This is a genomic window from Actinoalloteichus sp. GBA129-24 (assembly GCF_001941645.1).
Lineage (GTDB): Bacteria > Actinomycetota > Actinomycetes > Mycobacteriales > Pseudonocardiaceae > Actinoalloteichus_A > Actinoalloteichus_A fjordicus.
The window spans coordinates 6,857,501-6,971,515 of record NZ_CP016077.1; the positions used below are offsets into that span (position 1 = coordinate 6,857,501).

Annotated in this window: 108 protein-coding genes and 4 tRNA genes (2 of these 112 only partly in view); 51 read left to right on the forward strand and 61 right to left on the reverse strand. The window is 68.6% G+C overall.

All coding sequences use genetic code 11. The annotated features are described in order from the left end of the window. Together UA75_RS29405 and UA75_RS29410 are read right to left on the reverse strand one after the other, a co-directional pair. A protein-coding gene (locus tag UA75_RS29405; protein WP_404800006.1) for a winged helix-turn-helix transcriptional regulator crosses the window boundary here: on the reverse strand, positions 1-192 show its 5' portion. The gene continues 123 nt to the left of window position 1, outside the view; the window shows 192 of its 315 coding nt (coding positions 1-192); it begins with the start codon at positions 190-192; its stop codon lies beyond the left edge, outside the window. A 170-nt stretch (positions 193-362) separates the two neighbouring features. Next, positions 363-854, reverse strand: a complete 492-nt coding sequence (locus UA75_RS29410) for an SRPBCC domain-containing protein (protein ID WP_075742996.1) — start codon at positions 852-854, stop codon at positions 363-365. Between the two features lie 462 nt (positions 855-1,316). Here UA75_RS29410 and UA75_RS29415 point away from each other — a divergent pair, with 462 nt between their 5' ends. From UA75_RS29415 to UA75_RS29445, 5 genes are all read left to right on the forward strand, one after another. Further along, positions 1,317-1,814 carry an RNA polymerase sigma factor gene (locus UA75_RS29415; RefSeq protein WP_075742997.1) on the forward strand — a complete coding sequence of 166 codons (498 nt, stop codon included), beginning with the start codon at positions 1,317-1,319 and terminating at the stop codon, positions 1,812-1,814. Beyond that, complete coding sequence (locus UA75_RS29420) at positions 1,811-2,428, forward strand: methylated-DNA--[protein]-cysteine S-methyltransferase (RefSeq protein ID WP_075742998.1); 618 nt, start codon at positions 1,811-1,813, stop codon at positions 2,426-2,428. Before UA75_RS29415 ends, UA75_RS29420 begins: the two co-directional genes overlap by 4 nt. 873 nt (positions 2,429-3,301) lie before the next feature. Then, on the forward strand, positions 3,302-4,012 hold the full coding sequence (locus tag UA75_RS29425) for an alpha-ketoglutarate-dependent dioxygenase AlkB family protein (protein WP_075742999.1): 711 nt from the start codon (positions 3,302-3,304) through the stop codon (positions 4,010-4,012). Continuing rightward, positions 4,009-4,632, forward strand: coding sequence for a DNA-3-methyladenine glycosylase I (locus UA75_RS29430; protein ID WP_075743000.1), 624 nt, complete (start codon positions 4,009-4,011; stop codon positions 4,630-4,632). The genes UA75_RS29425 and UA75_RS29430 overlap by 4 nt, the downstream gene beginning before the upstream one ends. 1,126 nt (positions 4,633-5,758) lie before the next feature. Next, the gene (locus tag UA75_RS29445; protein WP_157434497.1) at positions 5,759-6,712 is read left to right on the forward strand and encodes a hypothetical protein; all 954 of its coding nucleotides are present in this window, start codon (positions 5,759-5,761) and stop codon (positions 6,710-6,712) included. A gap of 470 nt (positions 6,713-7,182) precedes the next feature. On the opposite strand, the gene UA75_RS29450 is transcribed toward UA75_RS29445, so the two are convergent. Continuing rightward, positions 7,183-8,658 carry a PLP-dependent aminotransferase family protein gene (locus UA75_RS29450; RefSeq protein WP_075743004.1) on the reverse strand — a complete coding sequence of 492 codons (1,476 nt, stop codon included), beginning with the start codon at positions 8,656-8,658 and terminating at the stop codon, positions 7,183-7,185. Positions 8,659-8,719: 61 nt separating this feature from the next. Between UA75_RS29450 and UA75_RS29455 the strand changes: the two genes are divergently transcribed. Then, positions 8,720-9,517, forward strand: a complete 798-nt coding sequence (locus tag UA75_RS29455) for a YczE/YyaS/YitT family protein (RefSeq protein ID WP_318533276.1) — start codon at positions 8,720-8,722, stop codon at positions 9,515-9,517. Between the two features lie 95 nt (positions 9,518-9,612). After that, complete coding sequence (locus tag UA75_RS33565) at positions 9,613-10,545, forward strand: protein phosphatase 2C domain-containing protein (protein ID WP_157434498.1); 933 nt, start codon at positions 9,613-9,615, stop codon at positions 10,543-10,545. Positions 10,546-10,935: 390 nt separating this feature from the next. Here the strand turns inward: UA75_RS33565 and UA75_RS29465 are convergent, their stop codons facing one another. After that, a complete protein-coding gene (locus UA75_RS29465; RefSeq protein ID WP_075743006.1) occupies positions 10,936-12,285 on the reverse strand; it encodes a glutamate-1-semialdehyde 2,1-aminomutase in 1,350 nt (449 codons plus the stop codon). A 329-nt stretch (positions 12,286-12,614) separates the two neighbouring features. Here UA75_RS29465 and UA75_RS29470 point away from each other — a divergent pair, with 329 nt between their 5' ends. Both UA75_RS29470 and UA75_RS29475 read left to right on the forward strand, forming a co-directional pair. Then, the gene (locus tag UA75_RS29470) at positions 12,615-13,523 is read left to right on the forward strand and encodes a WecB/TagA/CpsF family glycosyltransferase (RefSeq protein WP_075743007.1); all 909 of its coding nucleotides are present in this window, start codon (positions 12,615-12,617) and stop codon (positions 13,521-13,523) included. Further along, positions 13,523-14,713 (forward strand): glycosyltransferase, encoded by a 1,191-nt coding sequence (locus tag UA75_RS29475; protein WP_075743008.1) that lies wholly within the window; start codon positions 13,523-13,525, stop codon positions 14,711-14,713. Before UA75_RS29470 ends, UA75_RS29475 begins: the two co-directional genes overlap by 1 nt. Before the next feature lie 22 nt (positions 14,714-14,735). Here the strand turns inward: UA75_RS29475 and UA75_RS32300 are convergent, their stop codons facing one another. The 8 genes from UA75_RS32300 to UA75_RS29515 form a co-directional block, all read right to left on the reverse strand. Further along, a complete protein-coding gene (locus UA75_RS32300) occupies positions 14,736-15,959 on the reverse strand; it encodes a glycoside hydrolase family 6 protein (protein WP_198042872.1) in 1,224 nt (407 codons plus the stop codon). A gap of 157 nt (positions 15,960-16,116) precedes the next feature. Next, positions 16,117-18,117, reverse strand: coding sequence for an oligosaccharide flippase family protein (locus UA75_RS29485; protein ID WP_075743009.1), 2,001 nt, complete (start codon positions 18,115-18,117; stop codon positions 16,117-16,119). Between the two features lie 91 nt (positions 18,118-18,208). Next, positions 18,209-19,060 carry a glycosyltransferase family 2 protein gene (locus UA75_RS29490; RefSeq protein WP_075743010.1) on the reverse strand — a complete coding sequence of 284 codons (852 nt, stop codon included), beginning with the start codon at positions 19,058-19,060 and terminating at the stop codon, positions 18,209-18,211. Continuing rightward, a complete protein-coding gene (locus tag UA75_RS29495; protein ID WP_075743011.1) occupies positions 19,057-20,028 on the reverse strand; it encodes a glycosyltransferase family 2 protein in 972 nt (323 codons plus the stop codon). Before UA75_RS29495 ends, UA75_RS29490 begins: the two co-directional genes overlap by 4 nt. Continuing rightward, complete coding sequence (locus UA75_RS29500; protein WP_075743012.1) at positions 20,018-21,427, reverse strand: O-antigen ligase family protein; 1,410 nt, start codon at positions 21,425-21,427, stop codon at positions 20,018-20,020. Before UA75_RS29500 ends, UA75_RS29495 begins: the two co-directional genes overlap by 11 nt. Further along, positions 21,424-22,209 carry a hypothetical protein gene (locus UA75_RS29505; RefSeq protein WP_075743013.1) on the reverse strand — a complete coding sequence of 262 codons (786 nt, stop codon included), beginning with the start codon at positions 22,207-22,209 and terminating at the stop codon, positions 21,424-21,426. Before UA75_RS29505 ends, UA75_RS29500 begins: the two co-directional genes overlap by 4 nt. Positions 22,210-22,212: 3 nt before the next feature. Further along, positions 22,213-23,172 (reverse strand): glycosyltransferase, encoded by a 960-nt coding sequence (locus UA75_RS29510; RefSeq protein WP_083683781.1) that lies wholly within the window; start codon positions 23,170-23,172, stop codon positions 22,213-22,215. Beyond that, positions 23,172-24,332: a class I SAM-dependent methyltransferase gene (locus UA75_RS29515; protein ID WP_083691099.1), complete on the reverse strand. Its 1,161-nt coding sequence runs from the start codon at positions 24,330-24,332 to the stop codon at positions 23,172-23,174. Before UA75_RS29515 ends, UA75_RS29510 begins: the two co-directional genes overlap by 1 nt. Before the next feature lie 29 nt (positions 24,333-24,361). On the opposite strand from UA75_RS29515, the gene UA75_RS29520 reads away from it, so the two are divergent. Beyond that, on the forward strand, positions 24,362-24,907 hold the full coding sequence (locus tag UA75_RS29520) for a dTDP-4-dehydrorhamnose 3,5-epimerase family protein (RefSeq protein ID WP_075743016.1): 546 nt from the start codon (positions 24,362-24,364) through the stop codon (positions 24,905-24,907). 191 nt (positions 24,908-25,098) lie between these two features. On the opposite strand, the gene UA75_RS29525 is transcribed toward UA75_RS29520, so the two are convergent. From UA75_RS29525 to UA75_RS29570, 9 genes are all read right to left on the reverse strand, one after another. Beyond that, positions 25,099-26,136, reverse strand: a complete 1,038-nt coding sequence (locus tag UA75_RS29525; protein ID WP_075743017.1) for an NAD-dependent epimerase/dehydratase family protein — start codon at positions 26,134-26,136, stop codon at positions 25,099-25,101. Further along, complete coding sequence (locus UA75_RS29530) at positions 26,124-26,783, reverse strand: PIG-L deacetylase family protein (RefSeq protein ID WP_075743018.1); 660 nt, start codon at positions 26,781-26,783, stop codon at positions 26,124-26,126. The genes UA75_RS29525 and UA75_RS29530 overlap by 13 nt, the downstream gene beginning before the upstream one ends. Continuing rightward, entirely contained in the window at positions 26,783-27,634 is an 852-nt protein-coding gene (locus tag UA75_RS29535; RefSeq protein ID WP_075743019.1) for a glucose-1-phosphate cytidylyltransferase, read from the reverse strand. Before UA75_RS29535 ends, UA75_RS29530 begins: the two co-directional genes overlap by 1 nt. Further along, positions 27,631-28,887 (reverse strand): class I SAM-dependent methyltransferase, encoded by a 1,257-nt coding sequence (locus UA75_RS29540; protein ID WP_157434686.1) that lies wholly within the window; start codon positions 28,885-28,887, stop codon positions 27,631-27,633. Before UA75_RS29540 ends, UA75_RS29535 begins: the two co-directional genes overlap by 4 nt. Then, positions 28,884-30,392 carry a sugar transferase gene (locus tag UA75_RS29545; protein WP_075743021.1) on the reverse strand — a complete coding sequence of 503 codons (1,509 nt, stop codon included), beginning with the start codon at positions 30,390-30,392 and terminating at the stop codon, positions 28,884-28,886. Before UA75_RS29545 ends, UA75_RS29540 begins: the two co-directional genes overlap by 4 nt. Before the next feature lie 1,220 nt (positions 30,393-31,612). After that, positions 31,613-31,689 (reverse strand) — tRNA-Phe (locus UA75_RS29550). A 34-nt stretch (positions 31,690-31,723) separates the two neighbouring features. After that, positions 31,724-31,797, reverse strand: a tRNA-Asp gene (locus UA75_RS29555). Between the two features lie 23 nt (positions 31,798-31,820). Then, positions 31,821-31,893 (reverse strand) — tRNA-Glu (locus tag UA75_RS29560). Between the two features lie 458 nt (positions 31,894-32,351). After that, on the reverse strand, positions 32,352-32,591 hold the full coding sequence (locus UA75_RS29570; protein WP_075743023.1) for a hypothetical protein: 240 nt from the start codon (positions 32,589-32,591) through the stop codon (positions 32,352-32,354). A 973-nt stretch (positions 32,592-33,564) separates the two neighbouring features. Here UA75_RS29570 and UA75_RS29575 point away from each other — a divergent pair. Next, complete coding sequence (locus UA75_RS29575) at positions 33,565-33,903, forward strand: hypothetical protein (protein ID WP_075744357.1); 339 nt, start codon at positions 33,565-33,567, stop codon at positions 33,901-33,903. 137 nt (positions 33,904-34,040) lie between these two features. Here UA75_RS29575 and UA75_RS29580 read toward each other — a convergent pair whose 3' ends face one another. Continuing rightward, complete coding sequence (locus tag UA75_RS29580) at positions 34,041-35,003, reverse strand: LCP family protein (RefSeq protein ID WP_232237537.1); 963 nt, start codon at positions 35,001-35,003, stop codon at positions 34,041-34,043. Between the two features lie 818 nt (positions 35,004-35,821). On the opposite strand from UA75_RS29580, the gene UA75_RS29585 reads away from it, so the two are divergent. Genes UA75_RS29585 through UA75_RS29595 form a run of 3 tightly spaced genes read left to right on the forward strand, consistent with a single transcriptional unit; the run spans position 35,822 to position 38,677 of the window. After that, the gene (locus UA75_RS29585) at positions 35,822-36,211 is read left to right on the forward strand and encodes a DUF3870 domain-containing protein (RefSeq protein ID WP_075743024.1); all 390 of its coding nucleotides are present in this window, start codon (positions 35,822-35,824) and stop codon (positions 36,209-36,211) included. 16 nt (positions 36,212-36,227) lie between these two features. Then, a complete protein-coding gene (locus UA75_RS29590) occupies positions 36,228-37,490 on the forward strand; it encodes a CaiB/BaiF CoA transferase family protein (protein WP_198042874.1) in 1,263 nt (420 codons plus the stop codon). An 11-nt stretch (positions 37,491-37,501) separates the two neighbouring features. Further along, the gene (locus tag UA75_RS29595) at positions 37,502-38,677 is read left to right on the forward strand and encodes an acyl-CoA dehydrogenase family protein (RefSeq protein WP_075743026.1); all 1,176 of its coding nucleotides are present in this window, start codon (positions 37,502-37,504) and stop codon (positions 38,675-38,677) included. A gap of 164 nt (positions 38,678-38,841) precedes the next feature. Here the strand turns inward: UA75_RS29595 and UA75_RS29600 are convergent, their stop codons facing one another. Further along, positions 38,842-39,336, reverse strand: a complete 495-nt coding sequence (locus UA75_RS29600; RefSeq protein ID WP_157434502.1) for an Lrp/AsnC family transcriptional regulator — start codon at positions 39,334-39,336, stop codon at positions 38,842-38,844. Positions 39,337-39,483: 147 nt separating this feature from the next. Between UA75_RS29600 and UA75_RS29605 the strand changes: the two genes are divergently transcribed. Together UA75_RS29605 and UA75_RS29610 are read left to right on the forward strand one after the other, a co-directional pair. Beyond that, entirely contained in the window at positions 39,484-40,311 is an 828-nt protein-coding gene (locus UA75_RS29605; RefSeq protein WP_075743027.1) for a tryptophan 2,3-dioxygenase, read from the forward strand. Next, positions 40,304-41,581 carry a kynureninase gene (locus UA75_RS29610; protein WP_083683784.1) on the forward strand — a complete coding sequence of 426 codons (1,278 nt, stop codon included), beginning with the start codon at positions 40,304-40,306 and terminating at the stop codon, positions 41,579-41,581. Before UA75_RS29605 ends, UA75_RS29610 begins: the two co-directional genes overlap by 8 nt. Before the next feature lie 163 nt (positions 41,582-41,744). Here the strand turns inward: UA75_RS29610 and UA75_RS29615 are convergent, their stop codons facing one another. The 4 genes from UA75_RS29615 to UA75_RS29630 form a co-directional block, all read right to left on the reverse strand. Beyond that, the gene (locus tag UA75_RS29615; protein ID WP_075743028.1) at positions 41,745-42,947 is read right to left on the reverse strand and encodes a hypothetical protein; all 1,203 of its coding nucleotides are present in this window, start codon (positions 42,945-42,947) and stop codon (positions 41,745-41,747) included. Positions 42,948-43,276: 329 nt separating this feature from the next. Then, on the reverse strand, positions 43,277-43,663 hold the full coding sequence (locus UA75_RS29620) for a VOC family protein (protein ID WP_075743029.1): 387 nt from the start codon (positions 43,661-43,663) through the stop codon (positions 43,277-43,279). A 155-nt stretch (positions 43,664-43,818) separates the two neighbouring features. Next, positions 43,819-45,009, reverse strand: a complete 1,191-nt coding sequence (locus UA75_RS29625; protein WP_075744361.1) for a hypothetical protein — start codon at positions 45,007-45,009, stop codon at positions 43,819-43,821. A 109-nt stretch (positions 45,010-45,118) separates the two neighbouring features. After that, positions 45,119-46,048: an NAD-dependent epimerase/dehydratase family protein gene (locus UA75_RS29630; RefSeq protein ID WP_198042875.1), complete on the reverse strand. Its 930-nt coding sequence runs from the start codon at positions 46,046-46,048 to the stop codon at positions 45,119-45,121. A 94-nt stretch (positions 46,049-46,142) separates the two neighbouring features. On the opposite strand from UA75_RS29630, the gene UA75_RS29635 reads away from it, so the two are divergent. Continuing rightward, the gene (locus UA75_RS29635; protein ID WP_075743031.1) at positions 46,143-46,649 is read left to right on the forward strand and encodes a MarR family winged helix-turn-helix transcriptional regulator; all 507 of its coding nucleotides are present in this window, start codon (positions 46,143-46,145) and stop codon (positions 46,647-46,649) included. A gap of 7 nt (positions 46,650-46,656) precedes the next feature. On the opposite strand, the gene UA75_RS29640 is transcribed toward UA75_RS29635, so the two are convergent. The 3 genes from UA75_RS29640 to UA75_RS29650 all read right to left on the reverse strand — a co-directional run bounded on the left by UA75_RS29640 (position 46,657) and on the right by UA75_RS29650 (position 48,793). Next, positions 46,657-47,601: an alpha/beta fold hydrolase gene (locus tag UA75_RS29640; protein ID WP_075743032.1), complete on the reverse strand. Its 945-nt coding sequence runs from the start codon at positions 47,599-47,601 to the stop codon at positions 46,657-46,659. A gap of 16 nt (positions 47,602-47,617) precedes the next feature. Beyond that, positions 47,618-48,100, reverse strand: a complete 483-nt coding sequence (locus tag UA75_RS29645) for a hypothetical protein (protein WP_075743033.1) — start codon at positions 48,098-48,100, stop codon at positions 47,618-47,620. A 135-nt stretch (positions 48,101-48,235) separates the two neighbouring features. Further along, the gene (locus UA75_RS29650) at positions 48,236-48,793 is read right to left on the reverse strand and encodes a 2'-5' RNA ligase family protein (protein ID WP_075744362.1); all 558 of its coding nucleotides are present in this window, start codon (positions 48,791-48,793) and stop codon (positions 48,236-48,238) included. Between the two features lie 224 nt (positions 48,794-49,017). Here UA75_RS29650 and UA75_RS29655 point away from each other — a divergent pair, with 224 nt between their 5' ends. Then, the gene (locus tag UA75_RS29655; protein ID WP_075743034.1) at positions 49,018-49,617 is read left to right on the forward strand and encodes a DUF998 domain-containing protein; all 600 of its coding nucleotides are present in this window, start codon (positions 49,018-49,020) and stop codon (positions 49,615-49,617) included. A gap of 521 nt (positions 49,618-50,138) precedes the next feature. Here the strand turns inward: UA75_RS29655 and UA75_RS29660 are convergent. From UA75_RS29660 to UA75_RS33575, 3 genes are all read right to left on the reverse strand, one after another. Continuing rightward, positions 50,139-51,053 carry a hypothetical protein gene (locus UA75_RS29660; RefSeq protein ID WP_075743035.1) on the reverse strand — a complete coding sequence of 305 codons (915 nt, stop codon included), beginning with the start codon at positions 51,051-51,053 and terminating at the stop codon, positions 50,139-50,141. Continuing rightward, complete coding sequence (locus tag UA75_RS33570; RefSeq protein WP_157434503.1) at positions 51,050-51,721, reverse strand: hypothetical protein; 672 nt, start codon at positions 51,719-51,721, stop codon at positions 51,050-51,052. The genes UA75_RS29660 and UA75_RS33570 overlap by 4 nt, the downstream gene beginning before the upstream one ends. Positions 51,722-51,790: 69 nt before the next feature. After that, positions 51,791-52,600, reverse strand: a complete 810-nt coding sequence (locus UA75_RS33575; RefSeq protein WP_157434504.1) for a hypothetical protein — start codon at positions 52,598-52,600, stop codon at positions 51,791-51,793. 403 nt (positions 52,601-53,003) lie between these two features. Here UA75_RS33575 and UA75_RS29665 point away from each other — a divergent pair, with 403 nt between their 5' ends. Then, positions 53,004-53,579 (forward strand): NUDIX hydrolase, encoded by a 576-nt coding sequence (locus UA75_RS29665; protein WP_232237539.1) that lies wholly within the window; start codon positions 53,004-53,006, stop codon positions 53,577-53,579. Here the strand turns inward: UA75_RS29665 and UA75_RS29670 are convergent. Then, positions 53,547-54,629: a tetratricopeptide repeat protein gene (locus UA75_RS29670; RefSeq protein ID WP_232237540.1), complete on the reverse strand. Its 1,083-nt coding sequence runs from the start codon at positions 54,627-54,629 to the stop codon at positions 53,547-53,549. The genes UA75_RS29665 and UA75_RS29670 overlap by 33 nt on opposite strands. A gap of 238 nt (positions 54,630-54,867) precedes the next feature. Beyond that, positions 54,868-55,263: a helix-turn-helix domain-containing protein gene (locus UA75_RS29675; protein ID WP_075743038.1), complete on the reverse strand. Its 396-nt coding sequence runs from the start codon at positions 55,261-55,263 to the stop codon at positions 54,868-54,870. Between the two features lie 135 nt (positions 55,264-55,398). On the opposite strand from UA75_RS29675, the gene UA75_RS29680 reads away from it, so the two are divergent. The 5 genes from UA75_RS29680 (at position 55,399) to UA75_RS29700 (ending at position 59,494) form a co-directional block, all read left to right on the forward strand. Further along, the gene (locus tag UA75_RS29680; RefSeq protein ID WP_318533277.1) at positions 55,399-55,713 is read left to right on the forward strand and encodes a helix-turn-helix domain-containing protein; all 315 of its coding nucleotides are present in this window, start codon (positions 55,399-55,401) and stop codon (positions 55,711-55,713) included. Continuing rightward, positions 55,710-56,081, forward strand: coding sequence for a WhiB family transcriptional regulator (locus UA75_RS29685; RefSeq protein WP_318533278.1), 372 nt, complete (start codon positions 55,710-55,712; stop codon positions 56,079-56,081). Before UA75_RS29680 ends, UA75_RS29685 begins: the two co-directional genes overlap by 4 nt. Then, entirely contained in the window at positions 56,071-56,400 is a 330-nt protein-coding gene (locus UA75_RS29690) for a hypothetical protein (RefSeq protein WP_075743040.1), read from the forward strand. Before UA75_RS29685 ends, UA75_RS29690 begins: the two co-directional genes overlap by 11 nt. Beyond that, the gene (locus UA75_RS29695) at positions 56,397-57,275 is read left to right on the forward strand and encodes a hypothetical protein (RefSeq protein WP_075743041.1); all 879 of its coding nucleotides are present in this window, start codon (positions 56,397-56,399) and stop codon (positions 57,273-57,275) included. Before UA75_RS29690 ends, UA75_RS29695 begins: the two co-directional genes overlap by 4 nt. Positions 57,276-57,382: 107 nt before the next feature. Next, positions 57,383-59,494: an FtsK/SpoIIIE domain-containing protein gene (locus tag UA75_RS29700; protein ID WP_404800007.1), complete on the forward strand. Its 2,112-nt coding sequence runs from the start codon at positions 57,383-57,385 to the stop codon at positions 59,492-59,494. A 197-nt stretch (positions 59,495-59,691) separates the two neighbouring features. Here UA75_RS29700 and UA75_RS29705 read toward each other — a convergent pair whose 3' ends face one another. The 4 genes from UA75_RS29705 to UA75_RS29720 all read right to left on the reverse strand — a co-directional run bounded on the left by UA75_RS29705 (position 59,692) and on the right by UA75_RS29720 (position 61,045). Then, a complete protein-coding gene (locus UA75_RS29705; RefSeq protein WP_075743043.1) occupies positions 59,692-60,198 on the reverse strand; it encodes a glycine-rich domain-containing protein in 507 nt (168 codons plus the stop codon). Positions 60,199-60,271: 73 nt separating this feature from the next. Continuing rightward, positions 60,272-60,568, reverse strand: a complete 297-nt coding sequence (locus tag UA75_RS29710; RefSeq protein ID WP_075743044.1) for a hypothetical protein — start codon at positions 60,566-60,568, stop codon at positions 60,272-60,274. Then, positions 60,568-60,798 carry a hypothetical protein gene (locus tag UA75_RS29715; RefSeq protein ID WP_083690939.1) on the reverse strand — a complete coding sequence of 77 codons (231 nt, stop codon included), beginning with the start codon at positions 60,796-60,798 and terminating at the stop codon, positions 60,568-60,570. Before UA75_RS29715 ends, UA75_RS29710 begins: the two co-directional genes overlap by 1 nt. Beyond that, a complete protein-coding gene (locus UA75_RS29720; RefSeq protein WP_157434506.1) occupies positions 60,791-61,045 on the reverse strand; it encodes a hypothetical protein in 255 nt (84 codons plus the stop codon). Before UA75_RS29720 ends, UA75_RS29715 begins: the two co-directional genes overlap by 8 nt. A 230-nt stretch (positions 61,046-61,275) precedes the next feature. On the opposite strand from UA75_RS29720, the gene UA75_RS29725 reads away from it, so the two are divergent. Next, positions 61,276-62,475 (forward strand): hypothetical protein, encoded by a 1,200-nt coding sequence (locus UA75_RS29725; protein ID WP_075743046.1) that lies wholly within the window; start codon positions 61,276-61,278, stop codon positions 62,473-62,475. Positions 62,476-62,937: 462 nt separating this feature from the next. Here the strand turns inward: UA75_RS29725 and UA75_RS29730 are convergent, their stop codons facing one another. From UA75_RS29730 to UA75_RS34830, 6 genes are all read right to left on the reverse strand, one after another. Further along, positions 62,938-64,170 (reverse strand): tyrosine-type recombinase/integrase, encoded by a 1,233-nt coding sequence (locus tag UA75_RS29730; RefSeq protein ID WP_198044212.1) that lies wholly within the window; start codon positions 64,168-64,170, stop codon positions 62,938-62,940. A 183-nt stretch (positions 64,171-64,353) separates the two neighbouring features. Further along, positions 64,354-64,429 (reverse strand) — tRNA-Lys (locus tag UA75_RS29735). Between the two features lie 398 nt (positions 64,430-64,827). Then, positions 64,828-65,700 carry an alpha/beta fold hydrolase gene (locus tag UA75_RS29740; protein ID WP_198042876.1) on the reverse strand — a complete coding sequence of 291 codons (873 nt, stop codon included), beginning with the start codon at positions 65,698-65,700 and terminating at the stop codon, positions 64,828-64,830. 323 nt (positions 65,701-66,023) lie between these two features. Further along, the gene (locus UA75_RS29745; RefSeq protein ID WP_075743047.1) at positions 66,024-67,271 is read right to left on the reverse strand and encodes an MFS transporter; all 1,248 of its coding nucleotides are present in this window, start codon (positions 67,269-67,271) and stop codon (positions 66,024-66,026) included. A 377-nt stretch (positions 67,272-67,648) separates the two neighbouring features. Continuing rightward, complete coding sequence (locus tag UA75_RS29750) at positions 67,649-68,578, reverse strand: DMT family transporter (protein WP_232251133.1); 930 nt, start codon at positions 68,576-68,578, stop codon at positions 67,649-67,651. Between the two features lie 13 nt (positions 68,579-68,591). Then, positions 68,592-68,975 carry a hypothetical protein gene (locus UA75_RS34830; RefSeq protein ID WP_232251134.1) on the reverse strand — a complete coding sequence of 128 codons (384 nt, stop codon included), beginning with the start codon at positions 68,973-68,975 and terminating at the stop codon, positions 68,592-68,594. On the opposite strand from UA75_RS34830, the gene UA75_RS29755 reads away from it, so the two are divergent. The 7 genes from UA75_RS29755 to UA75_RS29790 all read left to right on the forward strand — a co-directional run bounded on the left by UA75_RS29755 (position 68,950) and on the right by UA75_RS29790 (position 77,470). Then, positions 68,950-69,441 carry a superoxide dismutase family protein gene (locus tag UA75_RS29755; RefSeq protein ID WP_232237548.1) on the forward strand — a complete coding sequence of 164 codons (492 nt, stop codon included), beginning with the start codon at positions 68,950-68,952 and terminating at the stop codon, positions 69,439-69,441. The two genes, UA75_RS34830 and UA75_RS29755, sit on opposite strands and share 26 nt — an antisense overlap. Before the next feature lie 153 nt (positions 69,442-69,594). Further along, positions 69,595-70,746, forward strand: coding sequence for a tRNA dihydrouridine synthase DusB (gene dusB, locus UA75_RS29760; protein ID WP_075743049.1), 1,152 nt, complete (start codon positions 69,595-69,597; stop codon positions 70,744-70,746). Between the two features lie 2 nt (positions 70,747-70,748). After that, on the forward strand, positions 70,749-71,249 hold the full coding sequence (locus tag UA75_RS29765; RefSeq protein ID WP_075743050.1) for a hypothetical protein: 501 nt from the start codon (positions 70,749-70,751) through the stop codon (positions 71,247-71,249). Between the two features lie 411 nt (positions 71,250-71,660). Beyond that, positions 71,661-72,482, forward strand: a complete 822-nt coding sequence (locus UA75_RS29770; protein ID WP_083683796.1) for a GGDEF domain-containing protein — start codon at positions 71,661-71,663, stop codon at positions 72,480-72,482. 1,250 nt (positions 72,483-73,732) lie between these two features. After that, positions 73,733-75,727, forward strand: a complete 1,995-nt coding sequence (locus UA75_RS29780) for an LCP family protein (protein ID WP_232251135.1) — start codon at positions 73,733-73,735, stop codon at positions 75,725-75,727. A gap of 80 nt (positions 75,728-75,807) precedes the next feature. Then, the gene (gene phoU / locus UA75_RS29785; RefSeq protein WP_075743054.1) at positions 75,808-76,470 is read left to right on the forward strand and encodes a phosphate signaling complex protein PhoU; all 663 of its coding nucleotides are present in this window, start codon (positions 75,808-75,810) and stop codon (positions 76,468-76,470) included. A 151-nt stretch (positions 76,471-76,621) separates the two neighbouring features. Beyond that, the gene (locus UA75_RS29790; protein ID WP_232237550.1) at positions 76,622-77,470 is read left to right on the forward strand and encodes a helix-turn-helix domain-containing protein; all 849 of its coding nucleotides are present in this window, start codon (positions 76,622-76,624) and stop codon (positions 77,468-77,470) included. Positions 77,471-77,650: 180 nt separating this feature from the next. On the opposite strand, the gene pstB is transcribed toward UA75_RS29790, so the two are convergent. From pstB to UA75_RS29820, 6 genes are all read right to left on the reverse strand, one after another. Continuing rightward, a complete protein-coding gene (gene pstB / locus UA75_RS29795; protein WP_075743055.1) occupies positions 77,651-78,427 on the reverse strand; it encodes a phosphate ABC transporter ATP-binding protein PstB in 777 nt (258 codons plus the stop codon). 17 nt (positions 78,428-78,444) lie between these two features. Continuing rightward, positions 78,445-79,359, reverse strand: a complete 915-nt coding sequence (pstA, locus tag UA75_RS29800) for a phosphate ABC transporter permease PstA (protein ID WP_075743056.1) — start codon at positions 79,357-79,359, stop codon at positions 78,445-78,447. Continuing rightward, positions 79,356-80,396 carry a phosphate ABC transporter permease subunit PstC gene (pstC, locus tag UA75_RS29805; protein WP_083683799.1) on the reverse strand — a complete coding sequence of 347 codons (1,041 nt, stop codon included), beginning with the start codon at positions 80,394-80,396 and terminating at the stop codon, positions 79,356-79,358. Before pstC ends, pstA begins: the two co-directional genes overlap by 4 nt. Before the next feature lie 48 nt (positions 80,397-80,444). Further along, entirely contained in the window at positions 80,445-81,557 is a 1,113-nt protein-coding gene (gene pstS / locus UA75_RS29810; RefSeq protein WP_075743057.1) for a phosphate ABC transporter substrate-binding protein PstS, read from the reverse strand. A gap of 216 nt (positions 81,558-81,773) precedes the next feature. Beyond that, positions 81,774-82,772, reverse strand: coding sequence for a mycothiol synthase (mshD, locus tag UA75_RS29815; protein ID WP_157434507.1), 999 nt, complete (start codon positions 82,770-82,772; stop codon positions 81,774-81,776). A 250-nt stretch (positions 82,773-83,022) separates the two neighbouring features. Continuing rightward, positions 83,023-83,823: a winged-helix domain-containing protein gene (locus UA75_RS29820; protein WP_075743058.1), complete on the reverse strand. Its 801-nt coding sequence runs from the start codon at positions 83,821-83,823 to the stop codon at positions 83,023-83,025. Positions 83,824-83,917: 94 nt separating this feature from the next. Here UA75_RS29820 and UA75_RS29825 point away from each other — a divergent pair, with 94 nt between their 5' ends. The 8 genes from UA75_RS29825 (at position 83,918) to UA75_RS29855 (ending at position 89,195) form a co-directional block, all read left to right on the forward strand. Further along, complete coding sequence (locus UA75_RS29825) at positions 83,918-84,763, forward strand: alpha/beta hydrolase (RefSeq protein WP_232251136.1); 846 nt, start codon at positions 83,918-83,920, stop codon at positions 84,761-84,763. Beyond that, on the forward strand, positions 84,760-85,557 hold the full coding sequence (locus UA75_RS29830) for a DUF2993 domain-containing protein (RefSeq protein WP_075743059.1): 798 nt from the start codon (positions 84,760-84,762) through the stop codon (positions 85,555-85,557). The genes UA75_RS29825 and UA75_RS29830 overlap by 4 nt, the downstream gene beginning before the upstream one ends. Positions 85,558-85,726: 169 nt before the next feature. Next, positions 85,727-86,236 (forward strand): thioredoxin family protein, encoded by a 510-nt coding sequence (locus tag UA75_RS29835; RefSeq protein ID WP_318533342.1) that lies wholly within the window; start codon positions 85,727-85,729, stop codon positions 86,234-86,236. A gap of 42 nt (positions 86,237-86,278) precedes the next feature. After that, entirely contained in the window at positions 86,279-86,353 is a 75-nt protein-coding gene (locus UA75_RS35265; protein ID WP_376700089.1) for a putative leader peptide, read from the forward strand. 102 nt (positions 86,354-86,455) lie between these two features. Continuing rightward, positions 86,456-86,911 carry a DUF4395 domain-containing protein gene (locus UA75_RS29840; protein WP_075743060.1) on the forward strand — a complete coding sequence of 152 codons (456 nt, stop codon included), beginning with the start codon at positions 86,456-86,458 and terminating at the stop codon, positions 86,909-86,911. Positions 86,912-87,043: 132 nt separating this feature from the next. Then, positions 87,044-87,892: a sulfurtransferase gene (locus UA75_RS29845; RefSeq protein ID WP_075743061.1), complete on the forward strand. Its 849-nt coding sequence runs from the start codon at positions 87,044-87,046 to the stop codon at positions 87,890-87,892. Positions 87,893-87,948: 56 nt separating this feature from the next. Next, positions 87,949-88,254, forward strand: a complete 306-nt coding sequence (locus UA75_RS29850) for a DUF1416 domain-containing protein (RefSeq protein ID WP_075743062.1) — start codon at positions 87,949-87,951, stop codon at positions 88,252-88,254. 305 nt (positions 88,255-88,559) lie between these two features. Beyond that, positions 88,560-89,195, forward strand: a complete 636-nt coding sequence (locus UA75_RS29855) for an FABP family protein (protein WP_075743063.1) — start codon at positions 88,560-88,562, stop codon at positions 89,193-89,195. 493 nt (positions 89,196-89,688) lie between these two features. Here the strand turns inward: UA75_RS29855 and UA75_RS29865 are convergent, their stop codons facing one another. Beyond that, positions 89,689-90,540 carry an aminodeoxychorismate lyase gene (locus UA75_RS29865; RefSeq protein WP_075743065.1) on the reverse strand — a complete coding sequence of 284 codons (852 nt, stop codon included), beginning with the start codon at positions 90,538-90,540 and terminating at the stop codon, positions 89,689-89,691. A 227-nt stretch (positions 90,541-90,767) separates the two neighbouring features. Here UA75_RS29865 and UA75_RS29870 point away from each other — a divergent pair, with 227 nt between their 5' ends. The 3 genes from UA75_RS29870 (at position 90,768) to UA75_RS29880 (ending at position 93,750) form a co-directional block, all read left to right on the forward strand. Next, entirely contained in the window at positions 90,768-91,904 is a 1,137-nt protein-coding gene (locus tag UA75_RS29870) for a YgfZ/GcvT domain-containing protein (RefSeq protein WP_232237552.1), read from the forward strand. A 235-nt stretch (positions 91,905-92,139) separates the two neighbouring features. Then, positions 92,140-92,739: an aerial mycelium formation protein gene (locus UA75_RS29875; protein ID WP_075744374.1), complete on the forward strand. Its 600-nt coding sequence runs from the start codon at positions 92,140-92,142 to the stop codon at positions 92,737-92,739. 39 nt (positions 92,740-92,778) lie between these two features. Then, positions 92,779-93,750, forward strand: coding sequence for an asparaginase (locus UA75_RS29880; RefSeq protein WP_075743066.1), 972 nt, complete (start codon positions 92,779-92,781; stop codon positions 93,748-93,750). On the opposite strand, the gene UA75_RS29885 is transcribed toward UA75_RS29880, so the two are convergent. Continuing rightward, positions 93,743-94,681, reverse strand: a complete 939-nt coding sequence (locus tag UA75_RS29885; RefSeq protein ID WP_075743067.1) for a hypothetical protein — start codon at positions 94,679-94,681, stop codon at positions 93,743-93,745. The genes UA75_RS29880 and UA75_RS29885 overlap by 8 nt on opposite strands. 181 nt (positions 94,682-94,862) lie before the next feature. Here UA75_RS29885 and UA75_RS29890 point away from each other — a divergent pair, with 181 nt between their 5' ends. The 6 genes from UA75_RS29890 to UA75_RS29915 all read left to right on the forward strand — a co-directional run bounded on the left by UA75_RS29890 (position 94,863) and on the right by UA75_RS29915 (position 99,606). Beyond that, a complete protein-coding gene (locus UA75_RS29890; RefSeq protein ID WP_075743068.1) occupies positions 94,863-95,048 on the forward strand; it encodes a DUF3073 domain-containing protein in 186 nt (61 codons plus the stop codon). 356 nt (positions 95,049-95,404) lie between these two features. Then, positions 95,405-95,914: a hypothetical protein gene (locus UA75_RS29895; protein WP_075765852.1), complete on the forward strand. Its 510-nt coding sequence runs from the start codon at positions 95,405-95,407 to the stop codon at positions 95,912-95,914. Between the two features lie 23 nt (positions 95,915-95,937). Beyond that, positions 95,938-96,567, forward strand: a complete 630-nt coding sequence (locus UA75_RS29900; RefSeq protein ID WP_075743070.1) for a DUF3558 domain-containing protein — start codon at positions 95,938-95,940, stop codon at positions 96,565-96,567. Positions 96,568-96,657: 90 nt separating this feature from the next. Continuing rightward, a complete protein-coding gene (locus tag UA75_RS29905; protein ID WP_198044213.1) occupies positions 96,658-97,314 on the forward strand; it encodes a DUF3558 domain-containing protein in 657 nt (218 codons plus the stop codon). 46 nt (positions 97,315-97,360) lie between these two features. Then, positions 97,361-98,785, forward strand: coding sequence for a hypothetical protein (locus UA75_RS34195; protein WP_075743072.1), 1,425 nt, complete (start codon positions 97,361-97,363; stop codon positions 98,783-98,785). Positions 98,786-98,787: 2 nt separating this feature from the next. Beyond that, a complete protein-coding gene (locus UA75_RS29915; RefSeq protein ID WP_198042878.1) occupies positions 98,788-99,606 on the forward strand; it encodes an ESX secretion-associated protein EspG in 819 nt (272 codons plus the stop codon). A 399-nt stretch (positions 99,607-100,005) separates the two neighbouring features. Here the strand turns inward: UA75_RS29915 and purM are convergent, their stop codons facing one another. The 3 genes from purM to UA75_RS29930 all read right to left on the reverse strand — a co-directional run bounded on the left by purM (position 100,006) and on the right by UA75_RS29930 (position 103,590). Continuing rightward, positions 100,006-101,118 carry a phosphoribosylformylglycinamidine cyclo-ligase gene (purM, locus tag UA75_RS29920; RefSeq protein ID WP_075743074.1) on the reverse strand — a complete coding sequence of 371 codons (1,113 nt, stop codon included), beginning with the start codon at positions 101,116-101,118 and terminating at the stop codon, positions 100,006-100,008. A gap of 189 nt (positions 101,119-101,307) precedes the next feature. After that, positions 101,308-102,822, reverse strand: a complete 1,515-nt coding sequence (purF, locus tag UA75_RS29925; protein WP_075744375.1) for an amidophosphoribosyltransferase — start codon at positions 102,820-102,822, stop codon at positions 101,308-101,310. Positions 102,823-103,212: 390 nt separating this feature from the next. Beyond that, positions 103,213-103,590, reverse strand: a complete 378-nt coding sequence (locus tag UA75_RS29930) for a sterol carrier family protein (RefSeq protein WP_075743075.1) — start codon at positions 103,588-103,590, stop codon at positions 103,213-103,215. 62 nt (positions 103,591-103,652) lie between these two features. On the opposite strand from UA75_RS29930, the gene UA75_RS29935 reads away from it, so the two are divergent. Then, positions 103,653-105,614: a glycoside hydrolase family 15 protein gene (locus tag UA75_RS29935; protein ID WP_075743076.1), complete on the forward strand. Its 1,962-nt coding sequence runs from the start codon at positions 103,653-103,655 to the stop codon at positions 105,612-105,614. A gap of 108 nt (positions 105,615-105,722) precedes the next feature. On the opposite strand, the gene UA75_RS29940 is transcribed toward UA75_RS29935, so the two are convergent. Further along, entirely contained in the window at positions 105,723-107,876 is a 2,154-nt protein-coding gene (locus UA75_RS29940; protein WP_083690945.1) for a putative bifunctional diguanylate cyclase/phosphodiesterase, read from the reverse strand. Positions 107,877-108,223: 347 nt separating this feature from the next. Then, positions 108,224-109,054: an SAM-dependent methyltransferase gene (locus UA75_RS29945; RefSeq protein WP_157434508.1), complete on the reverse strand. Its 831-nt coding sequence runs from the start codon at positions 109,052-109,054 to the stop codon at positions 108,224-108,226. Between the two features lie 537 nt (positions 109,055-109,591). Here UA75_RS29945 and UA75_RS29950 point away from each other — a divergent pair. Continuing rightward, on the forward strand, positions 109,592-110,449 hold the full coding sequence (locus UA75_RS29950; RefSeq protein ID WP_075743077.1) for a lysozyme: 858 nt from the start codon (positions 109,592-109,594) through the stop codon (positions 110,447-110,449). A gap of 413 nt (positions 110,450-110,862) precedes the next feature. Here the strand turns inward: UA75_RS29950 and purL are convergent, their stop codons facing one another. The 3 genes from purL to purS all read right to left on the reverse strand — a co-directional run. Further along, positions 110,863-113,148 (reverse strand): phosphoribosylformylglycinamidine synthase subunit PurL, encoded by a 2,286-nt coding sequence (purL, locus tag UA75_RS29955; protein WP_075744378.1) that lies wholly within the window; start codon positions 113,146-113,148, stop codon positions 110,863-110,865. A gap of 71 nt (positions 113,149-113,219) precedes the next feature. Beyond that, positions 113,220-113,891, reverse strand: coding sequence for a phosphoribosylformylglycinamidine synthase subunit PurQ (gene purQ / locus UA75_RS29960; RefSeq protein ID WP_075743078.1), 672 nt, complete (start codon positions 113,889-113,891; stop codon positions 113,220-113,222). Further along, positions 113,888-114,015, reverse strand: the 3' portion of a protein-coding gene (gene purS / locus UA75_RS29965; protein WP_075743079.1) for a phosphoribosylformylglycinamidine synthase subunit PurS. 112 nt of this gene lie beyond the right edge of the window; the window shows 128 of its 240 coding nt (coding positions 113-240); the start codon falls outside the window, past its right edge; the stop codon is at positions 113,888-113,890. The genes purQ and purS overlap by 4 nt, the downstream gene beginning before the upstream one ends.

Below are 114,015 nucleotides of genomic sequence, written 5' to 3' on the forward strand. Positions count from 1 at the left end.
CGGCACCTCGGCATAGACCTCGCGATGGACGATCCCGTCGGTCTCCAACTCACGCAGATGCTGGATCAGCATCTTCTCGCTGACCCCCGGCAGCATCCGCCTCAACTCCCCGGAACGCCTGGGCTCGGAATCCAGTGCCCAGAGGATCAACACCTTCCATTTGCCACCGATGACGTCGACCGCTGCGTCGATGCCGCATTCGAATGGTCTCCTCACCACGACCCCGCCTTCAGATCCCCGCACCCCGCGCCCTTCGGCCGTTCGGTCCATCGTAAGAGCGAGGCGGGCGCGGCCCGCACCTCCGACCGGCCCGTTCATTCCTCGTCGGCCGACCGAACATGCCTGGTCCGGCGGATCTACCGTCAGGCGAGCAGTCGGGCGTACTCGTCCTCGAGTTCTGTGAGGTTCGAGAGATCCGCCGCCAAGCCGTCGAGGCGCGCGGCGAGCCGTTCCAGACCGACGTGCCAACCCGCCGCGTTCGGCGCCGCGTCGGCGCGATCGGGGAAGACGGTCGTGAACACCAGGAGGCTGCCCCCGGCCGAGTCGGGCTCCAGCTCCCAGCGCAGGGTCTCGTCGCCCCAGGTGTACTCGAGCAGCCGAGGCGGGTCGACCTCCGTGATCACCCCGTGGCCGACGGCCATCCCCTGATACTCGGCTCGCGGCACGAACAGGAGCTCCGCACCCGCCTGCGGTTCGAACACGGTTCGCTCGTAGTCGAGCATGTCGACGAACCATCGGCGCAGCTCATCGATCTCGGTGAGGGCCCGCCAGACCTTGGCCGGAGGATGTCCCAGTTCGCGCTCGAAGCGCAGGTGAAAGCGTCCGTCATCGGTGATCCCCGAAGCGGTGAGCATGTCGACTCCGTTCGTTGTCGCCGGTGGGCCCGTCCTACGAACCAATCCCATTAATGCCGAGCTAGCTATATACCCAGTGTTGCATATTGATTGCCGATCGCGGGGCAGGCCGCAGGATCGAGCTGCCCCCGAAGGCCGTCCGACTCCGGAGCAGGCGGCTCACCTGCCGAGAGACGGCCGTCGCCGGGCACCTCGATCACCGCGAACCCGCCGGCCGCGAACCACCGGCAGCGCTTCGAAGCGCCCGCCGCTTCCACCCGCAGCACCGGTCGGGTGCGGACGCAGGCGGCGGGGCGAAGCCGCAGACAGTCGGCTCTCCCCCGAGCTGAGATTCGCCAGGGCGACCGGTGCGCGCCGCAGCAGCACGAACGGGTGCTCCGATTCGAACCTGGTATCGAAAGAGCTATCTGCGAAATCGACACCTCACGTTCCAGGGCGCTCGCGCGTCTACCTGGTGTGAGCATGAAGCCCTTCGAACAGATCGTCACCGAGCACGGCTCCATGGTGCTGCGGGTGTGCCGGGCCGTCGTCGGTCAGGCAGACGCCGAGGATGCCTGGTCGGAGACCTTCCTCGCCGCACTGCGCGCCTACCCCGACCTCAACGACGCCGTCAACGTGGAGGCATGGCTGGTCACCATCGCCCACCGCAAGGCGGTCGACATCACCCGAGCCCGCGCCAGAGACCCGGTCACGGTCGCCGCCGAGAGCCTGCCGGATCGTCCCGCCACTACCGGCCTGCCCGAAGCCTGGAACCACGATCTCTGGACCGCGCTCCAGGAGCTGCCGTCCAAGCAGCGTCAGACGGTCGCCTACCACTACCTGGGCGGCCTGCCGCACAAGAGCATCGCCGAGATCACGGGCGGGACCACCGAGGCCGCGCGCCGGGCCGCGGCCGACGGCATCCGAACGCTGCGCAGGACATATGCAGGCAGTCTCGGACCGAGAGGAGACACCCGATGAACAACTATGCCGAGCCGGAGGTCGACACGCTCCTCGCGCCCCTCGACTCCGTCGACGCCACGACGACGGAACGCCTCCACGCACGCCTGGCCACGGCAGCAGCCGCCGCCGGTGTGATCGACATCGTCTATCACACCGTCGACACCCCGGTCGGGGTCCTGCTGCTCGCCGCCACGAGGCACGGACTCGCCAGGGTGGCGTACGACTCTGAGGACCACGAGCACGTCCTGGCGAACCTCGCCGAGCGGATCAGTCCTCGCATCCTGCACGTCCCGTCACGCCTGGAAGAGGTGATCAGACAGCTCGAGGAGTACTTCGAAGGCAACCGTAGGCGCTTCGACGTTCCGTTGGATCTGAGCCTGTCGAAGGGCTTCCGGCAGACGGTGCTGCGCAAGCTGCCTGCGATCGACTACGGCCGCACCGCGAGCTATGCCGAGGTCGCGGTCGCCGCTGGAAGCCCCAAAGCGGTTCGCGCCGTGGGGACGGCCTGTGCGACCAATCCACTGCCGGTCGTCGTGCCCTGCCATCGCGTGGTCCGTTCCGACGGTTCCCCGGGCGGCTACGTCGGCGGCGCCGACGCCAAGCACACACTGCTCGAGCTGGAGACCGCATGACGCCGGAGCGCTGTCGGACCGGCGACGGCGACACGGTGCGGCACGCCGGCGAGGGCAGCGAGGAGGGCGAAGCCCGGGACGACGGTGGCAAGACGGCGCGCTGCCGGCGGTCACCGACGGACGGGACGAACGGCCGGCATCGAGTTCACCGCACACGCTGCGGTGGAGCCGTCGTGCCTGGTCGCACCCGACCGAAGCTCCGGCGGCCTGGTGCTCGTGTCGACCAGTCGATCACAGGTTCTGCGAAGAACCGGCGAAGAACGGTCAGCCACGGCGACGGCGCATCCAGGCATCCGGCGGCCAGGTCCGGATCTCCCACACGGGTGGCCGGTTCATCAGCCTGGTTGGGCAGGCGGGCGAGGGCCGACCCAGGGCGGTTCGGCGTTCGGCTCCTCGGCGCTCGGCTCCTCAGCGTTCGAGTTCTCGGCGTTCGGTAGGTGGGCGTTCGGCGCCTCGGCGCTCGGCAAGTCGGCTACTCGGCGAGTCAGCCACCGGGTAAGTCGGCAGGTCGGTAAGGCGGCAGGCAGGTCGGTAAGGCGGCAGGTCGGCAGGTCGGTGACCCCGTGGCCCTGCGGCCGACGGCCTGACGCACAGTTCACCCGATGCCGCCTGGTTCGTCGTGACGGCCAGACAGCGTGATCAAGCCCGACGCGCCACCGGGCTCCGGCCACCGGCCGGGCGAGGATGCGCACCGCAGGTTCTCGATGACCAGACGCCGACCAGCACCGTCGCCGAGTCATGAAGCCCGGTAGCTTCGGCGACCTGAGCCGGGCGCCAGGAGCCAGGCAGCCTGCCGATACATCGGCTTGTCGAAGATCGAGCGGCGAGGGAGTCCCGATCCGCCCGAACGTCGTAGCGAGGAGGTCGATCGCAGTGGACACCCTCTTCACCCCTGGGCGCCGTGAGATCGGCGACGGCGCAGTCCACATACCCGGCTGGCTCGACCCTGCGCAGCAGCGACGGCTGCTGACGGCGTGTCGTGAGTGGGCACGCGGGCCCGTGCCGATGCGCGCGGCGACGCTGCCGAGCGGCCATCGGATGTCCGTGCGCACGGTGTGCCTGGGCTGGCATTGGCAGCCTTACCGCTACACCCGCACCGCAGGCGATGTGAACGGGGCACGCGTCGCCCGGCTGCCGCCCTGGTTGATCCAGCTGGGCAAGGTGGCGGTGGCGACTGCATTCGAAGACCGGGCGGCCGGTACGAGCTATCAACCGGACGCCGTACTGGTCAACTTCTACGACGGGCACGCGAGGATGGGGATGCATCGGGACGCCGACGAGCAGTCCGCCGATCCGGTGGTGTCGTTGAGTCTCGGAGACGCCTGTCTCTTCCGGTTCGGCAACGCCGAGACACGGGGCCGCCCGTACGTCGATGTCACGCTGGCCTCTGGTGATCTGTTCGTCTTCGGCGGCCCCGCGCGCTTTGCGTATCACGGCGTTCCGAAGGTCTATCCGAACACGGCGGCTCCCGAGCTCGGCCTGACGAACGGAAGAGTGAACATCACCATGCGGGTCACCGGGATGTCGCATGACAGACAGGGTCGAACATCACCGACGACCCGGCGGGAGGATGAGAACCGATGACACGCGCAGACCGCACTCCGTCCGTCGACGGCACCGTGCTGTGTGCCGACGGGCTGGCCCGCCCGCCCTGGGCCGTCGACGATCCGCTGCTGCGTGACTACTACGACAACGAGTGGGGAATGCCGGTTCACGGTGAGCAGGAGCTCTTCGAGCGGATCAGCCTCGAAGCGTTCCAGGCAGGCCTGTCCTGGGTGACGATCCTGCGGAAGCGACCGGCTTTTCGCACTGCCTTCCATGATTTCCACCCGGACACGGTCGCCGCGTACTCCGATGCCGACGTGGCACGGCTGATGGCCGATGCAGGCATCGTGCGGAACCGCTCGAAGATCCTCGCCACCATCGCCAATGCACGGGCGACGATGGCGCTTCGTGCGGACGGCGGCCTAGACGCCTTCGTCTGGTCTTTCCAGCCCGAGGTGACTCCGGAGCCGCGTACGATCGCCGAGATCCCGACGACCTCGCCCGAGTCGATCGCCCTGTCGAAGGCTCTACGCAAGAGAGGTTTCTCCTTCGTCGGTCCCACCACGATGTTCGCGTTGATGGAGGCCGTCGGAATGGTCGACACGCATCTTCTCAGCAGTCATCGTCGAGGTGCCTCTGGCGTGTGGACCACAAGCTGAGTCGATGGTTCGAAGCCTGAGCCGCCGGATCTCACTTCCAGCCCGGCAGGTGACCGGATGTACCGGACCGGCAACCCGCTGAGCGGCCTCGACAAGACAAGCCAGTCGGATCGATCGACGATTTGACGTGTCGAGTCCTCTCCGCACTGGAGTTTCGCTGTCGGGAGATTCATGAGGAAGATCGACGGGCGCGCCGGCCTCAATCCCCAGGGCATCGCCGACCTGTCGCGGAGGCCGGAGGCGACGACCGGCGCATCGCCCGGCGTGCCGACCGGCTGAAACCGATCTTCCTTCCGCTGTCGAACTCGCCGTGTCGATGGGCAGAAGAATGCGAAGAACTCGCCGTCCACCCGGCGGGCGACCACGAGACGGGGCACCGCAAGATCGGCTATGACACTGTGTAACCAGTTAACGGAGAATCACTCGTACGGTGATAGATCAGCCGCCTTTCCGAGTGGTTAGCGGCGGTGCCTCTCGTGATCGAACGGCGAACCACCGACTATGGGGTGGCGTACTGATCACGCGTGATCGTCGAGACGAGGCCAGTCATCCGCAGGTGGTGGTGAGGGTGCTCCGCACCGCGACAGAGCACGGCGGCAGGCGACGGCTGTGCCGAATCGGGGTGCGGCTGGCAGTCGTGGCGGGGATGATCGCAGCCGTCTGGCTGGTGGGCTCGGCATCGATCGGCACGGCAGAGGCGTCCGACCGCTCCGGCGATCTCGGCAGATCCGCAGGCAACGCGTCGGCAGGGGCGAACGCGGGCATCGCACCGCGGGCCGGACAACCCGACGAGCCGCGCCCGGCAGCGAGTGCGAACGACCTGACTCCTTCGGACACGGCGCTGGCGGCGGCCAGGCCGGTCGAAGCGAGCGCCGCGGCGGAGAGCCCATCCCAGCCTGAATCCTGGAATCAGACATCCGTATCGCCTCGTCCTGCTGATCAGGAAGACCGTCGAGTTCGCGAGACGCCGACCCCGACGACGGCGAGCCCGACTGCCGAGACCACGACGGCAGCCTCGGCGATCGCTGCGGCGCCCGAGACTTCGGAAGCCACTGCCGGAACGGCATCCGTGCGGTCTCCGGCCGCGACCTCGGAAACGGCACCGACACCGGGGACGGGGACGGGGATGACGACGGGGACGGCGCCAGCCGGGACGGCGTCCGCAGCAGTGCAGGACACCGAGGCCGCGCCGACCGAGCATGATGCCGAGGACGCTTCACAGGCCGTACTCCCGGCCGCGTCGCAGGCCGCACACGCAGAAGAAGCTGCTGAGCTGCCGCACGACCAGCCAGGTCTGCCCGGCCACGCTGACAGGATCGCCGCAATCTGCTGTTCGCTCGCCGACGTCGACCTCGGCGATCAGGAGATCGACGCGTCGGGCGAGGTCGTGGCACCCGTGCGGGGCGGGCTCGTCGAGGCGCCGTTCAAGCAGATCAGCTCTGCCGGACCCGGCCTGCTGCCCGACCTCGTCGGCAGGCCCGACATGCAGCAGACTGCTCCGCTGCTGCCGGAGCCCGTGCTCGACGTCCCGGCGCTGCTCATACCGACTCCCTTCGTCCCGACCCCACTCGTCCCGACCCCACTCGTCGCGACCCCGTTCATCCCAACTCCGCCGCAGGCAGCGCCGGACGACAGCCCACGACCGCCAGGGCCTGCTGTCGGGCACGACGAGCGAGACGACCAGAACCAGGAGACCGACCGAGCTGCGGGCTCTGCCGGGACCGTGGCAGGCCGCTCCGCCGAGAAGGCCGCAGCCGCTCTTCTCGACTCGACCACCGGTCACGACGACCGAGCTGTTGCGAGCGCGCCCGCGCCCGGTGCCGCGTCGACGATCGCCCCGCCTTCTACATCCGCACAGGAGTCCGGCCCCCTGCGTCGCTGGTCGGAGCAGCCTGCGCTCAATCCCGCAGCGCTGTCCTCGGCGTCGATCGGAACAGATCACGGACCGCAGCGAAGCCTCCAGGGCGTGTTGACCTGTCAGGCGAACCTGCCGGAGCCCACGCTGTCGTCGGTCCCGGAAGACGAAGTCGGCTGCCCGACCGGCGACCTCAGTCGCCGCCCGGCGCCGACTCCTGACTGACCGGCGCGGACGCAGGCTCGGGCGTCTTCGTCCCGCCGTCCGCCGTGGTGGCAGCTGCCGCCGCATACGGCCCGCGAGTTCGCCAGAACAGCCGATCCGGCGCCCGCCGCCCCTCGCACGCAGGCTCTTCTGTTCCCCGCTTCGAGTTCTCTCGGCATCGAGCGCGTTGCAGCCACCCGCTCACCGCCGACTCCGATGGGCCGCCCGCCCGCCGGAGTCGGCCCCATCAGCATTTCCGACCAGCCCACTGGTCGGAGGGACATCGATCAGACCACCCGCGTACCACCGAGCGGGCACCTGGGACAGCCGGCAGTACAGCCGGCCCTCCCCGGCACGTCGAGGGGCCGTGCCGGTGAGCAGGTCGCGGGGCGGGCAGGCGGCCCGCCCCGCGATCCCGGGAGATCATCGAACCGGATCAGCCCGCGATCAGGCCCGCCGGAAGTCCCGTTCGTGCCCGCTGATCGCACCGCTCAGGTCACGGGGAGAACCGGTCCTTCCTGCTCCGGACCGCCCCGTGTGGAGAGTCCGGCCGCCACCATCCCGAGCCTTCGGATCGCTTCGCGGAGCTGCTCCGGCGGCAGCGCATACGGCAGCCGGAGACGATCCCGCAGGCCGCCGTGCACGGCGAAGCGGTCCCCGGACACGATCCGGACGCCCCGGTCTCTCGCCGAGGCGGCCAGCCGGGCGCTGATCGGGGCACCCAGGTCACACCAGAGGGAGAGCCCGCCCGTAGGCCGCCGCACCGACCAGTCCGGACAGTGCTGCCCGACGAGGTCGAGCACGAGGTCGCGGCTGCGCGCGAAACCAGCCAGCCGCCGCGCCACGACTGCGGAGTCATCGGCGAAGGCCTCGGTGTAGAGCTCGGTGAGCACGAGCTGTTCCGTGATCGGCGAGCCCAGGTCCATGCCGAGTCGGGCGGCGCCCAACCGGTGCACGAGCTCCGGGGTCGTCCTGATCCAGCCCAGCCGCAGACCGCCCCAGAACAGCTTGCTCGACGAGCCGATGGTGATGACCTGCTCCGGAGCGAAGGCGGCCATCGGGGGCGGTGGGACGGCGGCGGGGTCGAAGTCGAAATCGAGTTCCGCCAGGGTCTCGTCGATGACGGCCATGGTCTTGGTGCGTCGGAGCAAGCCTGCCAGCCGGTCGCGTTCCGGCGCCGCCATGCGAAAACCGGTGGGATTGTGGAAGTCGAGCATCAGGTAGGCGAGGCGGGGCGCGGACTGCCGGACGGCGGCCTCGATCTCGGCCAGACACCAGCCGTCCTCACGAAGCGCGGCGACGACGATCCGTCCGTTGACAGCGCGGACGGCCTCATAGGCGTTGGGATAGCCGGGCTGTTCCATGAGCACTCGGTCACCGGGGGCGACGAGCATCCGCAGCACCAGGGCGAAGGCATGTTGAGCGCCGTTGGTGATGAGGATCTGCTCCGGTCCGGTGGCCAGGCCGCGCCGGGTGAAGCGGTCGGCGATCACTTCGCGCAGTTCCAGCAGGCCTTGCAGTTGGTGTCCGCCGCCCGCGAGAAACGGGGGCAGTCTGCGAGCGGCCCGCTCGACGGCGGCGGGGAACTCCGGTATCGCCGCCGGGCTCGCCAGGGCCAGGTCCAACGGGGCGGGCTCGGACATCGCACTCCAGCCGCCCGGCTCCCGAACCGCCCCCTCGAGCGTCACCCAGGTTCCCGCCCCCTGTCTGCTGGCGAGCAGGCCCTCCTCGCGGAGCCGGTCGACGGCCGAGGTCACCATGGTGCGGCTCACCGCCAGCGTGGCGCTCAATTCGCGTTCCGAGGGAAGCCTGGTGCCTGCCACGAGTCTGCCCTCGAGGACGAGCTGGCGTAGTGCGGCGGCGAGCCGGGCCGTGCCCTGTCTGCCGCTGCCGTCGCGCCACGGTCCGAGCAGTTCGGCGAGCCGGCTCCCGGAGATGCGGCTACCGAGCGGGAACACGGCTGACATGAGGCCAATTGTTCCAGATTGGCCCGAGATATAGCAGGCCAAGTTCTCGCAGGATGACGACATGGCAGCGAATGGCCCTCGTATCGATCTCTCCATGCTCCCCTTGGCCGACCGGCCGACCGCCAGGTTCGGCAGGCTCGTGCCGGGCCTCGTCCTCTACGCGGCGAGTATGGCGATCATGGTGCGCAGCGGCGTGGGCCTGCCGCCGTGGGATGTGCTGCATGAGGGTCTCACTCGGCGGCTCGGACTGAGCTTCGGCCAGGTCACCGCCATCACCGGCGGCCTGGTGCTGTTGGCCTGGATTCCGCTGCGGCAACGCCCCGGCATCGGGACCGTCGCGAACGTCCTCGTCATCGCCCTGATCGTGGATGCCGCACTTGCGATCCTGCCCTCGCCGCAGACGCCGGCTCCGCAGCTCGCCTTCCTCGTCGCCGGGGTCGTGTTGAACGGTCTGGCCACCGCCACCTATGTCGGCGCTCGGCTGGGTCCGGGCCCCCGTGACGGCCTCATGACCGGCCTCGCCGCTCGCACCGGCTGGTCAGTCCAGCTCGTGCGCACCGGCATCGAGATCTTCGTGCTGACCGCAGGCTGGCTCCTCGGCGGCACGCTCGGTCTCGGCACGATCTGCTACGCGGTGGCGATCGGACCGATCACCCAGTTCTTCCTGCCCCTCGTCGCCGTCCGCAACCGATCGATCAGACCGGAGTCCTCCGGTCCGGCCGCGCGACCGGAGCCGCAGGCCGAGGCCGCTGCCTGCGAGCATCGATCGGCAGGGACACCCGACGCACCGGAGACGACGATCCCGCCGACTCCGACCGCCCCGGTCGCACGGCCCTCGACTGACGGGCCGACCGGCTGACCCGATGTGGCCCGGCCGAGGCGATGCCCTGCGGCTGGGCCGTCGCCTGATCCGGTCCGGCTCGCGGCGACGCCCGCCGCCCGTAGGGTGAGTCGATGCCGACTGTCGAGGTGGCCGAGCGGGCAGGCACCGTGCGATCCGAGGATCGCGTGGTCGTGCTGCCGCAGGCGATCGTCCTGCTGGACGGAGCGACCATGCTCACGCCGAGGGAGCAGAACGGCGGCTGGTACGCCGAGCGACTCGCGAACGAACTCGCCCGCCGACTCCCCGGCCGAGGCGACGATCTGCGAGCGATTCTGGCCGAGGCGATCTCCACCCTGGTGAGCAGGCACGACCTCACGCCCGGCGACTCGCCCTCGAGCACGGTCGCACTGCTGCGTTGGGACGACGAGATCGTGGAGGCCCTGGTGCTCGCCGACAGTCCGGTGGTGGCCTTCACCGATTCCGGAGTCCGGCCGGTGACCGACGACCGGCTGGCAGGCCTGCGCTCGTCCCGCAGGTCGTCCGCCCCCGATTCTGGTGACCAGGCAGGCAGAGGCGGCGCGACATCCGCTGATCCGCCGAGGGCTGCGACTGTCGGAGCCGCCGCATCTGGGGCGGCCTCGTCGGAGGAATCTTCGACGTCCCGAGGTTTCCGGGAGCGCCTCCGCACGGGCGGCGGTTTTGACGGGGGGCATCGAGAGGCGCTGGGAGCCGCGATGAGTCGCACGGCGCGGCTGCGCAACGTCCCCGGCGGGTTCTGGGTGGCCGAGGCCCTGCCTGCGGCGGCATGGGAGGCCGTGGTGTCGAGCTGGCCGAGGTCGGAGGTCCGTGAGGTGCTCCTGGCCAGCGACGGAGTCTCCTGCGGGGTCGACGACTACGGCCTCTTCGCCGACTGGAACGCGCTGGCGGATCGGGCCAGGACGGCGGGCGTCCAGGCGGTGCTCGACGACGTCCGCGCCGCGGAGGAGTCCGACCCCGACGGGCGGCGGTGGCCGCGCGCCAAGCGGCATGACGATCAGAGCCTCGTCCGAGTCGTCCTGGGCTGAGGGGGCACACCCGAGCACCTCGCACGGCCCGGCCGCCTGCCGGCTGTCCGAGACGATCCCCGCGCACACGGAGTCAGGACGGCCGGAGCAGACCGGTGTACTCCGCCCGACCCGATCACACCGTCGGCCCACGCAGTGACTCCGAGGGTTCCTAGCCGGATGTGTGCACCGCCGAGACGATCCGACAAGGAACCCGCCGCGTCCGGCGACCCCGACCTGCCGGATCGCTCAGGTCACCGCCCACCGTGGGCCGCCCGACGAACGACCCCCGAGCCGCGCGGCCCGGTCTGCCCGACCGCGCCGCGTTCGAGGCCCGCTCTCCGACCAGAGCCGTCGAGCAGAGCCCCGGATCAGTTCCGTTCACCGGCTCCGCCGACCACCGCCGCCTCGTCAGAGCCGCCGAGGCGCGGCATGGCTGCGCAGTGCGGGGGCCACCGGTCTGCCGTGCAGCAGACCGTCGAGACCGGACTCCAGCCCCTTTCGATAGACGTCCAGCGCGCGGGTCACCGCCTCGACGGTGTCGGCGACATCGTCGTCCGTGTGCGCTGCCGAGACGACGAAGGACTGACCGAGGACACCGTTCTTGAGCAGTTCCTGGAGGAACAGGGTGCGAAAAGCCTGGCTCGGCTGCCCCGATGCGTCGCGCGTGGTGAAGACCAGGCAGCTCGGTCTGCCGACGGCGGCGACGAAGTCGGCGAGGTCCAGCTCTGCCGCTGCCTGGTTCACCCCGGCCGCCAGTGCCGTACCCTGCCGCTCCATCACTCCGACGGGGTCGTCTCGTCGATAGGCCGCCGCCACGGCGCGGAAGGCGGCGAGCGACACGGTCTCCGCGCCGTGCGTGGTGGAGAGCAGGAACACCCGGTGCGCGTCGGTGGCCAGCCCGCCCAGCTCCATCAGCTCGCGGCGCCCGGCCAAGGCCGAGATCGGCAGGCCGTTCCCCATCGCCTTGCCGAAACAGGAAAGGTCGGGCGTCACCCCGTAGACGCCCTGCGCACCGCCCGCCGACCAGCGGAAACCCGTGATCATCTCGTCGAAGACCAGCACCGTGCCAGTTCGGTCGCACAACGCGCGCACCCCGGTGAGGAAGCCGGGGGCAGGCTCGGCCAAGGCGGTGGCCGCCTCCAGCAGGACACAGGCGATCCGCCCGTCGTGTGCGTCGAAGAGCGCGCGCAGCGAATCGAGGTCGTTGTAGCGGAATCGCACCGTCGTGGCGTGGACGGCAGCCGGAATGCCCGCGTTCATCCCGACGCCTGCGATGAACCAGTCGTCAGCGGAGAAGAAGGGCTGATCAGCACAGACGGCGACCAGGTCCCGCCCGGTGGCCGCCCTGGCCAGCCGAACGGCCGCGGTCGTCGTGTCGGAGCCGTTCTTGGCGAACTTGACCATGTCCGCGCCGGGAATGAGCGTGAGGAAGTCCTCGGCGGCGGCGAGTTCCAGCGTGGTCGGGCGGGAGAACCCGGTGCCGTCGGCCACGGCCTGCCGAACGGCCTCGACCACCGGCGGATAGGCGTGGCCCAGGGTCACCGACCGCAGGCCCATGCCGTACTCGACGAACCGGTTTCCGTCGGCATCCCACACTCGGGCGCCCGCTCCTCGCACCAGGATCGGCGCCATTCGCTCCGGGTACTGATCGGAACCGCGCGCGTAGGTGTGAGCGCCGCCGGGCACCAGCTCGTGGAGCCGTCGTTGCAGTTGCATCGATCGGGCGAAGGACGGCTCGACTCGTTCTCGTGAGGCCATGTCGTCATCCTCGCTCTTAGAGCCTGTCTTTGATCCCCCTGGAGTCGTGAGCGGGGATCAGCGTGGCTGAGCTGCCAGGGGAGGAAAGAGACATAACGGAGTTATGTTGACTGACGACAACGCCGCAGATCGCCGCGCTGACCCCGCGCAACAGGAAAGTGGGGATTGAAGACAGGCTCTTACTCTGATGACCGAAGATCCGACCCTAATGCCGGAATGCCGACACCCAGAGCATTGAAAATTCTCGGTCTGCTCGACCGAAAGAAGTCACCTGATCTGATTAATGGCGGCGAACGCCAGCACTTCTCGTATGCGGGCACGATTCATCCATGCCCTCGGATATTCCCACGGCACCTATCCTCGGCATTCCGGTGGCCCGGCTGACGCTGGACCAGGCGCGTGACGAGGTGGGCAGGCTGCTCGACCAGCCCGGCCCCGCGCTGCTCTGTTACGTCAACGCGCATTCCGCCAACCTCGCGGCGACCGAACCCGCTTACCACCGGGTCCTCCGGGACGCCGACCTCGTGCTCAACGACGGATCGGGAATGGCGATGGCGGCCCGATGGCACGGCACTCCCTTCCCGACGAATCTGAACGGCACCGACTTCACGCCGGAGGTGCTTCGGCTGGCTGCCGACCGAGAACTGAGCGTCTTCTTCCTCGGCGGTCGGGACGAGGTCGGAGTTCTGGCAGCGGCGCGCCTGGCCGACCGCATTCCCGGCCTGCGATCGGCGGGAAGCCTGCCGGGCTATCTCTCCGCAGCCGACGGTCCCGCCGTCGCCGCCAGGATCAAGGCGAGCGGCGCGGGCGTCCTCGTCGTCGGAATGGGCAATCCGCGCCAGGAACTGTGGCTCGCGAGGCACCTGCCCGCCACCGGCGTCCGGCTCGGAGTGGCGGTCGGCGCCTTTCTGGACTTCGCCTCGGGACGCACGTCCCGCGCGCCGAGCTGGATGCGCCGCACCGGGGTCGAATGGCTCTTCCGCCTCTGTCGCGAACCCCGCAGGCTGTTTCGGCGTTATGTCCTCGGCAATCCGCTGTTCCTCGTCAGGGTCGCCCGCGAACGCGTGCGCTCTGCGCGGCGCCCGCAGGACTCCCTCGCCCCGGCCCGCGAACCGATGGCGCCCGCCCCGACACACCACGTCGACGTCGTCCGCCGCACTGACGAGCGCCCGGTCGATCCGCGCTCGGGCCGCCTGCCGCACGCGGCGAGCGGTGACGGCCGCAGAGAGGACCTCTGATGCGAGTCTGCTTCGTCTGCACCTATCCCCCGGACCGTGCCGAGTTGGGCGGCAGCGGCTGGGTCGACCGACGGCTGCTCACCGCGCTGCGGGCGGAGGGACACGAGATCGAGATCGTCAGCGTGACCGGCCCGCCCGGCGAACGCAGCCTGCCGATCGACCAGACCACGCCTGCCGCGACCCTGACCACCGGATCGGACTCGGCGCCCGCCACCGGCGTCCGCACGCCCGGCATCCCGATCAGGTCAGCGGGCCGGGTGCCGTTGGAGGTCCGTGACGACCCCGGCAGGCTGCTGCGCATCGCACTCGGGATGCTGGTGAGCGGCGAGCCCTATCTGAGCCGCAAGTTCACCGCGTTCCCCGGCTGGTCCGCTGCGGTGTCGCTGCTCGGCGAACGCGCCAAGGGCCGTCGGGTGATCACCAGCGGCTGGCCGGGCCTGCTGCTCGCCGAGCACGCAGACGTCGACGTCGTGGCGCACATCGCGCACAACGTGGAGACCGTCATCGCACGGGAGCACTCGCCACGGCCCCTGCGATTGCTCGGCGAGGCCGCCCGACTCGGCCGCGCCGAACGACGGCTGCTCGCCCGGCCCGCCGGGGTCTACGCGCTGTCCCGCCTCGATGCCGAGCGTCTCGCCGCCTGGGGCGTGCCTGCACAGCCGATCTCCGTGCCGTTGTGCCCGCAGCCGGGTCGATCGCGAACCTCGGACGTACCCGCCACGATCGGCTTCATCGGCAAGGCGGGCTGGCCGCCGAATGCGCGGGCGCTGGAGGCACTGCTCGGTCCGGTCCACGACCGGCTCGGCGAACTCGACGTCCGACTGGACTACGTGTTGGCAGGTCGGGGAACCGAGGCCTTCGCCGATCACCCGAGGGTGCGGGCCGCAGGTCCGGTGGACTCGGTGTCGGACTTCTACCGGCGAGTCGGCCTGGCGGTGATCCCCCGCTTCGGTTCGGCCACCGGCATCAGCGTCAAGGTCTTGGAGGCGGCCGAGCACGGTGTGGCGTCGGTCCTGCCTGCGGCGCTGGCCGAGGCCATCGACCCTGCCGGGCCATGGCTCATCGCGGACGACCCGGTGCAGACGGCGGACGCGATCCTGCGCTGGCGGCGCGGCGAGCACGTCCCCCCCGTCCTGTCGTGGGCCGAGAGCCGAGCGGTCTGGACGACGCCCGCCGGTCTGTGGTGCTGACCGGCGGGCGTCGCCGGCGGGATCAGTTCAACGACAGCAGTTCTCGCGCGATGTCCGGATAGAACTCGCCGGAGACCGTGCCGCGACCGATGCCGCAGTCGCCGTCGGAGGTGCCGGGGTGCTTGATCCAGAGTTGTGCGTCGGCGGCCTCGCCCTCGGTCGCCAGCCTCGGCGGCTCGCCAAGCCTGCGGTCGGGCGGGTTGCACCAGTCGCCGCCGGGACCTGCCCCGTTGCGGCTCGTGTCCACGACATAACCGGCGTCGACGTCGTGATCCTCGGTCAACAGCCGACGCATCTCGGCGGCGAAGGCGTCGGTCTGCTCGTCGGTGTTGTAGTTCGAGACGTTGACCGCGAACCCTCGCGCGTTCTCGATGCCCGCCGCCGCGAGTCGCGGCGCCATCTCCGCAGGCGAGTTGTGGACGCCGTCGCCGCCGTCGAGGTACACGGCGGTGTTAGGGGCCCGCTCGGCCAGCATCTCGACGGCATAGGACAGCAGCGACAGGCGCTCGTCCTGGAGCCCGCCGGACAGGCAGGAGAGGTGAATCAGCGAATCCGGCTCCAGAATCAGCATGGCCGCGTGATCCCCGAAGGCGGGCACGAGTTCCTCGTCGACCCAGTCCCGGTACGCCTCGGCGTCGGCCGCACCGCCCGACGAGTGCTGACCGCAGTCGCGATGCGGAATGTTGTAGGCGACCACGACGGGAACCATGTTCTCGGCCGCCGCCGTCTCGACGAAGACGCTCAGCTCGGCACCTGCCCCGTCGGCCACCCAGTATGCGACCGGCTGTGAGGCGATCTCCCTGGTCAGCAGTACCGCCAGCGGGTCACGGGGGTTCTGGCTGATCCATCGATGCACCCCGGTCCGCTGGTCACCGTAGAAACCGTTGAACCCGACGAGATCCGCCGGGTCCCCGCCGGAGGCCAGCCACTCGGGCCAGTCGGACAGCGGGGGCACGCCGGGAGTGGTCGGCTCCGTCGGCTCCTCGGCTACGGGCGGGGACGGATCATCAGGAGCAGTCGCAGGCGGGTCCGGCGGGGCGGGGGAAGGTCCGCCCGGGGGCCGGGGGTTGAAGAACGGCCAGGAGTCGCTGAAGGGCCACCAACCGCCGAAGTCGAGATCGATCTCGATCGACTCGAGGGTCTCCTGCACCGAGGACGGTCTCGGAAGGTGCACATCGTCGTCCCACCAGCCGAACAGGCTCAGCATCGGGGCGAACACCAACAAGGCCTTGGCAAACCGAACCATTCTGGACCTCCCGCTCCGCCGACCGCTCCCGGCCGGGCGTTGCCCCTCTGGTACCCCACCTTTCCATCGAAACTCACTGGTTGCGTCGACATCACTCCGCAGAGTGAAGGTCATTCGCCTTTCCATCGCTCGGCGATCCTCCGAGGACGGCCGTCGTTCACCGCGCGGCATCACCCTGGACCGCATCCGATCGGGGCGCGTTCGCCGAGCCCGTCTCTGCCGGGGCCCCGACCGCCATGGTGTCGGTCGCCGCGTCGGTGATCACGGTGTCTCCGCCCAGCGGATCGCCGTGCAGCGGATCGCCGTGCAGGGGTCCTCCGCCCGCCGGGTCGACATCACCGAGGGCCGCACCGACCCTGCGCTGGGCACGCAGGACGCCCGCGAAGACGACCGCACCGACGACCAGACCGCCGACGGCCAGTTCGATCACCGCAGGCAGCGCGAGGCCGCGCAGCCCGAGTAGCAACGCGCCACAGCCAAGCGCGGAGAACAGCGGGACGGCCGCTCCGCCGACCACGGTGAGCAGCGAGACGCGCGCCCGTCGCAGGGCCAGCAGGTGCACCGGCAGGGCGACGAGCAGGGCCACCGCGGCCTGCGCCCATGCGACGCCCGGCAGGCCCCAGACCCCGGCCGCCCAGATCGTCGCGGGCACGGATGCCGCCGCCCAGCAGGCGAGCAGCAGTACGGAGGAGGACATCGCGTCCACCGCGATCAGCAGCGAGAACACCAGTTCCGCGACCACTCTGGCGACCGCAGCCAGCGCCAGTCCGGACAGCGCCGCCGCCGCGAGCGACCACCTCGACCCGTAGACCACCTGGATCAGCGGCTCGGCCAGGACCGCCAAGGCGACCCCGCCGGGCAGCACCACGGCACACACCAGCCCGAGCACCGTCGAGACCGCATGGGAGAGGTCTCTCCCGGCATCCCTGGCACGGGAGAAGGTGGCCAGGGCCACCCGTTCAACGGTGGCCGACACCAGGACGGCGGGCCAGTTCGCCATGTTCGACGCGAGATAGAAGAAGCCCAGGGTGCTCGCCCCGAGCAGGCTGCCCGTCACCGCCTGGGGCGTGGCCTGGACGACGACCAGCAGGATCGACGCGCCCAGCATCGTGGCACCGCACCGCGTGATCTCCGCGCCGTACCGGCGATCAAAGCCGAATCGAGGCCAGACCCGCGCCAGCCCCATGACCAGCACGGCGGTCAGAGCCGTTCCGGTCACGTTGCCGATCACCAGCGCCCACGGGCCCAGCCCGCCGAGGGCCAGCAGCGCGGTCAGGGTCAGGTTCACGGCCATGCCCGACACATCGGCCACCAGCCGCCGGGCCTGCCGCAGCTCTCTGGTCAACATCGCGGCGGGAACGGAGGCGAACCCGTCCAGCAGGAGCGTCACCGCCATGACCCGGATGAGGTCCGTCGCGGCGGGGCTGCCCAGCAGGTCGGCGAGCCCGCCCGCTCCGGCCAGGCAGATGACCGCGCCCACCGCGCCCCACAGCACCGACAGCGTCCACGCGGTCGGCAGCATGGCGTCGATCCCGTCGGCGGAGTCCACCCGGATCGGCTCGCCCCGGCTCGTCCGCCCGGCGGGATCGGGATCGGCCGCCGCAGCGGCCGGGCCGCCTGCCGGGCGATCACCAGCGGCGATCTGCCCGGACACGGTGCGCAGCACCGTCGGCAGCCCCGCCGGGGAAGGCCGGTCCGCAGCCGGTCCGGGCTCCGTGAGCGGCAAGGACGGCGAGGACGCAGCAGGCGAGCCCGTCGCCGATGGCAGGAAAGCCCCGGGCCCGGCACCCGGCGACCCCGCGTCGGCCCGCACGGCTCCCCCCGCCGCCACCTCGCCCGCGCCCCCTGCGGCCGCGGTCTCCGGGCGACGTACCAACGCGGCCGCGGCGCCGAGGTCGTTCACCGTCAACAACAGCTGTTGGACAACGAGCGCGGCGGCGTACACACCGAACTGTTCCGGGACGAACACCCTGGCCAGCAGCACGCCCAACGCGAAGGTGCCCGCCCGCGACAGCACCGTGTTCAGCAGGCTCAGTCGCAGGCCTCGGCGGAATCGACCGCCGAGCGAGCCTGCGTCCCGCCCGGGCTTCTCGGCCGCCCGGCCGGACCCGCCGGACCCCGAGCGGGCCGAGGGTCTGCCTCTCGCCTGGGCGGTCATCGTCTGCCCCTCATTCGCGCGGGGTCCCGCGCGGCCGCCCCCTCGACGGTGAGCAACGACCTCGCCGCCGGGGTCGCGGGGACGTCCGAGGTCACGACGGAGTCCGCTCGTCGCGCTGGTGCTCGCGGATCACGTCGTCGGGCACGCGATGCCACTCGGTGAAGTAGCTCCCGTCGTGAACCGCGTAGTCGACGGTCACCACCGGGAGATAGGTCACCGCGACCCGTCGAGACAGCCGGTGAACCAACTCCCAGTCCTCCTTCGGATTGACCCACTTCGGCCTGGCCCAGGGGTCGAAGCGCAGCCGGGCCGACCGCCGCGCCACGATCGAGTTCGCGTCCACCCAGGAGTCGTCGGAGTGCGCGCGACGGGAGAAGTCCCTGCCCAGCACGTCAAGCTGCGAACCGTCCTCGCGAACGCGCCGTACCGCCGTGTACACCAGGCCCGATCCCGCGTGCAGTGCCCGCAGCGTGCGTTCCAGATGGTCCGGGCGCCAGGTGTTGTCGTCGTCCAGGAAAGCGACGAAGGGCGATCGGGAGAGCCGCATCGCCACGTTCCGGGGAAGCCCGCAGCTCCCGTGGTTACGCGAGAGCGTCAGCACCGTCAGCCTCGGGTCGTCCGGCAGGACACCCGGTTCGCCGCCCCCGTCGTCGATCACCATGATCTCAACGTCGGTGACGGTCTGGGCGAGCACGCTGTGCACGGCGCGGGCGAGGCGCTCCGGCCTGCGATACGTCGGAATCACCACGACGACCTCCGCGGCGGGCAGCTGCGGGAGCGTCGGGCGCAGCCTGCGCACCTCGGCCTCCTCGGCCCGTCGGTCGGCCCGCCGCCGCGCCGCGAAGCGCAGCCGCCACCAGCGTTCGGCCACCACGTGGCGACCGATCAGTCGACGCAGGACGTCCTTGGCCACCCTCGGCAGCGCACGATGCCGGGCGCTCATGTCCGCACCCGAGACTCGTCGGTGAGCGCGCGAGCGGGCAGCCGACCGCCCGTCGCCGGGTGCGACGGCAGGCCTCGTACCAGCCGCGACCTGCCCCGGAGCAGAGCGCCGAGAGCACGCCGATGCGTGGCCCGGCCGAGCGGAGTCCGCAACAGCGCCCCGACCACCAGCGCGAGCCACCCGAGCAGCGCAGCGCGCCTGCCCTCCCACCTCGCCAGGTGCACCACCCGGTTGGTGACCAGTTGTGCCCACAGCTCCGGCACCGTCGTCGACTCGCCTCCCCGGTGATAGACGACGGCCGAGGGCACCTGTCTGATCCGCCATCCCGCGTCGGTGATCCGCCTGCAGTAGTCGACCTCTTCGGAGTAGAGGAAGAGGTCCTCCCGCCACCAGCCGATCCGCGACACCACCCTGGACGGCATCAGCAGGGCCGCGCCGTTCGCCCAGTCCGCCTCGATCGCCGTGCCGGGAGTGATCCGCTCGCCGAGGGCGGGAATCCGGCCCGCCGCGCCGCCCAGCAACGCCTCACCCCACTGCCGGAGCACGGTGGGGCGCCGCCGCAGGGTCGCCTCGCGAACACCGTTGGGTCGGCGAACCAGGGGAACGGCCATGCCGACCTCCGGGTCCGCACAGGCCGCGAGCAGCGCGGGGACCGCTCGTGGTGTCAGGTAGACGTCGGCGTTGAGCACGAGCACGGCCTCGCCCTCTCGCGCGAGCGCGAGGCAGGTGTTCACCCCGGCCGCGTACCCGAGGTTCGCCTCGTTCGTCACCACCTGCGCGTACGGCGCCAGTGTGCGTGCCAACCCCACGGTGTCGTCCGTGGAGCCGTTGTCCGCCACGATCAGTCGCCACCCCCGCAGCCCGTCCATGGCTGCGGGCAGGCTGCCCAGCAATGCGGGCAGGTCACGCTCCGAGTTGTAGGTGACCACCGCGACCAACACCGTTCCGTCCGCGACCTCAACGCGCACCGGACAGACCCCCCGTCATCGAATTCGAGTCTTCGCGCAACGCGAGCAGCGCTCCCGCCACACCGATCAGCAGGAACAGCGAGCCGAGAAACTGTGGAAAGGCCAGGGCGTCGAAGGTGCCGAGGCAGAGCACACCGACGACCGTCGAGGCGAAGACCGCCCAGGCCGCCGCGTGAATCTCCGAGGCGCCGAGCCCGCCCCGCCGACCGACTCCCCGCCCGGCAGGCATGGACGCCGCCTCGCCCCGGAACAGCCGACGACCGGCCCGCCACCGCCATGCCGTCCCCGCCGCCGCCACGGCCGTCGCCCCCAGCAGGGCGACGAGGCCGACCAGGCCGGGAAGTCCGGACTCCACCGAGGTCAGCAGGTACTGGTTGTCCAGATAGGGCTGCGGCGGGGCCAGATACGTCCCGAAGCCCTGCCCGCTGAGCGGGGCCCCGGCCAGCCGGTCCGAGACATAGGCGTAGTCGTTCAGCCTGGCCTGCACGCTGTTGTCGGTGGGAGAGCCGAGAACAGTGCGCTGGAGCACCGCGCTGAGCCTCGGCCAAGACAGGGCCGCGACGCCGAGCAGCGCCGCGAGCACCGTGCCGAACAGCGCCCACCGGAACAGGCCCAGCACGGGCAGCAGCAGCACGGCCACGACCGCGATGCCGAGCAGCGCCGTGCGCGAGATCGTGGTCAGCGCTCCCAGCACGAGGAGGGCACAGCAACACCGCCACACCAGTCGATGCCGGGCGTACCAGGTCAGATACAGGGCAGGCGGCAGGACCAGCGCGCACAGCCCCGCGAGCTCGATCGGATGGTTGGCCAGCCCCATGGCTCGGAGCAGGCCGCCTCGGGCCAGGTCCGCGTCCCAGAGTCCCTGCATCACCAGTCCCGGTGGAACGACCACCGGACGCAGATCGACCCCGAGCCCGAAATGGACGATCGCCACGCCCGCCGAGGCCGCCACGCCGAGAACCAGCGCCCCGAGCACGATCCGGACCGCCCGGAGATCGCCGAGCCCGTCGCAGGCGAGAAGAAGCACCCCGAACGCCAGCAGGAACAACACCACCTGCCGATCCGAGGCGGCGAGCAGCTCGTCGGGGATGCCGCGCGCCGACGCCCCGGCATGGGCGAGGGCGGCGAGGAGAAGGAAGAGCAACGCGGCACGGCGCACGCCGTTCCGCGCGGTCCGCAGCCCGAGTCCACCCGCGAATCGGGCCAGCAGCCACCAGCCGAGCGCCGCGCAGGCCACCAGCCGCGCCGGGGTCAGCGCCCCGCCCACCCCGGCGAACACCGCAGTCTGCGGCAGGGCCAGTGCCAGGGCGAACACCGCGAGCACCAGTGCGGGCCGGACGACCACCAGCCCCGCCGGTGTCGGCGCGCCGGCGGCACGGGCGAGCAGTCGAGGGGTCACCGCGAATACTGATTCCGCTGCGGACGCGCGTCGGGCGCCGTCGTCGAACGACTCGCCCGCACCCGGTCCACCAGCACGACGCCGCCGATCACGGCGATCAGCCCGAGCCCGAACACGAGCACCACGGCACGCAGCTGCGAGGCACGGGTCGTGGTCGCGAGGTCGGCAGGCAGAACCTCGCTGAACTCGACTCGCTCGCCTTGGGCGACGCCGGAGGCGTCCTGTCGACGCGCCAGCTCCTCCCGCGCCCGATCGATGACGATCGCGCTGGTCCGCAGGGCGGCAGCCGACTCGACCGCCGTCACGGTCACCGTGAGGAACGGACTGTCCTCGGCAAGCTGCCCGTCCTCATTGGACACCTCGATGTCACCGGTCGCGCCTGCCGCCGCCAGCTCCGCCCGCGTCCTGGGCGCGTTGAGCACCGTGACCACCAGCGCCGCGGCCTGAGCCTGGGCCCGGTCGACCTGCGCGTACGGGTTGCCGCCCTCAGGACCCGGCTGGGTGAGGACGAGCAGCACCCCGGTCACCCGGTGCTGGACGGGCACGACCAACACGGTCGCGGCGCACAGGGCCAGCAGCACCGTGATCAGCGCCGTCGTCAGACGCCACTGCCTGCGCAGCACTCGAAAGACCTGCACCGCGTCCATGCCCGGCCCTGGCACCGGGTCGGGCAGGGCAGGCTGCCTCGCTCGTCCGCCGACCGCCGTCGCCGTCCGCGCCGCTCTGGCCATGCGCTCCGCCCTGGCCTCGGCACAGACGGTTCCGTGTTCCTCCCTGATCACGTGCTACCTCCTCGGCCCGCCTCGCGAGCCGTCTGCGAGCAGCCGGGCGCCGTCGACCGCCGCTCGGGCCAGGTTCCGCGCCATCGGCACCGCATTGCTGCGCAGCCAGGGCCGCAGGGCGTAGAGGGCCCTCGCCCGGTCCCTGGGCGGCAGCGGCGAGCGCAGCACCGCGCGGAGGAACCAGCGGCCCTCCTCGACGTTGGGCAGCACGATGGTCCTGGCGTGATCGCCGCACTGGCTGCGGTAGAACTCGCGTGGCCCGACGCTCTGGCTGATACGTCCGGAATGCATGCGGTGCAACAGCAGCTCCTCGGTGATGTCGACGAACGGCCCACGCAGGGCCAGCTCGGCGATCAGCACGCGGTCGCCCGCTTTGATCGGCGGATTGAGCATCGTCTCGACGAGCGCGGTCCTGCGGATCAGCCCGTAGCAGTAGTAGTTGTGATGCTGTACGGAGAGCAGATCGAACAGCCTGGTCACCGGGTCGGGATGGTCGACACGACACCGGTTGTGCCAGCTGCCGACGGGCTGGTCGGCCGGGTCGATCTCGGTCGCCGAGGTGCTCGCGAGCACGGCTGCCGGTTCGGCGAGCAGCGCGTCGAGGCAGCGACGGAGCCGGTTCGGCAGCCACACGTCGTCGTGTCCGGACCACGCGAAGAACGGGCTGCGTGCCTGCTGGACCAACTGGTTGTGGTTCGCCATCACGCCGATGTCCCGACCGCGTCGGATGTAGCGGATGCGTTCGTCCCGCGCGGCGTACCCGCGACAGATCTCCTCGGTGGCGTCGGTCGAGTGGTTGTCGGCCACATGGATCTCGAAGTCGACGCCCTGCTGTCCGATCAGCGAGTCGAGAGCCCGCTCGAGGTAGTCCTCGCCGTTGTACACCGGCAGTCCCACGGTGACCGGCGGGCAGGCCCGCCCGATGAGTCCTGGAGTCCGAGGAACGGGTGGCTTCTGGTGCATCAGGTCTCCCTCATCTCCAGCACCGACGGCTCGGCGCCGCGCGCGAGCGGGACTCGGATGCCGAGGCCGATGTGGTCGGCCCGCACCCACCGGCCGCCGCCTGCCTCGACCTCCGGATAGGCGGCGCGGACCTCGGCGAGCAGGTCTGGAACGAACAACAGCACCAGGTCAGGGCGGTCGGTGCGCAACAACTCGGGACCCACGACCGGGACGCCGACGCCCGGCAGCCGTCTGCCGCGCTTGGACTCGGCGGCGTCGACGACGGCGGGCAGCAGGCCGGGACCGGCACCCGCCGCACAGAGCAGCGAGACCGACCGAGACGCCGCGCCGTATCCGAGGACGCGCAGCCCGCTGCCCGAGGCCTGCTCCAGCCAGGACCACAGCTCCAACGCGCCGCGCTCCATCGCGAGCTGCAGGCGGCTGACCTGCCCGACGTCGAGCACGCCGAACGCCCGCTCCTCCCGGACCAGCGCGGCGACCCCGTCGGACTGCCTGCCCTCGCGAGTGCAGGCGAGCAGCACCGTGCCGCCGTAGAGGTCGAAGGTCCAGGCCCGCCGAGCCACCAGCCCGACCGTCTCCAGCATGTTCACCAGCGCGGGCGTCGAGTAGTAGGCGTAATGCCCGTGGCGCAGCGCGTTCCACTCGCCGTCGCGGAGCATCGCCGCCAGGGAGTGGAACTGGACGAGCAGCGTCCCGCCCTCGGCGAGGCGGTCGACCCGACGGGCCAGCGCCGCGGCCTGGTCCGGCTCGTGCATCAGGCCGAAGCAGTCCAGCACGAGATCGGCGGGTCTGCCCGGCTCGGCCCGCGTCAGCCCTCGATCGGTCAGCAGGCCTGCCCAGGAGCCGCCATGCGGGCTGCCGAACTCGACGAATCGCCCGCAGGCAGGCAGGAGGCCTGCGGCGGCGGCCCTGGCCACGGCCTGCTCGGCCTGCCTGATCAGCACATGGGACTCGATGCCGCGCGGTTCCTCGGCGGCCGTGTCGTCCTCGAGGAGCTGCGCCAGCCCGCATGCGGTGCACATGCCCATCCGCAACGGGAACAACGGATCGGCCCGGGGATCGTCGGCAGGCGGGAAGTCGTCACAGGCGGGTTGATCGCCGAGGTCGAGCACGATCTCGACGCCACCGGCATCACAGTAACGACAGTAGTGCGCACTCATCGTGACCACCGGTCCTGGACAATGACGAGATGCGTGTAGTCCCCAGCGAGCTGCGAGGCGTCCTGCTTTTCCTGCCCGAGCCCCGACACGACCGGCGCGGCCTGTTCACCCGGACCTTCGACACCGCCGTCGCCGCCCGGCACGGCATCGACGCGAGCACCTTCCGGCAGGACTCGCAGTCGCGGTCCCGGCGCGGCGTGCTGCGCGGCCTGCACGGCCGATCGGGCCGAGGCGAGTCGAAGCTCGTCCGCTGCGCCAGGGGCGCCGTCCATGACGTGCTGGTCGACGCTCGTCCCGACTCGGCGACCTTCGGACGGCATGTCGCGTTCCGACTCGACGATCAGGACTTCGCGCACCTGTTCGTCCCGGCGGGCTTCCTCCACGGCTTCCAGGCGCTGACCGACGAGGCCGACGTCTGCTACCGGATCGACGCCGAGCACGACCCGGCCGAGGATCTCGCCGTGCGCTACGACGACCCGCAACTGGCCATCGACTGGCCGCTGCCGATCAGCGTGCTCAGCGAGCGCGATGGGGCGGCGGGCTCCTGGGCCGATCTGCGAGTCGCCCTCGGCTGACGCGGGCACGGCGACGAGGTGCGTGCGAGTCGGAGCCGGGGCCTTGGCAAGCAGGCGATGCACCAGCAGGAGATCCGAAGCCGAAGCGTCCGCAGGCCCGCAGCCGACTGAGTCGGCCCGCAGCGGCACAACCTGCGGACCTCGGCCCCGTGACCACGGGCCCGACCCCCGCAGCACGCTGAACCGGGCGCTCATCGCGCCGAGGCGAACTTGGCGGGGCGCAGGTCCTCCGCGAGTCTGCCTGCCTCCCGGAGACCCGTGAGCCAGGCCAGCCTGGTGAAGCGCTGATGGAAGTCCGCCCAAGTCAAGCCGTAGGCCTGGTAGGTGGCGTACAGCTCCTCGGCTCCGTCGCCGACCGACCAGCGCGGGCAGAAGGCGGGCAGCCGATCACGAATCCGACTGAAGTCGACCCGGTAGGAACGAGGGTCCGGCCCGTTCTCGCCGGTGATCAGCAGCGTCGAACCCGGCACGGCCGCCACCACCCGCTCGGCGATCTGTGCGACGGTCAGGTTGTTGCTCGACATCCCCACGTTGAACGCGGCGGCGTGCACGGCGGGGCGCGGTGCCTCCAGCGCGGCGAGGAAGGCCGCGGCGATGTCACGGACGTGGACCAGCGGGCGCCACGGCGTCCCGTCGGAGAGCACTCGAACGCTCCCGGTGAGCATCGCGTGTCCGACGAGGTTGTTGAGCACGATGTCCACTCGCTGCCGGGGCGAGGCGCCGAACGCGGTGGCGTTGCGCAGGAAGACCGGACTGAAGTGGTCGTCGGCCAACTCCCGCAGATCGTCCTCGACCCGCACCTTGCTCTCCGCGTACGGGGTGACCGGCCGAAGAACGGCGTCCTCGGTGACCAGCTCGTCGCCTGCCGCCCCGTAGACCGAGCAGGTCGAGGCGTAGAGGAATCGGCGGACGCCCGCCGCCCTGGCCAGACGGGCCAGCCGCACCGAGGCGTGGTGGTTGATCTCGTAGGTCACGTCGGGGGCGAGATGACCCAGCGGGTCGTTGGACAGCGCGGCGAGGTGCACGACGGCGTCCACCCCCCGGAACTGCTCCTCCGTGGCGTCGCGGATGTCGATCCGGTGTCCGCCAGGATCGGCGACCGCAGGGCCGAGCAGACAGTCGGCGAAGAGACCGGAGTCCATTCCGACGACCTCATGCCCGCCGCCCATCAGCACCGGGACGAGGACTCCGCCCAGGTAACCGAGGTGCCCGGTGACTAGAACTCGCATGAGTCGATTCCCTCCACAACGATCTTGTTCGTGAAGAAGGCCTCGGCGTGGGTGCTCCTGCTCTGCACGCCACGCACCTTGGCCAGGGCGAGGAAGGTCTCCGCGTCGAACCACGACCGCGTGCCCTGAGACGGGTAGTGCTCGACGAGCAGCTCCGCCTTGGCCTTCGCCACGGACTCGGTCATCGGGAGGTACACGGAAGGCTGGGCCAGATCGGCGTCCCACTTGAGAATCTCGTAGCCGAGGACCAGGTGGTCCCGGAACACCGTGGGGACGAGCGTCGCGAGCACCCGATGGTCCTGATGCTGGTCATGCGGCGCCGGGCCGATCACCAGATCCGGGTCGCAGTCCGTCCGGAGGATCTCCAGTGCGTCCTTGACCGCCTGCCAGTGCGCGGGCACCCGCCCGTCCGGCAGTGACAACACGCGCAGGTCGAGCCGCGCGCCGGGGCAGAAGGCGGTGAGCGCCGACTTCTCCTCGACCTCTCTGGCGGTGTCGGCGCCGGTGAGCACCATCGCGGTCACCCGCAGACCCGGCACGCTACGACACAGGTTGAGCAGGGTGCCGCCCGCGCCGATCGCGATGTCGTCGCAGTGCGCACCCAGGATCGCGATCTCACGGACGTCGGTAAGCCGCAGCCCGCGCATCAGCGTTCGATCCCGGCTCGAGCGGCGGGCTGTCCGAAGGAGTCGGACGCCGCGAAGGCATCGGGGCCCGACGGGTGCTCGGACTCCCAGAGCATCCACGGCCGTTCGCCCAAGAGATAGGCGTTCTCCAGTGCCGCCCGCTCCTTCACCGTGTCGGCAGGCTGCCAGAAGCCGCGATAGGGATAGGCGAGCAGCTCACCGCGCTTGGCGAATTCGGCACAGGCGTCGTCGACCAGGTCCCCGCCCGGCGGCAGGTGATCGAACACGTCCTGTCGCAGGACGAAGTAGCCGCCGTTCTCCCAGATGGGCAGGCTGCTCACCGGGGTGATGGCACTGACCATGGACCGCTCGCCGAGCTCCACACAGTGGAACGACGACTGCGGCGGGACCACCAGCATCGCGGCGGTGGCGCCCTCGGTGTGAAACCGGTCGACGAGGCCGTCCAGCGGCGCGTCGGTGAGCACATCGGCGTAGTTGGCCAGGAACACCTCGTCGTCCGCCACCAGGTGACGCACTCGACGCAGCCGCTCGCCGATGCTGGAGGCGAGCCCGGTGTGGACGAAGTCGATGCTCCAGCCGCTGATGTCGGCGGAACGGAGCCGCACCGTGCCGTCGCGCAGCACGAAGTCGTTCGAGTCAGTCTCGGCGTAGTTGAGGAAGAAGTTCTTGATGTGCCGCGCGCCGTAGCCGAGGCACAGGATGAACTCGGTGTGTCCGAAGTGCGCGTAGTACCGCATGACATGCCAGAGCAGCGGACGCGGGCCGACCGCGTGCATCGGCTTGGGGAGATCGTCGGCGGTCCCGTTGCGCATCCGCATTCCGTAGCCGCCGCAGAACAGCACGACCTTCACCGCACACTCCTCATCGTTCGGGGGGTCGCGTCCACCACGTCGAGTTCCGGGATCGGGAAGACGAGTCGGCCGCCCCACTCGCCGACGTACTGCAGCGCCTCGGTCAACTCCGTCCGCAGATTCCACGGGAGGACGAGCACGTAGTCCGGCCGATCCACGGCGATCTGTTCTGGTGGCAGGACGGGAATCCGCATGCCCGGCGTGAATCTGCCGTGTTTGTAGGGATTTCGGTCGACGGTGTACCTCAGCAGATCGGTGCGAATCCCGCAGTAGTTCAACAAGGTGTTTCCCTTGCCGGGAGCGCCGTAGCCGACGACAGTGCGGCCTTCTCGCGCCGCGTCGAGCAGGAAGCCGAGCAGCTCCTGACGGAGGGCGGTCACCGAGGTGCCGAATCCGGTGTGTCCGGCGAGCGTGTGCATCCCGGCCTCGGCCTCGGCGGCGAGCACGGCCAGCATCCGAGCCGACGGCGGCCCGGCGGCCTCGACGGGCCTGACCCAGAGCCGGACCGATCCGCCGTGCGTCGACAGCGTCTCGACGTCGACCACCGCGAGGCCGCCGGTCGCCAACGCCTGTTGCGCCGAGCGGACCGTGTAGTACTGGAAGTGCTCGTGGTAGATCGTGTCGAACTGGCGATGCCGGACGAGGCTGAGCAGGTGCTGCACCTCGATGCTGATCCAGCCGTCGTCGGCGACCAGCCCGCGCAGCCCCGCCGTGAAGCCGAGCAGATCCGGGATGTGGGCATAGACGTTGTTGGCCACCACCAGGTCGGCCGGGCCGTGCTCGGTGCGAAGCCGACGGCCGAGTTCCTCGTCCAAAAAGGCCGTCAGCGTCGGGACGCCGTTCTCCCGGGCGGCGGCGCCCACGTTGGCCGACGGCTCGATGCCGAGACACCGGATGCCGCGTCGGACCACGTGCGAGAGCAGGTAGCCGTCATTGCTCGCCGCCTCGACCACATAGGAGTGCGCGCCGAGCCCGAGCCGGTCGACGGTCTCGGCGACGAAGCGCTCCGCGTGGGCCACCCAGGACGTCGAGAAGGAGGAGAAGTAGGCGTACTCGGTGAACGTCTCCTCCGGTGTGATCAACGCGGGCAGCTGCGCCAGCAGGCACGAGGAGCAGACCCGCAGGTGCAGCGGATAGGTCTGCTCGGGCTCCGAGAGCTCCGCGCTGGTCAGGAACCGCTCGCAGGGCGGCGTCGCGCCGAGGTCCACCATGCTGACCAGGCCGGGGTGGCCGCAGAGTCGACAGCTCATCAGTACGCCCCCTGGCCCCGGATGACGGCCCAGACCGTCTTCCACAAGATCACGAAGTCGAGGGCGAGCGACCAGTTCTCCACGTAGCGCAGGTCCAGCCGGACGGACTCCTCCCAGGACAGATCGCTGCGCCCGCTGACCTGCCAGAGCCCGGTGAGGCCGGGCTTGACCAGCAGACGGCGGCGAGCCGCCGGGTCGTAGCGCTCGACCTCCTCCGGCAGCGGCGGGCGCGGACCGACCAGCGACATCGTCCCGGCGACCACGTTGAACAGCTGGGGAAGCTCGTCGATCGAATAGCGGCGCAGGAAGGCACCGATCTTCGTCACCCTGGGATCGCGACGCATCTTGAACAGCGGTCCGGCGCCCTGGTTGCCCTGCGCCATGCCGGTGCGCAGCACATGCGCGTCCCGGACCATCGAACGAAACTTGATCATGGTGAACATGCGGCCCTCTCGACCGACGCGGCGTTGGCGATACAGCACGGGTCCGCCGCCGTCGAGCAGGACGAGGACGGCGATGACGAGGAGCAGCGGGGCGGCCAGCAGTAGCAGGAGCACGGCGAAGACGCGGTCGACGCAGTCCTTCACCACCCGCTTCACCCCGGTGAAGGTGGGCTGGCTGACCCAGAGAAGCGGCAGCCCGAACACCGGCGAGACGTTCAGCCGAGGGCCGGTGACCTCCAACAGCATCGGCGCGACGACCATCTCGGCCTGACTGCCTTCCAGCTGCCAGGCGAGGCGCTGAATCCGTCCCGGCGTCCAATAGGGATCCGGTGCCAAGGCCACCACTCGGTAGTCGCCGAGGCCGATCCGCTCGGCCAGCTCGTCGATCGTGCCGACGACCGGAACCCCGTCGATCTCGCCGCGTTCCCAGGCCGCCAATCCGGACCAGCTGTCGCGAGCGATGCAGACCCCGTCGATCCGCCAGCCGTTGTGCGGCTCACGGCGGGTCCGGCTGATCAGCTCGCCGAGCGCCTCGACTCCCCCGGCGGCAAGCACCGGCAGCAGACAGTGGCCCGCACGCCTACGGCGATGCAGCGCCTGACGGAGGACGTAGCGCACGGGAAAGGCCACCAGCCCGATCGCCGGAACGACCGCGAAGATCCAGGGCCGGAGCACGACGAGCTGGAATGCGAAGCCGATCAACGCCAACAGGAGCATGGTGCCGAGCAGCGCCCGTCCGACACGGCGGTACTCCTCCGCGCCGTGTCCGAGGCCGCGCGGGTCCCAGGCACGAGCCGCCATCAGCGCGCCGAGCACACAGGCCGCCGTCGTGCCCGCTGCGAGGAACACCGACAGCGCGTTCCAGGACATCGAGGCAGCGCCGGACGCCCCCGCCATCAGGACCGCGGCGGAGACGACCACCACCAGCGTGGTCAGATGATCGGCGACGACGACGTCGCGTCGATGCCGCCGTTCCCAGGCGTTCGAGGATGGTCGGAGCACTGCGGGGATGACGTCCAGCCGGAGGTCGCTCGGGGCCTCAGTCACCGTCTGTCTGTCGTTCACCTGGCTTCTCACCCGTTTCTGTCCGCAGGATCGAACACGTCGACGAAGCACGGCGGGAACGCCGACCGGGTAACCGACACCAGGGTTGCGACGCCCTCGACGTCATCTCCCCCTGTGGCGGCTGTGCCCTGCACAGCGGCTGGGACCCCGTCCCCGTACGGGTCGCCATCACGGCTGGGAATTCCTTCGTCTTGTCGGAGGGCTCTAGTGCTGCGAAGGCAGTGAAACATCCGTCGAGGGCAGTTGACGGCCGAAGAACCGCAGCGTGATTAATCCATTAGGTTCGTTTAAGATCACACTGTTCAGCGACTTTAGTCACGCATAGCAATCAATCTCGACGACTAATGTGGACCAGACCTGCGACACTCGACTGAGAAAGAGACAATGGCCCTGAGCAGCGTCGACTTTCGGTGATCATCACCTTTCCGGCGCGACACGGCGAGGTGTTACGGCATTGATATGTTGCCCATGTGCAGAAATAGACGGGATGTCATCGCAAGCAGTCTGAATGGCACCGTAGCGCACTGGACCACCTGGCCTAACTCGAATATGGATCGTTCATCGGGGGACCGGAAGCCTGCGAACCGGCCGCCCGACGAAGCCGTCCGTCCGGCCGTGCCGACCAGGTCGCCGCCGCCCATCGCCGCGACAGGCCGACGTCGGGGTGCACGCCCCGAGGTCTTCGCCGGGCCGACTCCCCGCACCGGACACCGAGCCCGCACGAGTCCCTGCGACGGGCAGGGTGAGGAACAGGCAACTCCGCTCACATTCGGCAGCCCGACCGCACGCCGGTTCGCGGCGCTGCTCCCACGGTCCTGCCGCCACCGCGCATGACCTGGACGCCGTCGGAGTCGATCGGGGAGCTCCGATCACCGGAAGGTCCGTCGCCGCCGGTCGCCGCCACCGCACGGCCAGGCGGACAGCCGTCACCGCTCGATGGCGGGGCGAAGCCGCAGACTGACGCCGCAGGAAGACTCCCCCAGACGCGCAGGACATCACTCACACAGCCCAGCGTCCGCGCGACGCGTGCCCTCGGATTCGCCGGTCGACATCTCGGCAGAGCGGGCCGGTCGAGGGAGGAGGTCAGGCGAGGTGTCCGAGACGTGGTGCCCGCGAAGGGCGTGCACTCTGCGCCGTGATCTCGAAGCCGAGCTGTCAGGAGCCGACAACGGCGAAGCCCCCACCCGACAGGGCAGGGGCTTGACTAGGCGACTCAACCATGGTGGCCAGGGCCGGGATCGAACCGGCGACCTTCCGCTTTTCAGGCGGACGCTCGTACCAACTGAGCTACCTGGCCGTTCGCTCCCGGCTGAACCAGCCGTTTGCTGTTGCGACCCCGACGGGACTCGAACCCGCGACCTCCGCCGTGACAGGGCGGCGCGCTAACCAACTGCGCCACGGGGCCATTGTCTGGCCTAGTGTAATGCGTGCTCCCAACGGGATTCGAACCCGCGCTGCCGCCTTGAAAGGGCGGAGTCCTAGGCCGCTAGACGATGGGAGCGGGGCCGACTCGGGTCCGACCCGACCTCGCTTTCCAACGGTGTTCGTTGGGAGCGACGATAGCTTAGAACACATCATCGACAGATGACAAAGCGGGTGGTCACAGCGGTTTCGACCGCCGGACGACGTTCCCGACCCGACCTGCGGGAGACCAGACGTCGGGAACATCCTCGCTGGTCAGAGCACTGACTGCACCGAAAAGCGGCCGATCTCGCCGAGGAGGCACCGGACGGTCGCCGCCCACGACTCCACCAACCGGCACACAGTGGCCCTCGTCACTCTTGATCGGGCTCGGCCACGAGATGGTCGGCCGCCGCCGACCGACACGTCGCAGGCTCCGGCCCACGCCGGAGCCGCCGCTGAAGTCGATCACCGTCGGTGATCGACACGGCCGCCCCCCGCGGGCACGCCGGAACCAGCGAAATCTGCCTCCGGCGTCCGCGAGATCAGCTGAGCCCGCTAGCGCCGCACCGGCGGGACGCCGTCCTCGCCCGGCGTGAGGCCGAGCATGTCCAACAGCATCCGACAGTCCTCGACACCGTGGGCGCCTCTTGCCACCGCGACCCGCGCCCGATGCACCTGACCTTCGGAGATACGCGGTGACTCTCCGTTGCGCTGCGCGGGCACTGCGGGAGTCGTCCGATCGAATTGATCTTCGGTCTGCCACAAGAACTTTCGCACGTCAAGCGACCCGTTCATGGTGCCTCCCCGACTCGGCTTCGGCCGCAGATTATCTGTCTGTCCAGACACCCGCAGCCCCCCGCAGAGTGATTCGACCACGGCAGAGCGCTACTCTCGGTCACAAAGATCGCTGACGGGTTGCCTCTGAAGATCGGCTTCACCACACCGAGCCGACCCGGGCCTCGACGCGGCAGGCGGCCCGCGACGGCCCGACGACCGGCATCGGGCGGCTGGCGACCCCGGGCGCATCCCGGTGGCGCGCCGTCGTTTCCCACCCCCCGACGCCGTCCGAGCCGAACTCCTCGGCGGCCCCCTCTCGAGAGGGGAACGGTCGGCCCGTAGCCGAGGTCCTCGTTCGACTCCGGTTCAACGGGCCGTCACCCGACGGACGGAGTGATCACTCCATGGGTGACGCTCTCACCAGGCATTCCGGAGTCAGCAGGCCCCCCGTCGAGGGAAGAACACACTTTCCGATCAGATGCGGGAAACCGGACGGAGTTCGCCGGGCGACGCGACCTCGGCGACTCCGTGTCGGCGGGCCTGCCCGACACGCCCAACACGGTCGGCAGCAGAAGCGAGATCCACCTCGGCGGCCGACGGGCAGGCACGAGTCGGTGCAGTGGTCTCGTCGGCCTGGCAGCCGCGCAGACAGCCGCTTCCCACCTGGTGAAACACGGAAGTCGACCAGCGGCACACCGGCAGGGACCGGTTTCGCGCGCGCTCGTACCCGACCGCCGGGATAAACAAAAGGTAACGAAATTTCGGCGAAGTGGGTGCCATCCCGCTATGGACCATGCAAGAATCTCGTTGCTGACACACCCCCAGTCAGCAACTGTGGAGATTCCCCCCTCCAAGCCCCCGCGCTCCTCCCCCTGGCGCGGGGGCTTCTCCATTTCCGGCTGCGGCCGTGTCGCGGTACGCCAGTGACGCCCCCTGTGGCCGCCATCACATCTCGACACATGCCCGCAACCGTTTCGTTATCGTGTCGGCCGTGGCTTTTGGACGAATCAAGAACGGTCGACACCGCCCCGCGGCTGAGGAAGCCGCCGTGCAGCAGGACAGCGAGCTGGAGTCCTACCTGGCCGCGCTCGCGCCAGAGAGCGATCTGGAGACCACGGCGACCGGCAGCCGTTTCGGCGGTGCGGGGGTCTACCAGCTTCGACTTCCGATCCACGCCAACGAACAACTCCAGAGCCTCGCCGAGGAACTGGAGACCTCGCCCCGCGAGCTGCTGCAGGACTGGCTGCTGCAACGACTCGCCTGGGAGGCCCGCCAGCAGGAACAACGGTGGGTTCCCGCCCCGCAGGCGACCCTGCAGGGCAGCCTCTGATCCAGGTCGGGCTCACGGCGTCCCCCGAAGCTCGCCTGCCCCGATCAGCCCCCTTCTCCTCCCCCGAGAATGACGAAGGCCGTCACCAGTGGTGACGGCCTTCCTGCTTGTCCGGGCCGGTTCTCGGCCTGCCCGGATCACTCGGTGACGATCAGATCCTCGGGTACCGGGCGGTCCTCGGCCAACGCGCTGAACAGCTCCTGGCTCCTGGCCTCGTCCCAGTAGACGACCGACATGCCACGCTCGTCGCCGAAGCCCCCGAAGGGCACGGTGGTGGTCACGCCCTCGCCGTTGACGAAGCTGCGCATCGCGAAGGCCAGGCCACCGAGATGCCAGATGTGGTCGTCCTCGGCGACGATCGCCAGCTCCGCGGTGTCCAGGGCCAGCGGGATGCTGCTGAACGGGTTGAACAGCACGCCGGGGCTGGTCGCCTTCTGCATCAGAGCCGAGAGGAACTCCCGCTGACGCTCGACGCGATCCAGGTCGCCGAGCGCGCTGGCCCTGGTACGGACGTAGCCGAGCGCCTGCGCCCCGTCGAGTTCCTGACAGCCTGCTTGCAGATCGAGACCGGCCAGCGGGTCCTGCATCGGCTCGTCGATGCACATCTCCACGCCACCGACCGATTCGACGATGCCTGCGAAGCCGTCGAAGCCGACCTCGGCGTAGTGATCGATGCGCAGTCCGGTGGCGGTCTCGACGGTCCTGGTCAGCAGCTGCGGCCCGCCGAAGGAGAACGCCGCGTTGATCCGGTTGGCGTCGTAACCCTCGATCGGGACGAACGAGTCTCTCGGCAGGCTGAGCAGCGTCGGCGCCACGTCGTTGTCCGGGATGTGCAGCAGCATGATGGTGTCGGTGCGCCTGCCTGCCGCCTGGCCGGTCGCCAGATCCGCCTGCTGGTCGTCGTCCAGGCCCTCCCGACTGTCGGAGCCGACGATCAGCCAGTTCGTCCCCGCCGTCTCGGCGGGCCTGCCCGGGTAATCGGTCAGTGCCTCCTCGCGGGTGAGTTGGGAGTCGATCCAGAAGACGAGTCCGCCTATCGCCAGCAGGATGACGAGGAGGAACACGCCGATCCGACGGCCCCATCTCGGTTTCCGACGCACTGGCGGCCTCCTCATCGGCTCGCGCTCTCGCTCACGCGGGGGCAGCGCGGTCCCGTACGGGGGCGTCTGAGGACCCTGGCGCTGCTGCGAGTACTGGTTCTGTCGCGATCGCGAGTAAGGCCCCTGCCGCGATCCCGCCTCCGGCATCATCGCGGTGCGATCCATCGGAGGTCGTCGGCCCGGCTCGGGCCTGCCATCCCATCTGCCACTCATGCGTTTCGCATCCGTCGGTCGATTTCGGCGGAGGAGTCGCCGACCGGAGACTCCCTTAGAGCCTGTCCTTGATCCCTAGTTGTCCTGTCGCGCGGGGCAGGCGCGGCGATCTGCGGCGTCGTCGGTCACCATGACTGGAGTCATGGCTCGCTCCTGTCGCCGGACAGCTCAGCCACGCCGATCCCCGCTCACGACTCCAGCGGAACCAGAGACAGGCTCTTACACAACAAGACGCATCCTCGCCTACGAGGTTGCCTCCGCGATCACCGAGGGTTGTCGATCTCTGCCCGTCAGTCCACCCCTGTCACACTGCCGGGCGCGGCGAACCCGTGCTCACCTGCAGTCTCGTGGCAGGTCGGGTCGGTGCTGGCCAGCCGCTGCCTGCAGATCCGTCCGTGGACGCCCCGGCGACCCGATGGCCGCGACGGCGTTGACGGCCGGGCCGAGCAGCAGGCATCCTGGACGCGGCTGCCCTCTCGCCGTCGGTGTCGGACGTCGCACGCCTCGATGCGGACAGTGGCGCGAGTCCTCCAGCGACCGAGCCTGTCGAGGGTCACGATTCCCGTGATCATTCGAGACGGGTCGATTCGTGTTGTGGAGGGTGCATGTCCGATGACCGGCTGTCCGACCGCCTGCGCCAGGCCTTGCTCGACGGCGACGATCTCCTCCTGACCTCGGGCTACGCCAGGCTGCCGGACAGCGTCGCAGGTCATTCCCAGTACGAGCGGATCGGCGTCGTCCTGGTCGTCGATCGACGTACCGGCCTGATCGCCGCCGCGGACACGACGCTGCTCACCCGCCTCGGCACCGACTTCTTCCGCGCACTGGTCGAGAACCGTTCGGTGTTCACCGAACCGGCGGCGATCCTCGACACCGTGCGCGAGCGCTACCACGGCCAGTCCGGTCCCGCGCTGCTCACCGCGCTCAAGCGCTGCATGGAGAACTGTGTGCACCTCGCGACCTCGACCGGGCAGACCAGTGACGACCAGGCCTGATCCGTCCGCCGATCCCGTGCCGGGTCCACTCGCGGGGCTTCGGGTGCTTGATCTGTCCCGAGTGCTGGCGGGCCCCTACGCCACCATGCTGCTGGCCGATCTCGGCGCCGAGGTGATCAAGGTGGAGCACCCGGTCCGGGGCGACGACACGCGGTACTGGACGCCGCCTGAGGCAGCGGGCGAGTCCGCCTACTTCCTGGCCGTCAACCGGGGCAAGCGCAGCATCGGCCTCGACCTCGCCAGCCCGCCGGGACGCGACCTCGCCCTGCGGCTCTGCGCCGGAGCCGATGTCGTGGTGGAGAACTTCCGCCCCGGCGGAGCGGCCCGGCTCGGCCTGGATCACGAACAGGTGCGTGCGGCCGTTCCGAGCCTGGTGTACTGCTCGATCAGCGCCTATCCGGCGGGACATCCCCAGGCCGCCGACGCCGGATTCGACGCCGCGATCCAGGCCCAGAGCGGTCTGATGGCGATCACCGGCGACCAGGACGGACCGCCCGCCAAGGTCGGCGTCGCCCTGGTCGACGTGCTGGCCGGGCTCAACGCCTCGACCGCGATCCTGGCCGCGCTGCGGCGCCGCGAGCAGACCGGACAGGGCGAGCACGTCACGGTCTCCCTGCTCGGCTCGGCGCTGTCGGGCCTGGTCAACGTCGCACAGAACGCCCTGATCACCGACACCGAGCCGACCAGGCACGGCAACGCGCATCCCAGCATCGTCCCGTATCAGGCCTTCCCCACTCGTGACGGCGCGGTGATGGTCGCGGCGGGCAACGACCAGCTCTATCGGCGGCTGTGCGCGGTCCTGAACCGTCCCGACCTCGCCGAGGACGCCCGCTTCGACACCAATTCCGACCGCGTCCGGCATCGGCAGGCGCTGATCGACCAGCTGACCGAGGAGTTCCGCACCAGGGACACCTCGGGCTGGACTGCGGCGCTCCGAGCAGGCGGTATCCCGGCGAGCCCGGTCAACGGCGTGCTCGCCGCCCTGCGGGACGCGGGCCCGAGCGCGATCGAGACACTGCGCCACCCCGTCGTCGGGCCGTTGGAGACGGTGCGTCCCGCTTTCACGCTCGCCGGGTCGGGGTCTCTCGCCGTCGCACCCCCGCCGCTGCTCGGCGAACACACCGACGAGGTGCTCGCCGAGATCGGAGTCGACGCGGCACAGCGAGCCGCATTACGGGCCCGGTCGATCATCACCCCGAGCTCCGATCATGTCGCGAGCACCCCGGTGAGCACCGACGATGCCGGGCCACCGCATGAAAACCTCCATGCCGACAACTGAACGGAGTGCAGATGAGCAGGTCCACCACCCCAGATCCCCGCGATTTCCTCGACGTCGACGGTCAACTCACCGACGAGGAGCGCGACGTCCGTGACCTGGTCCGCCGTTTCGCCGCCGATCGATTGACCCCGAACGTGGCGCAGTGGTACGAGGACGGCAGCCTGCCTGCAGGCCTCGCCAAGGAGCTGGGCGCGCTGGGTCTGCTGGGGATGCACCTGACCGGCTACGGCTGTGCGGGGTCGAGCGCCACCGCCTACGGCCTGGCCTGTCGTGAGCTGGAGGCCGTGGACTCCGGGCTGCGCAGCTTCGTCTCGGTGCAGGGTTCACTCGCGATGTTCGCGATCCACCGCTGGGGCTCCGAGGAGCAGAAGCAGGCGTGGCTGCCCCGGATGGCCGCAGGGGAGGCGATCGGCTGTTTCGGCCTGACCGAGGCCGATGCAGGCTCAGACCCCGGATCGATGCGAACCAGGGCCCGCCGGGACGGCACCGACTGGGTGCTCGACGGAAGCAAGATGTGGATCACCAACGGAACGTTGGCGGACGTGGCGGTGGTCTGGGCGCAGACCGAGGAGGGCATCCGAGGCTTCGTGGTCCCGACCGACACGCCGGGATTCACCGCCAACGAGGTGCACGGCAAGCTCTCGCTGCGGGCCTCGGTGACGGCCGAGCTGGTCCTCACCGGGGTACGGCTGCCTGCCGATGCGGTCTTTCCCGAGGTCGTCGGGCTGCGTGGGCCGCTGAGCTGTCTGAACGAGGCCCGATACGGGATCGTCTGGGGCGCGGCGGGGGCGGCGCGGGCGTGCTACCAGGCGGCCCTGGAGTACAGCCTGTCGCGCGAGCAGTTCGGCAAGCCGATCGCGGCCTTCCAGCTCACCCAGCGCAAGCTGGCGGACATGCTGGTCGCGGCGGACCGAGCCGCCCTGGTGGCGCTGCACCTCGGCCGACTCAAGGACTCCGGGAATCTGCACCACACACAGGTCAGCTTCGGCAAGCTGGCCAACGTCTCCGAGGCGCTGACCGTGGCGCGCACCGCCCGCAGTGTGCTCGGGGCGAACGGCATCACCGTCGAGTACTCGGTGATGCGGCACGCGGCGAACCTGGAGACGGTGCTGACCTATGAGGGGACCGAGGAGATGCATGCGCTGTCGCTGGGCGCGGCGGTGACGGGGATTCCCGCCTTCCGCTGAGCCCGCACGAGGGTGACAGGCACGGGCCCGGCTGGCAGGCAGAGACCGGGGCTTGCCAGCCGGGCCGGTCGTCCGAGTCTTCGTGCATCCTGCTGCCGCCGGGCCATGCCCGGGCTCACCGCGTGCGCCGCGTCGCGCCGATCAGGCGATGCCTCGGCGACCGATCAGGACCGCTGCCCGGCACCCGGCGCGTCCGGCGGGAGGCTCCCCCAGCCCGGCGGGCGGCGGACGCCACGCAGCGGAATCGGCCAGGACAGGATCATGGCGCTCGCGGTCTCCCCGTACTGCCACAGTCGCTCCAGGAGCCGTTCCAGCCCGGCGATGTCCGGAGTGGCGACATGCACGAGCGAGCAGATGTCGCCGGTGAGCCGCAGCACGCCCAACACCTCAGGCCAGTCCGTGATCTGCTCCGGCCGCAGCGTGATGCACCGCGGCCCGTAACACTTCATCCGCACCAGGGCCTCGACCCCGAGCCCGACCCCGGCCAGGTCCACCTCGGCCCGATAGCCGGTGATGACCGCCGACTCCTCCATCCTGCGCACCCGCGCGGCGACGGTCGGTGCTGAGGCGCCGACCTGTCGAGCCAGCGCGTTGAAGGACATCCGGGCGTCGGCCTGCAGGTGGTCGAGCAGCGCCCAGTCCAGGTCATCCAGCTCCATCTCATGACTGTAAAGCCGGCAGATCACTTCGCTTACGAACGACCGCTCGATCGAATGGTTCGGCAGGCATCGCCCATTCCTGACGGGGCGAAGACGGGGAAGGATCGGGCGAAGGATCTGAGTCGTACCGCACGAAGGGGGTTCACCATGGAGACAACCGCCTGCCCGCTTGCCGGACCCCGGCTCGGCTTCGAGGCGACGACGCCCTATGACGACTACGTTCGAGCGGACGCGTTGACCAGGCTCGCGCTGCCCAGGACCGATGATCCGGCGGAGATGGCGTTCCTGGTGACCAGTCAGGTCATGGAGCTCTGGTTCGCCCTGCTCGTCCATGAATGGCGGACCGCAGTCGTCCTGCTCGGCCGCGACGACCTCTCGGGAGCGCTGAGCGCGCTGCGGCGCAGTCTGCCCGAGCTGGCGGCGCTCAATGCGGCATGGCAGCCGATCGCCCGGCTGACCCCCGCCCAGTTCGAGTCCTACCGACCCGCGCTGGGCAGTGCCTCCGGCTTCCAGTCCGCCCGCTACCGCGAACTGGAGTTCCTCCTCGGCGAGAAGTCCGCCAACATGATCAAGCCGCACGAGGGCACGCCGAGGGCACATGCCGAACTCACCGAGGCGCTGCACGCGCCGAGCCTGTACGACGCGGCCCTGGAACTTCTGCACCGCCGAGGCTGCCCGCTGCCCGCCGAGGTGCGCGAGCGCGACCGCACTCGCACCCATCCGGCTGATCCGGCCGTCGAACAGGCCTGGGCCCGGGTGTATCGGGGTGCGGACCATCGACTGGTGGAACTCGGCGAGGTGCTGACCGACATCGCCGAGGGCTTCTGGCGGTGGCGGTCGGACCACCTGATGGCCACCCGCCGCGCGATGGGCACCAGGCCGGGCAGCGGCGGCTCGGCGGGCGTCGCCTGGCTGGAGCGGCGAGCGGGCAGACTGGTGTTCCCCGAACTGTGGACGGTGCGAGCAGATGTCTGAGCGCGGTGCAGCCGGTACGAACGACGGCGACCGGGACGGCTGGTCGGGATCGGCCGAGACAGCCGAACTGGCCGAACGTGCCCACTTACTGGACCGATCCGACCCGCTCGCGACGACCAGGGAACGGTTCTCGCTGCCGCCCGGGCTGATCTACCTGGACGGCAACTCGCTCGGGGCGCTGCCCACGGCGGTCCCGGAACGCGTCGCGGAGACGATCCGGCGGGACTGGGGACAGGGCCTCATCGCCTCGTGGTGGGACGCAGGCTGGTGGGAGGCGCCGCAACGGGTCGGCGAGCTGATCGCGCCGTTGCTGGGAGCCGCACCCGGCCAGGTCGTCGTGGGCGACTCGACCAGCGTGAACGTGTTCCGCGCCGTGGTCGCGGGTTGGCGGCTGGCGCAGCAGGACGACCCAGGACGCACCGAGATCGTCGTCGACGACACCACCTTCCCAACCGACGGCTACCTCGCCGCATCCGCAGGCAGGCTTCTCGGTGCGCGGGTGCGACGAGCACACCCGACGGATGTGAACGCCTTCGACGAGCACACGGCGGTCGCGCTGATCAATCATGTCGACTACCGCACCGGTCGCCGCTGGGATCTGCCCGCCGTCACCTCGCGGGCGCAGCGGGCGGGGGCACGCATCGTGTGGGACCTGTCGCACAGCGCGGGAGCCATGCCCGTCGACCTGGACCGCCACGGCGTCGATCTCGCCGTGGGATGCGGCTACAAGTTCCTCAACGGCGGTCCGGGGGCACCGTCCTACCTCTACGTGCGATCCGAGCTGCAGGATCGGCTCGATCAGCCGCTGCCCGGCTGGTCCTCGCATGCGGAGCCCTTCGCGATGGAGGCGGACCATCGGCCTGCCCCTGGAATCGTCCGAGCGCGGGGCGGCACTCCGGAGATCCTGTCGCTGCTGGCGCTGGAGGCCGCCCTGGAGGTCTGGCAGGGCGTCGAGATCGAACAGGTGCGGGCCAAGAGCCTGGCACTGACGGGGTTCTTCATGGAGTGCGTGGACGCGTTGACGGAACCGGGACGGTTCCGGGTGCTGACGCCCCGAGGCGACGATCGAGGCAGCCAGGTCTCGTTGAGCGCCCCCGACGCCGCCGCGTTGCTGCCCCGCCTCGCCGACGCACTGGTCGTCGGCGACCACCGCCCGCCGGACGTGCTGCGCTTCGGCTTCGCACCGCTGTACGTCGGATTCACCGACGCACTGCGGGCCGCGAGGACACTGGCCCGAGTGGCGGGGCGCCGGGACGTGACCGCAGGCTGATCAGCCGGAGAACGGCGGCTCGACATCGGGGGCCTGTGGCGACACCGGCAGGCGGCGGGCCTGCTCGATCAGCGCGACCGACCGGGCGGCCGACGCACCGACGTCAAGGCAGGCGACCGAGTTCAGCGTGCGCCGACGGCGGCCGACCGTGCCACGGCCGAGTTCAGCCCGCCCGACGCGGAGTCGACTGGTTCCTCGGCTGCTGACGACGCGCGCTCCGCTTGCGTTGCTGGCGAGACCCCGTGGGACGGTCGGCGGTGCGCCCCGGTGTCGCTGCGGCCGGTGCCGCACGCTCGGTGTCCTTCGCCGAGTCGTCCGCCCGCGATCCGGCGCCGCGCCCGTCGGTCGCGGCGGCAGCGTCGACGACGTCTGCGGCGTCGGCATCGGCATCGGCTGCCGAGGCGATGCCGCCCGACTCGGCGCCTGCGGGGCCTGCCTCGGAATCACCCTCGCCGCGTTCTTCGGACCGGTCCGCGCGAGCCGGCGGCGGTTCTGCGGCCGCCTCGATACTGCGCATCGCCGCGTGCAATGCCGACTGGGCATCCCCGATACGGGTGAGCGCCCATTGTTGCTGATCGTGCAATTCACCACTGCGGGCTTCCAGATCGCGAATCCGGGCCGCCGAATATTCGTCGATCTCGCGCACTCGCTGCTCGCATTCGCGATTCACGCCTGCTTCGCGTTCGGCCAGACTGCGCGACGCCTCGGCGCGCCGCGCCGACATCGCCAACTCGAAATCCTTTTCCACCTGTTTGCGGCGTGCCTTGCCTGCCGCATCAATTCGCGTCACGCGTTCTGTCGCCTCGCGAACCAGTCGATCGGCTTCTTTCCTGCCCTCGTCGAGTCGCCGGGCGGTCTCCGTCTCCCTGGCGGCATAACGCTGCTCGTACTCGGCCGTCAATGCGGCGTCACGTGCCTCGAAGTCAGCGACGAGCTGTCGTCGAAGCTGCTCCTGCTCGGCGATCAGGCCCTCGTAGCGGGCCTTCTGCTCCGCGATCTCGGCATCGACCGAGGCTCGGACATTCCTGGCATACTCCGCAGCCTGGGCCTTGAGCGACTCAGCCTCGTCCTCGGCCAGCGCGAGCATGTGCTGGAGCCGCTCGCTGAGCCCGGTGGTGGTCACCGGCGCATGGGAGAGACGACCGAGCTGCGACCGGGTTCGTTCCAGCTCGCTCCGGGTCGCTTCCAGCACATTCTGCACCTCGGCGCATTGCGATAACGCAGCATCCCGGTCCGCGGCCACGGTGAGCAGGTCATTCTCCATCCCGCGGAGATATTCAGTGACCTGACCTCGGCTGTACCCGCGGTAGACGACGTCGAAAGACAAGCGGAGCGGGATCAGCTCGTTATCTTCATCACGCGCCATTGGGTAATACTAACACCGCGCGCATTCGCACAGTGACGACCTAGTGCAAACCGGCGAATACCATCCGTGACTGCCGTCGTTCGACGGAACAGCCGTCGCAGTCGAGGCTCGGCCGCCGGGTGCGCGGCTCGACCAGCACCGGGAACAGCCGTCGACCTCGGGCCGTTGATCGGCGGCGACAGGACGCGACCGAGATCAAGACACTCGGCCGATCGGGTGACAGTGAGCAGGAACACACGGCGTCACCGCCGGGGTGCTCACCAAGTGGACCACGCATTCCGGGCGGGACCGCCGGGCGCTGCTCGGGGGCGGAGACGGCGGGGCGTCCGTCAGTTCTGGTCCGCCGCCGTCGGGTCGCCGAGGAGCAGGACGTACCCGTCCGGGTCCGCTAGGCGGAACTCGCCTGCGGGCATGTGCTCCGGGTAGGTGATCGGAGCTGGATCGAGCCCGGCGTCGACGAGCCGGCGATGCAATTCGGCCGCCCCGGTGACGTACAGGTAGAAGAGCACGCCCTGTCGCCGGTGATCGACGCGCTCGTCGGCCTGCGCGAGCATGAGCCGTGCGGCACCGGTCCCGAGCAGCGCCCAGACGGTGCGGCCTGCCCGCTCGACCGACTCCGCCAGTGGGAGTCCCACAGTCTGATAGAAGTCGATCGAGCATCCGAGATCACGGACATGGGCGTAGCTGATGAATGCGGTCACGTCGGGCCCGGCCATGCGGCGAGGCTAGGCCGAGTCCCCGACGTTCGCGGGGGCCGCCGCCCGACGCCGGTCCAGCCCGTGAATCGCGTCGGCGCCGACCGCCTCGACCGCCGCTCGACGGTCTTGATCCGCACCGCTTCGCCGTGCCCGGTCGCCGGAGCGGCCCCGCTTCAGCCCAGCGTGATCGGCACGCTGAAGACCATCCGACTGCCCGGATACTCCGACTGGGTCCAGGCACGGCCCGCCGCCGCCTGGTAGGACAGATCCTCCGGTCCGATCGGCAGGCTCGACGAGGTCGCGGTGCCGCCCACCCTGGACCGGTAGAGGATTCCCCTGGTGGAACTGCCCCGGCTTCGATCCACCAGGTAGTCGCCGCCGTAGGACGCGACGCCCTGCAGATTGGTGTGCGGGCTCTGGTAGGCGGCGGTCGGTGCGACGACACCGGTCGAATCGGTGGCCAGGCCGTTACCCGCGACGGGCCAGCGAACGAGCCGGGCGCCGCCGATGCCGTCGTAGTACTCGCCGGTCACGATCGTCACCGGCGAGGTGCTGCGGTCGACGGCACCGTAGGAGAAGCACAGCGGAGCGGTCACCGAAGACACCGGCCTGCTGCACGAGCCGGTCTGGGTATAGCTGCCGACCTGGGGCAGCACGTAGCGATAGTCGTGCGCGTAGTACTGCCCGTCGACCAGGCCGATCCTCGACTTCGTCGTGTCGCCCGCCGTGCGCCAGAGCGTGCGCAGGTCGAACACCCGGATGCCTCGGTTGGTGTCCATCACATAGAGGTAGTCGCCTGCCCACGCCACGCCGCCTGCGTGGATGTTCACCGCGCGGAAGTTCGTGGTGCTCGTCGGCTCGACCAGCAGCACGTGCCGGTAGCGGACGTCGCTCGGGTCGTCGTAGTCGACGAAGGAGATCCGCACTCCGCGATCACCGGTGGCGTCGTACCAGCTCGCGAGCATGACGCGCCTGCCTGCGTAGGTACCGCCCGCCGAGGCGTCCCAGGAGCCGGTCAGTCCCTGCGGGTACCAGTCGGGGGTGTTGTCGTCACCTGTCGCCCAGCAGAAGCCGGTCGCGCCGGACACCCCGGTGCTGTGGCACAGCGATCGACCCGCTCGATTCGCGTCGGCGAGCACGTCGGCGACGTCCGCACCCGCCAGCCTGCCGTTCAGCGAGGCGATGCGCGGCGCATACGTCTCGAAGCTGCCGTTCTCGGCCAGCGAATAGGGCTCGGCGCTGATCTCGGTCAGTCGGGTCGGCACCTGCGCTGCGGCCGCCTGCGCCGGTGCGACCAGTGCCCCGCCGAGCAGAACCCCGGCCAGCGACAGCGAGCCGATCAGCCTCGTGATTCTTCTACGCATCCCCATGGCACGTCCTCCAGCACAGCTGGTCAATGACGACGACATCGGGAGTCAAGCGCAACCGATCGACATCGGATAGGGCCGTTTGACGTAGTACGAAGATTGTTGGTTACCGATTGGCGGCCGGCTGACCCGCACTCGGCCGCGTGGACTCCGTGCGAATCCAGTCCAGCACCGAGGAATGCCGAGGCCGCCATCCCAGGACGGTTCGCGCGAGATCGGAGCGGACCCGGCTGTTCGAGGCGAGGGCGTGTCGCGCCACCTCCTCGCCCCATTCGGCTGCGGCACTGTCCTCGTCCCAGCTCTCGGGCTCGCCGAGACCGAGCGACTCGGCGATGGCGGCGGTCAGCGCGGCGAAGGAGACCTCACCGTTCTCCACATAGAAGAAGGAGCCCGCGGGCGCCGAGCCCAGGGCGGCGAGGTAGAGGGCGACGAGGTCGTCGATGTGCACCGTCGACCAGACGTTGGCGCCCGCACCGACATGCCGGGCGATGCCGCTCTCCCGCGCCTGCCTGATCAGCTCGGGCACCTGGAGGCTGTCCGGACGGAGGCCGCGACCGGTGCCGTAGATCAGCGAGTTGCACAGCACCACGGAGCGCACCCCCCGCTCCGCCGCCGACACCACCGCACGATCGAGCTCGACCCGCGCGACCTTGTCCGGCACCGGCTGATACTCCGTGGCCTCGGTGAACACCCGGTCGGATGCCTCGCCGCCCGCCTGATCGCTGACCACGCTCGTGCCACTGGTGTGCAGCAGCGGCCGATCCGAACCCGCCAGCCCCTCGACGAGCGCGTCCACCGCCTGCCGGTGGTCACTGCTCGCAGCGTTCACCACGGCATCGGCCCGAGCCGCCTGGGCGCGGAGGAGGTCGAGATCGTCCAGCTTGCCGTGCACGGGCACGACGCCCAGCGCACGGAGAGCCTCGTCCTTGGCCGGGTCACGTGTCAGGCCGGTCACCTGATGACCGGCGGCGAGCAGACCTACCGCGATCGAGCCGCCGATGTAGCCGGTCACCCCGGTCACGAACACGTCAGCCACGAAGACCCCCATTTAGTTGCACAAGCCGTTAGTTGCGTACGCCTTGTATTCCTACACCTGGGTATCGTGCATCGCAAGTGATGGAGGAGGACTCGTGTCGAGTCACGATGACGACGTCGAGGGGCGCGGACAGGGCTGGCGGACCCTGGCCGCCCTGCACGCCCGCCTGGAGGACCGGCTGGAACGCTCCCTCCAGGCAGAACACCAGCTCAGCGTCACCGAGTACACCGTGCTAGACGTCCTCAACCGCCAGGACGAACATCACCTGCGAATGAACCAGCTCGCCGACACCGTGGTGCTGAGCCAGAGCGCGACCACCCGCCTGGTGAGCAGGCTGGAGGACCAGGGCCTGCTGTCTCGATACATCTGCGCCACCGACCGACGCGGCATCTACACCGAGGTCACCGAAGCAGGCCGCGCACGGTTGGCCAGGGCCAGGACCGTGCACGACCGGACGCTGGCGGCGGCGTTGACCGAGGCCGAGCAACGGCCGGAGCTGGCCGTGCTGGTCGCCGCATTGCGCGAGACCCTCTGGGCCCCCAGCCGCGGGCCCGCGTCGGCCGATCGGCAGGCGCCCTCGGGCGGCAACGCCGAGGTGTGACCTCGCGTCAGTGCGCCTCGCTCAGGCGGACGCCCTGCTCGCCGACGAAGCCGACGATCAGCTCGGCGACCAGCTCAGGACGCTCCATGACCAGCCCGTGACTGGCGTCGGCCTCCACCACCCGCAGCGCCGGATTCGCGGCGAGCAGCGGCGCGACGTCTCGGCGCAGGCCCGCCCGATGGGCTGCGGCCAGCCCGTCGAAGTCCGGCGGCAGCCCCGGCAGGTTACGGGTGGCGAGCACGAGCAGGAAAGGACTCACGACCTCGGCGAAGACGGGCAGCGAGTCCAGCATCTGGGGCGAGGTCCGGAGACCGGCAGCCAACTCGGCGCTGGGACGGGTCACGAATCCGTCGCCGTCGGCGGCAAGTGAACGTCGGAACTGCGCGACGATCAATTCCGGGGGCAGGCCCGTCGCCGCCGCGTGGTCGGCCTGCTGCTGGGCGAGTGCGTCGGCCTGCTCGACCGTGAGGTGGCTGCCCATGCCCGCAAGCTGAGCATCGAAGATCGCGGTGAGCGCGGCCAGTGCGGTGCGCAGTTCGTCCGGTGCGATGTCGGCATAGTGCTCCGGGTGGGTCGCCTGAGACCGATGTCCGTCCAGGCTGATCGCCACGCGGTCGGGATGCCGACGTGCCCACCGTCCCGCGAGCATCCCGCCGAGGGAGTGACCGACGACGGCAGGCTGGTCCAGCTCGAGCGTCGTGATCACCGCGTCGAGATCGTCGAGCGCGGCGTCCCAGTCCCACGGGGCATCGCCCGATGCCCCGTGTCCGCGCAGGTCGACGGCGACGACGCGGTGGCGGGCGAGCAGTTGCGCAGCGACCAGCTCCCAGGCGAGCAGGTTGCCGCCCAACCCGTGGACCAACAGAAGCGGCGAACCGTCCCCGCCGTGGTCCCGAACGGCGATCGGCACTCCGGCCGCATCGACGGTCAGGTCTCGTGGCGTGTCAGGCATGGGAGTCTCCTTGTCCTCAGTCGGCAGAGGGGGCGTGCAGCCGGGTGAGCCGGTCGCGGATCGAATCGGCGACGACGCCGCCCGCCGAGTGCCCGGCCAGCTTTCCGCGCCGGACGAGATCGTGGACTCCCTGGCGAGTGATGCCGAGCATGGCTCCCGCCAAGGCGAACGACACGCTCTCCTCGGTCGGATGTCCCGCCCGCCGAGCGGTGATCCGCCCCAACGGCGTCTGCCACCAGTCCGCAGGCGGATCGAACACCGTGTCGCCCGGATACAGCGCGGCGATCAGCCGAGCCGACACCTCGCGAGCCAGTCGATCATCCGGCCCCAGCAGCTGGGCCGCCCACACCTCGGCGTCGATGCGCAGCCGATCTCGCAGCGCCGAGTGGGCGGGCTCGACCGGCAGCAGGATCTCCACCGAGTCGAGCACCCGGCTCGCGACCAGTCGTCGGAGATCCTCGGCCAGCGCAACATGCTCGGCGGTCGAATACGCGGTCATTCACGCCCCCTTACTTCACGATGAACGTAAAGCACTTGACACACTTCGTCAAGCAAAATGTGCGGCGGCATCGCATCGCGGCGCAGACGGATCGACGACCCCGGCCACGCGTTCGGCCTCGGCTGGACCGGACTTCTACAGCGCGACCAGTGGGAACACCGCGAGAGAACGCCAGGAGTCGGGCTCGTAGGCGCCCGCCATCAGCCGCACCTCGTCGACGTGTGCCGTGATAGGCAGTTCGGTCGCGATCTCCTCGGCGACCCGCTGCAGCGTCGGCAGGTCCGCAAGCTGGGCGTCCCCCACGGTGAGATGCGGGACCGGGTCATGGACCCCCGCATAGGGACGATGCAGGGGGAACCGTTCCCAGACCGCGTTCGTGAGCGCCCGAAACCGATGGTCGGGATCGGGACGCAGCCAGACGAGGTGCTCACCGAACCAGGCGACCTCGGAGAACGTGCAGTCGAAGGCCGGAACCTCGCGAAGGACCTCGGCCACGGCCTCGACGACGGCGTCATCGATCTCCGCAGGCGGCAGGAACGGATAGAGCACGGTGACGTGGGCCGGAACGCCTCCGACGGCGGATCGGTCCATGATCCGTCGATGGCGGCCGACCACCGGCTCGGCCGAAGGAACCGGAACGATCAGCGCGCTCCTGGTCAGCACGGGCAGCGGCTCATCGGGGATTTCGGTCATGCCGATGATGATCTCAAGCCCGGCCGGGCCGGGCACATCGCCCGCGTGCCGAATCGGGGCCGTCATCGGTCGTCGGCTTGGACGCCGACCGCATCGCGGGACTCGCACGTTCGGGGGAGGCGTCGACGCACCGGCCCGGCCGGACTCCGCTTCCTGACTGCCGTCGACCGACAAACCGGACAACCACAGATCCACTCGAACGGATGAGGCATTACTGTTCCGCCATGGCCGTGCTCCTGCTCTGTGGTGTCATCGGCAGTTCGCTGTTCGTCGTCACCTTCCTGATTGACGGCTTGACCAGGCCGGGTTACCACCCCGTCCGTCATCCGGTCAGTGCGTTGGCGCTCGGCTCGAGGGGATGGGTGCAGGCCGCGAACTTCATCGTGTGCGGCCTTCTCCTCGCCGCCGCCGCCGTCGGCATCCTGCTGGCGACCGACAACCCGTTGCTCGCGGCGGCGGCCGGGGTGTTCGGGCTGTCGCTGGTCGCCTCCGGCGTCTTCCCGATGGATCCGATGCGCGGCTATCCGCCGGGAACCCCGGACGACACGCCGTCGACCACGAGCAGGACTCACCAATGGCATGACTGGGCAGGCGCCGCGGTGTTCGTCTCGCTGCCGATCACCGCGCTCATCGCGACGCTGCAGTCTGACGAGCTGCTCCTGACCGTCTACTCCGGAGCCACCACTGCGGCGCTCGTCGCGCTGTCCGCCTCGTTCGGGCAGGCATGGGAGAACGACGCCCCTCGGACCGGCCTCATTCAGCGGGTCATGATCATCGTCGGCTGGGCCTGGTTCGCGGTGTTCTGTGCCACGCTCCTGCCCTGATCCCGCTGCGCACCGAGCTGCGTTCGGTGCGCGAGTGTCGACGCGGACCGTCGGCACGATCCCGCGAAGGGGACGGCGATGCCCCGGGTGAACTCGGTCAGCGAGTCCGAGACCGCGCGAGAAACAGGGGGCATGACCCAAGACGTGTACCTCGGACGTGGTCTCACAGACCGACGAACGGCCGAGATCCTCGAAGCGGCGTTGCCTGCCGCGTTTCCGACCAGTAAACGTCCACCAGGCCCCGAGGAGTCCACCGGGGACGCGGCGTCAGATGGCGTCTGACCTGCTATGGATGGTGGGCCGCCCGGGGCTCGAACCCGGAACCTACTGATTAAAAGTCCAAAGTTCACCCAGTCGGAGTACGGCTACCTGGGGCTATGGGTGGCTAAAGGTTGGCGGGGGAGGCCCTGGGGGCCGGGTTGGACGGTAGTTATTGGCCAAGAAGTTGGACAGCAAACTCCTCCGATGCGCCTCCCGCCCAACATCATCTTCACGCTAGAACGCTGCGCCTACGGCAAACTTCAATCGTTTCCGTACTCAGGCTCGATCATATCCCCTACATCTTCAACCACAACAAACTCCATCGATATACCTGCGACCGCGAGAAGGTCGGAGCCATCGAGTACAAGTTTGCACGTCGAGCAACTAAATAGATCTGACAGGACAGTAGTATTTGCCCAAACATCCCATTCATCGTCATTGACCTGCGCATACTGCACGTCGGACGACTCGACGATGTCCCCTTCGACCTCGCCCTCTTCACCACAAGCAGGGCATTTCTCGATCGCAGAGTATGAAAGACTTACTCCGTGGTCGAATGTTTTGTTCCATTCAGAAAATAGTTTAGCTGGTAAAACACCATCACGATACTGCTTCAATCGCTGCGCGGCGCGCGCGATCAACATCTCCACGCGGTGTTCAATGTTTCTCTTGTTCCGGGCTAGATAATCTTCTACTATTGCGACCCGATCCGGGCCAACCAACTCATCGATATCCCTGTCTTGCGCGTTTATAAGTATTGCAGCTTGAGCCCAGTACCTGGGCCACCAAGCCTCTTCGGGAATCGTACTGAAAACTGCCGCTCCCCCGTGTAGATAATCATTCCGCGCTCTCGATATTCCCTTTGCTTCAGCTACATCGAAAGGCCTAAATGCCTTCGCGCACCGCGTGAACAGCGTTGAGGCCGTCACCGAATTAAATCCACCCTTGCCTTGTGTCAGCCCTGCCGCCACGAGTAGATTAGACCCTTCTTCGTTCGGCGCCGCAACTAGCAGAGGCGACACTCGCGCAAGTGCTGCCTTGGCTAACAGTTCAAGCGCGAGTGATGCCCATAACGCTCTCTCATCGAAGGTTCTAAACTCTTCGACGTCCATAGCATGGTTCAGGAAAAGCCGAGACTTCTGCCACAATGCACCGGAGTCGTAAGCCTCATTCACCGTGAAATCTCCGCCTGGTATGCAATACGAGTTATTATACGATCGCTGCTGTTATTTGCATCCGCGCGAGCATGCAGCGCTGTTCGATTACTAATGAGAAGAAACTGTTGTGGTTTCGTCCATTCGTGAATGTACGCGTCTTTTGCAACCTCTTCGAAGTAACGCACAACCTTCCGAGCGCGTTCGTCACACGGAATCATGCAGCCAGGGTCATAGCGGTACCTGACGCCCGCAGCGCCCGCAGAGGCCAAGAATTTTTCGGCGCCGCCCCCCACAACAAACATACCACCCTGAAGATACTCCGGCGCAGGAATTACTGGATACTTTGAATTTGTCTTCTTATTTAAAGGACTCCATAAGAGAGTCGCGACATCATTCGGATCCTCAGCATGCAAGACTACGAAATCCGGCGGGTCGAGAAAATGCGCACCATCGGTATGAAGAGGCTGAGCATTCAGGCCATGAATGGCGCTTAAAGATCTTGGGCTGGCCTCATCTGACGTCTTCGGGCGTAGCTCTACAACCGGTTCCTCACCCTTACGAGTCGGAACTGGCGTCCAACCGAGTTTGCTCGCCTCAAGCCGAAGGATCGGCAATGGCATGACTCCTGTAGCCCAGCCCTCACGGCGCGCGAACTCGGCCAAATTAGCAAGCCTGACCTCGCTCAACCTAAGCCCCTCTCCATGCTCGTCCTGTTCAATATTCCCAACTGGAATTCCTCACACCCGAGACTTACGTTAAGCACCGAACATGGACACAGGCACCATGCTCTCGTCAAAGAGAGACCAGGGGCTTCCGATTTGTAAGCGTGGGTCAGTTTCGCGGTCGGAGTTAGAATACTGACTGATCGAACCTTCATTCGTGGTTAAGAAGTTTTCAGGTTTACTGTAGTTTAACGCGCTCATTGCAGCATCCGCAATTCCGATGCCAACCAGCTCGAAGCTGTCTACTGTTGCAAAAGTGAAAGAAATATTCCCAGGGTCCGACGAGAGGAGATGTACGACCACTTGGCGAGTGAGAGAACTGCACTCCCTCCAAATAGTCATAGGACAGTACCGACGCGAGGCACGGTGAATCGTCAGCTTCCAGAAGAAACCGCTTCTTCCGGTAAGACACTCTTTGTCCTCGTGTAATTTTACCCAAGGGCGCCGCGTGTAGCTTAGACGTACGTAAGCATCGTATTTTCGCTCCAGATGCGCTAGAATCCCCTTCCATTCAGGCAGCGTGTCCTTACTGAAAGCCTCCACAACCGGATCTTTTCGATTTACCTTAGAAATGTCGAGATTTCGGTTATACGCTGCAACTGCCCTGACGGCTCCAACTTCGAGATCCCGGAGGACCTGCTCCATTCGCCGGATATCATCTTTGTGTGGACGTCGCAAGTGCCCTATACGATTACGCATCGCGAGAAGCTCTGACCTGCGTCCTGTCCATGCGCCTCGATCCATGATGACCGGCTCAAATACTTCCCAATTTTCTTCGAGAAGATCGAGAAGCTTACTTGCATCTAGATAACAGAGAGGGTCATTCCAGTCCGGTGAAGCCATGTACTCGACACTACTGTCCTTACCTCGAAGATAACCGGCTCGCCCGAATTCACCCTCGGTTAATGGTTGTGCCCAATCAATCCCAGACCTAGACCGGAGTTCCACATAAGTGATCGACCTAAGCCATCGCTCGAACTGCCACCACCTAGCGTACATAGCAAGCGCTTCAGCAGACAGATCACCAATCCTCAGCGTCGACTCAAAAACGTCCTTTATATGGGGTGAAAAGTGCCCCCAAACGCTTTCTTCTTCTCGATCGTCCACACTCACATGCTAGCGCATACCTGACTCGTAAGACTAGAAATTAGCCATCGACAACACTGCCTTCGAAAAGTTCATACGTAATGCCACTCCATCATGTCGTCCTCCACCGGTCGTGTACCTGGTTAAGTAGAGTATGCAGGTGGACAAGTTTTCGGACGCGAAGCTCAGCTGGAAGACCCACGGTGAGCGCACCGTCTACGACAACCGGTGGGTGAAGCTCAAGCTGGTGGACGTGGAGCCGCCGGACGGCCGCCGGTTCGAACACCACGTGGTGAAGCTGGACCACGTGGTGATCGCGCTCGTGATCAACGAGCGTGAGGAGGTGTTGACGCTGTGGCGGTATCGGTTCGCGATCGATCAGTGGGGCTATGAGCTGATCGGTGGTCTCGTCGAGGAGGGAGAGGAGTTGGCCACGACGGCGGCTCGGGAGGTGGAGGAGGAGACGGGGTATCGGCCGGTGGGGGAGCCGGAGCACTTGATCTCGTTTCAGCCGCTGCCGGGGATGGTGGATTCACCGGTGGACGTCTTCGTGATCCGGGACGTCGAGAAGGTGGGCGAGCCGACCGACGCCGAGGAGGCCGCGCGGCTGGAGTGGATACCGATCACGCGGATGGTGGAGCTGGTCGGGCGGGGTGAGGTGTTGGGGGCTGGGGCGATCGTGCCGCTCATGTACTACCTCGCGTCACGCAACTCCGGTGCTGCCGGTTCCCGGTAGCTCTAGCGCGGCCAGTCGTTGGCGTTGGCGGTCGGAGCCGATCTGTGCGGCGAGGCGCTTCGCCTGCCGGGCGTAGTTCAAGGCTGCCTCGCGGTCGCCTGCGGCGGCGTGAGCATAGGCGAGATCGACGTACATCCCGGTCTGGCCGCGCACGGCCGCTCGGGGTGACGCGGTCAGCTCGCGCACGGCGTCTTCCAGGTGCTCGATCGCCTCGCGGTTGCCGAGTCGTAGGAGTGCGCTGCCGCGCCAGCGGGCGAGGTTTCCGGCGTCCAGCAGTAGGAAGGGCAACGAGGGGTCGGCAGGGTCGTCGGGGAGCGTCGCGGCGGCCTGGTCGAAGGCACGAAGGGCATCGTCGTGGCGTCCGACGGATGCCAGTCCCTCGCCGTGGGCGGCGGCGAGCCACGCGGCCAGCAGCGGCGGAACCCGGTTGCCTGCGACGTCGCGGGCGAACTCCAGTAGCTCGACGGCGGCGGCTGTCTCGCCGAGGTCGATGAGGATCACGGCCTGTTGCGCTGCGGCGTGTGCCAGCAGGTGCGGTGCCTCGGCCTCGCGGGCGGAGACCTTCGCATCTTCGTGGTAGCGCCATGCCTGCAAGGCCGAGCCCCGGTCCAGGGCTGTCCAGCCCGCGAGGGTGCGCGCGTCGGTGATGAGGGCGGACAGCCGTCGTCGATGCGTGGTGCTCACGGTGAAGTCGCGAAGGTTCTCGATCTGCGCGATGTGGTTGTTGAGCTGATCGAGTACCGCGACGGCGCCGAATTTCAGATCCGAGCTGCGTAGGTCGTTGATCTGGCGTTGGAACAGATCGAGGGTGCCCGTGTCGAGATTCCGGGCGATCAGCAGTCGATCCCGTAGTTCCTCGGTTCCCTCGTTCACCGGCATCGGCGGGAACCCGAGTTCCTCGTTAGTCCGGCCGTAGACCTCGCGGAACAGGCGTTGGTAGTCGGGGCTGCTGACCTCGTCGCGCCCGTTCTCCCACCGGGAGAGCATCACTTTCAATGCGTTCTCCGACGCTACGGGGATGTTCAGGCGGAGGGCGCGGCCGAGCATCATGCGGATGACATTGTCCTGTGTGCGACCTTGCTCGCGACGCACGGCAGCGAGCCGTGTCGCTGGTGGCTTCCCGCGCTGTCCTGCCATCGATTCCTCGGCGCTCCCAACCCCGCTGAGCTGCGAAGTTAACTCGACTTAACTCCCACCGGTTAACCGCCGACAATTACGAATCACCCTGTCCGAGCGGTCTTCTAGTGCCATGCGAAACGCACCGAAGACCGGACAGCTTGAGAATTCGCTAGCTCTTTCTCGGCGGCTTCTCACCTCCCGACCTCTCTACCTCGTTGAGTCGGCTGGTCAGCGTCCCTACCTGCGCACGAAGCCCGCGAAGCTCCCGAATGATCGTGTTCAACAGCGGAATCATCGGATCTTCGACCGGGTTCGCAGCGGGATTCGAACTCGGCGGAGTCTGGCCCTGCAATACGGCTGTCAAGTGCTGCGGGTGCCAGCCGAGCGCGAGCGAGAGCGCTTCGAGGGTGCGCGGATTGCGGCGCCGCTGAATTCGGGCCTGCTGAATCTCGCGCACGATCGCCAGCGAGACGCCGGAAGCGTCCGCGATCTCCTTCTGTCGCATGGACAGCTCACGCGCCCGAGCGTTGACCGCCTCGGCGACTGCCGTCCAGTCCTCGTTCACGTTCGCCTCCGTGCTCCGCCTCAGCGCTGACGTTAGCGGCCAAGCGGAACAGCACACGCGGAGAAAGTGCGAATCAGCGGTAATTCGCAGTGAATCAAAGCTGATCTCAGCGTTTATGGGCGAGGTGAACGAGCAATGACCAGACCTATCAATCTCGCGATGAGTGCGGACACGAGTACTCAGCGCAAGGAAATCGAGCGTCCGACCTTCTACACCGTGCCGGAAGCCGCTCGGCTTCTGCGCGTCGATTCGGCCACCCTCTACCGCGCCATCCGGCAGGACGCCTTTCCGGCGGTGCGAGTACGGACCCGCTACGTGATTCCGGCCCGTGCGGTGGCCGAGTTGGCGGAGCGGGCGGCCGAGTCGGGCTCGGTGGTGGACGTCGCGGAGTTCGCCGCACAGCGGCGGATGGCGCGGGACTTCGAGCGTGCCGGGGGTGGTGCGTGGTGACCGGGTTCGAGGGCAACGAAGAGCGCTTCGAGGTCATGGCGGCGGAGCTGGACCGGTACGCGGGCGTACCCGATGAGGTGTTGTGGCGGGTGGTCACCCGCGATGGCGTCTGCATGGCGATGGCGGCCGAGGGCGACGGTCCGGAGTGGATCGGAACGGCATCGACCGATCGGGAGTTGGCCGCGTCGATCTGCGCGGGATGCCCGGTGCAGCGGGCGTGTTTGGAAGCGGAGTTGCGCACGGCGGGCGCGTCCACGGTCGGTGTGTGGGGAGCGCTGACCGATGAGGACCGGCGCGCGCTCTTCCCCGTCTGGCTGGCCCGTCGGGAGAACGACGAACGGCGCGGGGGTGGGAACGATGGAACTTGATCTGACCGCGACGCATCTCCTCGCCGGTCTCGGCGTGGCTCTCACGCTCGGCCTGGTCTGGCGGGCGGGTGCCCGGCGGGCGCGGGCGGCGGCGGACAAGGCACGCGGCGGAAGTCGGCTGCTGTCTCTCATGGGCCGGGTGGTGGCGATGTCTGGTGTCATCGTCGGTGTTCAGTGGATCGTGATCACCTACCGGGCGAGTACTCCGGTCCTGCTCGTGGTGCTCGGCCTGCCCGCGTTGTTCGCCGCGTACACGGTGACACGGGCGCTGACCGTCACCACGTCGGACGTCCAGCGTCGCCGAGGTGATCGGCGATGACCGGGCGAGGATGGGAAAGGGTGGCCGCCGTCGGGCGGCCACCCGCCCCCGGCGGCGGGACGGACGGCGGCCGAGTCGAGCGGCTTGCCCGCGACGCGGAACAGGCGCGGGAGGTCCGGGCCTACCAGACCCATCCGGATGTCGTCGCCTTGCGCGTCGAGCGGGTCCGAGCCCAGGTGGACCGGCTGTGCTGGGCGGGGATCGTGCTCGGCTTGGCGTTCACGATGACCAACGTTCAGCACTTCGCGGCGGCAGGAACCGAGCCGTGGTCGTTGCCGTGGCTCGCGGCGTGGCTGCTCGATCCGATGGTCTCGCTGGTGTTGATCGCGATCCTGCGCGCCGAGCAGGTGACCGCCCGATACCGCGTCCGCACCGGGCCGTGGGTGCGGCGGGCGAAGTGGTTCACCCTCGCGGCCACCTACGTCATGAACACCTGGGAGTCGTTCGCGGCGGGATCGGTGTCCGGCGTGGTGCTGCACTCCGTGCCGCCGCTCGTGGTGTTCGTGGCCGCCGAGGCGGTCACCGATCTGCGGGACAAGCTCACCGAAGCGGTGAACGTGGCGGTCGGCGACGCTGCCCGCCACGCACCGGAACCGGCCGCCGTGAACCCGCGAACAGCTGAACGGACGGCCGTTCACGAACCTGACCAGCGGTCATCAGCGAGACGGCAGCGGCGCGACGGCGGCCGGACGTCGTTCGCGGACTACCTCGCCCGTGCTCGGCACGCCTGGTCGCCCGACGTCCAGATCAGTCCGGCCTGGGTCCGTGGGGCCACCGGCTGCTCGCGGGGCCTCTCCTCGCGACTGGCCGCCGCGCTGACGGCCGAACTCGCCGAGCACACCACCACCGACACACCGGGGGGTGACCCGTCATGAGCGCCGAGCAGGACGTCAGACCAATCCCGGAATCCGGGGAGGAGCCCGTGAACGGCGAGACGGCCGAGGCCGGTGCCTCGCTCGCGCACCGTTCACCAGCCGATCTGGTGAACGCCCCGGTGGACGACGAACCGACGGCCGACGCTCCGCCGAGTCGGTTCCGCTGGGCACGGCGCGTGTGGGCCTGGTGGACGCGCTCCCCACGAATCCCCGCGGTGCTGAAGGATCGAGCCCAGTTCGGCCAGGCGATCAAGGACGCGATAGTGCGGCTGCTGCGCTCGCCGCTGGTCTACCTGCGTGCCGTCGTGCGCGGCCTGGTCGCCGCTGTGCGGTGGTGGCGGTCATGGGTTCGGGTGCGGGACTACCGGGAGGCCGCCGAGCAGGCCGAGAAGCTGGCCGACAAGTTCCGTGAGATCCGCGAGCTGACCCTGTTCCGATGGAAGGTCACCGGCGTTGCCGCCGTCCTGGTGGCGGCGGCCGGTCTGGTGATCGGTCTAGTCTGGGGGCCGGGTGCCTTCTGGATCGCGGGCGGCCTCGTGTCGGTGGCACTCGCGGTGCTGGGCAGGCGCAAGGACGGCAGCCCAGGGCGAAGACCAACGTTGGCCGGTCCGCGCACGCTGACGTGGACGATGGACCCGCAAGTCCTGGTGGACGCCTTCCGCGACGCGAAGCTGATCGGCAAGGACGAGACCTTGCGACTCGTCGAACGAGCCGTCCGGCAGGGCGACGGATGGGCGGTCACCGTGGACCTGCCCGCGACCCGCAAGGCCGCCGACGTGATCAAGAACCGGGAGGCGTTGGCCTCCGCGCTGGCCGTCGACGAGATCCAACTAGTCGTCGAACGGGTGCGCGGCAGCGGCGGCCACGCCGGTCGGGTGGCGATGTGGGTCGCCGATGACGACCCCTACGCCGCACCACCGGTACGGACGCCGCTGTTGACCGTGTCGCGCTGGGATGCGTGGCGGCCGGTGCCCTTCGGCCGGGACGCGCGCGGGCGGCGGATCGATCTGCCGTTGGTGTGGACGTCGGTACTCATGGGTGCGATTCCTCGGCAGGGCAAGACCTTCGCCGCTCGGCTCGCGGCGGCCGGTCTCCTCCTCGATCCACACACCCGGCTGTACGTGGCCGATTTCAAGGCGGGCAAGGACTGGGAGGCCGCCGCGAAGGTCGCCCACCGTTTCATGTCCGGCGACGATGCCGACGACGTGGTGGCGCTGATCGACTGGCTTGCCGAGCTGGTCGCCGAGGTTCAGGGCCGCTATCGACGGATGCGGGACCTCGACGACGCGACGTGTCCGGAGTCGAAAGTGACTCCGGAGATGTCCCGCGATCCCTCGCTGAACATGTCGATCACGGCCGTGATCGTCGATGAAGTGCAGGTGCCGCTCGAACATCGGGAGCCGGTGGACGTGGCGGGCAGGACCCTCACTGCGGGCGAGTACGTGGGGGAGCTACTCACCTGGCTTGCCAAGAAAGGACCGGCGGCGGGCATCGTTCTCATCCTCGCCACCCAGCGGCCGGATACGAAGACGATCCCCTCCGGTCTGCGGGCCGTGTTGGGCTCTCGGTTCGCGCTGCGGGTGATGGACTGGCGGGACAGCAACATCGTCTTAGGCGAGCAGATGAACACGCGCGGGTACGACAGCAGCCGCCTGCTGTCCTCCCACAAGGGAGTCGGCATCCTGCGACCGGACGGTGAGACACAGGCCGGTGTGGACGCTCTTGCCGTGACCGTGCGGACCTACTACATGCCGAACGAGGACTGGCAGGCCGTCTGTCGGCACGGGCGGACGCTCCGCGAGGCAGCCGGAACACTGACCGGTCACGCGGCGGGACGCGACACCGGGCCGAGTGTCGATCGCTCCGCCGCCGCACGGGCGGTCGGCAGCCGGATGGCACGGGCCGAAGCCGAGCGGGTCCAGCAGGCGGAGACACCGGAACCGTTGGCGTCGGTGGCGGCCTACCTCGCGGACGATCTCGACACGAGACAACGGGAGTTCGTGCCGACCGCCGAACTCACGGCGGCACTGGGAGTCGAGCCGACCGCGTTCGGTACGCGGATGCGGGAACTGGGCTGCCGACCGACCCGCGAACGGGTGGCGACCGCCGAGGGGGTCCGGCAGGTACGCGGGTATCTCCTCGCGGACATCGCGGCGGCAGTCGAGGCGGCTCGCGACTCGGCGGTGTGGGATGCCGAGGTGATCGAGGATGAGTCGTGACCCGTCACAGCGCAGCGCTGCGACCCGTCACGCCGTCACAGCGGTGGTGACGGGGCGAAGACCGGGCGCTAGCTGCACGAACAGACCGCCGTGACGGGTGTGACGGGTGACGGGAGAACCCGTCACCCGTCACTATTCCTCGGCCATAAGGGCAGATTGTCACCGACTCAAGGCTGAGCCTGCGGCAAGTGACTCAGTCAGGACCCGTCTTCCTCGTCATCCTTGGTGTGGTCCCTGATCTCCTCATCACAGACCCCGATACCGGCCCACAATGCCGAGTCGATCGGCAGATCATGTGCCGCCAACGCCGCGACGGTGTCCCTCGTCCCGTCGCCCGTGCCGTAATCGACGCCCGGACGGTCGTGCGGCGAGTGATGGATGACCCGACCCGCGATCTGCCGACAGAACGCGGCGTACTCGCGGGTGTAGAGGATGAAGCAGTGCCAACCGATGTCGACCAGCGGCGACGGGCTGTAGCCCTTCCCAGGGCTGGTAGCCGCGCAGAGCCGCAGGAAGGTCACGGTTCCCGTCACGATCCGCTCCGCCCACGATCGCTGCTCGGCGTCATCGGCCGTGCCGAACCGCTCGCGGAACTCGGCATCCTTCAACACGCGGCCGATCAGCCGCAACCGCAACTCTTCGTCGATCACCACATCCGGCAGCGGCGGATGTGACGGAGCGAAGGGCATCGTCGAAGTGGTCATGAGCTTCCTTTCGTTCGATGGTGGGTGATGACGACCGCGTCACGTCGTCGGGACGCGGACACTCGGCGGGACGTCAACGGGCAGGGCCGGTGTCGACGTCGTCGGGCCACGCTGTGACGGCGGGCAGCACGGCGGTCGGAAACTGGGATTGCACGTACGGCCGGACCATGCCGGTCCCGGCGTCAAGGTCGACGTCCTTCCACGCGAGCCCCAGGGCATCGCCGGATCGGATGGCACGCGCCAACAGGTCCCGCACCGGGACGGCGTCCGCCTGCCTGCCGTGATGGCGCCCCGGCTGCCCGATGTCGTGCCGGTGTCGGCCCATCGGCTCGTCTCGGCCGTCGCGCGGCACGGGCACCCCGGTCCCCATCACGCACCCGCCCCGGATCGCGGCTGCTTCAGCAGGCACAGCTCACAGGGCATTCCGGCGTAGGCCTCCAACACCTCGGCCGTTCCCCGCGCGATCCGCACCCCGCAGTACGTCGACACCGTCTCGGGGATGCCCACCTCGATGTCGACCGGCACCAGGTGACTCGTGCGCCACGTCTCACCGACGACACCCGGTAGGAACCGCACGATCACAGTCACGAGATCAGCCACGTTCGGCACCACCCGGCACACCGACGCACCGCAGCAGCCGGGACAGCAGCCACGACCCGCGCCGGACCGGGCCGCGCGGGGCTCGCTCGGCGGCCTGCCGCGACGGGTGACCCGCTCGCACCGTGGCCGCGCACTGCCGACACGGCGGCAACGGCTCACAGGTCAACGGCGCGGAAAGCACCGTCGCGCCGCAGACCGCGACGTACTCACCGGACGCGCGGCCTGCCTGCGCGCTCTCATCGGTCACCGCGTGATCCACGCCGTGTTCGGTCGACGTCAGCCACGTCGTCCACAACCGACCGGTTCTCTGTTTCGACAATCCCTCATCTGACACCCCGACACCTCCCGCTGACGTTCAACAGCAGAAGTCAGCTTCGATCGGGTGAGATGCAGAAGGAACGACCTGACAGCGACCTATGGCGACCATTTGCGACCTAGACTCATCGGCGCTGACATCAGTGATACGGAGCGCAGCCGATGAGCGAACCACCTCGCGAACACCCACCGCGCACCCTCTTAGGCGAACTGATCCGCCAGCGTGGCCAGACGGCCGAGGAGTTCAGCGAGACTGCCGAGCGCTTCGCCCGCGAACACGGCATGGATGCGACGTTGAGCGTCCGGCATGTCCAACGACTGGCATCGGGACACCGCGCAGACGGCAAGCCACTCGGACAGGTCCGGCCCGTCACCCGACGCCTGCTCGAAGAGATGTTCGGGGTGCCGATCGACCGGCTGTTGCAACCGGCACAGGTCGAACCGAGCGAGGACGCCACGACGGCCGACGTGGTTCGCGAGCTGCGAGCCCGGATCGCAGCCGGGCGAACCGTGGACGCCGACACGGTGGCGCTGCTCCGCCAACGACTCGACATCACGCGGGTACTCGATCGCCGGTTGGGCGGAACGACGCTGCTCGGCGAACTACGCGGCCAGATCGACCAGTTGGAACGCCTGCTGTCCGACGTACTCCGCGAACCCACCCGATCCGAACTCGCCGCGCTACTTGTGGACGCCTCGACGCTGGCCGCGTGGCAGTCGCTTGATCAAGGCGAGACCGGGCAGGCATGGAACCACTACAACCGAGCACGAGCGGCGGCACGCGAGGCTGAGAGCCGGTCGCTAGAGGCCTACGCCTCCGCAAGTCAGGCCGTCGTACTGCTCGACATCGGCGAGACCGCCGAAGCCGTCGAACTCACCGACCACGCGCGACGGATCGCCACCGGCAAGGCATCTCGGCTACTGGCCGCCTGGCTCGCGGCGGGACACGGGGAGGCACTGGCGACCTGTGGCGAAGACGTGAAGAGCCTTGCCCTGTTCGATGCCGCGTCAGATTCGTTGTGCGTCGGGGAAGACTCGGCAGAGACGCCCTACCTCGTCTTCGACGCCACCCACCTCGCACGGTGGCGTGGAAGCGCGCTCGCGCGGCTAGGGCATGGCGAGGCATACGGGGCGCTCTCCGCCGCGCTCGACAGACTCGATCCCAGCTTCACCCGAGCGGAAACGGCGCTGAGAGTCGATCTCACGCACGTTCACACTGCGCGTGGCGAGTTGGATGCGGCAGCCGCGCACGGAGATCGTGCGCGGCTGCTGGCACAACAGATCGGGTCGGTACGGCAGAAGAGCCGTCTCGGCCGCAGTACGAACAACCGCATAGCCGAGACAAAGGTTCGGTTCACCTAGATTCTTGACACCCTGCCCTCGCTAAATTTCCCGCATAGCAACTATCGCACCGGACAACAGCTTGACTCGGAGACCGAACGCAGCATCCGAACACGATGTCCCCGGATATCTTTCCTGCCTGCACCACATTCCCGATCGAATGGCTCGATACCGCGTTGAGCCGGCGTGGATGCACGTACGCCGAACGAGGTCGGCTACCGCGACTCAGCCGAGCCGCGACCATTGCCGAACAGCGCACCGCAAAAGAGATCACCAGGACGGTTAGGAAGACAACCGGCAGGAAAGCCGCAATCAAGATCGGGAGATTTCCCAACACGAACGCCGCAAGAGTGAAGTCGTCTCCTTTATGGTTGCCACTGACGAGCCGCAATGAGGTCCGGACACAGCGTGGACCACAAGAGCACTCTTATCAACAGGTGTCCCTCTAGGGAGCCGATTGGATCGGCTCACCGAGCTTAGCTCTTACTCGCCGTCGGCGACAGGCCTACTCGGCATCCGAGACGCCATCAGCTCCGCTGCCTGCGCGTCTGCCCCGGCAACCCATGCCGCGTACACCCGAAGCGTGGTAGTTCCGCCGCCGCCATGGCCCAGTCGCCCTGCCACCGTGCGTAGATCGACGCCTGCCGTGATGAGCTCAGTAGCGCTGTAGTGACGGAGCGCATGTAGGTGCGTGGTGATCCCGAGGTCGGCGACCATCCTCGAATACCGGTGCGTGATGCCGTCCGCATCACATGGTCGATCATGCGCAGAAGAATAGGAGAAGAGGAAGACATCGTCAGCTACGGGCGAGTCGAGTTCTATGCGACGCTGTTCGATGTCGGCGATGTGATCGGCCAACAGGCCCGTCGTCGTCGAATCCACTGAGATCCTGCGCATCTGGTGGCTCTTGGTGTCCTTCTCGGCGAGCACGCCATCAGCTTTGACGAGGTTGGTTCGCACTTCGATGACTGCGCGACATCTATGCTCCACACAGTCGTGCTCACCTTTTTCCGAATGATTGAACAGCACGCGGGACGGCCGAAGTGCAACCAGTTCGCCGCGTCGCATTCCGGTGACCATCACCAGCCAGACCAGCATCCCCCAACCTGCTCCCTGTTCCCATGCCTTATTGACGATGAGGGCGGCCTCGTCAGATGTCGGAGGTTGGGGTTGTGGACGTGGTGCGCGCGGCTTGCGGGCAGCCTCCACCGGATTGAACGAGATCCATCCCCACCGAACAGCGGCGTTCAGCGCGCCGGACAGCACGGCGTGCACCTGTCGGACCGAGGAGACCGCCAGCGGCTTGCACACGTGCGGCGTGCACCGTGCATCGCACTCATGAGGCTTCGTCACCCGGTGATCGACCCGTGTCTTCGTCTTCCGGCACCGGCGACGACAGCGCTTCAACTCGGAGGCAAGGTCCTCGTAGATCTTCGGCCCGAGCTGCATCAGGCGCGTCAGGCTCTTCTCGCCGAGCACGGGACGGATGAAGTTGCGTGCCAGCAACGTGTACGAACTCGCCGTGGTCTTCGCCACCTCATGACTGCGCAGCCACTCGTCTAAGAGTTGGTTGAGTGTCGCGTTGGTCTTCGATGTCTTGTGGTCCCGCACCTCGGCGCGCAAGCGATCACGAATCTCGATCGCCTCATCCTCGGTCCCAGCCGACCTGGTGACCATGACCGGGTTGCCGGTGTCCTGGTCGTACCCGGTGAACACTCGTACCTGGTAGCGCGTCCCTCGTGGACGGATGCCGGTGAGGTCCTTGGTCTTCTTCGTCCTGGACATGACCAGCACGTTAGCGCCGATCTATTGGACACGAAGTTGGACAGCGCCCAGTGCAGCGACCATCAAGACGATCATGAATCGCTGCATCCGAGCTGGTGAACGGCATGTTGACCTTGGTGGGCCGCCCGGGGCTCGAACCCGGAACCTACTGATTAAAAGTCAGCAGCTCTACCGATTGAGCTAACGGCCCGCACAGTGCAGTCTAGCGGGACGGGGTCGGGTGTCCGGCAGCGTGGTGCGTCGCTCTGCGCTGCAGAGTCGACCAGCAGGCCTGCGGTCCTTCGAGTCGGTGTCGGCGATCTGCTCGGCTGGCACCGCAGCGGCAGCCATGAGCCGCTGTGAGCGAGTGCCGACCAGGGCCGAGAACCCTTCCGGATGCGGGTCCGACAGATCCGAACTACGCCCCGCATCGTCTCGGTCAGCAGCTCACACAGCGGCGTCGAAGATCATGATTCGAACTCCTGCGGGCAGGCCCTCACCGACGACGGACGTCGCGAGGTTCTGCCCGCAGCGAGTCAGGTGGCAGTCCGCCCGGCCAAAGCCGTCATCCCCGCCATCAACAGCGACGACGACGCGAGCGCCGACTTGCTACCTTGCCCTGGAAGCTAAGAGGTCCAGCATCCGACCAAGATTATCTACGGTCAACGAAAGGTGGCCATGCCCAGCCTCCAGATGAGAAACAACGTTGTTGAGATTGCTGGCGAGCCATTTTCCGTGCGCCAACGGGACCATTTTGTCCAGATCGCCATGCCACAGTTCTACCGGGGCCTTGATCTCATCGAGGTCAAAGCCCCAAGGACGGGTGAGGGCGGCGAGATCGGCCACCCATCCTTCATTCCCCAACCGGAGCGCGTGATCCACGGACACGGCATTCTCTACCCCGAAGGCCGACTGCATCGCAGCGACATCCACGTCCGGTAGAACGGAGTTCAGTTCGTCGGCCACTCCTTCCGGCTGCGTGCCCAGCATCGCCGCCGACATGGAGTCGATGACCTCACGCATGGCCTGCTCGCCTCGTTCAACGCTGCGGAATGATATCTGGTTCTGCACACCCATTCCACCGATGAAATCAAGACCCGGAGCATTGAACGGGGCGAACGACGCGCTGGTGAGCACCCCGACCACCCGCCCGGCGTCTACCGCCGCGCTCGCCAGCGCGTGCGGGCCACCCGCAGACCAGCCAAAGGAGAGATACTCAGAGATCCCCAACCGGTCGAGAAGCTGGCCACAGTCTCTCGCCGAGTCGGCGACCGTCCGACCAGGCGAGGGGGTCGACTCCCCGTGACCAGCCCGCGAATAGGTGAGCATTCTGTATCCGCGCTCAATCAATGGATCAAGAATTGTTCCCATCGGCACGGCCGAGCCCGGCATTCCATGGTGGACCAGAACGACTGGGCCGACCTCCGGCCCCGAAATCTCGTACTCGAGATCTCGGCCGTCCGACAGTCGCATCAGTTGCATGGGGTCTCCTATTTCTGGGCGCACGTCGCTGAGATTCGACGAACCGTCGCTCAAAATCCTGTTCCGGGCTTATTGAAGACCGGCGCGAGGTAGGTCGACGGTTGCAAAGACAGCGTAGATGACTTCGATACGGCGGCCTTCGAGACAACTCAGGGGTAGTGCTGAAACACTTGCACTGGACGCGCCTGGGCGATTATCATGCGCGGCCGATCAGGTTCAGGACGGAGCGGAACGGCTGGTCGCTTCGGTTGCATCGACCGCGCCGAGGCCGCCGACATCGGTCTGATTGTGAATGCGCCCGCCACAAGAGCAGCGTGGGCTGGTCAGTGTCCCGACTCCTCTGGTGTCGGAAGGCAGAATCTCCGGTACGGCCGGTTGGTCATTCCGACTATCGCGACGACCACCACGCAGGCAAGGCCGCCGGTGACGAGGGCGAACGGGGCGGACGTTCCCCCCGCGACGAGTCCGGCGCGGAAGTTCCCGACTTCGGGCCCCGCGGCGCCGATGACGTGTTCGACGGCGGAGACGCGGCCGCGATGCGAGTCCGGAGTGGTCAGTTGGACCATCGCCCCTCTGGTGACCACGGAGACCGTGTCGGCGGCACCGGCGACCACCAGAGCGACGAAGGCGAGCCAGAAGGGTCCGGCCAGGCCGAAGACCGCCAGGGCGATCCCCCAGGTGCCCGCGGCGACCAGTTGCACCACGCCGCTGCGGCGAAGCCGGATCACCGTCCCCGAGATCAGGCCTGCTCCGATGCCGCCGACGGCGACAGCGGTGAGGAACAGGCCGAGGGTGCGCGGGTCGCCGTCGAATCGGATCTCGTTGACGAGGGGGAACAGCGCGACCGGCATCGCCAGCAGCGTGGCGGCGAGGTCGGTCGCGAAGCAGCCCCACAACTCTGGCCTGCGCGCGACGAGACGCCATCCGTCGATCGTCGCGCGCAGACCGGGGCGATCCGGACGGCCGAGCGGCGGCAGATCAGGCAGCCGGACGATGCTGATCAGCGCCGCCCCACAGGCAACGGCCTGCCCCAGGTAGGCGGCGGTGAGGCCCCACTCGGCGAGGATGAGCCCGGCCAGCGCGGGCCCGAGCAGCATCGATGCCTGGAAGGCGATGTTCTGCAAGGCCACTCCTGCGGCGACCTGCCCGGTGACCAACAGCCGGGTCGGCATCGTCCGACGGGCTGGCGCGCCGAGCGCGCCGCAGGCTGCCTGGACCGAGACCAGACCCAGCACGAGGGCAAGCGAGGCCGTGTCGGAGAACGCCTGCACAGCCAGGCCCAGCGCCGCCAGGAACTGCCCGACGGAGGTCAGCAGGACGAGCCTGCGGCGATCCAGGGCGTCGGCCAACGAACCACCGACAAAGGTGAAGACGAGCAGCGGAACAGCGGTGGCAAGTCCGATCGCGCCCGTCCAGACCGGGTCGTGGGTGAGCTGCCACACCTGGAGCAGCACGGCCACCGAGGCGACCTGCTGCCCCAGTCCGGACAGCAGTGATCCGAGCCATAACTCCCGGAATGCGCGACTGGAGCGCAGCGGCCGAAGGTCGATCAATCGATTCGCAAGGCTCACCCTGGCACTCCGACAGCGGGCCACGGCGGCTGTCCCGGCATATCCACCGCGCCAATGTAACAGCGCTAATTCAATAATCTCCCGTCGTTTTCCGGGGGACGTAGACCTCGGCGGGAACGGTCCCGGCGAGCAGGCGTCTCGGCGAACCGCGTCTCGGGTCTGTCGCCGCCACGGATCTGCGGCTCGGCAGCCTCGTCGGCGGGCCGACGCCCGACGCCGTCGCCGCATGGTCCGCCCCGCCCGGCCTCCACGGGACAGACCACACGACACCCGCCCGGGCCGCATCTGAAGCAGGCCGTATCCACCAACAGCTCGCGCGCGAGGAGGCTTCCGTGGCGGACACGCCACGGGCGGGCACCTGCGGACGGTGCCGCCGCTCAGTGCGGCGCCACCACCGGCTTCGAACGCACCTTCTCGTGCCAGCCGAGACCCGTGATCGAGCCCACCACGACCAGGAACCCGATCCACTGCGTCAGCGACAGTTCCACCCCGAGCAGACCGACCCCGATCAGCGCGGCCGTCGCCGGGAACGCCAACTCCGCGAGCGTGGCGCGCGATGCGGGCGTGGCACGAAGGCCGACGTAGTACAGGCTCAGCCCGAGCAGACCGGGGACCACCGCGAGCAGGACTAGGCCGAGCGCGTTGTCCCAGCCGACCAGAACGGGGTCGCCCTGCCAGAGCAGGACGACGGCGGCAGCGGGAAGTCCGATGCTGAACCGGAGCACGGTGACGTCTCTCGGCGACATCGACGCACTCACCAGCCTGCCCAGCACGGTGCCCGCCGCCCACAACACGGCGGCCCCGAGGGCGAAGAACGCGGACTGCGCCGCCGTGACCTGCACCGAGAGAGGATTCGGGAAGCTCAGCAGCCAGGCCCCGATCAACGCGGGCACCGCGAAGAACCAGTACGTCGCCCTGATCCGCTCGGCAAGCAGCCAGTAGGCCGCGAGCACGGCGAACAGCGGCTGGAGCTTCTGGAGCACCAGCGGCGTGATCGCATCGCCGACGGCGAACGACGCGGTGAACAACGCCGTGGCCACGGCCGACGCGCCCGCGCCGATGACGACCAGCGCGAGGCGCTCGCGCCAGGAGCAGGCGGCGAACGCGCGAAGAGCCCTCGGCAGGAAGGGAAGCACCAGCAGCACGATGATCAGGTGCTCCCAGAAGACCACCGAGGCCGCGGGCAGCGCCTCGGCGAGCGGCTGCCGAAGCAGGCCGTCCGTCCCCCACAACGCCGCCGCACAGGCGACCAGCCACGTTCGGTCGGCAACGGTCCCCGACGAACTGTTCACTGCGGTTCGATTCACTCGAACAAGCTAATCACGACGGCTTTTCGAATCGGCCGTCGTGATCAGCCGAAACCCAGGTCGACCTGCTGTTTCCGATGTGATGTTCCACATGCCCAACATCACGGGCAGGCGTCGTTCGGCGATGCGTGACGGGATGGCGACGCAGGGTGCGGTAGGTGATGGTGGGACTCGTGTTGAAGAAGACGACGACTGCGCTGACCACCGTGCTGGCGGTGTGCGGGCTGGGCATCACGCCAGTCGCCGCCGCAGGCCCCACTCCGCCTACTCCGCCCTCTCCGCCCTCCTCGACCTCTCCGACCTCTCCGACCTCTCCGACCTCCTCTGCATCCTCTGCATCCTCGACCTCCTCTGCATCCTCCTCATTCCAGGTGTCCTCCTCATTTCTGCGGATCACCACCTCGACGTTCGTCGCGCCGCCCGCGCGGACCAGCGCCGTCACCTACGACCCGGTCATGGTTCCGACCGGCTCCAAGGTCGCGGTCACCGCGTGGGGGCTCTGGGACGGCCGCACGAACATCGTGCTCGGGGTCACGGGGCTCACCCCCGGCCATGCCTACGGCGCGCATCTGCACCAGGAGCCCTGCGGCGACGAACCCGAGGATGCCGGACCGCACTATCAGAACGAGGTCGATCCGGTTCAGCCGTCCGTCGATCCGGCCTACGCAAACCCGGAGAACGAGGTGTGGCTGGACTTCACCCCCGACGCCGACGGCGAGGCCGTCGCGATGACCTCGGTCGGTTGGCGTCCCACCGGGAGCGAGCGGCGTTCGGTCGTGATCCATGCCCACCACACCGCGACGGGCGAGGGAGAGGCGGGAACTGCGGGCGAGAGACTGGCCTGCGTCACCGTCCGGGCCTGACCGGATCATTCCGGCGCGTTCGAGGAGCTGCGACGGCGAGGCTCGGGCCCGGCACACCCAGGCGTGGCGGGCCCGCCAGGCTCCGAACGGCGCGGCGGGCGAAAGACCCTCCTCGCACCCGTCGGCTGCGTGCGGTGGACGCCACCAGCGATAATGGCGGACGTGTCATCTCAGACCCTCTCCAGGCCTGCGCTCAAGGTCGGCCCCTACGCGGTCGACCCGCCGGTGGTGCTCGCCCCGATGGCGGGCATCACCAACGTCGCCTTCCGCAGACTGTGCCGCACCTACGGGGCGGGGCTCTACGTCTGCGAGATGATCACGACGCGGGCACTGGTCGAACGACACCCGCAGACCATGCACATGATCAGCTTCGATCCGGAGGAGCATCCGAGGTCGCTGCAGCTCTACGGCGTCGACCCCGAGACGATGGCGAAAGCCGTCCGGATGATCGTCGAGGAGAATCTCGCCGACCACGTCGACATGAACTTCGGCTGCCCCGTGCCGAAAGTCACGCGAAAAGGCGGGGGCGCGGCATTGCCGTACAAGCGGCGGTTGTTCGCCGCGATCGTTCGGGCCGCGGTGACCGAGGCCGCACCCGCCGGAATTCCGGTCACGGTCAAGTTCCGAATCGGAATCGACGACGATCACACGACGTTCCTGGATGCAGGTCGGATCGCCGAGCAGGAGGGCGCCGCTGCGGTGGCGCTGCACGCCAGGACTGCCGCACAGCGGTATTCCGGAACGGCGGACTGGGCCGCGATCACCGCGTTGAAGTCGGCGGTCCGCAGCATTCCGGTGCTCGGCAACGGTGACATCTTCAGTGCGGCGGACGCGATGAGGATGGTCGAGACGACCGGCTGCGACGGCGTCGTGGTCGGGCGCGGGTGCCTCGGACGTCCATGGTTGTTCCGGGACCTGCAGGAGGCGTTTGCCGGACGGCCGGTGCCCGCGGGCCCCGATCTCGGCGAGGTCGCCGAGGTCATGCATCGTCACGCCGTCCTGCTCGCCGAGCATCTGGGCCACGACAAGGGATTGCGGGACCTTCGCAAGCACATGGCGTGGTACCTCCGGGGCTTTCCGATCGGATCGGATCTGCGGCGTTCCTTCGGCATGGTGTCCGTTCTCGGTGAACTGGAGGACCTGCTGGCCCGACTCGATCCATCCGTGCCCTTCCCCGAGGACGCCGAGGGTCCTCGGGGAAGGCAGGGCTCGGCGGGCCGGGTGTCCCTTCCCGAGGGCTGGCTGGACGACCCGGAGGACGTCTCGGTGCCGCATGCGGCCGAGGTCGACAGCTCCGGCGGCTGACGATGGGACGCGGTCGCTCGGCCCCGGCCGCCGTGCTGCTGAGCCTGCTGTTGTCGACCGGATGCAGCGGCCCGCCCGCGCCGCCACGGGACGTGGAGCATGGCGGCGCGGCAGGCCGCCAGGGCGCGGCAGACGAGGCGCCGAACGAGCAGGCAGAGGAACACCGCGAGCTGATCCGCGCCTACTTCGCCGGCCTGAACTCGGCCGGGCTGGCGGGCCGCGAGGCGCAGCGCGACTTCTTCGAACGCACCGGGCATCCCGGGCAAGGCACGCCCTGTGACCTCGGCGAACTGACGATCAGCATCGAGCCGACCCTGTCCACGCTGCGCACCGATCCGCACTGGCAGCCCGCGGGCGGGCAGTCTCCCGACGGAGTGAGCTACGTGGTCGCCGTGTCAGCCGTCTGGCGGCAGGGGGGCAGCACGGTGAGCAACCAGATCAGCGGGCAGCATCTCGTGGTGTCGGACGACACGGTCTACGGTTTCGCGCCCTGTCCTCGGTAAGTCTCCGAGGGCTCGACGGTCGGTCCGCCGACGCATCGGCCCCTCCGTGATGAACGTCACTGGTTTCACTCGACCGGGCGCATCATCCGCCACAACGCTGCTCCAACCGGGTCACCCGCAGGCGAACGGCTTGGTCGGAGCGTCCAACTCGGGTAAATGATGCTCCAACGAATGGACTAGCTCTAATGGGTTGAATGGACTACTACCCGGTCAGCCAGATGAGCGAAACCGACCGTCTCGGGGCCGTCCGCCTCAAGCCCGACGGCGAAGCAGACGACTACTAAGACAGGTAGGGAGGTGAGTGCGGTGACCGTACTACAACCCGACATCGGCGAGTCCGATCCGGTCCGACGCGAGGCGACAGCAGAGTCGCCGGCTGCCCCAGTGCCTCCGAGAGAGTCTGCCGAAGCCATGACGACGCGACGGCACCCCGACGAGCTGACGGACAGCTCGGGGCTGGTGCGGCTGCACGAGTCGATCGCAGCACTGCTCGCGTCTCGCGGGCAGTGGCGGCAGGCGTATCACCATCTGCGTTCCGCACTCGATCTCGCCTCCGCCAAGGGCTCCGAGCCGATCCACGTCCCCGAACAGCTGCGACGCGAGGTCGACCGGCTGCGCAAGGAGCACGCCGAGGTGCAGGAACAGAGTCTTCGGGACAGTCTCACGTCGAGCTACAACCGGCGCTACCTCGATCAGCGGCTGCTCGCGCTTCCCGGCGAGATGGACGAGCGCAGCGCAGGCCTCGCTGTCGCGCTGGTCGACCTCGACTGGTTCAAGCAGGTCAACGACACCTACGGACATCTGCTCGGCGATCGTGTGTTGCAACGTGTCGTGGAGTTGCTGCAGGAGGGCCTGCCCGCCGGGGCGTTCTGTGCTCGTTACGGCGGCGAGGAGTTCGTCCTCGTACTGCCCGACGTCGACGCCGCCACCGCCGTCGCGGTGTGTGAGACGACCCGAGCCCGCATCGAGCGCCATGCCTGGCAACAACTCGTCGTGGGTCTACGGGTGACCGTGAGCATCGGTCTCGCTCATGAGCAGCGAGTCGCACAGGCCGCAGGACGGCTGCCGACCAGCCACGAAGAGCAGCTGCTTCGCGCCGACAGCCTGCTCTACACGGCGAAACAGTCCGGCCGTAACGCCGTCGCCTATCAGGAGGACGGCGTCGCTCATCTCGCAGGCGCCGCAGCAGGCAGGCGAACGGTCGTCGCTCCCCGTGTGGTGGGTTACTACTGAGAGATCGGCGCTCACTCGACAAGGCTTGAGAAACCGTGTAAACCGTCCGTGATTCCTCCCGTCCGAACGTGGCAGGAAACACGAATAGTATCGACGACGTGGTGACCAAGCCGTAATATCATGGCGCGCTTAATCACCCAATCGGGCAGCTTGACAGTCACCCCACGTATCGGACCAGATGCTTGCTGCGCGACGTGCACTGCAGTGAGCGCGTTCACGAGGAAGGAGATCGGGTGCCGGACGATTATCGTGCCGACGGTTCCCGCCCGCGCCGATCGACCGCATCGCACGGCGAGGACGCCGAAGCCGATGAGGGACGCCGCCGCCGATACAGCGAGCCGCCGACCGGACGTCGCAGGCGTTCCACCGACGATCCCGGCGGCATGACGGTGTCCGACCTGCTCGCCCGACACGGCGGCCCGCGCCGAGGGCGCCGCGCCGCGCCGGACCCCGACGACGAGATGGCGTCGGCGGAGCACACCCCGGCCCCGGATTTCGCACCGCCGCCGATGCACCCCGGGCCCACCGAGCGAGCCGCACCGCCTCGGACGCCGCGATCCGCTCGGGGATCACGGGAGCCGGAGCCGCCGATCGAAGAGCCGACGACGCAGCACCCGGTCGGTCGCCCGGCACCCGGGCCCGGTCGTCGGGCCGAGTCCGGCCGCAGGCGAGCGCCCGAGCAGGTGGAGCCCGAGTTCGATCGGGCCGCGCCACCATCGGAACCGCCGCACCAGCAGACCTCCGCAGCGCAGAGGCCGCCGCAACAGCCGGACCCTCGGCAACGGCAGAGCCCGCCGCAGCGGCAGCGGCCGCCTCGTCGACCACAGCCCGCACCCGCGCCGCCGCCCGCTTCGACCGGCGAGGCTCGCGATTTCGGCGTCGTCCCGCTGGCCGATCGGCCGGAGACCGCACCGCCCCCGGGGACCGAGCAGCGGCCCCGGCCCCATCGACCTCGTCCATCGGAACCCGGTGTCGACGCACAGTCCGCGCCTGCGCCGGGCGACGTCCGCAGGCGTCAGCCCCGCCCACCGGCTCCCGGCCGAGACCTCGCCGGACCTGCCGTCCACGATGGACCGCAGGCGAACCCCGAGACGGCCGCTACCCGCAGGCCGATGCCGCCCGGCCGCCCGACACCGCCGCCCGGCGCGGCCGCGCCGCCCGCAGGCCCGCCGCAGTCGCGACCACGTCCACCGCAGCAGGCGGAGCAGGGCATGCCGCCCGTCAGCGACGCGCGGCGTGATCCCGGGCCGATGACGGAGGAGACCCCGCTCACCCGGCACACCCGCAACATCGATGAGACCCTCGCCCGGTTCTCGGCGGTACACGACGAGATGCAGGCCGAGCTGGCCGAGAAGGAACGGCGCCGAGGCAAGCTCGGCAAGATCATCAACAAGTTCATCGACGATGACGATGAACCCTTCGACGACGGCGACCCGCCGACGACGACGATCCGTGTGGATGCGAACCCCCGACGGCGGTTCGCCCGTCGCACCACCCCTGCGGACGGCGCGGAGTCGGCCGAGCAGCCGCACGAGGACGACGAGTTCGACGCGAAGCTCGATCACGGTGACGATGACGACGATCCGCCGCCGCCCTCGGTCAAGGCGAAGACGGTCGTGCCCGCGCCATCGGCGAAACCAGCGCCCGCGCGCATGGCGGGCCGTGCCGTCGCCGTCGTCCTCGCCTCGATGATCTTCCTGGTGACGGGGTTCGGCTGGGGCGCTCGCGGTTGGGTCGACAACCAGTTCCGGGAGATCTCGGCGCTGGACGACGACTCCGGTCTGGTCAACGAACCGGAGAAGCAGTACGGCGACGAGAACTTCCTGATCGTCGGGTCCGACAGTCGGGCAGGCGCGAGCGAGGGCGACAACGTCGGCACGACCGAGGATCACGACGGCGCGCTGGCGGACGCCGTGATGGTCGCGCACATTCCCGCCAGCCGGGAACGGGTCGTCGTGGTCAGCTTCGCCCGCGACCTCGAGGTGGCGCGGCCGGAATGCGAGCGTTGGGACTCCACGACCGGGGACTACCTCGGCGAGCAAATCCCTCCCGAGGAGTACGCCCAGCTCAACGAGGTGTACGGCATCGGAGGACCGCAGTGCCTGCGCAAGGTCGTGCAGAGCATCTCGGGTCTGAGCTTCAGCCACTTCGTCGGCATCGACTTCAACGGCTTCCGCGACATGGTCGACGCCGTCGATGGCGTCGAGATCTGCACGCCCATTCCCCTGATCGATGACGAGCTCGGCACCGTCATCCCCACGGCCGGTCAGCAGGTCATCGACGGCGCAGCCGCACTCAACTACGTCCGGGCCCGCAGCGTGCAGGGCGATATCACCTCGGACTACGGCCGGATGTACCGGCAGCAGCTCTTCCTCTCCTCCCTGCTGCGCAAGGTGATGTCCTCCGAGGTCCTCCTCGACCCCGGCCAGCTCACCGGCTTCGTCCAGGCCTTCGCTCGGAACACCTTCGGCGAGAACCTGTCGGTGGACGGCCTGATGACCCTGGCGCAGTCGTTGCAGTCGCTGCAGACCGGGCGGATCACCTTCGTGACCCTCCCCACTGTCGGTACCGCGAACGAGCGGAACAACGAGGTCATGCGTCCGGACGACGTGAACGCGCTCTTCCAGGCGATCATCGACGACCAGCCGCTGCCGGATGAGGCACCGCTGCCCGGCGAGGAGAACGAGAGCGCGGACTCCGACAACGCGGGCGCGGCAGCTGGTGACGACGGTGCGGGATCCGCCGACTCTGCAGACCTCGTGTCCCCCGACGGCGTCCGAATCCAGGTTCTCAACGGCAGTGAGATGAGCGGGGCATCGCGTACCGTCTCGGCCTCCCTGGGAGAGCTCGGCTTCGACGTGGTGTTCTACGGCAACGCGCCTGCGCCGGTCGACCAGACCACCGTTCGCTACGCCCCACAGCGGGCGGCGGAGGCAGCCACGCTCGCGGCGACGCTGAACAACGCCGTGTTGGAGGAAGACCCCTCTGTGGGCGGTGCAGTCGTCTTAGTGATCGGTCCCGACTATGACGGCGACGTGTCGGCGCCGAGCCGCGGCACCTCGGCGGGCGGCGTGAGCATCGGCCCGTCCTCGCTGTCGGCAGCGGACAGCGGAGAAGGCGGCGAAGGCACCGAGGACTCCGAAGGCGCAGCTGGCGGAGCGGACGGCGAGCCCTCCGGCGTGCCGGACAACCTCAACACCATCAACGCGGAGAACGCCGAATGCGGGTTCTGGGAGGGCGGGTGAGGAACACTTGACGACATGCCTTCACCCGCTGTTCACCCAGGTGGCGGATGTGACGACCTACGATCACGTAGGGTGTCGGTATGCGTGAGGCCTATCGTGACCAGCTGGGACAGCTCGCCGACGCCCTTGCCGAGATGTGCGGCATGGCGACGACCGCGATCGAGTTGGCCACTCAGGCCCTGCTGACCGCTGATCTCACGCTCGCGGAGCAGGTCATCGCCGACGACGCGAAGCTCGACGAGGCACGGAGTCAGGGCGAGGAGCACGCGTTCGCGCTGCTCGCCCTGCAGGCCCCCGTGGCGGGCGACCTGCGCAACGTCGTCGCCGCCCTGCACGCGGCCGAAAGCCTGGAACGGATGGGCGACCTCGCGCTCCACGTCGCCAAGACCGCGCGCCGTCGTCACCCGCAGGCGGTGCTGCCGGACGAGGTCGCACCGTACTTCGTCGAGATGGGCCGCGTCGCGTCGGAACTGGGCAAACAAGCCGAACAGGTGATCCGCACCCGAAGTGTGAGCCTCGCCCGGCAGCTTGAGGATGCCGACGATGAGATGGACGACCTGCATCGGCACCTGTTCACCGTCCTCATGCAGAAGGACTGGAAGCATGGGCTGCCCGCCGCCGTCGACATCACGCTGCTCGGGCGCTTCTACGAGCGGTTCGCCGACCACGCCGTCTCGGTGGCCAGGCGCGTCGTCTTCGTCGTCACCGGGGAACACCCGCAGCAGGCCGACAGCGGCTCCTGACCTCGAGGTCCTCCCGGCACCGCCGTTGCCGCACCGGGAAGGGCTGCCGGCGTTTCTCCCCGCCTGCGCGGATCAGCTCTGCGATGCTGTGCCCGGTCGTCGTCGGCCCGGTCGTCATCGGCCGAAGTAGGGCGCAGGTCTGGAGGCAGCCGTGGGACACAACTCGGCCCTGGATCGCCGGCTCCTGGGCGGCGAGCTGCGCGCACTGCGAGAGGCCGCAGGCCGGACACACCGCGAGGTCGCCGATCACCTCGACTGCTCGCAGGGCAAGATCAGCCAGATCGAGCTGGGCAAGGTTCCGGTGCGGACCTCGGACGTGCGACTCATGCTGGAGTTCTATGACGCACCGGACGAGTCGATCGACCGACTCCGAGGGCTCGCCGTCGAATCGAAGAAGACCGGCTGGTGGCAGCCGTACACGAAGGTCATGCAACCGGGCTTCGACACCTACATCGGCCTGGAGTCGGCCGCGCGGCGCGTCCTCGCCTTCCACTCGGATCTGATCCCCGCCCTGTTGCAGACCCACGACTACGCCCGCGCCGTGCTCGGCGCGGGAACGGCGTCGACGGCGACGATCGGCCTGCTGCTCGACGCGCTCGACAAGCGGCAGGAACGGCTGATCGGCAGTACTCCGCTGGAGTATTCCGTCCTACTCGACGAGGCGACACTGCACCGGGCCGTCGGGGGTGTCGCGGTGCTGCGTGCCCAGCTGGAACATCTGGTGCTGATGTCCTACCGCCGCAATGTGAGCGTGCGGGTACTGCCCTTCGACGCGGGCGCCCACCCGTTGGTCGGTGACAACGTCTCGCTGGTGGAGGTGCCCGATCCAGCAGCACCGAACGTCGTGTGCCTACAGAACTCCGCGAGCTGCACCTATCTGGACAAGCCCGTCCAGACCCGCCGATACGTCGCGGCGTTCAGCAGGCTCGACGACTCGGCGTTGGACGCGCGTGACTCCGGCAGGCTGATCGCCGAGATCGCCGACGCGCTTCCCGACTGACCGTTCGTTCCCGCCGCGGCAGGCCCGCGCGGCACGGCTGCCCTGCGGGGAGACCGGTCGGGCACCCAGCGCGGTGCGGCCCCGGGCAGCCAAGGACCGCCGTCGAGCCGTGTCCCGGTCACCCGGACCAGGTTCGCGGGAGCCGCCCAGCCCTCGGCGGTGCGTCGAAGATCCTGTGGCTCAGCCGAACCGTCCCGAGATGTAGTCCTCAGTGGCCTTCTCCGTCGGGTTGGAGAAGATGCGGCTGGTCTCGTCGATCTCCACCAGCCTGCCGGGCTGGCCGACGCCGGGCAGGTTGAAGAACGCGGTCTGATCGCTCACCCGCGCGGCCTGCTGCATGTTGTGCGTGACGATGACGATCGTGAAGTCCTGCTTGAGCTCGGTGATCAGGTCCTCGATCGCCAGCGTCGAGATCGGGTCCAGCGCGGAGCACGGCTCGTCCATCAGCAGGACGTCGGGCTGGATCGCGATGGCGCGGGCGATGCACAGCCGCTGCTGCTGACCGCCGGAGAGGCTGCCGCCCGGCTTGTTCAGCCGGTCCTTGACCTCTTCCCACAGGTTCGCGCCGCGCAGGGAGCGCTCGCAGACCTCGTCGAGCTGCGTCTTGTTCTTGGTCCCGGCGAGCCGCAGGCCCGCGACCACGTTGTCCCGGATCGACATCGTGGGAAAGGGGTTCGGCCGCTGGAAAACCATGCCGATGGTCCGCCGCACCGCCACCGGGTCGACTGAGCTCGCGTAGACGTCCTCGCCGTCGAGCAGCACCTGGCCCTCGACGCGAGCGCCGGGGATCACCTCGTGCATCCGGTTCAACGACCGCAGCACGGTGGACTTGCCACAGCCGGACGGCCCGATGAAGGCCGTCACCCCGCGCGGCGGCACGGCCACGGTCACATCCTGTACGGCGTGGAATTTGCCGTAGTAGATGTTGAGGTCCTTGACGTCGATGCGCTTGGCCATCTGAATCCGTGCCCCGCCTACTTGGTCTTGACCGACGACAGCCGCGAGATGATCGTGGCCGCGAGGTTGAACAACATGATGATGAAGATGAGGGTCATCGCCGCGCCCCAGGTGCGGTTGAAGCCCGCAGCCTCCGGGTTGGCGAACTGACTGGTGATCAGCAGTGGCAGGTTGGCCATCGGCCCCGCGAAGAGGTCGTAGCTGATCGACGGCGAGTACGCCACGAGCACCAGCGCGGGCGCCGTCTCGCCCATCACCCTGGCCATGCCGAGCATGGCGCCGGTGACGATGCCCGACATCGCGGTCGGCAGGACGACCTTCATGATCGTCTTCCATTTGGGGATGCCGAGCGCGTAGGAGGCCTCTCGCAGCTCGTTCGGAACGATCCGCAGCATCTCCTCGGTGGTGCGCACCACCATCGGGATCATCAGCAGCATCAATGCCAGACACATCGCGAAGGCGCTGCGGTCGAAGCCGAACATGGTGATCCAGACGGCGTAGACGAACATCGCCGCGACGATCGACGGCACCCCGCTGAGGATGTCCACCATGAAGGTCGTGACCCTCGCGAACCGGGAGCCCGCGCCGTACTCGACGAGGTAGATCCCGACGAGGATGCCGATCGGGATCGACAGCACACCGGTGACCAGGCCCTGGAGCACGGTACCGACGATCGCGTGGTTGGCCCCGCCGATGTCCTCGGTGGCCCGGACGCCTGCCAACGAGTACTGCCACCAGTCCGGCCGGAGAAAGGGTGCGATGCCGCGGGAGACGACGGAGTAGAGCACCCAGATCAACGGGATCACCGCGATCAGGAAGCAGAGCCACACGACGACCCTGGCCACGACGTCCTTGGTACGACGCCCAGTGCTGACTCCCTGAAAGGCGGGCGGCTGCGCGGGTCGGTCCAGCTCCGAGGTGCTGAGACTCATGACCGTTCCTTCTTCCCAGCGACGATCGACCTGGCCACCGCGTTGACCAGGAACGTGAGCACGAACAGAACCAGGCCTGCCGCGATGTAGGCGCCGATGGACAGCGGATTGCTGAACTCGGCGGAGGCGGCGGCGATACGCGAGGCGATGGTGGCGCCGCCGTCGAAGACGCTGAACGACGGGGCTGCCGTGGTGGACGACAGGATCAGGAACAACGCCACCGTCTCCCCGAGCGCCCTGCCGAGGCCGAGCATGGAGGCGCTGACATAGCCGGACTTGCCGAAGGGCCAGACCGTGGTGCGCACGACCTCCCACTTGGTCGCGCCCAGCGCCAACGCTCCCTCGATGTGCTCGCGGGGCGTCCGCTCGAACACCTCGCGGCTGATGGCCGTGATGATCGGCAGCAACATGACGGCCACCACGACGCCTGCGGTGAAGATGTTCCCCGCGCCCGCGATGCTGACGTTGCCCTGGTCGAAGATCGGAATGAACGACAGATTGGTGTTCAGCCAGTCGGCCACCGGCACCATCGCCGGGCCGATCACCTGGATGCCCCACAGACCGAAGATCACCGACGGCACCGCCGCGAGCAGGTCGACGATGTAGGCGAACGGCCTGGCCAGGCTTCTCGGCGCGTACTGGGTCAGGAACAGCGCGATGCCGAGCGAGACCGGCATGGCCAGCACCAGCGCCAGCAGGGACACCGACACGGTCGTGTACAGCAGGTAGAGGATGCCGAACCGGAGATCGTTCGGGTTGGAGGCGTTCCAGTCTCCGGAGAAGAGGAAGCTGGTCTGATTGGCCGCGAGCGACGGAATGGCCTGCAACAGCAGGAACAGGCCGATCGCGCCGATCAGGACGACGACGAACGTGCCGGAGCCCACCGCGAAGCCGCGGAAGATCCGGTCGCCCGGACGGCGGACGGGTTTGCTCGGGGTGTCGACTGCCGTGCTGATGAGATCCTCCGGAGCATCCGGTGACGGAGCGGAGCCGCTCCCTGTCGTCAGAGAGCGGCCCCGGCGCGTCGAGTCGCTCATTGCGTCTCGCTCAGTTTCTCTTACCCGATCGGGCTAATGCCTGACGGGTCAGGCGATCTCGTCGATCGCGGCCAGCAGGCGGTCCTGGAACTCGGTCGGGAGCGGCGTGTAGCCGATCTCGGAGAGGTTCTCCTGGCCGGTGGTGGCGGCCACGTTGAGGAACGACTTGACGCCTGCGGCGACCTCGGGGTCCTCGTACGCGGAGCAGACGATCTCGTAGGTCGCCATCGTGATCGGGTACGCGCCCGCCTCGGTGGTGCCGAACACCGACTCGAGGTCGATGGTCAGGTCGTTGCCCTCACCGGTGATCTCGGCACCGGTGATCGCCGCGCCAACGGTCTCGTCGGTCAGCGGAACCGGGCCGCTGCCCGCGTCGATCTGGGCGATGCCCAGGCCTGCGTTGTTGGCGAAGGACACCTCGACGTAGGTGATGCCGCCCTCGGTGCTGGACACCGCCTCCGAGACGCCCTGGGACTGGCCACGGCCCTCGCCGACGCCGCCCGCGAAGGTCTCACCGTCGCCCTGGGTCCATGCGCCGTTGGTGCCGACGGTCAGGTACTCCTGGAAGTTGCCGGTGGTGCCGGACTCGTCGCTGCGGTAGAAGACCGTGATCGGGGTCTCCGGCAGCTCCGCGCCCTCGTTGGCGGCGGCGATGGCCTCGTCGTTCCATTCCGTGATGGTGCCGTTGAAGATGTTGGCCACGACCTCGCTGGGCAGCACGAGCTCGTCGACGCCCGGCAGGTTGTACGTGATCGCGACGGGGCTGAAGACCAGCGGGAGGTGCCAGGCCGGGCTGTCGCACCGCTCCTCGGCCTGAGCGCGCTCCTCCTCGTCCATCGCGGAGTCGGAGCCCGCGAACATCACCTGGCCTGCAATGAACTGCCGACGGCCGGAGCCGGAGCCGTTCGGGTTGTAGGCGAGGCTCTGCCCGGCGCACTCCCCGCTGAACACCGCGGCGAACTCGTCGATGGCGTTCGCCTGCGAGGACGCTCCCTCGGCGACGATCTGGTCGACGCCACCGCACTCCGCGGCCGTCGGCTCTCCCCCGGTCGAGCCGCCGCCGTTCGCGTCCTGGGCCGCGTTGTCGGAGCCACAGGCCGAGAGCAGCAGCGCACTCGCCGCCACCAGCCCGAGAGCAGCAGAGTGCCGCTTGATCTTCACAGTGTTCCTCCAGTGCGAAGCCTGCACGTTCATCGAGCGGCAGGTCGCCGCCCGATGCGAAGGTAGGCAGCCGGGGTGGACGACGGCCGCTGAAGAGATGAACGCGAGGTGAACATGACACGGGAAGTGACTAGACCGACCACCAGTGGCGGTACTGCGTAGCCTGGTCGTGACCTGTGCGTTCGCTCTCCGTGATGTGATCTGGCAGTACCGCTGCTACCGACCGAACTGGATGTCGCTGTCACGGTGGGTGAATCCCAGCCGCTCATAGACGCGGATCGCGGCCGGGTTGTCCGCCTCGACATAAAGCATCGTGTGGCGCAGTCCCTGATCGGCCAGATGACGCAACCCCGCCTGGGTGAGAACGCCGCCGAGCCCCCTGCCCTGGGCGTCGGGGTCGACACCCACCACATACACCTCGCCGACGGCCTCGGCTGCCGCCGAGCCCGGCGGGTGCACCTTGGTCCAGTGGAAGCCCAGCAGGCTGCCGTCGGCGTCGACCGCCAGCAGGAAGCCCGCCGGATCGAACCAGCTCTCGGACTCCTTGTCGACGACGTCGGCCTCAGACATCCCGCCCTGCTCCGGATGCCAGGAGAAGGCCCGCCGATTGACGTCGACGACGGCGGCCTCGTCCTGCCCGACGTCGAAGGTTCTGATCAGCACATCCGAAGGCGGCGTGGCCGCGCCGGGCGGGTGTTCGGCCAGGTCGACCCACATGCGTCGCAACTCGCGGACGGTGTGAAACCCGAACCGCCGAGCCAGCGTGATCGCGGCGGGATGGCCGCTGTGCGACCAGACGAGCAGGACGTCCGCCGGAGCAGATGGTTCGTCGGCCGCGACCTCGGCAGGCTGCTCGGGCAGCTCGGCTCGTTCGAGAAGCGCCCGGACCAGGGTGGTGCCCACTCCGTGGCCCCGTGCCGACGGCCGGACCGCCAGTTCGGCGACCAGCCTGCCCGCGCTGTCGGTCTCGGTGTCGAGCTGTGCATAGCCCACCAGCAGCCCCCCTGGCTCGCGGACCAGGAAGTGCTCGGTGCCGCCGACGTCGGCCCGCACCTGTTCCACCTGCACGGCAGCCGGGCCGCGCCGACGCAGTGCGGTCAGGCCGCGCTCGGAGACGGGGGCCCTGCCGTCTGCCTCCGTCGCCTCGGCCAGCAGCGAGGTCACCTCGTCGGCGACCTCGTCGAGAAGACCGTTGTGCCAGCTCGTGATCGTCACGAGGTCCACGGTAACCCCCCTGCCCGCCCAAAAGCGGCAGACCACGGGGGCAAACCCGCCCTAGGACACCTGCTCACACCTTGGAGTGGATCACCTGCGGATTCCTTGCCGGACTCCGCACCACTCCGTCATTATTCGAACATGAGTTCGAGTGAGCGCATGCCCAGGGAGACCGTCCGCCCGGCGCCTGCCGCAGGCACGGCCGTGGCCGCCGGACGAGAAGACCGATTCGCGGCTCACGGCGACGGCGTCAGTGCCGCGACGCCGTCGTACGGCCGATCAGCTCCGACACGTTGTCCGCGAGCAGGTCGGCCGAGTCCGCGCCGTAACGCACGAGCCTGCGCTCGGCCCGGTGCTCCGCGAGCGCCTGGGTCGTGCCGCCGGGTCGAACGAACTTGTAACCGACGTTGCGGACCGTGCCGATCAGCTGCTCGTGCTCCGGCCCGAGCTTCGCCCGCAGCCGCCGCACGTGGACGTCCACCGTCCTGGCTCCGCCGAAGAAGTCGTAGCCCCACACCTCCTGGAGGAGCTGCGACCGGGTGAACACGCGGCCCGCGTGCTGGGCGAGGTACTTGAGGAGTTCGAACTCCTTGTAGGTCAGCTCCATCGGCTTGCCGCGAAGCCGCGCCGTGTACGTGGCCTCCTCGATCACAAGCTCGCCGAACGTCAGGATCTCGCCTTCGGACTGTGCCTGCTGCTCGGCCCTCCCGTGCAGCAGACGCAGCCTGGCGTCGACCTCGGCGGGCCCTGCGGTCGGGAGCAGGATCTCGGCCACGCCCCAGTCCGCGCTGAGTGCCACCAGTCCGCCTTCGCCGATGACCGCGACGACAGGCGCCTCGACGTCGGCGGCGGCGAGCAGGCCGCAGAGCCTGCGAGCGCCCACGAGGTCCTGGGTGCCGTCGACGAGGACGGCATCATGGGGACGACGTTCGAGAAGACCAGAGACCTCCGGCGCACCCAGATGAACCGAGTGCGGCAGCAGAGACAGCGCGGGCAGCACGGCTCCCGCGTTCGAAGCGGAGGTCAGAAGCAAGAGATCCAGGCTGGACATGTCGGGACTCCTTCCTGCCGGGCATCGAAGGTGAGTCCCTCGTGCCCGCACACCGGGCCCCGTTGCCCTCCGGACATGATGGAGGATACCCCCTGTGACCACCGTTGACCGAGTACTCATCGCGGAGATCACAGCTCGCACCGCCGACGACGTGCCCATCCACGGCGTCCTCCTGCCTCGGCAGGCGGGCTCCGCCGCCCGGCAGCGACGCTCCGCGACGGCGGACGATCTCGCCATCGTCGTCGGCCATGGCTTCACCAACCATGTCCGGAAGCCGGCGGTCATGCGCACGCTCGTCCGGCTGTCTCGCCGTGCGGCGGTGTTCGCCTTCGACTTCCGGGGCCACGGCAGGTCCGGCGGGCTGTCCACCGTCGGCGACCGCGAGGTCTTGGACGTGGCGGCGGCCGTGGAGTATGCGCGACGCTGCGGCTTCCGGCGAGTCGCGACCCTCGGCTTCTCGATGGGCGCCTCGATCGTGATCCGGCATGCCGCGCTGGCCGGGCCCGGCGACCGGCCGGAGGCCGTCGCGGCGGTGAGCGGACCGTCCCGGTGGTGGATCAGGGAGACGGCTCCGATGCGACGGGTCCACTGGCTGCTGGAGCAGCCGCACGGAAGGCTCGTCGCTCCGTTGGTGGGCGTCCGACTGGACCAGGCCTGGGAGACCATCCCGATGTCACCGCTGGAGGCGGCCGAACACGTCCACCCCACGCCGCTGTTACTCGTACACGGCGAGCAGGACGACTACTTCTCTCCCGATCACGCACGCCAGCTGCACTCGGCCGCGAGCTCCCGAGGCGAGCTGTGGATCGAACCGGAGATCCGTCATGCCGAGACGGGCATGACACCGGCCCTGGTGGATCGGATGGCACAGTGGCTTGACCGAAACGCCCTTCATGTGACCCGGCAACGACAGCTGATCAAGGCGGGAACCGAGCGTTGAAGAGACTACTGATCGTCCTCGTGATCATCGCGGGACTGCTGACCGCAGCCGACTTCGGCGCTGCCGCCGCAGCCGAGTACCAGGTCTCCAAGCGGCTGCGTAACGAACTGGGTCTCAGTGATGATCCAGCTGTCCGGGTGAACGGCTTCCCCTTCGCCTTCCAGGCGATGGCAGGCGACTACCGCGAGGTCGAGGTGCAGGCGCAGGGGGTACGGGTCGGCGAGCTTCAAGACGTCCACATCGAGGCGACGCTGCGCCACGTCAGAGTGCCGTTCTCCGACATCGTGGGCGGCACGCTCCGGGAGGTGCGCGTCGACGAGGTGGCAGGCCGGGTACGGCTGACCGCGAGCGACATCGGTCGGCTGATCAACATCCCGGACCTCCGGATCGAACCGTTCACCGGCGAGCTCGTGGAGCCGGTGGAGGGTGACGAGGCAGGCGAGGGGGAAAACGCCGACGCGGCTCAGGCCGAACAGGCCGACGACGACACCACGGCCACCGTTCAGCTCACCGGCAGTCAGGACATCGGCGGAGACAAGACCGAGATCACCGTGGTCGGCACGCTCTCCTTGACCGACGGGATCATCGAGATCCAGCCTCGGCGGCTGGAGATCGACCCCGGAACCGGGGCGCTCGAACTTCCCGCCGAGATCCAGGATGCGGTGCTGAGCACCTTCACCGCCCGGATCGACCCTGGCGGGCTGCCGCTGGACGTGACGCCGACCTCCGTGCGTGCCGAACACGGCGCACTCATCGCGGGCGGCACCGCACGTGACGTGGTCATCCGGAACTAGGCGCTCCGGGCGCCTGCCGAGCGGATCAGGCGGCTGGACGCGGCGTGACTCCAGTCGGCGAGTCCGGGTCGGTGGGACGTCGGCGAGTCCTGGTCGGTGGGACCTTGACAGGCAGCATGTACTCGGAACGTCCTCGGACGAGCGCGCCGCGCCCCGGCGCGGGACGGCCGTGAGCCCGGCGAGAGCTCTGGAGGCGGAGATGGCGGGCCTGTCGGCTCTGGTCGTGGCGATCGTCGCCGCCCTGCTGATCGGCGCGCTGCATCGCCGGGCACAGGGACGTGTCTCCGTCGCCGCCGAGGCAGGCGAGTCCGCCGTCACATCGCCTGGACTGCCCCTTGCGGTGCAGGAAGCACTCACGGACGCCACCGCAGGTTCAGCGGCGGAGCCCCGGCCCGTGGTGACACTGCTCCAGTTGTCCACGACGTTCTGCGCGCCGTGCAGGCACACTCGGGCGCTGCTGACCGATCTGGTCTCGGGGCTGACCTCGGTACGTCACGTGGATCTCGATGTCACGGATCGACCTGACGTGGTGACGGCACTGCGCGTCCACCGAGTCCCCACGACGATCGCCTTCGATCCGGCCGGCCGAGAGCTGCTTCGCGTCGGAGGCGTCCCACACCGCGAGACGCTCCTGAACGCCCTGCGGCCGCACCTGCTCGCTGCGGATTCCGAGGACTGAGAGAGCTTCCCGACCATCGGGCATTCCGGTACCGTCGCAGGCGTGCACTTCCTGCTGACCAGACGCCGCGCGGTAGACCTCTGCCGCCTCGCGAGCAGTCTGTGTCGCACTTCCTGATCGGGCTGTAGCGCTGTCGGCTGATGCCGCCTCACTCTCGCCGCACTGCGCAGGCCCGCCTCGGACGGACTTCTCTCACCGCGAAACCGTCATGGAGGTCGTATGTCTGATGCACGTGAATCCGACGCACAGCTGATCGATGCGGGAGGGCCCCGGTTCTCCGCCACGATGACCAGTCTGATCCTCGCCGTCGTCCTGCTGACCGAGAGCTGGCGGCTGCTCGGCGCACAGGCGCTGTTATTCGGATTATGCGCTTTCATCGGTCTGCGGCTGAACCCGTGGGGCCTCGTGTACCGAAGGCTGATCCGGCCCAGGCTTCGCGGACGTGGCGAACAGGAACCGGTCGCACCCGTGCAGTTCTCCCAGGGCGTGGGCTTCGTGTTCAGCGTGATCGGCGTGATCGGCTATGCGAGCGGACTCACCGCTCTCGGCATCGTCGCGACCTCGCTGGCACTGGTGGCGGCCCTGCTCAACGCGGTGTTCGGGCTCTGCGTCGGCTGTGAGCTCTACCTGCTGATTCAGCGGTTCCGGGCACCCCGCCCGTCCAATCTCGTCTGACGTCACGATGCGACGACGTCGACACCGCGCTCAGGTGCCCGGCACCGAGCAGTCACCTCGAGAACCCGAGACATCGATCCGACATCGACATCCGATCACCACTGGCGATGAGAACAACGAGGAGCACCCGAGATGAGCCGCGAAGACTTCCTGGTGACCGCCGAATGGGCCGAGGCCAACCTCGACGCACCTGGAGTGGTGTTCGCCGAGGTTGATGAGGACACCACGGCATACGACGGCGGCCACATCCCCGGTGCCGTGAAACTCGACTGGAAGAACGATCTGCAGGACCACGTCCGACGCGACTTCGTGGACCGATCCGGCTTCGAGAAACTGCTGTCCAGCAAGGGCATCGGCAACGACGACACCGTGATCCTCTACGGCGGCAACAACAACTGGTTCGCGGCCTACGCCTACTGGTACTTCAAGCTGTACGGCCACCAGGCCGTCAAGCTGATCGACGGCGGCCGCAAGAAGTGGGAGCTCGACGGCAGGCCGCTCTCTCCCGAGGCGGTCGAGCGCCCCGAGACGAGCTACACCGCGAGTGAGCAGGACGTCTCCATCCGGGCGTTCCGTGACGAGGTCGTGGCGGCGATCGACGCCAAGAACCTGGTCGACGTCCGCTCCCCAGACGAGTTCGCGGGCAGGCTGCTCGCCCCCGCGCACCTCCCGCAGGAGGCGGCCCAGCGCGGCGGCCACATCCCGGGCGCCGTCAACGTGCCCTGGAGCAAGGCGGCCAACGAGGACGGCACCTTCAAGTCCGAGGAGGAGCTGCGGGAGATCTACACCGAAGCAGGCTTGGACGGCACCAAGGCCACCATCGCCTACTGCCGGATCGGCGAGCGCTCCTCGCACAGCTGGTTCGTGCTGCACGAGCTGCTCGGTCAGTCCGACGTCAAGAACTACGACGGGTCCTGGACCGAGTACGGCAGCCTGATCGGCGTTCCGGTGTCGAACCCGTCGGCGGCACAGTCCGGCTGATCCGTCCTCCCGCCAGGAATCGATCACACGCGAGAACGCGAAGTGGAGCCTTGATCATGAGCACATGCGGAGCCCCGGAACAGACGACGACCAGTGCCGAGGACGTCGCAGGCACCGATCAGGTCGTCCTGGCGGGCCGGGTGCGGGCAGGCGACGAGGGCGTCTCCGGAGCGTTCGTCCGTCTCCTGGACGCGAACGGCGAGTTCACCGCAGAGGTGGTGTCCGCACCGACCGGCGACTTCCGCTTCTACGCCGCCTCGGGCACCTGGACGGTGCGTGCCCTGCACAAGGCGGGCAGTGGACAGGCCGAGATCGTCGCGGCGGGCGCCGGACTCCACCAGGCAGACATCGCACTGGCCTGATCGTCCTCGTGTTCGATCACGACACTCCTCCCGACGCGCCCCGCCGCCTGCCTGACGTTTCCGCGCGAACGGGGCGGAACGCCACGAGGCGGGGACGTGGCCTCGATAAGGAGGATCGTCGACGTGATCGGTGGTGGGGGAGGCCACGCCTTGCCCACCACCGGTTCCGCCTGTCGAAAGGTATGCTCCGAGCGTGGAACTGTTCTTTACCGGTCTTCTCGTGCTGGCCACGGTGTTGGTCCTGTGGTTCGCCGTCTACGTCGTCTACCGGCTGTACAGCGATCAGCGCTGAGTGAGTCTGCGATATGACATCTGAGCAGCCGAACACCGTCAGCGGTGACGCCGCAGTGCAGGCGGCAGCCGAACGCGCCGAGGCGACGCGGGGTCTGAACCTGCCGCAGTTCGAGGATCTGCCGATTCCGGCAGACACCGCGAATCTGCGGATGGGCCCCGAACTCCATCCGGCCTGTCTCGCCCTGCTGCCCCTGGTGGGGGTCTGGCGCGGCGAGGGAGTCGCGGAGCACCCGTCGCTGGACGAGCCCTACCGCTACGGCCAGCAGATCACCTTCGCGCACGACGGCAGGCCGTTCCTGTACTACGAGGCACGGTCCTGGCTGCTCGACGCGGACGGCGAGGTCCTCGGTGCGGGCTCGCGCGAGGTCGGCTGGTGGCGACCGCAACCCGATGACACGATCGAGCTGCTCCTGGCGCATTCCGGCGGCGTCGTCGAGATCTTCTACGGGAAGCCGCGCAATCAGACCTCCTGGGAGCTGGGCACCGATGCGGTGGCCAGGACGAGTTCCGCCGAAGAGATCAGCGCGGCACAACGCCTGTACGGCGTCGTCGGCGACGGCGATCTCGCCTACGTGGAGGAACGCTCGCTGAGCGGCCAGCCCCTGGCACCGCACATCTCGGCGAAACTGAGTCGCGTCGTCGGCTGAATAGCGTCGTCACAGAGCCAGGTCGCCGGTCCTCCGGCGGCTCCGGCCAGCCTGCCGACCGCGTTGCATCCTCGGCACGCCCGCGTGGCCGCATGGCGATTCCCCGAGCTGCCGCAGGCCTGCCCCGCCGTCCAGCCTCTCCCACCGCTCGATGCCCCCTGGCAGATCGAGTGAGTCGAGGGGGCACTGAAGGACCATGCCGAAATCGAATACCGGCACCGCAGCATCACGGGCAGGCAGGAAAGACGACGAACCACCCTGCGCACCGAGCGCGGCCGAGGATGGTGCGGACCGGACCGGCCTCCATAACCGGGGCGTCCTCTGACGACGGGCGACGGGCGCGCCCGCGGCGGGGCGGGTCGCGGCCGATCCGCCTCTCGACGGCCCCGCCGATCGGCTTCGACCCGCGGACGACCGTCGTCGATCATCCCGTCGATCACCCGGTCCGAGTCGCCCGGCAGGGCGGCGATCGCCGCCTGCCGAATGGCCGGTATCAGACGTACTGCGACTCGAAGAGCTCGGTGATCTCCCGATGGAGCGCGGCTCGTTGCTCATCGTCCGGCAGGGTCTTGCCGTCGAGCGTGTGCACCCGGGTGATCAGCCGGACACTGGAGACCAGCCAGAGGCCGTCCGTGTCCCACAGCTCCTCGATGCGAAGCGGCTCGACCTTGGTGTTCCAGCCCGCGGCCTCCGCCGCGCGGAACAGCGCTCCCTGGGTGGTGCCGGGCAGGATGCCGCTGCTCGGCGGCGGCGTGCGCAGGGTGCGGCCCTGGGCGATCACCACAGTCGAGGTCGGGCCCTCCAGGACGGTGCCGTCGGTCGCGGTGAAGATGACCTCTTGCGCGTCGTTGCGCTCGGCATGCCGCAATGCGGCCATGTTGACCGCGTAGGACAGCGTCTTGGCGCCCAGGAGCAGCCACGGAGCCCGTTCCTGGAGGTCAGCGGCGTATCCGCGTTCCAGGGTGATCACCGAGAGGCCCTCGTTGCGCTTGCGAATCGTCTCGGGCCCCACCGGGAGTCCCATCGCGAACGCCGTCGGCCTTCCCTCGCCCTCGACTCCTCTGGAGTAGACGAGCTTGAGCGCCATCTCGCGACCACCCCGCCAGGCGTCGAGGACGACCTGGGCACAGCGTTCCCATGCGGCGAGGTCCGGCGGCGGCATGTCGAGCAACGCGGCCGAGCGCGCGAGCCTCTCCAGGTGGGGACCGAGTTCTCGGGGGCGGCCGTCGACCACCATGATCGTCTCGAACACGCCGTCGCCGCGCTGCACCGCGAGGTCGTCCACGCGAAGCAGCGGAGCGGTGTGGTCGACGATCGTTCCATCCAGCAACGCAAGCACCGTCATGGCTCGACAGTATGCCGCCCGCTGCCGCAGGCGTGGGCGGTGTCACTCAAGCGAGGCAGCCATCGCAGGATCGGTCCCGGTCACCGCACTCGGACGACGTCTACCATTGAGGATCGTGGCCTGACGGGCGTGCGCGGGGTGGACCGCTCCTCGGCGAGACGTGGCGCCGTGCGAGATCGCCTCCTATCGTGCTGGAGCGTTTCGGCCGCGAGACGAAGGGACTGCCAGTGACCACCTCGATCTCCTCGCCGCTGCTCGCCGCGCCTGGCGCGGTGCCGCCTCCGGACGACTCCCCCGACCTCGGCGTGCCGTGGCACTACGGCGATCCGTTCGCCGAACAGCGGACGGCTGCTCGCGGCGCGGTGGTCGTCGATCGGTCCCACCGCACCGTGCTCGCGGTCCCCGGCGAAGAACGGCTGAGCTGGCTGCATCTGCTGCTCTCCCAGCACGTGTCCGCACTGCCGGACGGGACCGGAACCGAGGCACTGGTCCTCGACGGGCAGGGACGGGTGGAGGCCCACATGGTGCTCGCCCACCTGGACGGAACGGTCTGGTTGGACACCGAGGCGTCGAGCACGGTGACGGGCGCGATCGGCGGCAGGACCGAGTCACTGCTGGGCTACCTCGAAGGAATGCGCTTCTGGTCCAAGGTCGAGCCGCAGGACGTGAGCGCCGACTGGGCGCTGCTGTCGGTGTTGGGACCCGACGCGGGCCGGGTGCTGGCCTCGGTGGGCGTGCCGGTGCCTGCGGAGAAGTATGCGGTGACGGCGCTGGCGGGCGGTGGTCTGGTTCGGCGGATGCCGTGGCCCGGCCCGGACGCGGTCGACCTACTGGTGCCGAGGTCCGAACTCGTCTCGTGGTGGGAGCGGCTGACCGACGCGGGAGCACGTCGGGCGGGAAGCTGGGCGTTCGAGGCACTGCGGGTGGAGTCGTTTCGACCTCGGCAGGGCATGGACACCGACAATCGGTCGATTCCGCACGAGTTGGGCTGGATCCCCTCGGCGGTCCACGTCAGCAAGGGCTGTTACCGAGGGCAGGAGACGGTGTCGAAGGTCCACAACGTCGGCAAGCCGCCGAGGCGCCTGCTGCTCCTGCACCTCGACGGGTCCTCGGAGGTGCTTCCCGAGACCGGCGACCCGGTGACCAGCGGTGATCGTGTCGTCGGTCGGGTGGGCAGTGTCATCCGCCACCACGAGCTCGGCCCGGTCGCGCTGGCGCTGATCAAACGGAGCGTGCCGATCGACGCAGAGCTGACGGTGGGCGCCGAGGATCGACAGATCGCCGGGTCGATCGACCCCGACTCGGTCCCGGTCGACACCGGAGAACCACCCGGTCGGGTGGCTGCCCAGCGTTTGCGTGGTTGACGTCTGCTCCTGTGTCAGGATCGCGTGCGGAGCAGGGACATCTCATCGCCCGAAGACGGGCCGAAATGCGAAAGAATCAGGCAAGCGGTTGCCCGTCGACGCGTGTTCACGCAAGGATCGGTGGTTGACCGGCTCGCGGCGAGCCGATGCGCCGACGAGCCGTCGACAGACCGCATGACGCGCAGCCGGAGACTCGGATGAAGTGGGACGGACCGATGTCGTTGAGGACAATGCCGTGATCGAGGTCCGACCTGGCGGCCGAAGGCGGATAGACCGGGTACTCGCCCCGGACTATCTGGACGGCGTCCAGACCAAGCCGTTGAGCGAGGTGCGGGCGCTGCGCGACGAGGCGGCCCAGGAGGAGACCGATCTCTCCTATCTGCGCAGGCTGCTGCATGCGCGGATCGACATCGTGCGCGCCGAGCAGATCCGACGCGAGGAGAACGGCCCCTTCTCGGTGGTCGAGCAGCTCACCGACATCCTGGCTCGCAATGCCGTCGGGCCCGCCACCGGCTCCGGTCGTTACCAGACGATGGAGCCGTCGAGGGCCGAGGCGCGACGCAGGCACGTCGAGGCGCTGGTCTCCGACGTCGACCTCTCCGACGTCACCTCGCGTTCGGACGCGGAACTCGTCGAGGCCGCGAACGGTTACGGCGAGGAGGAGGAGTCGGTCTCACTGCGGCGACGCGAGGTGCAGGACGTGGTGGATCTGCTCAACGCGGAGATCGCCCGTCGGTATCGGGAAGGCCGCGCCTCGGTGGACGAACTGCTGGCCGAGGCGTGCGAGGGAGAACGCCCCGCACCGAGGACGCCTGCGGACGACGAACCGCGCTAGCACTTCGTTCTCCGAGCCGACAGCCGTACGGTCGTCGGCATGAGCGTCCCTCTGGTCGAAGTCGTGCGTTCCGGGTTCCGCGAGTGTGTGCACCGCGGCTCGGTGGCGCTGTGGGCGGACGGCAGGCTGTCTGCGCGCAGTGTCGGGGCGGTCGACGTTCCGATGTTCCCCCGTTCCTCTAACAAGCCGTTCCAGGCCCTGGCCATGCTGCGCTGCGGCCTCGAACTGTCGGATGCCGACCTCGCCGTGGCCTGCGCATCACACAGCGGGGAGCCCGAGCATCTTCGGCGCGTCGAGTCCGTCCTCCGCACGCACGGCCTCGGCGAGGACGACCTCCAGTGCCCGCCCGCCCTGCCGGGTGACGAAGAGACCCGCCATGCGGTGCTGCGATCGGGCGGCGGGCCCCGCAGGCTGGCGATGAACTGCTCCGGCAAGCACGCCGCGATGCTGGCCGCCTGTGTTCGCGCGGGCTGGTCGACCGAGGACTATCGAGCACCGTCGCATCCGCTTCAGGTGGAGATCCGCCGAACGATCGAGGAGCTGACGGGCGAACCCGTCGCGGCTACCGCTGTCGACGGCTGTGGCGCCCCGCTGGCGGCGTTCTCGCTGACCGGGCTGGTTCGCGCCTTCGCAAGCCTCGTGCAGGCACCTCCCGGCACGCCGCAGCGCCGGATCGCCGACGTGATGCGGAAGCACCCGTTCCTGGTGTCCGGCACCGGACGCGAGGACAACCTGATGATGACCGCCGTGCCCGGCGTGCTGAGCAAGGCGGGTGCGGAGGGTGTCGCCGCCGTCGCGCTTCCGGACGGACGAGCCGCGGCGATCAAGATCGAGGACGGTCACGCCCGAGCCAGGCTGCCGGTCCTCGTCGGCGCGCTGCGGGAACTCGGCGTCGCACCGTCCGAGGCGCTCGACACACTCGCGACGGAACCGGTCCTCGGCGCGGGCAGCCGGGTCGGCGACGTCCGGCTGATGCCGGACGTCTTCGACCTCGCCGGACAGCTCAGCTGAACCGTTCCCGAGAAGCCACCTCGGCCCAGAAGTCGCGAAGCTTCTCGTAGAGCTCAGCGATCACCTCTGCCTCGCCCTCCTCGAACGCCTCGACCATCCGGTGCACGTCCTGCGCCGAGGTGTCCTCGGACAACTCCTCGTCGTCCATGAGCTGCACGAGGCCGCCGTAGTCGAGTTCGAGGGCGGACCCGGGGTGAAAGTGGTCCAGCCACCGTCCCGTGTCCCGCAGCAGCGCCGCAGGCCCTTCCGGTCCGATGGACTCGCGCACGACACCGTGCGCGTGCTCGGCACGCCTGCGGGCGTCGGCGAGGGGCACCCGCCAGCTCACCCGTCGCTCCGGGTCGTCGAGCGGGGCGAGCACGAGCCGACGAGCAGCCGGGTCGACCAGCGAGAACCACGGCAACGGCACGCTCCAGGTGGAGCTGACCACGTGCACCGCTCCACCGGCCATCTCGGCCACCACGGCAGCCGCCCTGGACCGCACGGCGTCCGGAGCCATCGGCAGGGCCTCGGCCAACAGCGGCGGTGAGGCGGTGGACAGGAATCCGACCATGCCCGCCGCCGCTCGCGCCCGGATGTCGAGCGGGCAGACCAGCAGGTCATGGGCCGTCGAGGACTCCTCGTCATCCCCGGCGACGGTCGATCCGGTGTCCGCGCCAGGGGTGTCGAGGGAGACGACGTCCTCCGGACGGATCACCAGAACGTCGGTGAGGCCCTCCAGCCGTCTGCCTGCCGGGACTCCGTCACCGGGGAACAACCGGGTCGGCGAGGCGAGCTGTGTCCGAAGCCACACTTCTCGTTCGCGATCAGCCACCACCGACGGAGCGACCGGTCCGGCACGCAGTGCGCGCTCCAGTCGGTCCCGTGACGTAGCGTCGAAGGAGGACAGCGGCTCGTACACCCTGAGGTAGGCGACGAACGGTCGTGGCACCCTGAAATCGTGCCATGGTCGGCGCTGTGGCGGCACAGCGGTCGGCATCACGTTCAAACAAGCGGTGCCACGTCGCATCGACCCTGCCTGTCACGGTACGGTGGGGGCAGGAAGAGTTGTCGAGACGATACGGGGCCGCCGTTCCCCCGGCCGCCCCGTCCCTGTGCGAGGGGGTCGAGCCATGGGGCGCGGCCGAGCTAAGGCCAAGCAGACGAAGGTGGCCCGGGAGCTCAAGTACAGCACCCATGCCACGGACTTCGACGCTCTGCAGCGCGAGCTGTCAGGCGGCGAGTCCTCTGGCAAGCGGTCCGATGATGACCGACCCGGAGACTCGTACGACGACCGGTACGACGAATATCGAGGTTGACTCAGCCGAACGATCAGGCGGGTCGCCTCCCCTGGGGGTCTCTCGTCTGACGGCTGCGCCCTCAGCCTGGTCATCGTCAAGGTCCCTGTACCTGAGTTCGGGCCTTCGAACGACTGATGCCGGGTTACGCCCTAGCGGGCGTGACCCGGCATGAGTTGTCCTGTCCACAACACATGGTGCGCGCGTGAGATCCGACTCGACGCACCATCCGAGCGAACGAGGCCCCACATCCGCCACGGATGTGGGGCCTCGTTCTGTCCGGGGCTGCCCGGCGGGTGCCGCCGGAGATCCTGAGGAGCCTGCGAGCTCGCGGGCCGCTACTCCGCTCGGCGCAAGCGTGAGCCACACCCCTCCCGGTGATCACCCAAGCCGCAGACAACGGTCATATCCCCCCGATAACCTTGACCCAGGGTGAGCGGCCGACCGCCAGCCGCAGCGACGAGGAGGAGACGATGGGGGATTCGTATCAGGTCGATCCGGAACTGCTACCGCAGGCGATCGCGGATCTGATCGAAGCGCGCAGTCAGTTGCGGGATCTGAGGCAAAAGGCACAGGAACTGGCCAGAAATCGACCCGGGCGCGGCGCCGATCAGGTCAGCCTCAATTCAGGGACCGAACTTTCGCGCGTGGCAGGCGATGCATCAAGTGGATCGCTCATCCACACCGTGAATATGTACGAGGAGGCCATCGACGCGACCCTGGAAAACTTCCGCCAAATGCTCGCATCATATCTTGAGCTGGAGGACGTTAACCAGATACCTGATTTCGAGGGCGAACCGACGCCATACTCATCGAGCCCCAGCTATGCCGAGCAAGAGCGCGCCAGGCAAGGCTACCATCACGGCAATGGGAATATCGCAGTCTAACCCGAGAAGAAATCGGTAACCACGTGAAGAAGCTTCGTCGATTCAGCACGGCAATAGTCGCAGTACTCACAATCCTGATTCTCGTTTCATGCAGCACAACCGAGGATGGGCAGGCCAATCCGACCGAGACAACCGCAATACCTACGACAACCGACGACACAGAATCTACCGGCACGAACAACGACAGCCTGGCTCCTCCAGTTGAGGATCCAAAAGATGTCGGCGGCGTAGATATCTGCACGGTTCTCGCCCCAGAAAGCGCCACAGAGCTGGGGTTCGATCCAGAGGGAATCCCGCAAGAAAGCGCCGTTAATGCCAGTTCAGATCCCTGCTCGTGGGAAACCACTGGAAGGAACGACGGCTCGGGAGTCTACATATACTCTGACGTCGACCGCACTGGACTCAATGAGATGTACCTGCTACGCGGTGACGCGTATCCAGACTTTCGCGAATTTGAGATCGCAGGCTATCCTGCGGTACAAGCGTCGCTTGGTGGCGCCACTGACACCTCCTGCGAGATCCATATCGGAGTCGCGGAAGATCAATTCATCACCATTAGTGCAGGGCTGGGATTCGACGAAGAAGGCGACCCATGCCAACTAGCAGTTCGTACGGCCGAATCCGTAGTTCCTGGACTGCCAACCGCCGAGTGATACCTGACTTCGAGGGCGAACCGACGCCATACTCATCGAGCCCCAGCTATGCCGAGCAAGAGCGCGCCAGGCAAGGCTACCATCACGGCAATGGGAATGTGGCAGTTTAAAGGACGACGGGAGATGGGCATGAAGACCGCAAAGCCAGCACAAAACGCTTTTATCTCGTTTACCGCGTCGATGATAATTGCCGCAGTCGCCCTCACTTCTTGCAATGAGACTGAAGGCGGACAGGGAATGCCCGATGAATCACCTTCCTCCATTCCTCCGGCAGCCGATCAGAGCAGCGAAGGAAGTACGACTCAAGCGGCGGACCTCCTCGCGCCCCCGGTCGAAGAACCCAAAGAAGTCGACAACGTCGACACCTGTACGCTCTTCACCACCGAGGACGCTTCCCGCCTGGGATATGATCCCGCCGGAATTCCCGAAGATGGCGCCGCTGGAACAGAATACGCTTCTTGCACATGGCGTCCATCGGGACAACGCGATGGCGGAGTGACAATCTGGGCCGATGTCGAACGGAACGGGATCAGCGAAATGTACCGACTTCCCCGAGAGACCTACCCCGATTTCCGAGAATTCGAGGTAGCGGGATACCCGTCCGTTCAAGCGTCACTTGGCGAATCAACCGATAGTTCATGCTTTATCCACGTTGGAATTTACGACACTCAGTTCGTTTCCTTCGGTTCCAGTATAGGGATATGGCCAGGATGGCGATCCCTGCGTACAGGCAGAATCCTTCGCTGAAGCCCTCGTACCTAGTCTTCCAACGGCGTAAAAGGAGGTCGCATAAATGCCAGAACTCGTCCTGAGAACCACCAACGAGTCGTTCGACGGCAAGACCGCGCATCAGATCAAGGCTGAGGTCGATGCGGACGGGCATAATGGCAGTTTCAATACCGCCTACGCTGGCTGGTCTGACGTCAGCACGAAGTTCGCCGATATCGGGGACTACATCGACTCGGCATTGCGGAAGGCGGCGGGTGCGCACGCCGGTGCGGCGGCGGATGCGTCGCAGGGAGCAGTCGCTCCGCTTTCCGAGTACGCCCGGCAGGGACAGGCGCAAGCCGATGCCATCCGAGACGTGATCAGTGCGCAACAGCTGACTCATCTCACCGTCGAGAACGAGACCCCAGCAGGCCAGGCTGCGCCGCCGCAGAAGGAGGGATTCGAGCAGGTACTGCCGTCGCAGTGGACCGGGCATGGCGACCGGATGGATGCCTACGAGGCTGAGAATCAGGCGGCTCGCGATGCGATGTACGCCTATCAGAGCGAGACGAACGCGCGGCTCAGCGCAGTCCCACTCTTCGAGGAGCCGCCGCAGGTCGAGTACTCGGCGAAGGGGTCGACGCCGACCGACGTCAGTCCAGGTGGCGGCAATGTGATCACTACACCGCCGTCCGGTATCGGCGGGCCGGGGTCCGGCGGCGGGGGCGGGTTCGGCGGGCTTCCCGGCGGGTCCGGGGGCGGCTGGGCCTCGCCGGATGAAGTGCCCGGCGGTGGCTCTGGCGGGACTCCTCCCGGCGGAGGCGTCAGCCCGCCTGCAGGTGGTGGGAACGGCGGGCCTCCTCCCAGTGGTCCTGCGCCCGGCATCAGCCCCGATCACCACATCTCCAACCCGACACCGGTCGCACCTGCCCCAGGTCCGAACGTGCCGCCCGGACACCTCGGTCCGACACCGCCCGGGGGCGGCTACGGGCAGCCGGGGCCCGGTGGCTTCCTTCCCGGCGGGGGTGCAGGCGGGCCGGGCGGCCACGCAGGCGGTCCCGGCGGCGGACGCGGGCCCGGCGGTCTGGGCGGTCCTGGCGGCGGGCGGATGCCTGGCGGATTCGGCGGCGGTCCGGGCGGTACCGGTGGCGGCTTCGGCGGCGGTGGGCGAATGCCGGGCGGCTTCGGGCCGGGCGGCGCCGGTGGGTTCGGCCCCGGCGGCCCCGGTGCTGGTGGGCTCGGTGCGGGCGGGACGACGGGTGTCGGCGGTCCCGGTGGCCGGCTGCCGGGCGGATTCGGGCCTGCGGGCGGCGGCTTCGGGCCCGGTGGCGGTGGTGCTGCGGGCGGCGGCATGGCCGGTGGTGGCGCGGGCGGCCGGGGAGGACCCGGCGAGGAGGACAAGGAGCACAAGCGCGCCGACTACCTCTTGGAGACCGAGGACGTCTTCGGCGACGGAATCAAGGTCGCGCCGGCCGTGTTCGGCGAGAACCCGCCCGGATACGGTGGGTGACAGTGGACGTCAGGGGGCGCATCACTCTGTCCGCCCTAGAGGTGGACAGCATTCTCACCACACTCAAGACCGCACTGCCCACCGCGTTCCAGTTTCTCGGTTTCGGGGACACCGAGGACGAGCGCAGGCAGCTGCATCGACAGGCTTGGCAGGGCCTGGAGCGCAAGGGCCTGGTGGAACGCGGCGAACTCCACCCGTTCCTGGTCAACGCCTTCCGGGTACTCGCCCGTCCCACCCAGTCGATCTGGGCCTTCATCCAGCTGGGCGGTATGGAGGAGATCGACGCCGTGATCGCGGCAAGCGGGGAGTTCGCCGTGCTCGCCGCCCATCATGGGCACAAGGACCGCCACCCTCATGATCGTGACCTGAACCTGGACCCGGTACGCGGCTCCGGACTGCCGTGGGCGGCGGCCGGGCTGCTTCCCGAGCATCAGGCAGGCCCCGGTCGGTCGGTGAACTGCTCCTCGGCCGAGATCGAGGCAGCGGGAAAGCTGATCGGTCGCGATTCCGGTGCGGCACGCAACGCCTTCATCCAGTCGGGAATCCGACCAGCCGACGCGGACATGCTGGCCACGGTGCTCTCGGCAAGGCGAGTGCGATTCGGCGAGTTCAGTGCCCGCAGCTTCGACCAGCTCAGTGGGCGGACGCGGAAGTCGGAGTTCCGCGCCGACATCCTGGACACCGTGGCGGGGCGGTACCTCCTCCAGCACAAACCCGATCGAAGCGGCGGCCGCTGGTTCACCATGACGCCGACCGACCGCAGTCGCTTCGCCGGTCAGCTCGACGAGGTCCTGCAGTCCGTGGCGCCTCGGCGGCGCTGAGCCGCTGCTCCGGGTCCCGAGCACCGGGCTGCCCGCGTTCGACGCGGGCAGCCCACACCGGCCGTCGGTCGGCACAGGGCCGCAGTTCACCGGCCGGTCTCAGCCGTCGCGAACGACAGAGCCGAGCCGCTGAGCAGCACCGGGCCGACCGACCGTGGGGAGCGCGACGACATTGATCAGCAGTCGACGGCGATGAATCGACGGCTATCGGATCGCGAATCCACGGCGCTGAAGGTCGACGATGCCGAGCACAAGCACCAGAGCACGGAAGTTCGGGGCCCCGGACCGCGCCGTGGAAACGCGGACGGAGGCCGCCACGCTCCCGGCGGCCGCCATCGGCTTCGCCGCCTCTTGGCTCACCAGGATCGGCTCGGATCGCCGAAGGCCACGCCCGTCGAGTCAGAAGCGCGGGTGCTGACCGATCATCGTCACCCTCGGCGCGGCGGTGCCGTCGGTGTTCACCGCGACGTCGCCGGAGCGGGCGACCTCACCGAGCACCCAGGCGGGGACGTGGCGGGCGGTGAGCAGCGCCAGCGCGCGGTCGGTGTCCTCGGCGGCCACCACGGCGACCATGCCGACGCCCATGTTGAAGGTGCGCTCCATCTCCTCGCGGGCCACCCGGCCACGCTGGGCGATCAGCGAGAACACCGGCGAGGGCGTCCAGGTGCCCCGGTCGAGCACGGCGGTCAGGCCGTCGGGGATGACGCGCGTGAGGTTGCCTGCCAGGCCGCCGCCGGTGATGTGGGACAGCGTCCGCACATCGGTCTCGGCGATCAGCGCCAGGCAGTCCTTGGCGTAGATGCGGGTGGGCTCGAGCAGTTCGTCACCCAGGGAGCGGCCGAACTCCTCGACGTGCCCGGACAGCGGCATCCGCGCGATGTCCAGCAGCACGTGCCTGGCCAGCGAGTATCCGTTGGAGTGCAGGCCGGACGAGCCCAGTGCCAGGACCACGTCGCCGGGGCGGACCCGGTCCGGACCCAGCACGGAATCGGCTTCGACGACGCCGACGCCGGTGCCGGAGATGTCGTAGTCGCCCTGGACCATCAGCCCGGGGTGCTCGGCGGTCTCGCCGCCGAGCAGGGCGCAGCCCGCCTGCACACAGCCCTCGGAGATGCCCTTGACCAGCTCGGCGATGCGCTCCGGGATGACCTTGCCGACCGCGATGTAGTCCTGCATGAACAGCGGCTCGGCACCGCACACCACGAGGTCGTCCATCACCATCGCGACCAGGTCGATGCCCACCGTGTCGTGCCGGTCCAGTGCCTGGGCAATGGCGATCTTCGTGCCGACGCCATCGGTGGAGGATGCGATCACCGGCTCACGCCAGCGGTCCAGCTTCAGCTTGAAGAGCCCGGCGAAACCGCCGAGCCCGCCGAGCACCTCAGGACGAGTCGCCCTGGCCGCCCAGGGCTTGAGTCGCTCTACCGCCTCGTCACCAGCGGAGATGTCCACTCCGGCAGCGGCATAGGTGGCACCTGACATCTCGGTCTGGGCAGTCACAACAGGCTCCATGTCATCCGAAGACATATCTGAGGGGTCGAAGGGCCTCGTCAGGCCCGGCGCCGCCGGAAAGCGGGCCCTGCCAGCGTTCTCGACAACCACGCTACGCGCTGATCTAGATCCACAACGTAACGGTTGTCGCACCATCGCCGGACGGCGACCACCTCGACCAGGTGGTCGAGGTAGTCGCGTTGCGCTGCGTCAGGGGCGCTGCACGGCATCCTGTGCCCCGTACGAACTCGGCACCACCGGTTCGGCGGGCCCTGCCGTACCCGAGACGTCCGCGTCCCAGGCCTCCAGCAGGTTCTTGCCCAGCATCTCATCCGAGGGCAGGGCGATGGGGTACTCGCCGTCGAAGCACGCCGCGCACAAGCGGGTTCTCGGCTGTTCGGACGCCGCGACCAGGTTCTCCAGGGAGACGTAGCCCAATGTGTCCGCGCCCACTGATCGGCGGACGCCGTCGATGTCGACGCCGTTGGCGATCAACTCTGCCCTGGAGGCGAAGTCGATGCCGTAGAAGCACGGCCACCGCACGGGCGGCGAAGCGATCCGGACGTGAACCTCCAACGCCCCGGCCTCCCGCAACATGCGAACCAGGGCACGCTGCGTGTTGCCTCGCACGATCGAGTCGTCGACGACGACCAGGCGCTTTCCCCTGATCACCTCGCGCAACGGGTTGAGCTTCAGCCGGATGCCGAGCTGGCGGATGGTCTGCGAGGGCTGGATGAACGTCCGACCCACGTAGGAGTTCTTGACCAGACCCTGCCCGTACGGGATGCCGGAGGCCTGCGCGTAGCCGATCGCGGCGGGCGTCCCCGACTCGGGGACCGGGATCACCAGGTCGGCCTCGACCGGGTGTTCCGCCGCGAGTTTGCGCCCGATCTCGACGCGGGTGGCATGGACCGAACGACCGGAGATGGTGGTGTCGGGACGAGCCAGGTAGACGTACTCGAACAGGCAGCCCTTGGGGTCCGGGGATGCGAAGCGCGAGCTGCGCAGGCCGTCGGAGTCGATGGCCAGCAGCTCGCCCGGTTCGATCTCTCGAACGAAGGACGCGCCGACGATGTCCAGTGCCGCCGTCTCGCTGGCGATGACCCAGCCGCGTTCGAGCCTGCCGAGACACAGCGGTCGCACGCCCTGCGGATCGCGGGCGGCGTAGAGGGTGGACTCGTCGGAGAAGACGAGGGAGAAGCCGCCTCGGACGGTCGGCAGCAGGTCCAGCGCGGCCTGTTCGATCGTGAGATCCGCTGCGGCATGGGCCAGCAGGCCGCAGACGAGGTCGGAGTCGGTGGTGGCCGCCATGTCGGCGGCGCCGCCGGTGCCCACCGCGCCGAGTTCCACGGCGCGGCTCAGCAGCTCGGCGGTGTTCACCAGATTGCCGTTGTGGCCGAGCACGAGGCCGCTGCCCGCCGCCGTGGTGCGAAACGTCGGCTGGGCGTTCTCCCACTTCCCGGAGCCGGTGGTGGAGTATCTGGTGTGTCCGACGGCGACATGTCCTCGCAGCGAGGAGAGCACCTGCTCGTCGAACACCTGGCTGACCAGGCCGAGGTCCTTGTAGACCACGACCTTGCGGCCGTCGCCGACGGCGATGCCCGCCGCCTCCTGGCCGCGGTGCTGAAGTGCGTAGATCCCGTAGAAGGTGATCTTCGCGACCTCCTCGCCCGGGGCCCACACGCCGAACAGACCGCATTCCTCGCGAGGAACGTCCTTGTCGATGTCGGCCGGTGCGGAGCCGGGGGTTGCCGTGGGGCCGAGGGTTGCCTTCTCTGTGCCGTTGGCGCCTGCTGCCGCCGGTTGGTGGACGACCACCGAGATCTCCCTATGGATGGAAGGCGGGATACCGCCCGAGTGTAGTCCGAATGCCGGTGGCCCCGACGTGTCGCGCGACCCACCGGCCGGGGCGGGGCGTCGAGCGACGGGAGAGGCGCAAGAGGTCCTCGGGGCGCATGGGACGGCGTCCGAACGTCGGGACGACGCAGCCAGGCAGGCCAGACGCGGGGCAGCGACGAGGTCGCCGAGGAGGCGTCCACGGCGGGCGGATGCGCCTGGTTCGTGCGGTCGTGATCGCGGGCGGGCCGCCGGGCGGGTCGAGAGGTGCGCAGGACGTCAGAACAGCGGCAGCCAGTGCGAGACGTCGGCGCGTGAGCCGGAGGCGGTGACGCGGCCTTCGTCCAGCGCATCGGACCAGGTCAGCCTGCCGGTGGCGAGTTCAAGCCAGGTGCGCGGATCGGTCTCCACCACGTTCGGCGGTGTTCCCCTGGTGTGTCGCGGGCCCGCCACGCACTGCACCGCCGCGAAGGGCGGCACCCGCACCTCGACGGTGTGACCCGGCGCGATCTGCTCCAGGGTTCGGAGGCTGAGCCGGACCGCGGCGGCGAGCACCGTGCGCTCCGGCGGGGCGGCCGCCTCGTCGTCCAGCCAGCCTCGGACCGCCGTCACGGCGGCCCTGACCTCGTGCGGATCGAGCCGACGTCGCGCAGCCATGCCGTGCAGCCTAGCCGGCCGCCGGCAGGCAGCGGCGGGTCGATGGGCTTACCGTTCGATCCATGGGGCTGTCCGCAGAGCCACACATCCCCTCGTCGGAGGTGCCGCCCGCGAGTGGCGCGGGCCTGCCCGGTCTCATCGAGGACTACGCGATGCTCTCCGATCTGCGTACCGCCGCCCTGGTGGGCAAGGACGGATCGATCGACTGGCTGTGCGTGCCCCGGTTCGACTCGTCGTCCTGCTTCTCCCGGCTGCTCGGCGACGACCGGGCAGGCCACTGGCGGATCACGCCGGTCGAGGAGGTCGTCGAGGTGCGGCGTCGCTATCGCGACGACACGATGATCCTGGAGACCGATTTCCACACCGCGCACGGCGTCGTACGCCTGGTCGACGCGATGGAGCCGCATCCCGATCACGAAGACCTGCCGACCCGACTGATCCGCACCGTCTACGGGATCTCGGGCTCCGTCCAGATGCGACTCGACTGGGTGGTGCGCTTCGCGTATGCCGATTCGGTCCCGTGGGTCCGCCGGGTCCAGGAGGAGGAGTCGACGGAGTGCATCTTCGCCGTCGCGGGCCCCGACGCCGTGGTGCTTCGTGGGGAGCCGCTGCCCAAGCCGGTGCCCCATCAGCGCGCCCACGAGGCGATCTTCACGCTCGGTGCGGGCGAGAGCCGCGCCTGGGTGATGCAGTACTCGTGGACCGCGCAGACGCCCCCGGCCTGGGTGGACCCGGCCGAGTGCCTGCGGCGGACCGAACGATTCTGGCGCGAGTGGGCGGGGAAGATCCAGTACACCGGTCCCTGTGAAGGGTCCGTCCGCCGGTCGTTGATCACCCTCAAGGGACTGATCTACGCCCCGAGCGGCGGCATCGTCGCGGCCCCGACCACGTCACTGCCGGAGGCGCTCGGCGGATCGCGCAACTGGGACTACCGATACTGCTGGCTGCGGGACGCCACGCTGACCCTGCTCGCGTTGGACTCGCTGGGCTGCGGGGCGGAGGCGGCGGCCTGGCGGGACTGGCTGCTGCGCGCGGTGGCGGGCGATCCGGCCGACCTGCAGATCATGTATGCCATCGACGGTCGCCGTCACCTGCTCGAATGGGAGGCGGACTGGCTGACCGGCTACCACGGCGCGGGGCCGGTGCGAGTCGGCAACAACGCGTTCCGGCAACGGCAGCTCGACGTCTACGGCGAGGTGATGGACGCCCTGCATCTGGCCAGGGAGCGCGGGCTCGCCGAGACCGCCGAGTCCTGGGCACTGCAGCGCGCCCTCCTGCATGACCTGGAGCGGATCTGGCGGCTGCCGGACCGAGGTCTCTGGGAGGTGCGCGGACCGGAACGGCACTTCACCCATTCCAGGGTGATGGTCTGGGTGGCCTTCGATCGTGCGGTGCACGCCGTCGAGGAGTTCGGACTGCCGGGGCCGGTGGAGCGCTGGCGCGATCTGCGAGATCGGGTGCATGCCGAGGTGCTCCTGGACGGTTGGAACGATCAGCTCGGCGCGTTCACGCAGTACTACGGCGGGACCGAGCTGGACGCCGCCACCCTGATGCTCCCCATGCTGGGCTTCCTGCCCGGCACCGATGATCGGATCCTGGGCACCATCGCGGCGATCGACCGGGATCTGCGACACGGCGACCTGGTGGACCGCTACTCCACGGACCCCGGGATCTCGCCGGTCGACGGGCTGAGCGGCCGGGAGGGCTCGTTCATCGCCTGTTCGTTCTGGTTCGTCAACGCGCTGGAGCTCTCCGGACGGTGTGACGAGGCGCTGGCGATGTTCCACCGGCTCGTGGCGCTGGCCAACGACGTGGGGCTGTACTCCGAGGAGTACGACTCCGACACCCGGCGGTTCACCGGCAACTTCCCGCAGGCGTTCAGCCAGCTCGCCATGGTCGACTCGGCGGCGCTGCTGGCATTGAACACACCGCGCAGACATGAGCAGGACCGCAGGGACGGCCAGGTGTCTCGTCATCACCACGCCCGTCGACACGCCGACGACGGGCATCCGGGCTGCTCCTGAATCGATCGGTTTCGCAAGACACGCGGGCCGTCCGGTCGCCGGTCCGGGACGTCGGATGCGCGCGGAGGCCGCCACGGGGCATCCCCCGCCCGCGGTCGCCCTTCGACGCTAGTGCCGCCGCTGGGCCGTCAGCAGGCGGTTGATCGCCGCAGGCGGCCCCGGCCGGGCGAAGTACCAGCCCTGACCTGCCTCACAGCCGATGTCCCGCAGTCGTTCCGCCTGCGCCGCCGTCTCGACGCCCTCCGCCGTGACGGTCAGGCCCAGGGCGTGCGCGAGTGTGACCAGTGCGCCGACGATCTGTTCGTCCACGGGGTCGGGCCTGCCCGCCACCCGCAGCCCCTCCACGAACGATCCCGCGATCTTGAGCTCGTGCACGGGAAGCCGTCGCAGGTAGGCGAGATTGGAGTAGCCGGTGCCGAAGTCGTCGATGGCGATGCGGACGCCCATGTCATAGAGCTTGCGCAACGCGCTGGTCTGATCCTCGGCCGTGCCCATCACGGCGCTCTCGGTGAGTTCGAGCTGGAGCTGGCCTGCCCGCAGCCCGGTCTCTCGCAGGATGGACTCGACGTCGCTGACCAGCGACGGATCCCGCGACTGCCGGGCGGCGAGGTTGACGCTGACGAAGGGTGCGTCGTCGCCGAACTCGTCGCTCCACTGCCGCGCCTGTCGGCAGGTGTGTTCGAGCACCCACCGGCCGAGTTGGACGATGAGTCCGGTCTCCTCGGCCAGCCCGATGAACTTGTCCGGAGCGAGCAGGCCGTGTTCGGGATGCTGCCAGCGAACGAGGGCCTCCACGGCGATGACCCGTCCGTCGGCCAAGGCCACCAGCGGCTGATAGTCGACGTAGAACTCCTCGCGTTCCAGCGCCGCAGGCATGGTGGCGGAGAGCCGGAACCTGGCGACCTCGCGGGCGTTGCGCTCCGGGTCGAACAGCGCCCAGCGGCTCTTGCCCTCGGACTTCGCCCAGTACAGCGTCACGTCGGCGTCCCGGATCAGGTCGCCGGAGCCGCCCGCGACGACCGGGCGTTCGACGATGCCGATGCTGGCCGACACCGAGAGCTGGTGGCCGCCGATCCTGATCGGGTCGGCGAGCACGTCCAGCACCTGATTGCCCAGTTCGATGAGCTGATCGGTTCCGGAGCTGCGTTCGGCCAGCAGCACGAACTCGTCGCCGCCGAGGCGGGCCACCAGACAGTCGTTCAGGGCGACGCTCGCCGCGAGCCGTTTCGCGACCGCGACCAGCAGTTCGTCGCCGACGTGATGACCGAGGCTGTCATTGATGACCTTGAACCCGTCGAGGTCGATGAAGCACAGGCCTACTCGTCGATCGCGCTCCGGTCGGTTGAACACGCGTGCCAGCCGGTCCAGGAACAGCGCGCGGTTGGCCAGCCCGGTCAGCGGGTCGTGCAGCGCCTGATAGCGCAGCCGGTCCTGAAGCTGATGGCGGTCGGTGACGTCCTCCATCATCGCGAGCTGATACTGCGGCTCGCCGTCGGGACCACGGACCAGCGAGACGGTGAGGTTGGTCCACACGGAGTCGCCGTCGCTGCGGAAGAACTGCTTCTCCGCCCGGAAGTACTCGCGATCGCCTCTGGTCAGCTGCCGGTACGCCTCGTGAGTGGACTCCGGGTCGCCTGCATGCAGGAACTCCTGAAGAGAGAAGCCCCGGAACTCCTCCAGCGAGTAGCCGAGCATCTGCTGCAGGGCAAGGTTGGCGTCGAGCATCCGGCCGTCCACGTCGGCGAGCCCGATGCCGATGGCGGCCTCGGTGAATAGCGCGCGAAAGCGGGCCTCACTGGCGCGCAGCGCCGCCTCGGCCTGCTCGCGGGCGTCGAGCACCGCCTCGCGGATCGCCTCCTGCTCGTGGAGGGTGCGCTGCCGCAGCGCGTAGCCGTAACCGCCCGCGAGCGCGCCCTGCACCGCGGACACCCGCCCGGCGGCGAGGTCGGGCAGGGCCTGCGTGATCTCCTCACCCAGCAGAGTGATGCTGCGCTCCAACGTGGCGGAGCTGGTGAAGTGGCTGTCGACCAGGTCGACGCCGACCTCCCAGGCGGCGCGGGCGTTGAACGGCTCTGCGGCCAGCGCCGTGAGGATCCGAGTCGCCAACCCGACGAGGTACTCCACGACCTCGTCCTGGGACATCGACACATAGCTCGTGCCGTTGATCGCCGCAGCCCACCCCTGCGCGAGTCGTCGGGCCGCGATCGCGTGATCCGCGTCGTGGTCACCGGCCCCCGCAGGGTCGCCGGGTCGCTCCGTCATGCGCACAATGAGGCCTGCTCACCAGTCTCGAACCGCTGAGGCGACGACACGGGCCGCCGCGTCAGGTCGGCGGGCGGCGTCGCGACTTGCCGTGACGCGCCGGGGACCGTTCCGTGGCACCCGGCCGCAGCCGGATCGTCAACCACGAGTTCGAGGGTAACGCCCGACCGAATCCCTCGCCCCGCATGGCATCGTCCGCCTCGTCCGTTCGGCGGCGGCGGGTGATCCCGACAGCCGTGGCGACGGGCAGGAACTGTCACGACAGCCTCCCCCCATCACCCGTCTGGAGTATCACCAGTTGTCAGCAGCATACGACGCAAGGTGATTCGGCCGACGCGGGTCGGGGGTCACGCCTTCCGTCCAACGCCCACCGCTCCCGGGGCCCAGTCCGGGTCCGGGCCCGCATAGAGGTCGCCGCCGCTGAACAGTCCCGCGTTGACCACCCCAGGCGGGTCGATGATCGCGAAGTCACCGAACAGCTCCGCGATCTGCGCCTCGGTGCGCAGGGTCAGCGGAGTCGCGCTGCGGCTGTAGACCTTCTTGACGGTGGTGGCGCGTTCGTCCTCCTGCTCGCCCTCGTGCACCGGCTCGGCGAGCCCGTGCGAGACCACCAGGTGACTGCCTGCGGCGACGGCCTCGTAGTACTGCGCGAGGGTGGCCGCCGGGTCGTCCGCGTCCGGGATGAAGTGCAGCACGGCGACGGTGAGCAGACCGACCGGCTCGCTGAGGTCGAGCAGGTCGACCACGGTCGGGTCGGTCAGCACCGCGTCGACGTCACGGAGATCGGCGTTGACGACGGCGGCCTGCTTGTCGTGCGCCAGGATCGACCGGCTGTGCGCATAGGCGACCGGATCGTTGTCGACGTAGACCACCTTGGCGGTCGGATCGATGCGTTGCGCGGTCTCGTGGACGTTGCCGACGGTGGGGATGCCGGAACCGAGGTCGATGAACTGGCGGACCCCGGCGTCGAGCAGCAGACGCACCGACCAACGGAGGAACGAGCGGTTGAGCTGAGCGAACCGCCTGGTGCCGGGGAACGTCGCGATCACCTGGTCGGCCATCTGCCGATCGACGGCGAAGTTGTGGGCTCCGCCGAGGAAGTAGTCGTACATCCGAGCCGCGCTCGGTCGCTCCACGTCGACCTCGCTGGGCACCCAAGAAGGACGTTCTCCTGCCACGGAAGCACTCCTGTTCGCCAAGACCACTCGATCAGGCGATAAGCATAAGCGGTGTCGATCGCCCGCCGTCACCGCAGGACCGCGTTCCGTGTCCTTTTGTCCGGTCACTTGCGCCAGCGGGCGACACCCGGTCGACGCGGGGCCGACGACATCCCACCTCGGCGCCCCGGAGAGACGGCCACAGCTCGATCGAGAACGGAGGACCGACGGGGATCACGCTGGTCAACGGCGCGTCCCCGGCGAGCGCGCCCCGCGACGGCCCCCGACTCGGCGCCGGTCGGCTCGGGTCGAAGCGACCGGACTCGGTCCGTGTCGGTCCACTCTCGACGGTGGGAGTGGGCCGCGCCGGGACTTCGCAACCCGATCTCGAGACGGATTCACTCGGCTCGCCCGGTCGCGTGCGGTCTCCGGGCGGGACGGCGGTATCCGACTTACGGTGAGCGGGAAATCACGAGCCACTCTTCATGTTCCGTGGCTACTCACCCGACCCTCACTCTCAGTCGGATATTCCGACAGGAATTCACGTAGGGGTGCCAGTTGACCAAGACGAATCGCCTACGCGCCAGAGTCGGCATCATCGCCGCCACCACCACGCTGCTCCTTCTGGGTGCGGTCACTCCCGCCATCGCGGGCCGGACTGCCGTCGAGACCGAGCAGACCACCGAGGAGACACCACTTCCCGAGGGCTCCAACGAGCACTACGCGGGCTCTCAGATCGTGAAGCACGAAGGACGACACGGCAGTCCTGACATGACTACGAAGCAGGCCAGCCAGACCCATGGCATGGACGTCAGCGGTTGGCAGGGCAGCGTCAACTGGGACAACGCCTGGGCGAACGGGGCGAAGTTCGCCTATGTGAAGGCCACGGAGGGCACCGGGTTCAGGAACCCGGACTTCGCCCAGCAGTACAACGGCTCCTACAACGTGGGCATGATCCGCGGCGCCTACCACTTCGCCCTGCCCGATCGCTCGACAGGAGCGGCACAGGCCAAGTACTTCGTGGCCAACGGCGGCGGCTGGTCTAAGGACGGCCGGACGCTGCCTCCGACACTCGACATCGAGTACAACCCCTACGGCGCGACCTGCTACGGGCTGAGCCAGTCCCAGATGGTGGCCTGGATCAGGGACTTCAGCAATGAGGTCCACCGGCTGACCACTCGCTACCCGACGATCTACACCAGTACGAGCTGGTGGCAGACCTGCACGGGGAACAACGGCGGATTCGGTGCGACGAACCCGCTGTGGATCGCCCGATACGCGAGTTCGGTGGGCACCCTGCCGAACGGCTGGGGATTCCACACCATCTGGCAGTACGCGGACAGCGGGATCTTCCCCGGCGACCAGAACTGGTTCAACGGCGCCCACGACCGGCTCCAGGCGCTCGCGAACGGATGATTCCGACGACCACGATCATCCGGGGTGCGCACCTGTGGGCGGGTGCGCACCCCGATCCATGACGGTCGGCAGTGGGCGGACGAGTCCATCATGATCGGCAGGCGATGTCGCGCGCTGCGGGCCGCAGGATTCCGGCGGCCCCTCTGCGGCCCCGGCGGCCTCTGCGGCCCCGGCTGGCGATCAGGGCAGGTCGGGAACCGCACGGCTCGAGCCTGCCCGCGACGACCCGCCGCCGTCCGCCACCATCGCCGTCGACCGGTCTACGGCCGCATCAGCTGTTCCGGCGGCCGCCGGAACGACGCCGCCGAGGCCGTGACGCGGGCACTCCCCAGGCAGGGACCACCAAGCAGTCCGGGCCGCGGGCATCCGCATGGGACGCCGACGGCCCGGACCATCGATCAGTGTGTGCGACCTCAGCCGAACAGGGCAGGCAGCGTGCCCTCCCACGCCTCGCGCAGCCGGGCGAGCGGGAAGTCGCCGACGCCCTGGATCTCGACGGCGTCGGCCTCGGGGTCCACGACGCCGACCTTCGTCCACGGCAGTCCGCGCATGGTGCACATGTCGGTGAACCGCAGCTCCTCGGTGCGGGTGACCGACACCAGCGCCCGGCCCGCCGACTCCGAGAAGAGCCAGACGAACGGGTCGGCGTCCTCCGGGAGCACGATGCGGCAGCCGGTCTGCCCGGTGAGCGCCGCCTCGATCACGGCCTGAGCCAGGCCGCCCTCGGAGAGGTCGTGTGCGGCCGAGACCATGCCGTCGCGGGAGCCTGCGAAGAGGACCTCCGCGAGCAGTCGCTCGGCGGCGAGGTCCACCTTCGGCGGCCTGCCGCCCAGGTGACCGTGCACGACGCGGGCCCATTCCGAGCCGTCGAACTCGTCGGCGGTCGTGCCGAGCAGCAGCAACGACTCGCCCGCCTCGTTGCCGATCCCGCTGGGGATCCGCCGATGGACGTCGTCGATGACGCCGAGCACGCCGACCACCGGCGTCGGCAGGATCGCCGTGGCGCCGGTCTGGTTGTAGAAGCTGACGTTGCCGCCCGTCACGGGGATGCCCAGCTCACGGCAGCCGTCGGCCAGGCCGCGCACCGCCTGCTCGAACTGCCACATCACGCCAGGGTCCTCCGGCGAGCCGAAGTTCAGGCAGTTCGTCACCGCAGCGGGAACCGCACCGCTCACCGCGACGTTGCGATACGCCTCGGCCAGCGCGAGCTGCGCGCCCGTGTACGGATCGAGCCTGCAGTAACGCCCGTTGCAGTCGGTGGCCACCGCCACGCCGAGACCGGTCTTCTCGTCGATGCGGATCATTCCCGCGTCGGCTGGCTGCGACAGCACCGTGTTGCCCTGCACGTACCGGTCGTACTGATCGGTCACCCAGGCCCGGCTGGCCAGGTTCGGCGAGGCGATCATCCGCAGCAGCGTGTCACTCAGCTCCTGGGGGCCGCTCGGCCGCGCGAGACCGGAGGTGTCGTTCGCGATGAGGTCGTCCTGATCGGCGGGCCGGGCCACCGGACGCCGATACACCGGGCCCTCGTGGGCCACGGTACGCGGCGGCACGTCGACGACGACCTCGCCGTTCCAGGTGATGATCAGCCTGCCGCCTCGGGCGGTCTCCTCCTCGGAGACCTCGGTGACCTCGCCGATCACCGTCGCGGTGACGTCCCACTTCTCGCACACGGCCAGGAAGGCGTCCACGTCCTCCGGTCGCACCACGGCGCACATGCGCTCCTGCGACTCGCTGGAGAGGACCTCCGCCGGGGTCATGCCCGCAGCCCGCAGCGGGACCCGGTCCAGCTCGACGCGCATTCCGCCGTCGCCCGCCGAGGCCAGCTCGGAGGTGGCGCAGGACAGCCCCGCGCCGCCCAGGTCCTGGATGCCCACGACCAGCCTGCTGCCGAACAGCTCGAGACAGCACTCGATCAGGACCTTCTCGGCGAAGGGGTCCCCGACCTGCACGGCGGGCAGCTTCTTGCGACCACCGCCCGCGTCGCCCCCGGCGAAGCTGTCGGAGGCCAGCACGGACACGCCGCCGATGCCGTCCAGACCCGTCCGAGCACCGAAGAGGATGATCTTGTTACCGACCCCGGACGCATGAGCCAGGTGGAGGTCCTCCACACGCATCGAGCCGATGCAGAGCGCGTTGACCAGCGGGTTTCCCGCATAGCTCTCGTCGAAGACGACCTCGCCGCCGATGTTGGGCAGCCCGAGGCAGTTGCCGTAACCGCCGACGCCTGCCACCACACCGGGCAGCACCCGCTTCGTGTCGGGTGCGTCGGCCGGGCCGAAGCGCAGCGGGTCCGCGATCGCGACCGGCCGGGCACCCATCGCCATGATGTCCCGGACGATGCCGCCCACGCCGGTCGCCGCACCCTGGTAGGGCTCCACGTACGACGGGTGGTTGTGCGACTCGACCTTGAAGGTGACGGCCCAGCCGTCGCCGATGTCGATCACACCGGCGTTCTCGCCGATGCCCGCGAGCATCGTCGAGCGCATCTCCTCGGTGGTGGTCTCGCCGAAGTAGCCGAGGTGCACCTTGGAGGACTTGTAGGAGCAGTGCTCGCTCCACATCACCGAGTACATGGCCAGCTCGGCGTCCGTGGGCCGCCTGCCCAGGATCTCGCGAATGCGCTGGTACTCGTCGTCCTTCACGCCCAGTTCCCGATGCGGCTGCGCCGTGTCGGGGGTGGCCCGGGCGTGCTCCACCGTGTCGACGAAGCTCGTGGCTGCCGAGTTCGTGTCGGCGGAGTTCGTGTCTACGGACTGCTCGTTGCCGGTCACACGCTCACCATCGCGTCGAGGAGGGACAGGAACACGCCGAGCCCGTCGTCACTCGGGCCGGTCAGCGCGTCGACGGCATGCTCCGGATGCGGCATCATGCCGACGATCCGGCCGCTGGGATCGCTGATGCCCGCGATCTCGCGCAGCGCGCCGTTGGGCGGGTCGCCGAGGTACCGCAGGACGACCCGGCCCTCACCCTCCAGCGTGTCGAGGGTGGCCTCGTCCGCGACGTAGCGACCTTCCATGGACTTCAGCGGGACGATGATCTCCGCGCCTGCCTCGTAGCGGCCGGTCCAGGCCGTGTCGGTGCGCTCGACGCGCAGCCACTGGTCGCGGCAGACGAAGTGCAGTCCGGCGTTGCGCACCAGCGCGCCGGGCAGCAGCCCGGCCTCGCACAAGATCTGGAAGCCGTTGCAGATGCCGAGCACCGGCATTCCCCGGCCCGCAGCCGCGACGACCTCGGTCATCACCGGGGCGAAGCTGGCGATCGCACCGCAGCGCAGATAGTCGCCATAGGAGAACCCGCCGGGCACCACCACCGCGTCGACACCGCGCAGGTCGGCGTCCCGATGCCACAGCGAGACCGCCTCCGCGCCCGCGAGGCGGACGGCACGCGCCGCATCGACGTCGTCGAGGGTGCCGGGGAAGGTGATCACCCCGACCTTCATGACTGTTCCCTCCGGATCGCCCAGTCCTCGATGACCGGATTGGCGAGGAGCGTCTCGGCGATGCGTTCGAGCGTGGCGTCGTCGACGGAGTCGTCGACCTCCAGCTCGAAGTGCTTGCCTTGAC

What these genes read in the sequence shown, in the direction of transcription:
- UA75_RS29840 (WP_075743060.1), top strand. Translation starts at nt 86,456, where the DNA reads ATGTCTGATGCACGTGAATCCGACGCACAGCTGATCGATGCGGGAGGG.
- UA75_RS29585 (WP_075743024.1), top strand. Translation starts at nt 35,822, where the DNA reads ATGTCCGATGACCGGCTGTCCGACCGCCTGCGCCAGGCCTTGCTCGAC.
- pstB (WP_075743055.1), bottom strand. Translation starts at nt 78,427, where the DNA reads ATGGCCAAGCGCATCGACGTCAAGGACCTCAACATCTACTACGGCAAA.
- dusB (WP_075743049.1), top strand. Translation starts at nt 69,595, where the DNA reads ATGGCGGACGTGTCATCTCAGACCCTCTCCAGGCCTGCGCTCAAGGTC.
- UA75_RS29615 (WP_075743028.1), bottom strand. Translation starts at nt 42,947, where the DNA reads ATGGCGCGTGATGAAGATAACGAGCTGATCCCGCTCCGCTTGTCTTTC.
- UA75_RS33575 (WP_157434504.1), bottom strand. Translation starts at nt 52,600, where the DNA reads ATGGCTTCACCGGACTGGAATGACCCTCTCTGTTATCTAGATGCAAGT.
- UA75_RS29690 (WP_075743040.1), top strand. Translation starts at nt 56,071, where the DNA reads ATGGAACTTGATCTGACCGCGACGCATCTCCTCGCCGGTCTCGGCGTG.
- UA75_RS29525 (WP_075743017.1), bottom strand. Translation starts at nt 26,136, where the DNA reads ATGCGAGTTCTAGTCACCGGGCACCTCGGTTACCTGGGCGGAGTCCTC.
- UA75_RS29465 (WP_075743006.1), bottom strand. Translation starts at nt 12,285, where the DNA reads ATGGCCTCACGAGAACGAGTCGAGCCGTCCTTCGCCCGATCGATGCAA.
- UA75_RS29485 (WP_075743009.1), bottom strand. Translation starts at nt 18,117, where the DNA reads ATGACCGCCCAGGCGAGAGGCAGACCCTCGGCCCGCTCGGGGTCCGGC.
- UA75_RS32300 (WP_198042872.1), bottom strand. Translation starts at nt 15,959, where the DNA reads ATGGTTCGGTTTGCCAAGGCCTTGTTGGTGTTCGCCCCGATGCTGAGC.
- UA75_RS29855 (WP_075743063.1), top strand. Translation starts at nt 88,560, where the DNA reads ATGACATCTGAGCAGCCGAACACCGTCAGCGGTGACGCCGCAGTGCAG.
- purQ (WP_075743078.1), bottom strand. Translation starts at nt 113,891, where the DNA reads ATGAAGGTCGGGGTGATCACCTTCCCCGGCACCCTCGACGACGTCGAT.
- UA75_RS29765 (WP_075743050.1), top strand. Translation starts at nt 70,749, where the DNA reads ATGGGACGCGGTCGCTCGGCCCCGGCCGCCGTGCTGCTGAGCCTGCTG.
- UA75_RS29740 (WP_198042876.1), bottom strand. Translation starts at nt 65,700, where the DNA reads ATGCAACTGATGCGACTGTCGGACGGCCGAGATCTCGAGTACGAGATT.
- UA75_RS29625 (WP_075744361.1), bottom strand. Translation starts at nt 45,009, where the DNA reads ATGCGTAGAAGAATCACGAGGCTGATCGGCTCGCTGTCGCTGGCCGGG.
- UA75_RS29850 (WP_075743062.1), top strand. Translation starts at nt 87,949, where the DNA reads ATGAGCACATGCGGAGCCCCGGAACAGACGACGACCAGTGCCGAGGAC.
- UA75_RS34195 (WP_075743072.1), top strand. Translation starts at nt 97,361, where the DNA reads ATGCCAGAACTCGTCCTGAGAACCACCAACGAGTCGTTCGACGGCAAG.
- UA75_RS29865 (WP_075743065.1), bottom strand. Translation starts at nt 90,540, where the DNA reads ATGACGGTGCTTGCGTTGCTGGATGGAACGATCGTCGACCACACCGCT.
- UA75_RS29650 (WP_075744362.1), bottom strand. Translation starts at nt 48,793, where the DNA reads ATGACCGAAATCCCCGATGAGCCGCTGCCCGTGCTGACCAGGAGCGCG.
- UA75_RS29645 (WP_075743033.1), bottom strand. Translation starts at nt 48,100, where the DNA reads ATGACCGCGTATTCGACCGCCGAGCATGTTGCGCTGGCCGAGGATCTC.
- UA75_RS29935 (WP_075743076.1), top strand. Translation starts at nt 103,653, where the DNA reads ATGGGGCTGTCCGCAGAGCCACACATCCCCTCGTCGGAGGTGCCGCCC.
- UA75_RS29845 (WP_075743061.1), top strand. Translation starts at nt 87,044, where the DNA reads ATGAGCCGCGAAGACTTCCTGGTGACCGCCGAATGGGCCGAGGCCAAC.
- UA75_RS29670 (WP_232237540.1), bottom strand. Translation starts at nt 54,629, where the DNA reads ATGATGCTCGGCCGCGCCCTCCGCCTGAACATCCCCGTAGCGTCGGAG.
- UA75_RS29710 (WP_075743044.1), bottom strand. Translation starts at nt 60,568, where the DNA reads ATGGGGACCGGGGTGCCCGTGCCGCGCGACGGCCGAGACGAGCCGATG.
- UA75_RS29410 (WP_075742996.1), bottom strand. Translation starts at nt 854, where the DNA reads ATGCTCACCGCTTCGGGGATCACCGATGACGGACGCTTTCACCTGCGC.
- UA75_RS29770 (WP_083683796.1), top strand. Translation starts at nt 71,661, where the DNA reads ATGACGACGCGACGGCACCCCGACGAGCTGACGGACAGCTCGGGGCTG.
- UA75_RS29880 (WP_075743066.1), top strand. Translation starts at nt 92,779, where the DNA reads ATGAGCGTCCCTCTGGTCGAAGTCGTGCGTTCCGGGTTCCGCGAGTGT.
- pstC (WP_083683799.1), bottom strand. Translation starts at nt 80,396, where the DNA reads ATGAGCGACTCGACGCGCCGGGGCCGCTCTCTGACGACAGGGAGCGGC.
- UA75_RS29515 (WP_083691099.1), bottom strand. Translation starts at nt 24,332, where the DNA reads ATGAGTGCGCACTACTGTCGTTACTGTGATGCCGGTGGCGTCGAGATC.
- UA75_RS29640 (WP_075743032.1), bottom strand. Translation starts at nt 47,601, where the DNA reads ATGCCTGACACGCCACGAGACCTGACCGTCGATGCGGCCGGAGTGCCG.
- UA75_RS29475 (WP_075743008.1), top strand. Translation starts at nt 13,523, where the DNA reads ATGCGAGTCTGCTTCGTCTGCACCTATCCCCCGGACCGTGCCGAGTTG.
- UA75_RS29470 (WP_075743007.1), top strand. Translation starts at nt 12,615, where the DNA reads ATGCCCTCGGATATTCCCACGGCACCTATCCTCGGCATTCCGGTGGCC.
- UA75_RS29510 (WP_083683781.1), bottom strand. Translation starts at nt 23,172, where the DNA reads ATGCACCAGAAGCCACCCGTTCCTCGGACTCCAGGACTCATCGGGCGG.
- UA75_RS29570 (WP_075743023.1), bottom strand. Translation starts at nt 32,591, where the DNA reads ATGAACGGGTCGCTTGACGTGCGAAAGTTCTTGTGGCAGACCGAAGAT.
- UA75_RS29610 (WP_083683784.1), top strand. Translation starts at nt 40,304, where the DNA reads ATGTCTGAGCGCGGTGCAGCCGGTACGAACGACGGCGACCGGGACGGC.
- UA75_RS29530 (WP_075743018.1), bottom strand. Translation starts at nt 26,783, where the DNA reads ATGCGCGGGCTGCGGCTTACCGACGTCCGTGAGATCGCGATCCTGGGT.
- UA75_RS29620 (WP_075743029.1), bottom strand. Translation starts at nt 43,663, where the DNA reads ATGGCCGGGCCCGACGTGACCGCATTCATCAGCTACGCCCATGTCCGT.
- UA75_RS29415 (WP_075742997.1), top strand. Translation starts at nt 1,317, where the DNA reads ATGAAGCCCTTCGAACAGATCGTCACCGAGCACGGCTCCATGGTGCTG.
- UA75_RS29445 (WP_157434497.1), top strand. Translation starts at nt 5,759, where the DNA reads ATGACGACGGGGACGGCGCCAGCCGGGACGGCGTCCGCAGCAGTGCAG.
- UA75_RS29905 (WP_198044213.1), top strand. Translation starts at nt 96,658, where the DNA reads ATGGGAATGTGGCAGTTTAAAGGACGACGGGAGATGGGCATGAAGACC.
- UA75_RS29705 (WP_075743043.1), bottom strand. Translation starts at nt 60,198, where the DNA reads ATGACCACTTCGACGATGCCCTTCGCTCCGTCACATCCGCCGCTGCCG.
- UA75_RS29655 (WP_075743034.1), top strand. Translation starts at nt 49,018, where the DNA reads ATGGCCGTGCTCCTGCTCTGTGGTGTCATCGGCAGTTCGCTGTTCGTC.
- UA75_RS29780 (WP_232251135.1), top strand. Translation starts at nt 73,733, where the DNA reads ATGACGGAGGAGACCCCGCTCACCCGGCACACCCGCAACATCGATGAG.
- UA75_RS29725 (WP_075743046.1), top strand. Translation starts at nt 61,276, where the DNA reads ATGAGCGAACCACCTCGCGAACACCCACCGCGCACCCTCTTAGGCGAA.
- UA75_RS29520 (WP_075743016.1), top strand. Translation starts at nt 24,362, where the DNA reads ATGCGTGTAGTCCCCAGCGAGCTGCGAGGCGTCCTGCTTTTCCTGCCC.
- phoU (WP_075743054.1), top strand. Translation starts at nt 75,808, where the DNA reads ATGCGTGAGGCCTATCGTGACCAGCTGGGACAGCTCGCCGACGCCCTT.
- UA75_RS29455 (WP_318533276.1), top strand. Translation starts at nt 8,720, where the DNA reads ATGGCAGCGAATGGCCCTCGTATCGATCTCTCCATGCTCCCCTTGGCC.
- UA75_RS29450 (WP_075743004.1), bottom strand. Translation starts at nt 8,658, where the DNA reads ATGTCAGCCGTGTTCCCGCTCGGTAGCCGCATCTCCGGGAGCCGGCTC.
- UA75_RS29490 (WP_075743010.1), bottom strand. Translation starts at nt 19,060, where the DNA reads ATGAGCGCCCGGCATCGTGCGCTGCCGAGGGTGGCCAAGGACGTCCTG.
- UA75_RS29680 (WP_318533277.1), top strand. Translation starts at nt 55,399, where the DNA reads ATGACCAGACCTATCAATCTCGCGATGAGTGCGGACACGAGTACTCAG.
- UA75_RS29695 (WP_075743041.1), top strand. Translation starts at nt 56,397, where the DNA reads ATGACCGGGCGAGGATGGGAAAGGGTGGCCGCCGTCGGGCGGCCACCC.
- UA75_RS29595 (WP_075743026.1), top strand. Translation starts at nt 37,502, where the DNA reads ATGAGCAGGTCCACCACCCCAGATCCCCGCGATTTCCTCGACGTCGAC.
- UA75_RS29605 (WP_075743027.1), top strand. Translation starts at nt 39,484, where the DNA reads ATGGAGACAACCGCCTGCCCGCTTGCCGGACCCCGGCTCGGCTTCGAG.
- UA75_RS29420 (WP_075742998.1), top strand. Translation starts at nt 1,811, where the DNA reads ATGAACAACTATGCCGAGCCGGAGGTCGACACGCTCCTCGCGCCCCTC.
- UA75_RS29930 (WP_075743075.1), bottom strand. Translation starts at nt 103,590, where the DNA reads ATGGCTGCGCGACGTCGGCTCGATCCGCACGAGGTCAGGGCCGCCGTG.
- UA75_RS29890 (WP_075743068.1), top strand. Translation starts at nt 94,863, where the DNA reads ATGGGGCGCGGCCGAGCTAAGGCCAAGCAGACGAAGGTGGCCCGGGAG.
- UA75_RS29430 (WP_075743000.1), top strand. Translation starts at nt 4,009, where the DNA reads ATGACACGCGCAGACCGCACTCCGTCCGTCGACGGCACCGTGCTGTGT.
- UA75_RS29820 (WP_075743058.1), bottom strand. Translation starts at nt 83,823, where the DNA reads ATGTCCAGCCTGGATCTCTTGCTTCTGACCTCCGCTTCGAACGCGGGA.
- UA75_RS33565 (WP_157434498.1), top strand. Translation starts at nt 9,613, where the DNA reads ATGCCGACTGTCGAGGTGGCCGAGCGGGCAGGCACCGTGCGATCCGAG.
- purM (WP_075743074.1), bottom strand. Translation starts at nt 101,118, where the DNA reads ATGGAGCCTGTTGTGACTGCCCAGACCGAGATGTCAGGTGCCACCTAT.
- UA75_RS29940 (WP_083690945.1), bottom strand. Translation starts at nt 107,876, where the DNA reads ATGACGGAGCGACCCGGCGACCCTGCGGGGGCCGGTGACCACGACGCG.
- pstA (WP_075743056.1), bottom strand. Translation starts at nt 79,359, where the DNA reads ATGAGTCTCAGCACCTCGGAGCTGGACCGACCCGCGCAGCCGCCCGCC.
- UA75_RS29600 (WP_157434502.1), bottom strand. Translation starts at nt 39,336, where the DNA reads ATGGAGCTGGATGACCTGGACTGGGCGCTGCTCGACCACCTGCAGGCC.